The sequence below is a fragment of the Rhodothermus bifroesti genome, assembly GCF_017908595.1.
Lineage (GTDB): Bacteria > Bacteroidota > Rhodothermia > Rhodothermales > Rhodothermaceae > Rhodothermus > Rhodothermus bifroesti.
Genome location: NZ_JAGKTL010000005.1, coordinates 57,672 through 173,014, shown reverse-complemented (window position 1 = coordinate 173,014; position 115,343 = coordinate 57,672). Strand labels below are relative to the sequence as shown.

95 protein-coding genes, 2 tRNA genes and 1 pseudogene (2 of these 98 cut by a window edge) are annotated in these 115,343 nt (G+C 56.6%); 30 read left to right on the top strand and 68 right to left on the bottom strand.

Annotated features, from left to right (window positions below; translation table 11 throughout):
- From J8E65_RS11715 to J8E65_RS11680, 8 genes are all read right to left on the bottom strand, one after another.
- A protein-coding gene (locus J8E65_RS11715) for a RagB/SusD family nutrient uptake outer membrane protein (protein ID WP_210376294.1) crosses the window boundary here: on the bottom strand, nucleotides 1-1,230 show its 5' portion. It extends 369 nt beyond the left edge of the window; 1,230 of the gene's 1,599 nt are visible here — the first part of the coding sequence; the start codon lies at nucleotides 1,228-1,230; its stop codon lies beyond the left edge, outside the window.
- A 47-nt stretch (nucleotides 1,231-1,277) separates the two neighbouring features.
- A complete protein-coding gene (locus J8E65_RS11710; protein WP_210376291.1) occupies nucleotides 1,278-4,337 on the bottom strand; it encodes a SusC/RagA family TonB-linked outer membrane protein in 3,060 nt (1,019 codons plus the stop codon).
- Between the two features lie 294 nt (nucleotides 4,338-4,631).
- Nucleotides 4,632-5,138, bottom strand: a complete 507-nt coding sequence (locus tag J8E65_RS11705; RefSeq protein WP_210376289.1) for a TonB-dependent receptor plug domain-containing protein — start codon at nucleotides 5,136-5,138, stop codon at nucleotides 4,632-4,634.
- Nucleotides 5,139-5,215: 77 nt separating this feature from the next.
- On the bottom strand, nucleotides 5,216-7,810 hold the full coding sequence (locus tag J8E65_RS11700; protein WP_210376286.1) for an amylo-alpha-1,6-glucosidase: 2,595 nt from the start codon (nucleotides 7,808-7,810) through the stop codon (nucleotides 5,216-5,218).
- A 100-nt stretch (nucleotides 7,811-7,910) separates the two neighbouring features.
- Complete coding sequence (locus J8E65_RS11695) at nucleotides 7,911-8,819, bottom strand: DUF4340 domain-containing protein (protein WP_210376284.1); 909 nt, start codon at nucleotides 8,817-8,819, stop codon at nucleotides 7,911-7,913.
- Between the two features lie 19 nt (nucleotides 8,820-8,838).
- Complete coding sequence (locus J8E65_RS11690) at nucleotides 8,839-10,362, bottom strand: GldG family protein (protein WP_210376282.1); 1,524 nt, start codon at nucleotides 10,360-10,362, stop codon at nucleotides 8,839-8,841.
- Between the two features lie 3 nt (nucleotides 10,363-10,365).
- The gene (locus J8E65_RS11685) at nucleotides 10,366-11,073 is read right to left on the bottom strand and encodes an ABC transporter permease (protein ID WP_210376280.1); all 708 of its coding nucleotides are present in this window, start codon (nucleotides 11,071-11,073) and stop codon (nucleotides 10,366-10,368) included.
- Nucleotides 11,074-11,088: 15 nt separating this feature from the next.
- Nucleotides 11,089-12,015 carry an ATP-binding cassette domain-containing protein gene (locus tag J8E65_RS11680; RefSeq protein ID WP_210376278.1) on the bottom strand — a complete coding sequence of 309 codons (927 nt, stop codon included), beginning with the start codon at nucleotides 12,013-12,015 and terminating at the stop codon, nucleotides 11,089-11,091.
- A 219-nt stretch (nucleotides 12,016-12,234) separates the two neighbouring features.
- Between J8E65_RS11680 and J8E65_RS11675 the strand changes: the two genes are divergently transcribed.
- A complete protein-coding gene (locus J8E65_RS11675; protein WP_210376276.1) occupies nucleotides 12,235-13,386 on the top strand; it encodes a carbohydrate porin in 1,152 nt (383 codons plus the stop codon).
- Here the strand turns inward: J8E65_RS11675 and J8E65_RS11670 are convergent.
- Nucleotides 13,383-14,711, bottom strand: a complete 1,329-nt coding sequence (locus J8E65_RS11670) for an amylo-alpha-1,6-glucosidase (RefSeq protein WP_210376274.1) — start codon at nucleotides 14,709-14,711, stop codon at nucleotides 13,383-13,385. The genes J8E65_RS11675 and J8E65_RS11670 overlap by 4 nt on opposite strands.
- A gap of 479 nt (nucleotides 14,712-15,190) precedes the next feature.
- On the opposite strand from J8E65_RS11670, the gene J8E65_RS11665 reads away from it, so the two are divergent.
- The 9 genes from J8E65_RS11665 (at nucleotide 15,191) to J8E65_RS11625 (ending at nucleotide 26,064) form a co-directional block, all read left to right on the top strand.
- A complete protein-coding gene (locus J8E65_RS11665; protein ID WP_210376272.1) occupies nucleotides 15,191-17,101 on the top strand; it encodes a hypothetical protein in 1,911 nt (636 codons plus the stop codon).
- 68 nt (nucleotides 17,102-17,169) lie between these two features.
- Nucleotides 17,170-18,825: a hypothetical protein gene (locus tag J8E65_RS11660; protein ID WP_210376270.1), complete on the top strand. Its 1,656-nt coding sequence runs from the start codon at nucleotides 17,170-17,172 to the stop codon at nucleotides 18,823-18,825.
- A gap of 149 nt (nucleotides 18,826-18,974) precedes the next feature.
- Nucleotides 18,975-19,625, top strand: coding sequence for a TetR/AcrR family transcriptional regulator (locus tag J8E65_RS11655; protein WP_210376268.1), 651 nt, complete (start codon nucleotides 18,975-18,977; stop codon nucleotides 19,623-19,625).
- A 9-nt stretch (nucleotides 19,626-19,634) separates the two neighbouring features.
- The gene (locus tag J8E65_RS11650) at nucleotides 19,635-20,600 is read left to right on the top strand and encodes an HlyD family secretion protein (RefSeq protein WP_210376261.1); all 966 of its coding nucleotides are present in this window, start codon (nucleotides 19,635-19,637) and stop codon (nucleotides 20,598-20,600) included.
- A 3-nt stretch (nucleotides 20,601-20,603) separates the two neighbouring features.
- On the top strand, nucleotides 20,604-21,545 hold the full coding sequence (locus J8E65_RS11645; RefSeq protein ID WP_210376259.1) for an ABC transporter ATP-binding protein: 942 nt from the start codon (nucleotides 20,604-20,606) through the stop codon (nucleotides 21,543-21,545).
- Nucleotides 21,542-22,870, top strand: coding sequence for a TolC family protein (locus J8E65_RS11640; protein ID WP_210376257.1), 1,329 nt, complete (start codon nucleotides 21,542-21,544; stop codon nucleotides 22,868-22,870). Before J8E65_RS11645 ends, J8E65_RS11640 begins: the two co-directional genes overlap by 4 nt.
- Nucleotides 22,867-23,805 (top strand): ABC transporter ATP-binding protein, encoded by a 939-nt coding sequence (locus J8E65_RS11635; protein ID WP_210376256.1) that lies wholly within the window; start codon nucleotides 22,867-22,869, stop codon nucleotides 23,803-23,805. The genes J8E65_RS11640 and J8E65_RS11635 overlap by 4 nt, the downstream gene beginning before the upstream one ends.
- A gap of 2 nt (nucleotides 23,806-23,807) precedes the next feature.
- Nucleotides 23,808-24,953 (top strand): ABC transporter permease, encoded by a 1,146-nt coding sequence (locus J8E65_RS11630; RefSeq protein WP_210376254.1) that lies wholly within the window; start codon nucleotides 23,808-23,810, stop codon nucleotides 24,951-24,953.
- A gap of 7 nt (nucleotides 24,954-24,960) precedes the next feature.
- On the top strand, nucleotides 24,961-26,064 hold the full coding sequence (locus J8E65_RS11625; RefSeq protein ID WP_210376252.1) for an ABC transporter permease: 1,104 nt from the start codon (nucleotides 24,961-24,963) through the stop codon (nucleotides 26,062-26,064).
- Here the strand turns inward: J8E65_RS11625 and J8E65_RS11620 are convergent.
- The 6 genes from J8E65_RS11620 to J8E65_RS11595 form a co-directional block, all read right to left on the bottom strand.
- Nucleotides 26,061-27,491 carry a Na+/H+ antiporter NhaC family protein gene (locus tag J8E65_RS11620; RefSeq protein WP_210376250.1) on the bottom strand — a complete coding sequence of 477 codons (1,431 nt, stop codon included), beginning with the start codon at nucleotides 27,489-27,491 and terminating at the stop codon, nucleotides 26,061-26,063. The two genes, J8E65_RS11625 and J8E65_RS11620, sit on opposite strands and share 4 nt — an antisense overlap.
- 13 nt (nucleotides 27,492-27,504) lie before the next feature.
- On the bottom strand, nucleotides 27,505-28,095 hold the full coding sequence (locus J8E65_RS11615; RefSeq protein ID WP_210376242.1) for a thioredoxin family protein: 591 nt from the start codon (nucleotides 28,093-28,095) through the stop codon (nucleotides 27,505-27,507).
- Nucleotides 28,096-28,165: 70 nt separating this feature from the next.
- Nucleotides 28,166-29,011: a zinc metalloprotease HtpX gene (gene htpX / locus J8E65_RS11610; RefSeq protein WP_210376240.1), complete on the bottom strand. Its 846-nt coding sequence runs from the start codon at nucleotides 29,009-29,011 to the stop codon at nucleotides 28,166-28,168.
- A 74-nt stretch (nucleotides 29,012-29,085) separates the two neighbouring features.
- Nucleotides 29,086-29,415 (bottom strand): tetratricopeptide repeat protein, encoded by a 330-nt coding sequence (locus J8E65_RS11605; protein ID WP_210376239.1) that lies wholly within the window; start codon nucleotides 29,413-29,415, stop codon nucleotides 29,086-29,088.
- 14 nt (nucleotides 29,416-29,429) lie between these two features.
- A complete protein-coding gene (locus J8E65_RS11600) occupies nucleotides 29,430-30,209 on the bottom strand; it encodes a TPM domain-containing protein (RefSeq protein WP_210376237.1) in 780 nt (259 codons plus the stop codon).
- Nucleotides 30,210-30,213: 4 nt separating this feature from the next.
- Nucleotides 30,214-30,816, bottom strand: coding sequence for a LemA family protein (locus tag J8E65_RS11595; RefSeq protein ID WP_210376235.1), 603 nt, complete (start codon nucleotides 30,814-30,816; stop codon nucleotides 30,214-30,216).
- 177 nt (nucleotides 30,817-30,993) lie between these two features.
- On the opposite strand from J8E65_RS11595, the gene J8E65_RS11590 reads away from it, so the two are divergent.
- Both J8E65_RS11590 and J8E65_RS11585 read left to right on the top strand, forming a co-directional pair.
- Complete coding sequence (locus J8E65_RS11590) at nucleotides 30,994-32,679, top strand: S41 family peptidase (RefSeq protein WP_237181984.1); 1,686 nt, start codon at nucleotides 30,994-30,996, stop codon at nucleotides 32,677-32,679.
- Between the two features lie 166 nt (nucleotides 32,680-32,845).
- On the top strand, nucleotides 32,846-33,292 hold the full coding sequence (locus tag J8E65_RS11585) for an Hsp20/alpha crystallin family protein (RefSeq protein ID WP_210376233.1): 447 nt from the start codon (nucleotides 32,846-32,848) through the stop codon (nucleotides 33,290-33,292).
- Between the two features lie 63 nt (nucleotides 33,293-33,355).
- Here J8E65_RS11585 and phoU read toward each other — a convergent pair whose 3' ends face one another.
- The 5 genes from phoU to J8E65_RS11560 all read right to left on the bottom strand — a co-directional run bounded on the left by phoU (nucleotide 33,356) and on the right by J8E65_RS11560 (nucleotide 37,799).
- A complete protein-coding gene (gene phoU, locus J8E65_RS11580) occupies nucleotides 33,356-34,060 on the bottom strand; it encodes a phosphate signaling complex protein PhoU (protein WP_210376230.1) in 705 nt (234 codons plus the stop codon).
- A gap of 2 nt (nucleotides 34,061-34,062) precedes the next feature.
- Nucleotides 34,063-34,797: a phosphate ABC transporter ATP-binding protein PstB gene (pstB, locus tag J8E65_RS11575; protein WP_237182000.1), complete on the bottom strand. Its 735-nt coding sequence runs from the start codon at nucleotides 34,795-34,797 to the stop codon at nucleotides 34,063-34,065.
- A 103-nt stretch (nucleotides 34,798-34,900) separates the two neighbouring features.
- Nucleotides 34,901-35,794 carry a phosphate ABC transporter permease PstA gene (gene pstA / locus J8E65_RS11570; protein ID WP_210376439.1) on the bottom strand — a complete coding sequence of 298 codons (894 nt, stop codon included), beginning with the start codon at nucleotides 35,792-35,794 and terminating at the stop codon, nucleotides 34,901-34,903.
- 7 nt (nucleotides 35,795-35,801) lie between these two features.
- Nucleotides 35,802-36,758 (bottom strand): phosphate ABC transporter permease subunit PstC, encoded by a 957-nt coding sequence (gene pstC, locus J8E65_RS11565; protein WP_210376229.1) that lies wholly within the window; start codon nucleotides 36,756-36,758, stop codon nucleotides 35,802-35,804.
- 9 nt (nucleotides 36,759-36,767) lie between these two features.
- Nucleotides 36,768-37,799 carry a PstS family phosphate ABC transporter substrate-binding protein gene (locus J8E65_RS11560; protein ID WP_210376227.1) on the bottom strand — a complete coding sequence of 344 codons (1,032 nt, stop codon included), beginning with the start codon at nucleotides 37,797-37,799 and terminating at the stop codon, nucleotides 36,768-36,770.
- Between the two features lie 205 nt (nucleotides 37,800-38,004).
- Between J8E65_RS11560 and J8E65_RS11555 the strand changes: the two genes are divergently transcribed.
- Complete coding sequence (locus J8E65_RS11555; protein ID WP_237181982.1) at nucleotides 38,005-40,002, top strand: M1 family metallopeptidase; 1,998 nt, start codon at nucleotides 38,005-38,007, stop codon at nucleotides 40,000-40,002.
- Between the two features lie 57 nt (nucleotides 40,003-40,059).
- Here the strand turns inward: J8E65_RS11555 and J8E65_RS11550 are convergent, their stop codons facing one another.
- The 3 genes from J8E65_RS11550 to nth all read right to left on the bottom strand — a co-directional run bounded on the left by J8E65_RS11550 (nucleotide 40,060) and on the right by nth (nucleotide 43,023).
- A complete protein-coding gene (locus J8E65_RS11550; protein ID WP_210376225.1) occupies nucleotides 40,060-40,530 on the bottom strand; it encodes a copper chaperone PCu(A)C domain-containing protein in 471 nt (156 codons plus the stop codon).
- Between the two features lie 92 nt (nucleotides 40,531-40,622).
- Complete coding sequence (gene gpmI, locus J8E65_RS11545) at nucleotides 40,623-42,155, bottom strand: 2,3-bisphosphoglycerate-independent phosphoglycerate mutase (RefSeq protein WP_210376223.1); 1,533 nt, start codon at nucleotides 42,153-42,155, stop codon at nucleotides 40,623-40,625.
- A 25-nt stretch (nucleotides 42,156-42,180) separates the two neighbouring features.
- Nucleotides 42,181-43,023: an endonuclease III gene (nth, locus tag J8E65_RS11540; protein WP_210376221.1), complete on the bottom strand. Its 843-nt coding sequence runs from the start codon at nucleotides 43,021-43,023 to the stop codon at nucleotides 42,181-42,183.
- A gap of 131 nt (nucleotides 43,024-43,154) precedes the next feature.
- Here nth and J8E65_RS11535 point away from each other — a divergent pair, with 131 nt between their 5' ends.
- Nucleotides 43,155-44,348, top strand: coding sequence for an Lnb N-terminal periplasmic domain-containing protein (locus J8E65_RS11535; protein ID WP_210376219.1), 1,194 nt, complete (start codon nucleotides 43,155-43,157; stop codon nucleotides 44,346-44,348).
- Nucleotides 44,349-44,379: 31 nt separating this feature from the next.
- On the opposite strand, the gene J8E65_RS11530 is transcribed toward J8E65_RS11535, so the two are convergent.
- The 5 genes from J8E65_RS11530 to J8E65_RS11510 form a co-directional block, all read right to left on the bottom strand.
- Nucleotides 44,380-44,452: transfer RNA gene (locus J8E65_RS11530), tRNA-Glu, on the bottom strand.
- Between the two features lie 17 nt (nucleotides 44,453-44,469).
- Nucleotides 44,470-44,543: transfer RNA gene (locus J8E65_RS11525), tRNA-His, on the bottom strand.
- Between the two features lie 100 nt (nucleotides 44,544-44,643).
- Nucleotides 44,644-46,968: a type IX secretion system anionic LPS delivery protein PorZ gene (gene porZ / locus J8E65_RS11520; protein ID WP_210376213.1), complete on the bottom strand. Its 2,325-nt coding sequence runs from the start codon at nucleotides 46,966-46,968 to the stop codon at nucleotides 44,644-44,646.
- A gap of 3 nt (nucleotides 46,969-46,971) precedes the next feature.
- Nucleotides 46,972-47,439 (bottom strand): 6,7-dimethyl-8-ribityllumazine synthase, encoded by a 468-nt coding sequence (ribH, locus tag J8E65_RS11515; protein ID WP_210376211.1) that lies wholly within the window; start codon nucleotides 47,437-47,439, stop codon nucleotides 46,972-46,974.
- A gap of 50 nt (nucleotides 47,440-47,489) precedes the next feature.
- The gene (locus J8E65_RS11510) at nucleotides 47,490-48,323 is read right to left on the bottom strand and encodes a PHP domain-containing protein (RefSeq protein WP_210376209.1); all 834 of its coding nucleotides are present in this window, start codon (nucleotides 48,321-48,323) and stop codon (nucleotides 47,490-47,492) included.
- Nucleotides 48,324-48,414: 91 nt separating this feature from the next.
- Here J8E65_RS11510 and J8E65_RS11505 point away from each other — a divergent pair, with 91 nt between their 5' ends.
- From J8E65_RS11505 to J8E65_RS11485, 5 genes are all read left to right on the top strand, one after another.
- Nucleotides 48,415-48,948, top strand: a complete 534-nt coding sequence (locus tag J8E65_RS11505; protein ID WP_210376207.1) for an HIT family protein — start codon at nucleotides 48,415-48,417, stop codon at nucleotides 48,946-48,948.
- Between the two features lie 11 nt (nucleotides 48,949-48,959).
- Nucleotides 48,960-50,045, top strand: coding sequence for a lysylphosphatidylglycerol synthase transmembrane domain-containing protein (locus tag J8E65_RS11500; protein WP_210376205.1), 1,086 nt, complete (start codon nucleotides 48,960-48,962; stop codon nucleotides 50,043-50,045).
- Nucleotides 50,042-51,070 (top strand): DUF72 domain-containing protein, encoded by a 1,029-nt coding sequence (locus J8E65_RS11495; protein WP_210376203.1) that lies wholly within the window; start codon nucleotides 50,042-50,044, stop codon nucleotides 51,068-51,070. Before J8E65_RS11500 ends, J8E65_RS11495 begins: the two co-directional genes overlap by 4 nt.
- A gap of 94 nt (nucleotides 51,071-51,164) precedes the next feature.
- Nucleotides 51,165-51,689: a hypothetical protein gene (locus J8E65_RS11490; RefSeq protein ID WP_210376202.1), complete on the top strand. Its 525-nt coding sequence runs from the start codon at nucleotides 51,165-51,167 to the stop codon at nucleotides 51,687-51,689.
- A gap of 27 nt (nucleotides 51,690-51,716) precedes the next feature.
- Nucleotides 51,717-53,900, top strand: a complete 2,184-nt coding sequence (locus tag J8E65_RS11485; protein ID WP_210376200.1) for a coiled-coil domain-containing protein — start codon at nucleotides 51,717-51,719, stop codon at nucleotides 53,898-53,900.
- Here J8E65_RS11485 and galB read toward each other — a convergent pair.
- A complete protein-coding gene (galB, locus tag J8E65_RS11480; protein ID WP_237181981.1) occupies nucleotides 53,897-56,569 on the bottom strand; it encodes a beta-galactosidase GalB in 2,673 nt (890 codons plus the stop codon). The two genes, J8E65_RS11485 and galB, sit on opposite strands and share 4 nt — an antisense overlap.
- A gap of 141 nt (nucleotides 56,570-56,710) precedes the next feature.
- Nucleotides 56,711-57,070, bottom strand: coding sequence for a sulfite exporter TauE/SafE family protein (locus tag J8E65_RS11475; protein WP_210376196.1), 360 nt, complete (start codon nucleotides 57,068-57,070; stop codon nucleotides 56,711-56,713).
- 174 nt (nucleotides 57,071-57,244) lie between these two features.
- Between J8E65_RS11475 and cas2 the strand changes: the two genes are divergently transcribed.
- On the top strand, nucleotides 57,245-57,511 hold the full coding sequence (gene cas2 / locus J8E65_RS11470; protein WP_210376194.1) for a CRISPR-associated endonuclease Cas2: 267 nt from the start codon (nucleotides 57,245-57,247) through the stop codon (nucleotides 57,509-57,511).
- Between the two features lie 100 nt (nucleotides 57,512-57,611).
- Here the strand turns inward: cas2 and cas1b are convergent, their stop codons facing one another.
- The 7 genes from cas1b to J8E65_RS11435 all read right to left on the bottom strand — a co-directional run bounded on the left by cas1b (nucleotide 57,612) and on the right by J8E65_RS11435 (nucleotide 65,676).
- Nucleotides 57,612-58,694 carry a type I-B CRISPR-associated endonuclease Cas1b gene (cas1b, locus tag J8E65_RS11465; protein ID WP_210376193.1) on the bottom strand — a complete coding sequence of 361 codons (1,083 nt, stop codon included), beginning with the start codon at nucleotides 58,692-58,694 and terminating at the stop codon, nucleotides 57,612-57,614.
- Nucleotides 58,695-58,700: 6 nt separating this feature from the next.
- On the bottom strand, nucleotides 58,701-59,267 hold the full coding sequence (locus J8E65_RS11460; RefSeq protein ID WP_237181980.1) for a ribonuclease H-like domain-containing protein: 567 nt from the start codon (nucleotides 59,265-59,267) through the stop codon (nucleotides 58,701-58,703).
- A gap of 192 nt (nucleotides 59,268-59,459) precedes the next feature.
- On the bottom strand, nucleotides 59,460-60,002 hold the full coding sequence (gene cas4 / locus J8E65_RS11455) for a CRISPR-associated protein Cas4 (protein ID WP_210376189.1): 543 nt from the start codon (nucleotides 60,000-60,002) through the stop codon (nucleotides 59,460-59,462).
- Between the two features lie 51 nt (nucleotides 60,003-60,053).
- Nucleotides 60,054-62,423, bottom strand: a complete 2,370-nt coding sequence (gene cas3, locus J8E65_RS11450; RefSeq protein ID WP_210376188.1) for a CRISPR-associated helicase Cas3' — start codon at nucleotides 62,421-62,423, stop codon at nucleotides 60,054-60,056.
- Between the two features lie 7 nt (nucleotides 62,424-62,430).
- Nucleotides 62,431-63,141: a CRISPR-associated protein Cas5 gene (cas5, locus tag J8E65_RS11445; protein ID WP_210376186.1), complete on the bottom strand. Its 711-nt coding sequence runs from the start codon at nucleotides 63,139-63,141 to the stop codon at nucleotides 62,431-62,433.
- Nucleotides 63,141-64,208, bottom strand: a complete 1,068-nt coding sequence (cas7i, locus tag J8E65_RS11440) for a type I-B CRISPR-associated protein Cas7/Cst2/DevR (RefSeq protein ID WP_210376184.1) — start codon at nucleotides 64,206-64,208, stop codon at nucleotides 63,141-63,143. The genes cas5 and cas7i overlap by 1 nt, the downstream gene beginning before the upstream one ends.
- A gap of 25 nt (nucleotides 64,209-64,233) precedes the next feature.
- Nucleotides 64,234-65,676 carry a hypothetical protein gene (locus tag J8E65_RS11435; protein WP_210376182.1) on the bottom strand — a complete coding sequence of 481 codons (1,443 nt, stop codon included), beginning with the start codon at nucleotides 65,674-65,676 and terminating at the stop codon, nucleotides 64,234-64,236.
- A 410-nt stretch (nucleotides 65,677-66,086) separates the two neighbouring features.
- Between J8E65_RS11435 and J8E65_RS11430 the strand changes: the two genes are divergently transcribed.
- Nucleotides 66,087-67,541 (top strand): amino acid permease, encoded by a 1,455-nt coding sequence (locus tag J8E65_RS11430; RefSeq protein ID WP_210376175.1) that lies wholly within the window; start codon nucleotides 66,087-66,089, stop codon nucleotides 67,539-67,541.
- Between the two features lie 165 nt (nucleotides 67,542-67,706).
- On the opposite strand, the pseudogene J8E65_RS12730 reads toward J8E65_RS11430, so the two are convergent.
- The 18 genes and pseudogenes from J8E65_RS12730 to pdxA all read right to left on the bottom strand — a co-directional run.
- Nucleotides 67,707-67,839, bottom strand: a pseudogene (locus J8E65_RS12730) (type I restriction enzyme endonuclease domain-containing protein); the annotation flags it as partial.
- 7 nt (nucleotides 67,840-67,846) lie between these two features.
- On the bottom strand, nucleotides 67,847-68,131 hold the full coding sequence (locus J8E65_RS12630; RefSeq protein ID WP_210376171.1) for a transposase: 285 nt from the start codon (nucleotides 68,129-68,131) through the stop codon (nucleotides 67,847-67,849).
- Nucleotides 68,132-68,135: 4 nt separating this feature from the next.
- Nucleotides 68,136-68,528 (bottom strand): transposase, encoded by a 393-nt coding sequence (locus tag J8E65_RS12625; RefSeq protein WP_210376169.1) that lies wholly within the window; start codon nucleotides 68,526-68,528, stop codon nucleotides 68,136-68,138.
- Between the two features lie 169 nt (nucleotides 68,529-68,697).
- Entirely contained in the window at nucleotides 68,698-71,850 is a 3,153-nt protein-coding gene (locus J8E65_RS11410; protein ID WP_210376167.1) for a type I restriction endonuclease subunit R, read from the bottom strand.
- 11 nt (nucleotides 71,851-71,861) lie between these two features.
- Nucleotides 71,862-72,422, bottom strand: coding sequence for a transposase (locus J8E65_RS11405; RefSeq protein ID WP_210376165.1), 561 nt, complete (start codon nucleotides 72,420-72,422; stop codon nucleotides 71,862-71,864).
- 138 nt (nucleotides 72,423-72,560) lie between these two features.
- Nucleotides 72,561-73,391, bottom strand: a complete 831-nt coding sequence (locus tag J8E65_RS11400; protein WP_210376163.1) for a hypothetical protein — start codon at nucleotides 73,389-73,391, stop codon at nucleotides 72,561-72,563.
- A 138-nt stretch (nucleotides 73,392-73,529) separates the two neighbouring features.
- Nucleotides 73,530-74,822: a hypothetical protein gene (locus tag J8E65_RS11395; protein ID WP_210376161.1), complete on the bottom strand. Its 1,293-nt coding sequence runs from the start codon at nucleotides 74,820-74,822 to the stop codon at nucleotides 73,530-73,532.
- A gap of 11 nt (nucleotides 74,823-74,833) precedes the next feature.
- Nucleotides 74,834-76,153 carry a restriction endonuclease subunit S gene (locus tag J8E65_RS11390; RefSeq protein ID WP_210376159.1) on the bottom strand — a complete coding sequence of 440 codons (1,320 nt, stop codon included), beginning with the start codon at nucleotides 76,151-76,153 and terminating at the stop codon, nucleotides 74,834-74,836.
- A gap of 217 nt (nucleotides 76,154-76,370) precedes the next feature.
- Nucleotides 76,371-78,059, bottom strand: a complete 1,689-nt coding sequence (locus tag J8E65_RS11385; RefSeq protein WP_210376157.1) for an ATP-binding protein — start codon at nucleotides 78,057-78,059, stop codon at nucleotides 76,371-76,373.
- Nucleotides 78,056-79,654: a class I SAM-dependent DNA methyltransferase gene (locus tag J8E65_RS11380; RefSeq protein ID WP_237181978.1), complete on the bottom strand. Its 1,599-nt coding sequence runs from the start codon at nucleotides 79,652-79,654 to the stop codon at nucleotides 78,056-78,058. Before J8E65_RS11380 ends, J8E65_RS11385 begins: the two co-directional genes overlap by 4 nt.
- 346 nt (nucleotides 79,655-80,000) lie before the next feature.
- A complete protein-coding gene (locus J8E65_RS11375; RefSeq protein ID WP_210376155.1) occupies nucleotides 80,001-80,363 on the bottom strand; it encodes a hypothetical protein in 363 nt (120 codons plus the stop codon).
- Nucleotides 80,364-80,568: 205 nt separating this feature from the next.
- Nucleotides 80,569-81,306, bottom strand: a complete 738-nt coding sequence (cas6, locus tag J8E65_RS11370; protein ID WP_210376153.1) for a CRISPR-associated endoribonuclease Cas6 — start codon at nucleotides 81,304-81,306, stop codon at nucleotides 80,569-80,571.
- A 464-nt stretch (nucleotides 81,307-81,770) separates the two neighbouring features.
- Nucleotides 81,771-83,678: a Na+/H+ antiporter NhaC family protein gene (locus J8E65_RS11365; protein WP_210376151.1), complete on the bottom strand. Its 1,908-nt coding sequence runs from the start codon at nucleotides 83,676-83,678 to the stop codon at nucleotides 81,771-81,773.
- 2 nt (nucleotides 83,679-83,680) lie between these two features.
- Entirely contained in the window at nucleotides 83,681-84,319 is a 639-nt protein-coding gene (upp, locus tag J8E65_RS11360; RefSeq protein ID WP_210376149.1) for a uracil phosphoribosyltransferase, read from the bottom strand.
- Nucleotides 84,316-86,043, bottom strand: a complete 1,728-nt coding sequence (locus tag J8E65_RS11355) for an alanine/glycine:cation symporter family protein (RefSeq protein ID WP_210376146.1) — start codon at nucleotides 86,041-86,043, stop codon at nucleotides 84,316-84,318. The genes upp and J8E65_RS11355 overlap by 4 nt, the downstream gene beginning before the upstream one ends.
- A gap of 75 nt (nucleotides 86,044-86,118) precedes the next feature.
- Nucleotides 86,119-86,802 (bottom strand): cell division ATP-binding protein FtsE, encoded by a 684-nt coding sequence (locus J8E65_RS11350; RefSeq protein WP_210376144.1) that lies wholly within the window; start codon nucleotides 86,800-86,802, stop codon nucleotides 86,119-86,121.
- A gap of 15 nt (nucleotides 86,803-86,817) precedes the next feature.
- A complete protein-coding gene (locus J8E65_RS11345; protein WP_210376142.1) occupies nucleotides 86,818-87,582 on the bottom strand; it encodes a class I SAM-dependent methyltransferase in 765 nt (254 codons plus the stop codon).
- Nucleotides 87,579-88,631, bottom strand: coding sequence for a 4-hydroxythreonine-4-phosphate dehydrogenase PdxA (gene pdxA / locus J8E65_RS11340; RefSeq protein ID WP_210376140.1), 1,053 nt, complete (start codon nucleotides 88,629-88,631; stop codon nucleotides 87,579-87,581). The genes J8E65_RS11345 and pdxA overlap by 4 nt, the downstream gene beginning before the upstream one ends.
- A 73-nt stretch (nucleotides 88,632-88,704) precedes the next feature.
- Here pdxA and J8E65_RS11335 point away from each other — a divergent pair, with 73 nt between their 5' ends.
- Nucleotides 88,705-89,547 carry an NAD-dependent protein deacetylase gene (locus J8E65_RS11335; protein ID WP_210376138.1) on the top strand — a complete coding sequence of 281 codons (843 nt, stop codon included), beginning with the start codon at nucleotides 88,705-88,707 and terminating at the stop codon, nucleotides 89,545-89,547.
- On the opposite strand, the gene J8E65_RS11330 is transcribed toward J8E65_RS11335, so the two are convergent.
- Together J8E65_RS11330 and J8E65_RS11325 are read right to left on the bottom strand one after the other, a co-directional pair.
- On the bottom strand, nucleotides 89,526-90,092 hold the full coding sequence (locus tag J8E65_RS11330) for an endonuclease dU (protein ID WP_210376136.1): 567 nt from the start codon (nucleotides 90,090-90,092) through the stop codon (nucleotides 89,526-89,528). The two genes, J8E65_RS11335 and J8E65_RS11330, sit on opposite strands and share 22 nt — an antisense overlap.
- The gene (locus tag J8E65_RS11325) at nucleotides 90,089-90,745 is read right to left on the bottom strand and encodes a hypothetical protein (protein ID WP_210376134.1); all 657 of its coding nucleotides are present in this window, start codon (nucleotides 90,743-90,745) and stop codon (nucleotides 90,089-90,091) included. The genes J8E65_RS11330 and J8E65_RS11325 overlap by 4 nt, the downstream gene beginning before the upstream one ends.
- 146 nt (nucleotides 90,746-90,891) lie before the next feature.
- On the opposite strand from J8E65_RS11325, the gene J8E65_RS11320 reads away from it, so the two are divergent.
- The 6 genes from J8E65_RS11320 (at nucleotide 90,892) to J8E65_RS11295 (ending at nucleotide 99,614) form a co-directional block, all read left to right on the top strand.
- The gene (locus J8E65_RS11320; protein ID WP_210376132.1) at nucleotides 90,892-93,525 is read left to right on the top strand and encodes a bifunctional aspartate kinase/diaminopimelate decarboxylase; all 2,634 of its coding nucleotides are present in this window, start codon (nucleotides 90,892-90,894) and stop codon (nucleotides 93,523-93,525) included.
- A complete protein-coding gene (dapB, locus tag J8E65_RS11315) occupies nucleotides 93,522-94,292 on the top strand; it encodes a 4-hydroxy-tetrahydrodipicolinate reductase (RefSeq protein ID WP_210376131.1) in 771 nt (256 codons plus the stop codon). The genes J8E65_RS11320 and dapB overlap by 4 nt, the downstream gene beginning before the upstream one ends.
- 4 nt (nucleotides 94,293-94,296) lie before the next feature.
- Nucleotides 94,297-95,193, top strand: coding sequence for a 4-hydroxy-tetrahydrodipicolinate synthase (dapA, locus tag J8E65_RS11310; RefSeq protein WP_210376130.1), 897 nt, complete (start codon nucleotides 94,297-94,299; stop codon nucleotides 95,191-95,193).
- A gap of 234 nt (nucleotides 95,194-95,427) precedes the next feature.
- Nucleotides 95,428-96,279 (top strand): 2,3,4,5-tetrahydropyridine-2,6-dicarboxylate N-succinyltransferase, encoded by an 852-nt coding sequence (locus J8E65_RS11305; protein ID WP_210376129.1) that lies wholly within the window; start codon nucleotides 95,428-95,430, stop codon nucleotides 96,277-96,279.
- Entirely contained in the window at nucleotides 96,276-99,071 is a 2,796-nt protein-coding gene (ppc, locus tag J8E65_RS11300; protein ID WP_210376128.1) for a phosphoenolpyruvate carboxylase, read from the top strand. Before J8E65_RS11305 ends, ppc begins: the two co-directional genes overlap by 4 nt.
- Nucleotides 99,072-99,086: 15 nt before the next feature.
- Complete coding sequence (locus J8E65_RS11295) at nucleotides 99,087-99,614, top strand: hypothetical protein (protein ID WP_210376127.1); 528 nt, start codon at nucleotides 99,087-99,089, stop codon at nucleotides 99,612-99,614.
- Nucleotides 99,615-99,675: 61 nt separating this feature from the next.
- On the opposite strand, the gene J8E65_RS11290 is transcribed toward J8E65_RS11295, so the two are convergent.
- Nucleotides 99,676-100,185, bottom strand: a complete 510-nt coding sequence (locus J8E65_RS11290; RefSeq protein WP_210376125.1) for a single-stranded DNA-binding protein — start codon at nucleotides 100,183-100,185, stop codon at nucleotides 99,676-99,678.
- Between the two features lie 247 nt (nucleotides 100,186-100,432).
- Here J8E65_RS11290 and mazG point away from each other — a divergent pair, with 247 nt between their 5' ends.
- Entirely contained in the window at nucleotides 100,433-101,263 is an 831-nt protein-coding gene (mazG, locus tag J8E65_RS11285; protein WP_210376124.1) for a nucleoside triphosphate pyrophosphohydrolase, read from the top strand.
- Nucleotides 101,264-101,336: 73 nt separating this feature from the next.
- Nucleotides 101,337-104,669 carry a S8 family serine peptidase gene (locus tag J8E65_RS11280; RefSeq protein WP_341481763.1) on the top strand — a complete coding sequence of 1,111 codons (3,333 nt, stop codon included), beginning with the start codon at nucleotides 101,337-101,339 and terminating at the stop codon, nucleotides 104,667-104,669.
- Here J8E65_RS11280 and cimA read toward each other — a convergent pair.
- The 10 genes from cimA to J8E65_RS11230 form a co-directional block, all read right to left on the bottom strand.
- Nucleotides 104,657-106,267, bottom strand: coding sequence for a citramalate synthase (gene cimA / locus J8E65_RS11275; protein ID WP_210376435.1), 1,611 nt, complete (start codon nucleotides 106,265-106,267; stop codon nucleotides 104,657-104,659). The two genes, J8E65_RS11280 and cimA, sit on opposite strands and share 13 nt — an antisense overlap.
- A 7-nt stretch (nucleotides 106,268-106,274) precedes the next feature.
- On the bottom strand, nucleotides 106,275-106,844 hold the full coding sequence (locus J8E65_RS11270; protein ID WP_210376121.1) for a 3-isopropylmalate dehydratase: 570 nt from the start codon (nucleotides 106,842-106,844) through the stop codon (nucleotides 106,275-106,277).
- Nucleotides 106,845-106,901: 57 nt separating this feature from the next.
- Nucleotides 106,902-108,200, bottom strand: a complete 1,299-nt coding sequence (locus J8E65_RS11265) for a 3-isopropylmalate dehydratase large subunit (protein WP_210376434.1) — start codon at nucleotides 108,198-108,200, stop codon at nucleotides 106,902-106,904.
- 22 nt (nucleotides 108,201-108,222) lie between these two features.
- Nucleotides 108,223-109,836: a 2-isopropylmalate synthase gene (locus J8E65_RS11260; RefSeq protein ID WP_210376119.1), complete on the bottom strand. Its 1,614-nt coding sequence runs from the start codon at nucleotides 109,834-109,836 to the stop codon at nucleotides 108,223-108,225.
- Between the two features lie 190 nt (nucleotides 109,837-110,026).
- Entirely contained in the window at nucleotides 110,027-111,115 is a 1,089-nt protein-coding gene (leuB, locus tag J8E65_RS11255; RefSeq protein WP_210376117.1) for a 3-isopropylmalate dehydrogenase, read from the bottom strand.
- A gap of 9 nt (nucleotides 111,116-111,124) precedes the next feature.
- Nucleotides 111,125-112,135, bottom strand: coding sequence for a ketol-acid reductoisomerase (gene ilvC / locus J8E65_RS11250; RefSeq protein WP_210376116.1), 1,011 nt, complete (start codon nucleotides 112,133-112,135; stop codon nucleotides 111,125-111,127).
- A gap of 14 nt (nucleotides 112,136-112,149) precedes the next feature.
- Nucleotides 112,150-112,770 (bottom strand): acetolactate synthase small subunit, encoded by a 621-nt coding sequence (ilvN, locus tag J8E65_RS11245; RefSeq protein ID WP_210376114.1) that lies wholly within the window; start codon nucleotides 112,768-112,770, stop codon nucleotides 112,150-112,152.
- 7 nt (nucleotides 112,771-112,777) lie between these two features.
- Entirely contained in the window at nucleotides 112,778-114,571 is a 1,794-nt protein-coding gene (gene ilvB, locus J8E65_RS11240) for a biosynthetic-type acetolactate synthase large subunit (protein WP_210376106.1), read from the bottom strand.
- A gap of 113 nt (nucleotides 114,572-114,684) precedes the next feature.
- Entirely contained in the window at nucleotides 114,685-114,873 is a 189-nt protein-coding gene (locus tag J8E65_RS11235) for a hypothetical protein (RefSeq protein WP_210376104.1), read from the bottom strand.
- A 290-nt stretch (nucleotides 114,874-115,163) separates the two neighbouring features.
- Nucleotides 115,164-115,343 carry the 3' portion of a sensor histidine kinase gene (locus tag J8E65_RS11230; RefSeq protein ID WP_210376102.1) on the bottom strand. The gene runs 3,840 nt beyond the window's last position, so only the last 180 of its 4,020 coding nucleotides appear in the window; its start codon lies off the right edge, out of view; the stop codon is at nucleotides 115,164-115,166.

Genomic DNA, 115,343 nt, shown 5'->3' with positions numbered 1-115,343 from the left:
TCCATGGTCCCCGCCAACGTGCGCAGGGTCTGGGCCATACTTGAGCACGCGCACGCCTTCGTACTCGGTAGCGGCAAATACGTTATTGATCTCGGGCGTATAGGCCAAGGGATTGCCTGCTCGGTCTTGCAAGGGTGCCCCTTGCGAGTAGCATTGCCGGCCAATGCAGTTGCCGCGTGGCTCAGCATACTGTTGACCTACCAAGAAGATCGTCTTGCGCAGGTCGTCATCGTCGAACAGGTTATAGGTCTCTGCTAAGATGGAATGCCCGTTCCACGGCGAGGGCGTCAGCTGGTGGTAGTGCAGCGTGCGCATGACGAAGTTCATGCCCAGGCCGGGTTCTGGCAGATGCTGGGTAGCAAAAATGATTTCGGGCGAGTTGTGGTTGTCCGGTAGAAAGTTTTGGAACCAGTTAGCAGCGAGTTGGAAGTAGCCCGAGTTGATCACGTTGTCAGCATGCCGCACTGCCTCTTGGCAAGCATTGGGGACGTCCATGCAGGAGTTGTAGCCGTTGGGATTGATTTGGGTACTGTTTTTCGTGAACACCCCTGCGTTCAAGTAGAGGCTTGCCAAAAGGGCATCCGCTACCCATTTTGTCACGCGACCTGGCAGCGGTGGCGTTTCGGGCAGATTTTCCCGTGCCGCCAGCAGCTCGCTTTTGACAAAGTCATAAACTTTGCTGCGGGGTTCGGTGGGTGGTGGATTTTCAGGATCCACCACAAACTCATCGTCTCCTACAATGGGAACGTTGCCAAACAGGTCCAACAGGCAATAGTAGTAGAATGCCCGCAACAGCCGCACTTCGGCCTCGATTTGCTCCTTATTGGCCACATCAATTTCAGCCAGGGTTTGGAGCAAGCCATTCGCGCGGGCAATGCCGGTGTAGAGATCTACCCAGGCACCGTTAAAGTCTACCTGTGAGGGCAAGAAGTTATGCTCGTGGAGGTTGAGCCAGCGGCGGTCGTCGTACCAGTCCGAGCCGCGCGTAGGCACAACGGTCTCGTCCGTCGTTACCTGGCTCATGGTCCAGTAGCTCCATTCTAGCGCGCGGAGTTGCGCGTAGATAGGTGCCAAGGCGGCTGTGATTTCCCGGTCGGTTCGATAAAACTTATCGGGCGTTACGACCGAGAAGGTCTCCTCCTCGAGGTTAGTACAGCTTCCCAGCAAGATAGCCAAAGCAAGGAAAGGCCATCCCCGGAGAAGCGCTCGGTAGGTGCAACAGCGGTTCATAGTCGATCTATGCTGTTTGGTCTGCATCATGGTTATGCCACAAGGTTTTAGAATCCCAAGCTTACCCCTAGCGTAAAGCTCCGGGGCCGTGGATACTGGGCATAGTCAATGCCCAGCGCAGCAAGGCCAGCGCTGATGTTTACCTCGGGGTCATAGCCTGAGTATGGCGTAAGGAGCAGCAGATTCTGGCCCGTGACGTAGACGCGGGCGCGGCGCACATGCTGCCCGAGCACCCCTCCTAGATTCCTGAACGTGTAACCAATGGTCACATTGTCTACGCGCAAGAACGAGCCGTCCTCAATCCAGCGCGAAGAAAAGATGGCCGGTTCATCCAGCGCGTCGGGGTCATCCAGAGCAGCCTTCAGGAAGTTTTGGTTTTGCAATACAGCGCTCTTGGTTTGGTAGACCAAGGCTGTGTTGTTGAACACGTCGCGGCCTTGCTCACCGCGGATGAAGAGGCTAAAGTCCAGGTTGCCCCAGTAGATGTTTGTCCGGAATCCGTAGGTAAAGTCGGGCTGCGCTTTTCCAATGATGGTGCGGTCGGCATCGTCGATGCGGCCGTCTCCGTTGAGATCGCGGAACTTCTGACGGCCATTTTCTACGCCTTCAAAGATCCAGCCGTAGAATGTGCCTACCGGCTCTCCCGGAATCAGGCGTTGGGCGAAGTTCCCCGACTGGCCGCGACCGCTAACCACGCCAGTCACGATAAACTCGTGAGGGCCAAGGCTGACCACCTCGTTACGGTTAGCGCTAAAGACCAGTCCCAAAAGCACGTTGAAGTTAGGCCGATCGATGGCCAGCGCGTCCATCGAGAGCTCAAAGCCCCGGTTACGCGTCTTGCCAATGTTTTCAATGCGCGTTGGCACCGGCGCTGGCTGGGGCACTGGGATTTCCAGCAACAGTTTATCGGTCTCTTTAACGTAGTACTCCAGGGTACCCGACAGCTTGCCGTTCCAGAAGTTATAGTCTAGGCCTACGTTAAAGGAGGCGGTTTCTTCCCACTGGAGGTTGGGATTGGCGTAGTTGATCGGAGCAAAGCCCGTAAAGGCTTCCTGGTTGAAGACGGCCTGCAGGTCCTGGCGGGCGCCCAACTGTGCCAGCGACAGGTAGTTGCCGATTTCCTGGCTACCGGTGATTCCGTAACCTACCTTCAGTCGCAAGTCGCTGATCCAGTCGACACCTCGCAGGAAGGGTTCTGCGCTTAAGCGCCAAGCACCGGATACAGCTGGAAAGAGGGCCCACTTATTGCCTTCGCCGAACCGCGAAGACCCATCGTAGCGCAGCACCCCTGTGAGGTAGTATTTACTGGCAAAGTTATAGTTAAGGCGCGTAAAGAACGAGACCAGTCGGCTTTTGTCTTTGTAGGAGAACGTTCCTTCTTTGACCAAAAGGGCACCAGCCTGTACAGCGTTGTAGCCCGTGAGGTCGGTCACAAAGTCCCGTCCTTCGACCCCGAATTCCTCGGTCATGTACTCGTTGAACTCGTAGCCTCCCAGCAACTCCACGTTATGTTGCCGCGCAAACGTTCCCCGATAGGTCAGGTAGCTCTGGAACGTCATAGAGGAGTGTTCCCGATTGCGCAGCAAGGCACGGCCGCCAAACTCATTCCCTACAGGGCTTTCCTGAGGGAAGTACTGCCGGCGACTGGCTTGGGCGCGGTCGGCCCCAAAGTTCACCCGAGCCGTTAGGCCAGCTAGCAGGTCCAGTTCCGCAGCAAGGTTACCTAGGCTGCGCGTCGTTTTAGCAAAATCCTGCACCTGTTCAGCCATGGCCACGGGGTTGCGCACCGAGGTGCGACCATCCGCGATCTCAAAGTAGCCATCGCGTGCCGGCGTCCCGTCCAGGTTAGTTTGGGCATGGATGGGATAGGTCGGGTTCATCTGAAAGACGTTCGAGAGCACCCCTCCCTCGAAACCTGCAGTTTGGTTATAGGGGAGCAGGTTGTCGTGCGTAAACGAAGAGGTCAAATTCAGCTGCAGCCGCAGCCGTCCATCCAGTGCTTGATGATCCGCGTTCAAGCGCCCCGTTAAGCGCTCTAGGCCCGAGTTAATTACCAGCCCTTCTTCGTTCAGGTAGTTAACCGAAGCGCGATAGCGCGTCTGGCTAGTGCCTCCCGAGAAGGCCAGGTTATGCGACTGGGTGAGGGCTGTACGCATAACCGCCTCCTCCCAATCGGTATTGGCATTGCCTAGGACGTTGCGGGCCGAAGCAGGGAGGTTGCCCGCCTGAATTTGCTGCTCTACAAAACGGCGATACTCCTCGCCATTGAGCACGTCCATCTTTCGATAAGGCGTTGAGGCCGTCACATAGCCATCATAATCCACCTGGAGCTGCCCTTGCCGCCCTTTCTTGGTCTCAATCAGGATGACGCCATTAGCACCACGGGAACCGTAAATGGCTGTCGCAGCTGCATCCTTCAAAACGGTAATAGACTCAATGTCGTTGGGGTTAATCAGGCTGAGCGGGTTACGCGGTGGCGGCGGTGCCCCGTTTACACCAGCACCTCCTGGTGTTAGCGGCACGTTATCGATCGGCACGCCATCGATCACAATAAGCGGCTGGTTACTGGCGCTGATCGACGTGCCCCCACGCAGCCGAATATTTAGGTTTGCTCCAGGCTCACCGTTGTTGGCCACAATCGTAAGACCGGCCACCCGACCTTGCAGGAGCTGGTCTGGAGAGGTATAGCGGCCTTGATTGATTTCATCCACACTAATCGAAGCCACCGAGCCCGTCACGTCCTCGCGCCGCTGCACGCCATAACCTACCACCACAATCTCCCCTAACACCTCTACCGTAGGCTGCAGGCGTACGTTGATGACCGAGCGTGTGCCCACCACCTCCTGCACTTGCTCATAGCCCACAAACGAGAAAACCAAAATCGCTTCTGGCCCAGGGACCTCAATCTGGTAGCGACCACCCACGTCGGTCGTTGTGCCGGTGGTGGTCCCCAGCACTACAATATTAACCCCAGGAAGCGGATCTCCTGTAGAAGCGTCCGAAACAGTTCCAGTAACCATGCGGGGCTGGGCCATGACAACGCTTACACTACACAACCAAGCTCCTACACCCAGCAGCCACTTTTTCCAGTGGATCATGCGGTTCATAACCCCTTTTATCTAATTAGTTGACGAAATGATAGCGTTTCCATTTCCGGTGGGAACGCTTTCAATCTGCAAGCCCAGGTTCAGAAAAGCAATCCCTTTTTTAGGGGACACCCCCGTTGCGTAATCGGTTAAGTTGTAACAAAACAATAAACTTTCATCACATCTTCACATGAAGCCATAGGGCAATGTAGTCCTATCCTTATGGGCATGCTTTGCCCTACCCTTATCCTGCATAGATAGGCCTACCTTCCGGTCTGAGCTTAGACCGGGTTTTCTTGTCTTTTGAGGTGTGGGTCAGCGCTGCCGGGGGCGCTTGGTGGTGATCACGATGACACCATTGGCGCCACGCGAGCCGTAAATGGCTGTTGCAGCCGCGTCTTTCAGCACGGTGATCGACTCGATGTCGTACGGATTCAAAAACGAGATGGTCCCGCCCGGCATAGGAGTAATGGGCACGCCATCGACCACAAATAGCGGCTCGGCATTCCCCAGCAACGTGTTTTGGCCGCGAATGCGAATCGATAGCTCGCCTCCTGAAGCTTCGGTCACATACACGCCCGCTACACGTCCCCGCAGAAGTTCTTCCACACGGGCTATGGGCCGCTCGGTGATTTTGTCGGGATCGAGCTCGCTGACCGAGCTTGTAAGCTGGTCGCGCGGTACCGTGCCGTAGCCTACCTCAACGCGATCTTCTTGCGCAGTAGCGCTGGTGTCCGCTGTTGACCGGCTGCTTGCACAACCCATAAGCAGTCCGCCTCCAACAAGCAGTGCCAGCCACCCGGTGAGATATGGGTGTTTCATGGCTCTATACAGGCTGCGATATGGTCCTAAGGGCGATACCTTTGAAAAATAAAAACGTTTCGCCCCTGCGTCATCGCTCAATTGAGCGGCAGGTGCAGCACGCGGCGCTGATAGCCGTCGCCGTTCGGAAACGCCACCTGGAGGAGATAGCCATCGGCGGTTTTCTCAAGCTTCACCCCTTCCACTGCTTGGAGTCGCCGCGGTGTGCGTACCTGGACCGTGTAGGTACGCCCAGCGCGGCCTTCGACGACGAGCTCCAGGGTCTCTGCAGCCGCCCGCACCCGAAGTACGCGTAAACCCTTGTTTTCCATACCCGGTACCAATGGGGTAGGGGCTACATAGACGTCGGTGCCGGGTGTTAGGGTATAGGTAACTTCTACCGGACCGCCAACCACGGTGCGGATAGCCACACGCAACACGTCCCCTTCCTGACGTACGGCAAACGCAGCAGGCTGGCCGTTGACCGTCACTGCCTGCACGCGTGCATCTAGCGGAAAAGCTGGAGCTAGCTCAAGTGCAATTGGTGCGGCTTCCCCTTCGGGAAGAACGCGAACGTGAAAGCGCTCTTCCTGACGCCAGAGGGTTATCGCATACCGATCTCGGCCTACCGGCACATGCCGCAGCGTAACGGTGTCCCACACTGCCGGGAGTTGGGGGGCAAAGTGCAATAGGTGCCCCCCTTCGCGCACCTCCAGTCCCAGCAGTCCACGTACCAGGGGGGTAATGACCATGGCCTCGGACCAGATCTGGTGATGCGAAGAGCGCCCAAAGTCACGGTTAAAATCGCCCGAGAGCAATTCGGTTATGTAGCCTAAGGCTCCTTGAAACGTCAGGAGGGCGTTGGCCATAAGGGCCTGGTAGCCGATATGTGGTTTCTCGTAGCGGTAGGCTGCCAGAGCTGCCCAGCCTGTAAACAAAGGCCATACCGATCCATGGTGGTAAGAAAGCGGATCGTAGCGTGGGCTGGCATTGGAGAGGATGCGGGTTCCCCAGTCGGTTGCTAGTGCCGCACTGCCCAGGTGCTCCAGGGCCCGTCGGGCCCGTTCCGGACGAAGCAGCCGCCACCAAAGCGGTACAGCCTGCAGCACGGTGTTTTCCCGAAGCAGCTCGGGGGCTGCGTCAGCTTGAGGCTTCCAGGTAGCAAAGGCATAAAAACCTGCATCTTCTAGCCAATACGTACGCTCAATAGCTGCACGTAGAGCCTGTGCCCGCTGGCGGACTTCTGCCGCAAGTTCTGTTTCACCCAAGGCTATTGCCATGGCTTCCATCCCCTCGAGTGCGGCCAACCAAACGCCCTGTTGATAGAGCTCTTCATGCGGTGGATAGAGCAGGCCGCCTTCTACCCATCCGTGACCCACCTGGGTGTTTTCCACCAAGTCGTTGCCGTCGGTGTCGGTCGCTGCTGTAAAGCGATAAGCCTTGAGCAGCGCTTCCCAGTGTTGACGGATATATTCCAGGTCTCCACTCGCCTGCCAGTAATCCGCATGGGCTACAATAAACAGCGGCGTGGCATCGGCCGAGGCCCAAGGGTACGGATAAGCTTCAAACCAGTCGAGCAGCGCTGCGCTTTGCGCAATTTCATGGGGGATTTTGCCGTCTTCACGCTGAAAGCGGCGCAGAAAGTCCAACGCAGTGCGCGTAGTCTCATAATTGCCAACAGCAGTTGTCGCTAGCACTGTCCAAAGCGCATCACGGCCAAAAAACCACGCAAAACCTGGTCGTTCGCTGTTGCCTGCAGTGCGAAAGCCTGCAATCAACCCCGTGCCCAGCTGCGGATTGGTTGCCAGTCCTTTGTCAATGCCAATGAGCGCCCACTGGTAGGCAACATTGAGCTTAGGGTCCGGCGTTTCCAGCTGCAGCGCTTGTTCCAGTAAGCGTTCGTAGTGGGCCACGTTTTGGCGGTAATAGCTTTCGGCCTGCGTTAGCAATCGCCGGTAGACGGCCAGGGCATCCTCTACGCCTTCTATGCTACCCGTAACCACAACGGGAACGTAATACTTGCGTGCTAAGTCCGGTGTCACCTCTAGGCGAAAGCGGTTCGGGAGGTCCTTAGGCTCTTCTTGATAGGGTTGTACAGAAACGTCCTGTGCTAGCGGGGAGCCGATCACCCCTGCAAAGCGGTGGGTTTCTTCGGTGATCGTGTAGTAGCGACCTGTTTCGTTCCATCCCAGATAACCGGTCATCAGTCCGGCAGGCCACATCAGCCGCAAATCTGGTCGAAACGATACCTCGATGGTCAGCGGCCGCACTGTCTGCACATCAAACAGCATGATGAGGCCGGGCTCATTGAGCGGTGCGTAGAGCAGCTGCCGCACGGTAAAGGCAGCGTGGCTATAGGTGAGCACAGTTGCCTCAGGCCGCACCTCAATATAGGAGAGCGTTTCCTCGCCACTTAGGGGTATAGGGTAGTCGGCGATGGCAAAGTCTAGGCGTAAATCCCGAAGGATTTTGAGCGGATAGACCCACGCTTCAAAGGATCGGTGCTCATAGCCCAGCAATGCTGCACGCCGTCCGACCACATCCACAAACGCGCCAAATTGGGTAGGCCGCTCCAGGAGCAGCCGACTTGCCGGAGGCTCAAAACGGGGTACTAACTCTGCCGTTGTCTGGGCCATAGCCATAAGCGGTAGCATTAGGCTCCAGAGCCCTAACCTATAGCTTTTGCGTTGCATGGTTGCTTCCCAAAACCACAAAAAAGCCTGCCCAGAAAGTAAGCACTGGGCAGGCTCAAAATGCAAGCGCTTACCAGGGGAAAACGTCGAACCCTTAGGGCTACTTGGCTTGCAGGGAGGTGACTTCGGGCAAGAGTTGACTGCGGCGGTAGGCATATAGACGAAAAACGACGCTGTCGCCGTTGCGCACCACGGCCCAGCCATCGGGGCGCTCCAAGAAGTAGAGTACCTGGGGCGTGCTACCCGACAGGCGGAGCGTAAGCACGGCCTGCGCGGCCTGGCGTACGGAGTCGGCCGAAACCGTCATAAAGCCATCCGCACGCAGCGGACCAAACTGGCTTGCCCAGCGCGCAGCTGCAGCCGAATCGGCTGCGAGCGATGCTCCATCCCGCAACAAAGCCCAACCCGCATCCGTGCGACGCACACCGTAACGCTGCCCTTGCTGCGCTACTTCAAGGGCTTCAATCTGAGCTGCTGGAATGCGCACTACGGTCTTGTCGCGCCACCGGTCCAGTTCTTCAGGAAAACTCAGGTTCGTTCGCGCTAAGAAAATACGCGCATCGGTGGCCAGGCGCACGTAGCGGCTGTCAAAATCGGGCCCCGTATGGCCCCAAAAAAAGCGTAGTGAGTCGCCCTGTTGCCGATAGACAACAAGCCGAACGGCGCTGGTATCGGTCACGCCGAAGTGGGCGTAGCGCTCGGGATTGGTGGATACTACGCTTTCCAGCGTGGTCTTGGAGAGATCTTCGACAAAGCGTGCCGCTAACAAAGAATCGGCTGGATAGCGCAAGGGAGCGGTCAATTGCCACCCCGCTGCGCTACGCTCAAGCACTACTGGATCGCGCCCCGGATGCTCAATCCGCAAGCGCACCACGTCTTCGGTTTTTACCGCTAGCTGCGGCAGCCGTAGCGTCGAAGGATTACGCCTGAAGGCTCCGGTGAGCCATGCAAGGAGCAGCAGCACCACGAGGATAGCTGAAAGCGTAAGGATCGGATTTTTCCTAAGCATGGCGTTCCAGGCAACAGGTTTATGCGGTAAGAACCATGTGGCGCTGCCGGCGCATGCGCCAACGCACTAGGCCAACGAGCACCACCAGCACCACTGGCCCCAGGATGTTGGCATACTTAATCCAAGGTTTCAGGCTGTCGCTGACCGACTCAAGCATCCGTGGAGCAATCGACTTGGTCCGAATCGCCAGCAATGCTTCGTCTTGCCCAAGCCAGTCGACAAGGTTTAATACAAAGGCTAGGTTACCCGGGGGAAGTTGGCCCGCATAGAGTTGCTCGTTAACCAAGTCGCCATCCCCTACAACAACCAGTCGTGCCGATTGCGCTGTGCGTGTACTGTCATAGGCGCTGGGCAACGCGCCATGCAGTGCCACGGCCAGCACGTAAGGACCATCCCCAAAGTCAGGCTCTGGAAGCATCATAGGCTGAATCATAAAAAAGCCTTGCTGCGTGGTGCTTTGGACTGAGGAATAGGCCAAGGGCACGCGTTCGACGCCTTTGGGAACAGCCGCGCTGGTGTCGATAGAGCTCACAAAGTAAAAGTACACCTCGCGCAGACGATTCACGATGGGATGTTCTGGATCAAATCGCGTGGCAATTGGAAAGAATGGATATGCTACTGCCTGCGTTACCCGAAAAATACCTATGGTGCGTTGCACGGTAACGATTGAGCTTTGGCGGTCCAGGACCAGGTCGGGCCGGATGACGGCGCCATAGTGGGCCAACAAGTCTTCAAGTCCGGTTTGCAGCTCGTTGGCAAACCCAAACTGCAAATTGGCGCTGACCCGGTTGAGCAAGACGCCCAGGCGCCCTCCTTCCATCAGGTAGCGATCGATCGCTTTGAGGTGTGGCTGGGGAAAAGAATCCGTAGGCGCAATAATAAGCAGCACGTCGGGCCGAGCGTCAAGTACGCTGTCGCGCACGCTCACCAGCTGCACCTCATAGTTGCGTTCCAAGGCGCGCCAGAAAGTCTCCATCGCCGAGCGGCTCGTTTCTCCATGCCCCGTCAGCAAGCCCGCTACAGGCAGTCGCTCGCGTGTGAGCTTCCGGATTGCACTGGTAAGGTCATACTCCAGCATCGCTAAATCCGCAACGACAGGGATTGTCTCCCGCTTGCCCCCGTATTCGACAACCAGTCCCATGTAGGCATTTTTGATTTGCAGGTTGTCATTTTCGATCACCTGCACTTGGACCGGGGGAATACCGTAGCGGGCTGCTTCTTGCTGGAGGGATTCGTCAGCGCCCGGGTCGATAAATCGATACTGGAATTTGTTACCCCCGTAGGCGCGGTATTCATCCAGCTTATCGCGCAGCAAGCGCCGGTTGCTGCTGTAGGGAGCAGGCAGATCCGCCGTAAAGTAAACGCGTACAGTCACCGGGTCGTCGAGCGCGCGCACCGTTTCAATCGAGGCTTTGGCAAGCGAGTAGACCTTCTCGTCGGTCAAGTCCAGCCGGAAAAACACGTTCAATCCCACCAGATTCAGCGCAATCAGAATCAGTCCGGCCAAAAGCAGCGCGGTACGCGTGGTCCAGTTCCGTTGCATGGCTTATTCTGGACGTCGTGCCAGGTGGTAGGCTGTCAGCAAAGCAGCAAACGTGGTCAACGACAGATAGTAGAGCACGTCGCGCGAATCGATGACGCCGCGCATCAGGTTACGGTAATGAAAATCGATGCTCAGGTACTCAAGCACTGGCGCCAGCCAGCCTGGGGCAAAGATCGTGACCTTGTCCATCAAATAGAGTCCAAAGATCATCGCAAACCCTAAGATAAAGGCCACGATCTGGTTACGCGTTAGGCTCGAGGCAAGCAGCCCCAAGGCGCTGCATGCCAGTCCCAGCAGCCCAAGGCCGATGTAGCCCCCCAGCGTGGCGCCGTTGTCGGGGTCGCCCAGTAACGCAATCGTTAGCCCATAAAACCCCGTCAGCCCCAGGGCTACGAGCAGCATGAGCAGCACTGCAAGCAATTTGGCTGCGATGACCTGCCCATCGCGCACAGGCAGCGTCAGGAGCAGCTCGATCGTACCTGCCCGGCGTTCTTCAGCAAACGTGCCCATGGTCAAGGCCGGGATAAAGAACATGAAGAGAACAGGCGCCAGGTCAAACACCGACTGCAGCGAAGCCACGTTTTCTACAAACAGGCTGCTACCAAAAAACCAGCCGGTAATCAACAAAAATACACTGAGTACAATGTAGGCCGACGGACTATCGAAAAAAGCGCGCAGTTCTCTTCGGGTGAGAATCCAGACTTCCCGCATGGCCCTGCGTGCAGCTTAATTCATGGTGAGTTGACGGAAGACTTCTTCCAAATCGACCCGTTCACGGTGCAGCTCGGTGAGCTTCCAACCGCGGTCGACAGCCAGTTGAAACAGCTCCGGTCGCAGGTCACGCTGACCCTCAGTGCCAAGGCGCAGCAGCAGCGACCCATCGCTTTCTGAGCGTACCTCCTCCACCCGCACACCGTCAATCCGTTCTAACGCCGCCCGCACTTCAGGCTCTGGGGCAAACACGCCAAACAGAAGGCGTTGACCGCCATGGGCCAACTGCAACGCATCGGGCGTTCCATCGGCCACAATGCGACCGCGATGGATGATCAGCACCCGATCGCAGGAAGCCTGCACCTCAGGCAAAATGTGCGTTGACAGGATAACGGTCTTTTCACGCCCCAGCGTCTTGATCAGCGTTCGGATCTCTACAATCTGGTTCGGATCCAGACCAGAAGTCGGCTCATCTAAAATCAAAATGGGCGGATCGTGCACCATCGCCTGGGCAAGACCTACACGCTGGCGATAGCCTTTAGATAGCGTCTCGATACGTTTATGCAACACCTCGCCCAAACCACAAACCTCGACCACCTCAGCCAAACGCCGACGCCGCGCTGCGCCTTCCAATCCCCGCATGGCCGCCACAAACTCCAGGTAGTCGTAAGTGACCATGTCGGGATACAACGGCGTGTTCTCGGGCAGATAGCCAATCTTCCGGCGAATGGCCAGGCTATCTCGACGCACGTCCAGCCCATCTACAAAGACGGTGCCTTCGGTCGGGGGAAGATAGCAGGTGATCACCTTCATGGTGGTCGTCTTGCCCGCACCATTGGGTCCTAAAAAACCCACCACCTCACCTGCACGCACCGAAAAAGAAATGCGATCCACAGCGAGCTCCGACCCATAGCGTTTTGTCAGTTCACGGACCTCGATCATGGATGCCTGGGCTTGCTTCTGATCGCCAGAAAACCGACGCGGCCTCTATTTCTTTTGGCACCCCAAAAGTTCCGCTGACCCCAACGACGCAAACCCGCTTTTTATTGTGCAAGCCGCAAGAGTCAACAGTGTAGCACTTTGAACCCTACCAGGTTGCAACCCAAATCTAAGAAGTGTATTTTAGCTTAAACTAAACTTGAAAGGATACATTTTTTAAACATGACATTTTCCATTCTAGCGTTTATTTTGTCAAACCTATGGATTGCCACGGCCGACACGCATCGTTCGTCGGCTGCTTTAGGGCTTGCTTATACCATTGAGCTCTGGTCTCCCCTCAGCGGCGCCCGGCCACATCTGGCCTGGAGGGATAAGGTGGACGTGATGCTGACGCTTCGACTAAGCCCGCAGACAACAGTTTTCCTCTATGGTTTGGGGACCCAAGGTAAATCCCTGAGTGAATCCTTAGGGGTTGTGCAAACGCTCAGCAATATCGAGGCGCCCGCTTCATGGCGTCTGTACGAGGCGTTTGTGGAATACCTCGCAGCGGCCAAGCGTCTTTCGGTTTTGGCCGGATTGTACGACCTGAGTAGTGAGTTTGACGTCCTGTCGACCGCAGGGCTTTTTCTAAACAGTTCGTTCGGTACAGGTCCAGAGCTGGCCCAAAGCCGCCCCCAGGGTCCTTCGATTTTTCCTATTACCTCGCTTGGAATACGTTTGCGCACGATGTTCACCCCTAGGGTTTATGGCCAGCTTGCCGTGCTTGACGGCGTGCCCGGCGATCCTAGGCATCCGGCAGGCACACATATTCGCTTTGGAGCGAACGATGGCTTGTTGCTGGTGGCCGAAGTGGGGTTTCACCCTAAGCACCTTACTGACCCGGCTTGGCACCTAACAAGCCGACTGACCGAAGTAGACGATGCGCCTAAGGTAGCCTTCGGTCTTTGGTATTACACGGCACGGTTTGAGCGACTCGATGCAGGTCGCCAGCGAGGCAACGCCGGTGCGTACGTGCTGGGCGAGGCACGGCTCACGGAGAAAATGCCTCAAGCAGTGTGGTTTTTTTTGCGTATAGGCATAGCCGACCCGCGGGTTAACCGATTTGCGTATTACACAGGGGGTGGGCTCAGCGCAAAAGGATGGATCCGCCCGGAGGATCACATGGGCATTGGCCTTGCCGCCGTACACCACAGCCCACACTACAACCTCTCCCAGGGTAAAACAAATGCTACAGAGTGGGTGGTCGAAGGCACTTACCTATGGCATTTTAGCGCTAGGCTACACCTTCAATTTGATCTGCAGTGGGTTCATCAGCCCGATACCCTTCCAGGCAGCTTACTGGCTGGTGGTGTTCGGCTTCTTTGGCATCCTTAAGCTGGCATCATTGTTTCAGCCAGCATTTCGATCGTCAGCGCAGCGGTCCAAGAAAAACCGCTAGCCCCACAGCCGGTGCCGTCGCGGGGATCATAGTACTCCATAAAGCCAGATCGTTGAACCAGCTCCAGGCTATGCTGCCGGATTGTTTCGGCCAGTTCGTGGTAACCGTAGCGCCGCAAGCCTTCGGAAACCATCCAGTTGATCAGAATCCAAACGGGACCACGCCAGTAACGTCGCGGCTCAAAAAACAAGTTGTTCTTGGCTTGAGACGGCACGAAGTAACGGGTACCGTTAGGCGCATACTCTTCCGGATTCAGCAGGTGCTCTTCGACCAACCGCCGGGCCTGGTGCTCACTGGCCAGACCAGCAAAGAGGGCGATAAAAGTTGCGCATCCGTTTTCCTGAAGCAAGCGTTGGCCACGCAGGTCATAGGCAAAATACAGTCCATGTGCTTCGCTCCATAGCCGCGCGTTATAGGCATATCGGGTTGTGGCTAACCACTCGTCAAGCTCTTCTGTAGGCTCTCCTAATTCACGGGCCAGCATCCGCAGGTCATACTGCGCCCGATACATTAGGGCATTAAAAAGGGTGTCTTGCACCAAAAATGGCGAGCGGGCATAGATCGTCTCCTGATCGTAGTTCCATTGCCGAAACAGGTCAATCAGATACACAAAGCGTTGGTATTCAGCTTGAATTGGGCGCTCGTCTTCGCGCACATGCAGAAAGTCTTTCCGCTGATACGGAGGAACCCGGCTAGGAATCACGCGAATCATCGGCTCCACAAAGCGGGCAGCGTTGTCTGTGCCAGATTCCCAGGGATGTACAATGGCTACGAGACCGGTATTTTCCGGGTCACGTGCTGCACGCAACCAGCGATGCCAACGATGCAAGGCAGGATAAACTTCTCGTACAAAAGCCAGCGACGCCTTACGGTCTTTAGCCCGCTCATGCATCAGGCGTACGCATGTGGCCAAAATCGGGGGCTGCACAATGCCTGAGGTCAGCAACCCATTGGGGGCATTCGGACTGCGTTCAATCTGCCAAAAGTCCGGTGTAGGGAAGTAGTCTGAGGCCCCATTATGATAGACCACGTGCGGCAGCATACCATCTTTCCACTGAGCTTTTAGCAGCGAACGGATTTCCTGCTCAGCACGTGGTCGATCAAAATGGCTCAGCCCGAGGGCTACCAATGCAGCATCCCAGTTCCACTGATGCGGATATTGGTACGTGCCAGGTTTGATGAAAATCCCCTCGACGTCGTTTGCTCGAAGTACTGCCTTGGCTTGTTCAAGAAGCGCTTCGGCATCAATGGCAGCAGACATGGACTAACGCTAGCCAGGCCAATGTGTTAACCCCTAAAAATCAACGGTTCCTCTTAACGGCTGTGTTTGCGATTCGTTTCCCCTTGCAAAAACGATACCTATCCCAAATTTTGTATAGGCATGGAGCTCACTTTTTTCTACCTGTCCCCACGCGATGGTTTGAAGCAGGGCTTACTACCCCTATAGCCTGCGACAGCAATGTCTCCGAGCCCCTCCGCTCCATCATAGCGCAAAAGAACGCTCCGCGCCATCCGAAACCCTACGGCTGTGATTTGCCTCTTTCACGGTCCCGAAGTACTGGGCTAGCGACCCTACCACTTTTGTGCAAAGCGGTAACAGTATCCCCTTTTTCCTTGCGCACAACCCTTTACATTTTAAAATAAAGCATCTTATCCCAGGCTTGGCATACAGTTTGTAATTTTCTCATGTACACAGCTTATGGAATGCTTCTCTGAGGTTTAACGTAAAAAGCAGCATGTATGAGCAAGAAAGGTCTCTTTTGGGGCTGCTTATTGCTCGCTCCTTGGTTTGCCCAGGCCCAAGTTCGCATCCAGCTGGAACTCCCGTTTGCCCATCAAATGCCGGCTTCTCTGAGTGAATGGGAGCATAACGAGGCGCTCATTCGCATTTTTATTAGCAACACTACCCCGACACCCTTAGAGCAATTGCACATAGCTGGCTACCTTGAGTGGGAAGATGGACGCCGGCTAGCGTCGATTGTTGAGGGGCATCGGGCGCAGCCGCGCTTTAGCCTAGAACCTGGAGAAACGCGCAGCTTCTCGTGGCGCGAGCTGATCAATCCAGAGGCTTTAGACTACGACCGCACTTGGGTCAGTCGCGTCGCTACCAGCGGCACCTTGCCCGAGGGCGGCTATCAGCTCTGCCTACAAGTACTTGATGCCAAAGGCCAACGCCTAGGACAAACCGAGCCTTGTGGTCAGCTTTCGGTCATCTTGCCTGATCCGCCCCAACTGCTTTCACCTGCCGACGGAGCGGTGATCCATCCTACGCAAAGCCTACCGCTGTTTCAGTGGACCCCCACGACGCCCCAGCTCCCAGGTACTACCTACCGGCTTATTATCAAGCCTGTTTTTGCCAACCAATCTCCAGATCAGGCTTTGCAGGCCAATCCACTGCTTTTCCAACACGAGACGTCTGCTACCAGTTACCAATATCTTCCTTCAGACCCTGACTTAGGCCAATTTGCTGATGCACAGGCCTTTGTCTGGCAAGTACAAGCCTTGATGAATGGCCAACCCTACGGACGCAACCATGGCCTAAGTGCATTGGCGACCTTCTCTTTAGCTCGTGTTGAGGCCACAGCCACGAGCGACACTTCCTTTGCACCTCCTGCCTTTGACCTGCTAGCGTGGGAAGTTCCTTACGAAGCGCTGCTAGCCGGCCGCCCAGTGAAGCTTGTAGCTTCCCTTCCCCCTCAAAGCAAGCGCCCTGTGCTCTATAGGCTTCGGCTGCGTATGCCTCAAACGCTCACGGCTGAGCAGCTGGCCCTCCTTCTTGGACAACAGCAAGCCCCAACCGATACCCTAGTAGTCGATGCTCACCTGATTGCTGGAGCAACTCCAGATCAAATGCCAGCAATAGGTTCTGATCCTCGTGGGGGCTACTACGCTTATCGTCTGTCCCCAGACAGCACGCAGCCAGCCGTACTGGTGGGATGGACGGATCAACCCTTTGAGGCCGCCAGGCAAATCGCCTACAATGCGGGTAAGGAAGGGGCTATTACTGTCGAACGGCGAAACGGCACACAGGAAGCACCAGGGGGAAGGTTGATGATTTACGAAGCCCCAGGGCACCCTGTAGGTATTATCGGCACGTTCATCCCCACAAGCATTTTCATACCGCTTTTAGACCTCGAACTTGAGGGTGAAAATCCACCAGTGTGTGACCTTCCTACACTGGAAGGGGATGCCTCTATAGCAACCGCAAGGTACACTGGCTACGTGCTGAACCAAGCTGTTGCCAGCGGTGCTGGACGCGCTAGCGGCAAAACACTGGGGGCTGTAACCCGGCAGGCACCCCCCCAACAGGGTCAAGGGCGTGGCGTTCTTCTTCCCAAACCCAGCGAAGTGGGCCTGCCCGACTTTCGTCAAGCACCAACAGGGAACCAGCCACCTATAGGCGGCCAGTCTCCTGAAGAATGCCCACCCAACGCCAAATGTGCTCCCCCCACGCCCCCCTTCAACCTACAGCAAGCAACCGCTCTCGACGAAGCGGACGATGGTGTGGTGATCTGCTGGCTCCCTACAGGAGATCCCCAGAATCCCACCATAGGTGTTATTGGGATGACCGAAAACGATGCGGTCATTTTCCAATGGCCTAGGCAGCGTGCAACGGTCATTAGCGCCGTCGTTAAGCTGATCACAGAGTAACAGTAACCTGAACCCGTCGAATCAAAACCGTGCTTTAGGGGAGCCTAGGCTCCCCTAAAGCCTGCAGCATGGCGTCCGTTATGAACTGGAAACCTTCTTTTGGACTTATAGCACTTTGGGCCATCACACTGCCGCTTCAGGCGCAGACGCCTGTGCGTCTTGAAGGCTCAATTAGCGCAACTACTGAAGCCTACACCGCAAGTGGACAGGCGCCCACACAAGCCTATCGCCCTGATTGGACGGCGCGGCTCATCGTGCGCCCTACCTTGCACCTTGGTCCGTGGCTTTCGCTTCCTTTTGAGTTTTACCTGAGTAACCAAGGGCAGCGCTTTCAAGGACCGAGTCCTATCGGACTGCAATCCTTTAACCAATTTGGCGTAAGTCCCCGTATCGGGGATTGGCTGCAGCTGCATTTGGGTTCTTTTAGTCAGCCGCTCTCGGCATTAAGCCTAGGATCGCTACGCATTCGCGGTGTCGGCGCCGTGGCCACGCCAGGCGCGCTCCGCCTGGCGTTGCTCTACGGCCAAAGCCAGTTGGCTCAGGAAGCCGATCTTGAGCGGGGCTTTGCAGGCGCCTATGCGCGCAGGCTATGGGCAGCACAGCTTGGTTTTCAGACCCGTGGCGGAGAGCTACTGTTCACGCTCACGCATCAGAAAGACGACACCACACGCGGCCAGCGCCTGTCCTACAACACCTACACGCTGCCCGCCTATGAGAATACCGTCGCTTCCCTTAGCTGGGGCCTGAGCGTCAGCCGGTACGTGCGCCTCCAGTCGGAAGTGGCGCTCAGTGCCTTTACCAGTGACTTGCGAAGCGAAACGCTCGATTTGAACCTGCCCGCCTGGCTTTTTACCCCTAGGTATTCCTCTAACCTCGACGGTGCTGCACGCGCCAGCCTGTTGGTCTCACCGAGTCAAGATTTTAGCCTGCAGCTCGAAGGGCGCTGGATCGGCCCCGGCTTTGTGACGCTTGGCCAGCCATACCTGCAAAATGACGTGTTTGAGCTGAGCGCCTCACCCAGCTTTCGGCTTTTTGCACGCCGGCTTAGTGTACGTTTGCGCGGAGGCTTGCGTCAAAACAACCTACGCAACACACGCCTGGCTACGTCGAAGCGCACGATCGGCGCCATCGACCTCTCCTGGCAACCTGTGCAGCGCTTTGGCTTAGATGCCTCCTACAGCAACTACGGCTTAACCCTAGAACCGCAGGCCGATACCCTCCGCCTGCGCAACATTGCGCAGCAGTTTTCCCTCACGCCGCGCTTGCTCTACAGCCGCGGTGCACACATGCACACCATAAGCATCGGCTACACGCTTCAGGATTCCCAAGACCGCACGTTTTTCCAAACGCAAACGCAGCGCAACCAAACCCACACCTTCTTGCTTCTGCACACCTATCAGGCCCCTTCACGGCTTAGTCTAAGCAGCAGCCTTAGTTATACCCACACCCAAACTGCTGCATGGCGCACCCGCTTTTTGACACTCGCCGAGTCGGTCCGCTATCCCCTCCGCTCTAACCTTAACGGCCAAGCCAGCCTTAGCCTGTCACGCATTCGCGATGTCGCTTCACGCACCCAAATGGGCATCCGCTGGGGCCTAACCTATCAGCTACCTACCCCTTACGGCGGTACAATCGGTCTCAACCACCAGCTGCGCAAACTCTGGCGCAGCGGCGCAGGCTTTACCGAAAGCCTGGTTATGCTACACTACAGCCGCTCTTGGTAAATCTATGCGGGGCAGACCCCAGGTCTGCCCCGCATGGTAGGAAGCAAGCCCATAGGACGACTTCATCTATTCTTTATCGGCCCTAAGGATTGACAACCTGTTCTCAAAAGGATATCTTTTTGGAAACTAAAAAAACATTTTTAGTTTCCATGGTTTCCAATCCAGAAACACTAACCTTGCACCAACGCATTCTGGAAGCTGCACGGCAACGCTTTTTCCAGGAAGGCTATGCCCGCGTAACCATGGATGCCCTGGCCCGCGAGCTTGGCATAAGCAAAAAGACGCTTTACCAACACTTCCCCAACAAGGCGGCTTTGGCAGCGGCCATTATGGAAAAGTTTCGCCAAGAGGTTTACGAGGCGCTAGAAAGCATTTTTCACCATCCAAGCCTTCCTTTACCAGAGCGTCTGGCCCGTGCTTTTGGTGAAGCGGCTCATCGCCTCCGACAGCTAGAACGCCCTTTTTTGGAAGACTTGTCCCGTTTTCTACCTGAAGTTTGGGCCGAAACCGAGCGCTTTCGCGCCGAAGCCATCACCCGTTTTTTAGGTGGGGCGCTCGCAGAAGGACAGGCCTCCGGAATGGTGCGCACCGATGTGCCGGCAGAGCTCATGCTCCGCAGTTTTCTAGCGACTGCCGAACGCTTAGTCACCCCTGCGGTACTGATGCAGCTGCCCTATACGCTCCCAGAGCTTATCCACATGCTGATTCGACTGTTTTTTGAAGGAGTGCTGACCGACGAAGCTCGCCTTGAGTTTCGAGGCGTAATCAACACGCTGAGTGCAAAGGATGCCAACCACTAAACGGCTGCTATGCGTACATATTTGCTTTCTGTGCTGCTGATGGGTGGCTTATTGGTCGGATGCCGGGCTGCCCATCCCGAAACGCTTGAGGTCTCCGGTACCATCGAAGCTACCGAAGTCCAACTGGCTGCGCGCACTACTGGTGAGATTGTGCGCTTTTTTGTAGACGAAGGCGACCGCGTCCGCCGCGGCCAACCTCTTGTATGCCAAGACACAGCCTCGCTGGTCTTGCAATTGCGCCAAGCCGAAGCCGACCTGGCTGCAGCTCAAGCTCAGCTCAAGCTCCTTAAAGCCGGTGCCCGCCCAGAAGACCTAGCACAGGCCGAGGCGCGCCTGCAACAAGCTGCTATGCGCTTGGCGCAGGCTCAGCGCGATGCTTCTCGTCTTGAGGTACTGCACGCCCAGCATAGTGCTACCGACCGCCAGCTCGAAGATGCTCAGCTGCAGCTTCGGCTGGCTGAAGCCGAATACCGGGCTGCCCAAGCCTATTTGCGTAAGCTGCAACACCTGACGCGCCCGGAAGAGTTGGCTGTAGCCCAAGCCCACGTAGCGCAGGCCGAAGCCCGACGCGATCTGCTCCGTCGACAGCTCAACGACGCTTGCCTCCAAGCACCGATCAATGGCATTGTGAGCCGGCGCGTAGCCGAGGTGGGAGAGTTTGCTGGCCCTGGTTCGGTGCTCCTAACGCTGATGCAACTCGACACTGTTTACGTGCAGCTTTACCTTCCTGAGCCGCTTATCGGTGTGGTGCAGTATGGCCAGCCCGTCACGGTACGCGTTGACAGCTGGCCTAATCGCACTTTTGAAGGCCGTGTTACCTACATCGCCTCAGAGGCCGAGTTTACACCACGCAACGTCCAAACCAAAGAGGACCGCACGCGACTCGTTTTCCGCATCAAAGTAACGCTGCCTAACCCTGAAGGACAGCTGAAGCCTGGCCTTCCAGCCGACGCCACGGTGCAACCTGTCCGCTGAGCTATGGCAACGCCTATTGAAGTCCACAGGGTTACCAAACGCTTTGGCACGATCACGGCCTTGCACAGCGTCTCCCTGGAGGTTCGCGAAGGGGAAATGTTCGGGCTCGTGGGTCCCGACGGTGCAGGTAAAACCACACTGCTACGCCTTTTGGCCGGAATTGCACAGCCCGACGAGGGTGTCGTACGTGTCTTGGGTCATGACCTGGCCCATAAGGCCCCCCACATTCGTCCCTACATCGGTTACATGTCCCAGCGTTTTTCGCTCTACGCTGACCTCACCGTAGCAGAAAACCTCCGCTTCTTCGCTCGGATGCACGGAACCGAAGCCGAACGCACCTGGCAGGAACAACTGCTGGAAATGACCGGCCTGGCGCCATTTCGGCATCGGCTGGCCGAACACCTCTCGGGCGGCATGAAACAAAAACTGGCGCTCATCTGCACCCTGGTCTATCGCCCACGGCTGCTTTTGCTCGACGAGCCTACGACCGGTGTCGATCCAGTTGCCCGACGCCAGTTTTGGCAGCTCCTTGTCCAGTTTCAGCAAGAAGGGCTAACCATTGTGCTCGCCACACCTTACCTGGATGAAGCGGAACGCTGCCAACGCGTAGGGCTGATGCATCACGGCCACCTGCTGGCTCTCGATACACCCCAGGCGTTGCGGGCTGCCCTACCCGGACGCCTTTTTGAGCTAACAGCTACCCCCATACGTGAGGCAGCTCGGCGATTGCGCTCCTGGCTCGAGCCTCATCGCGTGCAGCTCATAGGTAACCGCATTCACCTGCTGCTTGACAGCGAGACAGCGCTGGAAGGACTTTGCCACCGCCTGGAAAGTGACGGTAGTGTACGCCTAAGCGCCTGCCAACCCATAGCCCCTACGCTGGAAAACGTCTTTCTGGCCTATTTGCTACAAGAAGAACAAAAGTTAATCGACGATAAACGATGAAACGTCCCTTTTTTTGGATGTTGTGCTGGAGTCTGGCAACCCTAGCCCAAGCACAGCCGGTCGCGCTCACGCTGACTGAAGCTCTAAAGCGCGGGTTTCAGACGCATCCCGATCTAGCTGCGGCCGAAGCAGCCCTCGAGGCAGCCAGAGCGCGCTTCAAACAGGCCCAATCGGCCTTTCAGCCCAGGGTGCAGTTTTCCAGCACCTACCATCGGCTCAGTGAAATTACACCTTTTGCCATCACCCTGCCGCTACCGGGTGCAGAGCCGATCGAGATCACCCCAAATATTCCCAACCAGTATCAGCTTCAGCTGACGCTTGAGCAGCCGCTATTTCAGGGTGGGAGGCTTCGGGCTCAGACACAAGCCGCGGCCTTCGGGGCGGCTGAAGCGCAAGCGCAACGCCAGGCCCGGCGCGAAGCGCTCGCCTACCGCATTGCCGCAGCCTATTGGCAACGTGTGGAAGCGGAAGCGCTGACTCGTGCCGCCGAAGAAAACATTCGGCGACTGGAGGCGCACTTGCAAGATGCCCGTAACCGGCAAGCCCAAGGCTTGCTGCTCGAAAGTCAAGTGCTGGAAGTTCAAGTCGCTCTTGAACAGGCGCGTTTGGATAGGCTACGGCAGCAGGAGTACCTTAAGCTGGCCACCGTTACGCTCAACAGCCTCATCGGCCTCCCCTTAGAAACGCCACTTGCGCTCCTTGAGCAGCCGGACACCGCCTACCAGCCTGTGCCTTCGCTCGACAGCCTGCGTGACCTAGCACTCCGCAGGCGGCCAGACCTTGAGGCGCTGCGCCTGAGGGTGGCCCAGGCCAATGCAGCCCAGTTGGTTGCCCGTGCAGCTTGGTGGCCGCAGCTAGCTCTGGTAGGACGCTACCTCTATGCCCGTCCTAACCCGCGCATCATTCCACTGCAAGATCGCTTCGAAGGTACCTGGGAAGTAGGACTATCGCTCACGTTAACGCTGTGGAACGGGCTGCGCACGCGCCACCAGGTAGCCGAAGCTGCGGCACACCGTCGCCAGGCCGAAGCACAAATCGAGCAGGCGCTGCGCGATTTGGACATAGCCTTGGAGCAAGCACGGCTCGAAGTGGGGCAGGCCTACGAACGACTCAAGATGACCCGCCTGCTGGTCCGTCAGGCCCAAGCCCGCTACAACGTGGCGCGTGATCAGTTTGCTCAGGGACTGCTCGCCAGCAGCGACCTGCTTGATGCCGAAACTGCACTAACCCAAGCACACCTTCAGGAAATTCAAGCGCAGCTTGCTTATACCCGAGCCTGGCTAGCCCTTCGCTACACCACTGGCAGCCTCACCCTGGAGCCATGAGCACACCGACCATCGATGTGCGTGGTCTTACGCGCCGCTTTGGCGCCTTTGTAGCCGTTGATCACGTGACGTTTCAGGTCGAAGCAGGCGAAATTTTTGGCTTTCTTGGCGCCAATGGCGCGGGTAAGTCAACCACCATTCGCATGCTCTGTGGCCTGCTTGCGCCTTCCGAAGGCACCGCCTATGTGGCAGGCTTTGACATCAAGCGCGAACCCTATCGGGTTCGCCAAGCCATCGGCTACATGGCTCAGCGTTTTTCGCTTTATGAGGACCTAACCGGCATCGAAAATCTGCTTTTCTTTGGGGCAGCTTACGGACTCAAAGGGGCGCAGCTCAAGGCCCGCATCCGCGACACCCTGGCCCGCGTAGGGCTAGGCGATCAAGCCCATCGGCTCGTGCGCACACTGCCCACCGGCTGGCGTCAACGCTTAGCCCTTGCCGGCGCCTTGCTTCATCATCCCCAAGTGGTCTTTCTAGATGAACCCACCAGTGGCGTCGATCCCCTTGCTCGGCGACACTTTTGGGACCTGATTGCTGAATTGGCAGCAGAAGGCGCCGCCGTGCTGGTTACAACGCACTATCTGGACGAGGCCGAATACTGCAACCGCCTGGGGCTAATGCATAATGGACGCCTAATTGCCTTAGGTGCACCAGAAGTCCTCAAAAACCGCTACCTAACGCGACCACTCTACGAGCTGGAGGCTGTCCCCCTGATCCAAGCGCTGGAACACCTGCGCTGCATGCCCGAAGTCTTTGAGGCTACGGTTTTTGGCAGTCGCCTCCACTGCACACTCCAAGACACTTCGCTTGCACCTGAAGCGCTCCTTAACCGACTACGCGAGGCTGGCGTATCGGTCACCTCGATCCGACCTATTGTACCCAGCCTCGAAGACGTCTTTATCCACCTGATCGAGCATCCTCCTGCCGAAGCTTAGCCATGCGCGCTTTCCGTCTGATTGCCACCCTGTTCGTTAAAGAGTTCATCCAGATTCGGCGGGATCCCATCTCGCTAGGGATGCTGCTGGTCTTGCCAGCGTTCTTGCTTATTCTATTTGGCTATGCCCTGACGTTCGACGTGCGCCATCTGGCCATAGGCGTATGCGATCAGGATCGCTCAGCAGCCAGTCGGGAACTCATCCGCCGCTTTAATCTGACGGAGTACTTCGACCTGGCCGTGCAGGCAGACGATCCCAGGGAGTTAACGCGCCTCATTGACCAAGAAGCCATACGGGTTGGTCTGGTTATTCCTTCAGACTTCGAAAAGCGGCTTCAGGCTGGTCAAGCGGCACCTGTCCAGTTGCTGATCGACGGCACCAACGCGACCATCGCTTCGGCCGTTACAGGCTATGCCGAAGCGATCATTCAAGCTTTTAGTAGGCAGGTGCTGCTAGAACGCGCGCTGCACTACGGGCAGCGTCTGCCTGCCTTTGCCGTTTCGGTAGAAGCCCGCATCTGGTACAATCCTGAGCTGCAAAGCGCCCGATTTCTGGTGCCTGGACTGATTGCTTTTTTGCTGATGGTCACCACGGTGATTGCTACGTCGCTTTCGGTCACACGTGAGCGCGAGCGGGGCACGATGGAACAGCTCGTGCTGGCACCACTCAAGCCGTATCAGCTGGTGCTGGGCAAAACGCTGCCCTATTTGCTGGTAGCTATTGGTGCAACGGGGCTCATCCTGCTGGTGAGCCAGATCTTGTTTAACGTGTCGGTACGGGGGACGCCTGCTGTGCTGGCCCTTGTGGTTGTGCTGTATTTACTCGCCGGACTAGGCCAAGGGCTGTTGATTTCCACCATTGCTTCTAGCCAGCAGGTCGCCTTCCAGATCGCCATCCTCAGCACACTCCTGCCCACGTTCATTTTATCAGGCTTTGTCTTTCCGATTTACAACATGCCCCCGGTTATTCAGGCCATCACCTACCTGGTGCCTGCACGCTATTTTCTAACCGCATTGCGCGGGGTCATGCTTAAAGGAACAGGACTGGCCGTGTTTTGGCCTGAGGTGCTCTTGCTCCTTGCTTTTGCAGTGCTGACGCTCACGCTAAGCAGCTTGCGACTGCGTCGGCTGTTTCACCACCTGCTCTAAGCAGCATATGTATCGGATTGTAGCTTTTCTACAGAAAGAATTTCAGCAGCTGCGGCGCGATCCGCGCATGCTGTTCCTGCTGATTATGCCCCCTATAGTGCAGCTTATCCTGCTGGGCTATGCAGCTAACCTAGATGTACGCCGCGTACCTGTAGTGGTGTGCGATCCCGTACCCTCGGCAACGAGCCGCGGCCTGGTTGATCGGCTCATGGCCAGTGAATACTTCAAGCTGGCTGGCTATGAACCTGACCCGTCTCGTGTGGGCGATTGGCTGGACCGTGGCCGCGCTACCCTGGCGCTGGTCTTTCCGCCCGATTTTGAAGAAGCCGTTGCACGCGGCACCCCAGCTTCGGTACAACTGCTGGTGGATGGCAGCGAATCGAATACGGCTACCGTGGCAATGAACTATGCTACCCAAATCATCCGGCACTACCTAGAAAGTGAGCGCCCTACCTTAGGATCCCAAGGCGTAGTAGCTGAAATGCGCGTGTGGTTTAACCCCGCGCTTTCGAGCCGCTGGTTCATTATTCCAGGTCTTGTAGGCTTGCTCTTGACCGTGATGACTACTGTGCTGACAGCCCTGGCGCTGGTCAAAGAGAAAGAGATGGGCACTTTAGAACAATTGCTGGTGACGCCTCTGCGACCGTCAACCGTGCTTTTGGGCAAACTCGTGCCGTTTCTGCTGATTGGGCTGTTGGATGTACTGCTGGTGGTGCTTGTAGCCACACTGTGGTTTCAGGTGCCACTGCGCGGAAGCATTCCTCTTCTTTTTGGCTGTGCTATTCTGTTTTTGCTCAACACGCTAGGTCTGGGCCTGCTCATTTCCACACTGAGCCGCACGCAGCAGCAAGCGCTTATTGGCGCTGGGTTCTTTGCAATTATGCCCATGATTATCCTTTCCGGTTTTGTATTTCCAATCGAGAGCATGCCTCCCGTGATCCGGGCTGCTACGACGGTCGTGCCTTTGCGCTACTTTCTTGTCATTGTGCGCGGGATTTTCCTAAAGGGTGTGGGCCTCCATGTGCTATGGGATGAAATGCTGGCGCTACTTGTGCTGGGTTTGTTGCTTTTTGGCCTGAGTGCTTGGCGCTTCCGTCGCCAGCTCTATTAACCCAGGGCACCCAATACCAGGAAAACAACCAGTGCAATGCCTCCGATCAGTAAGGCATAGGGGAGTTGCGTGTTGACGTGGTCCACGTGATCGCAGGCAGCCGCCATGGAAGAGATGATGGTCGTGTCCGAGAGCGGCGAAGCGTAGTCGCCAAAAACGCCCCCGGAGAGCACGGCGCCCAGCATGAGCGGCAGGGGTAGTCCCAGTCCTTCTGCTAGAGGCAGTGCTACAGGTATCAGCATAGCAAACGTTGCCCAGGAAGAACCAAGGGTGAACGACACAAAGCAACCGATCAGAAACACCAATGCGGGCAGCCACCATACGGGCCAATCGGGATGAATAAGTCCAACCAAGTAGGGCCCCATCTCCAGTGCCCGAGACACCTGTCCTAGCGCAAACGCCAAGACGACCAGCACCGTAACGCCTACCAATCCCCCCATGCCGCGTAGGGCAATGCTCATTCCTTGCGTTAGCGAAAGCACCGGTCGTCCTCCCCCCAGCGGTCTTGGCAGCGCATACAGGCCCATAGCGACTGCCATGGCTACCGACACGGCCCAGAAAACCGCGGTTGATCCACTACCAGCCATCAGGTTTCCTTGACCTGTCGCCCAGAGCCCTACAAAAATCATCCCTACCATCACGGCCAATGGTATCAGGAAATCCCGGGCGTGGCAAGGGGCATTTTCTACGGGTGTCATTCCAGCTACCTCTTCAGCCATGAGGGGACGAGCGCCTGGACGCAGCACCTGTCCAGTAGCGGCTGCGCGCTGCTCGGCCTTTCGCATCGGCCCAAACCCCCAGCCTGTCCAGGCCAAAAAGAGCGCAAACACAATGATTAGCCAGCAAAAAACGTTGTACAGCAGGCTATGAGCCAATAAACCAACGGCACCGGTGGTAATCCCTTGAGCGGCCAGTAATCCTAACACGTAAGCACCCCAGCCGTTAAGCGGAATCATCATGCACACCGGCGCACTCGTAGCATCGCAGTAAAATGCCAGCTTTTCCCGCGGTAGCCGTAACTGGTCGAAAAAGGGGCGCCCTACGGCTCCTGTCACTAGCGAAGTAATGCTGGATTCCACAAAGATCAGCATACCTACGCTCCATGCCAGCAACTCAGCGCTGCGCCGCGTCGCGCCCCAGCCGCGTCGCTGCGCCCAAGCAATAAAGCCTTGTACGCCTCCTGAAGCCTGAACCAACGCCACCAATCCACCCACCAACAGACAGAAAATCACTACCCGCGTATTGCCGGCATCGGCAAACACGGCCACTACCTCGTCGCCCAAGCGCCGCAGGCCTTCTAGGGGATTGCCCCCTTCCAGCAGGGTGGTTCCTAGCCAGAGACCGATGAGCAGCGACAGGTATACTTCGCGCGTCCACAGGGCCAGGACGATAGCCACTACCGGTGGAAGCAGCACTAAGCCATCCATACTTGGCATCGGCTTAGCGAGGTGCGCTCGCGGGCCGCCACTTAATGTTGCAGCCCATGGAAGGGTATTGCGGACCTGTTACGGTTCCTGTCGCTAGTAGTTCATCAATAGCCCGCGTGAGGTCTGCTCCGGTTGCTGGACGGCCCTGGCCGGGGCGCGTGTCGTCGAACCGGCCATGGTAGACCAGTCGTCGCTGCGCATCAAACACGTATAGATCGGGGGTGCAGAGCGCCCCATAGGCTTTGGCCACTTCTTGGGTTTCGTCAAACAAGTAAGGGAATGGATAGCCCTTGGCGCGCGCTCGTCGCGCCATCTCTTCGGGCGCGTCCTCTGGATACTGCGTGGGATCGTTCGCGTTAATTGCGACAAAGCGCACGCCTTTGTGAGCATAAGCACGGGCCAGCTCGATAAGCGCCGATTCAATGTGCTGCGCGTAGGGGCAATGGTTGCACGTAAACACCACTACCAAAACGCGCGCATCGGCAAAATCTTCTAAGCTGCGCGTCGGTTTATTTAAGCCATCAGCTTCAGGATTGACCACAGGCAGCTCAAAAGGGGGAGCTTCTGTGCCTAGGGCAATTTCCTGCGAATAGGTCAGCGCCATACGCCTCGTGAACGTTTGCCTTTCCAAGAAAAAGCGGCCGGAAGCATCCGGCCGCCTTCAGAGGTCCTGCTTAGAAACCGGTACGCTCCAGTTCAAGCAAGCGACGGATACGCTCTTCCGTGGGGGGATGTGTCGAAAACAGGCGAGCGAATCCCCCGCCACTGAACGGATGCACAATGAACATGTGCGCTGTGGCTGGATTGCCTTCTTCCATGGGGATATGGGCTACGCCTTGCTCGAGCTTTTGCAGTGCCTGTGCCAGTGCCCGCGGCTTGCCGCAAATTTGTGCCCCGCCCCGGTCGGCAGCAAACTCACGCGCCCGCGAGATGGCCATTTGAATAAGCATGGCCGCCAGCGGAGCCAGAATCAGCATCAGCAGGGCAGCCAGCGCATTCCCTCCACGATCCCGATCGCTGCTTGGTCCAAAGAAAAAGGCAAAACGGGCCAGCATTGTGATGGCTGCTGCCAGCGTAGCCGCAATCGAAGAGATCAGGATATCTCGATGCTTGATGTGCGCTAGCTCATGGGCAATCACCCCTTCGAGCTCTTCCCGCTGAAGCAGACGCACAATGCCCTGCGTAACAGCAACTGCGCTATGCTTTGGGTTGCGCCCCGTAGCAAACGCGTTTGGCTGCTCCGAAGGAATCACATACACCCGGGGCATGGGAAGCCCAGCGCGCTGCCGCAAGCGATCGACCATGTCGTAGAGCTCGGGCGCATCTTCGCGCTGAATCTCCCGAGCTCTGTACATCATGAGTACGATCTTGTCGCTAAACCAATAGCTGAAAAAGTTCATCGCCACTGCAAAGAAAAAAGCGATGACCATGCCCTGTTGCCCGCCAATCGCTTCGCCGATCAGCACAAAAAGGACAATCAGCAGGGCCATAAGTGCCGCTGTACGCAGCCCACTTGACATAGCCTCGTTTTCTAGGTTAAGGGTTAATGGGACAGATACCACCCCTCGATATACGACAAGCCGGCGCTTGGGTTCTACTTATCGGTCGAGGTGCCAAGCTCAAGCGCCATCAGGGCATCCTGCAGCTCAGCCAGTGCTTTACGCTCACCCAGCCGCTGGGCTACTTTGATGCCCTCTTGATAAGTGCGCCGGGCATCGTCTTGCCGACCGAGTACTTGGTAGAGACGTGCCAGATGATAGTAGGTGCCTACATAGTCGGGATGATCGGCCAGCAAGCCCTCAAAAAAGTGCAGGGCTTGCGTTAGGTCGCCGCGCTTCCAATACTCCTGGGCCAACGCAAAGCGCGTGAAGGCATCGTGAGGATCTTCCTGGTAAAACTGCAGCAAAGCTTCCAAGCGATCCATGACGGCATCCACTTTTACCAGCGTCCTCCAGCGCCGCCTCCACCAAAGCTACCTCCACCACCCGAGAATCCACCCCAGCCCCCACCGCCAAAGCCTCCTCCACCCCCTCCCCAGATGATCACAGGCGGGAAGTCGGCATGGTGGCGATAGCTCCGATAAGGCGATCGAACGCGCTGCGAGCCACTTCCTGGAGGTCTGCCGCTGTTTCGAGCAGCCGAAAGCAAAAACACCAGCACGATGAGAAAGGCAAAAAGGAGTGCTAGGGCCATCCATGTTCCCTGGCTAGCTGGAGCTCGCGGGGGCGCCTGGTATTCTCCCTGGGCCGCAGCAATCAACGCATCGACCGCTGCCGAAAGCCCGCCGTAAAAGTCACCTTGCCGAAAGCGGGGCACAATCACCTCACGCACAATGCGGCTGGCTAGCGCATCGGGCACCGCTCCCTCGAGTCCATAGCCGGTCGCAATAAAAACCTCCCGCTCTTCACGCGCAACGAGGATCACAATTCCATTGTTGTAGGCACGCTGCCCCACTCCCCAACGTCGGCCTAGCTCGACGGCATAATCGGCTGCTGGAATGCCTCCCAGCGTAGGCAATGTCACAATAACGATCTGCGTAGAGGTGGTGTCGGCGTAGGCTGCCAGTTTTTGACTGAGCAGCTGCTCCTCGGCAGGTGTAAGCAGGTCGGCCTCATCGGTAACCCACTGCCCACTTGGAGGAATCACCTCAATGCGCTGCGTCTGCGCCACCGGAGCAAGCAGCAATCCCAGAAGGATCAGGAGGCTCAACCCCTTCATGGCATTAGAGGTCAAATTGCACCTGCGGAGCCTGCTGGGCGCCTTCGGCTGCCTCGAAGGGCTGTTTGGGACGGAACCCGGTCAAACTGGCCACCAGCATTGTCGGGAAACGGCGCACGTGAATGTTGTACTGACGTACGGCCTCGTTATAATCGCGCCGTGCCACGGTAATGCGGTTTTCCGTCCCTTCGAGCTGGGCCAGCAGATCCCGAAAGGCTTCTGTCGTTTGCAATTGGGGGTAGTTTTCAGCCACGGCAAGCAACCGGGCCAGCGCGCTAGAAAGCTGTGCCTGCGCTTCCTGAAACTGACGCACTTTTTCCGGATCGCTCAAATCTTCAACGCTTAGCGTGATCGCCGTAGCCCGGGCCCGAGCATTGGTAACTGCCTCGAGCGTTTCGCGCTCAAACGTGGCTGATGCCTCCACGGTGCGCACCAGGTTAGGAATGAGGTCAGCTCGCCGCTGGTACTGCGCCTGCAAATCTGCCCAAGCGCGAGCTACCGTTTCATCGGCCTCGACCAAGGTATTGTAAGTGCTGCAACCGGCGCAGCCTGCCAAACCAGCCAGCAGGGCCAGCACCAGGAGAACCAGTAGGCCTTTGCTTCGCATAGCGCTGTCTTGCCTTATGGACACACATGCTTCGCCGGCCTACGCATCCTTCAGCACGAGGTTTCGCAAAAGCGACCAAATGATGCAACAAATCCATACGTAGGCGATATGAAATGCAAAAAGTGGTGCAGGTTTTGCAGCACAGTATTGTATCTTTGCACTAAGCAGCTTGAGTTGATGGCACGCATACCCATGAAAACGCTTCGCTATACGCTGCCGGCCATTTTGCTACTCGGCCTAGGCATCTTGCTGGGTTGGAACCTGCAGCAGGCACTTTCTGGAACCGATACGCTAGCCAGCCTGCGCAAGCTAGAGGAGGCCTTTTTGACGATCACGCAACGCTACGTAGATCCCGTCACCCCAGAGCCCCTCGTTGAAGAAGCCATTCGGGCCATGCTCAATGAGCTGGACCCGCACTCGGTTTACATCACCGCCGAAGAGATGAAAGAAATTCGTGAAAGCTACCAAGGCTCCTTTGGTGGCGTAGGGATCTGGTTTGAGGTGGTTGAAGACACGGCCCGCGTCGTAGCGACCATCAGTGGCGGTCCCAGCGAGGCAGCGGGGCTTTTGCCTGGAGACCGCATCGTAGCCATCAACGACTCCAGCGCCATCGGCTTCTCTTCCAATGAGATCCAAAAGCGTCTGAAGGGACCCGAAGGAACCCGGGTCAAAGTCACCATTCGCCGCTTAGGCATGGCCCAACCGCTGGAATTTGTGATCACACGCGACCGCATTCCGCTCTATACGGTTGATGCCGCTTACCTGCTCGACGATGGGAAAACCGGCTACATTCGCATCAATCGTTTTGCAATGACCACCTATGACGAGTTTATGCAACATCTTGACCGGCTCTTGCGCCAAGGCATGCAGCGCCTGGTGCTGGACCTGCGCGACAATCCCGGCGGCATTATGGAAGCTGCCGTGGAGCTGGTCGATGAATTCTTGCCGGCCGGCCAGACCATCGTCTATACCCGCGGCCGCGTTGCGCAAGCTGACCTCAGCCATCGCTCCACCTCAGGTGGACGCTTCGAGACGCAGCCGCTCATCGTGCTGGTCAATCAGAACTCTGCCTCGGCCAGTGAAATCGTGGCCGGCGCCCTGCAGGACAACGACCGCGCGCTCATCGTAGGCCTGCGTACCTTTGGCAAAGGCTTGGTGCAAAATCAGTTCACGCTCTCCGACGGCAGCGTGCTTCAGCTCACCGTTGCCCGCTACTATACGCCCTCAGGACGCCTCATCCAAACGCCCTATCGCAACGGCGACGCAGAAGACTACTACCGCCAAAAGTTTGCTAACTACGACGCCGCCACGTTCCATCCCCGGGATTACCTGAACGAAATTCCAGACTCCCTGAAGTTTCAAACCGTGCATGGCCGGGTCGTCTTTGGCGGCGGTGGCATTATGCCTGATATCGTTGTGGCTCCAGATACGACTTCGCTCCTCCTCGAAGTCTCGCGCCGCAATCTGGCCTTTACGTTTGTACGCGAATGGTTTGCCAAGCACGAGGCAGAACTGCGGCAAGCATGGACCCGTCGCCAACAGGAATTCGCCGCTTCCTTCAATGTAGACGAGGCTATGTGGCAGGCTTTTCTAGGATATGCCCGCAAGCAAGGGCTGTTTAGTACGGATACCTCACGCACCCGAAGCTTTAGCCCGGCCGATGTGGAAGCCCACCGTCCAGAACTCAGCACGTTGCTCAAAGCCCACCTAGCCTGGCAGCTCTTTGGCCGTGAAGCTTGGTTCCCACTGGTCAATCAGGTCGATCCAGTGCTGCAAGAAGCGCTCCGCCACTGGGATCAGGCCGAAGCGCTAGCAGCGTACTTTCAGCCGAAGCGGTCTGAAAATCCACGCAAAGGTCGATAGCCAAGTTGACAGGCACTGCAAGACAACCTGTCCTCCTGGTTTTAGGGTATGCCCAATGGCATACCCTTTGTTTTTTTACAAAAGCAGCCGACGAATCCGACATTTTGTCGGATTGGCTTGTCGGTAGGCGTATCGCATAACCCCTAAACCAAACCGCGGAGGTGCCATGGCTGAGGTGATGCGCTATACGTCGCCGACGTCGCTGCTGGGCGAACTGCAGCGGGAAGTAGACCGCCTGTTTGAGAACTTTTTCGGCAACTGGCTGCGCTCTGAAATCACGTCGGCTGTTTGGACGCCAACCGTCGATGTGTTGGAAACGGACGATGCCTACTTTATCTATGTCGACCTGCCCGGCGTCAACCGGGACCAAGTAACGCTCACTTTCGAGGAAGGGACGCTGACCATTAGTGGCGAACGTCCTTCGCAGTTAGAGACGCACAAGGATGCCCAGTATCACCGGATGGAGCGCTGGCATGGACGCTTCTTCCGGTCGCTTCACCTGGGCCCAAATGTGGACCCTGAAAAGATCAAGGCCCGCTTTGAAAATGGCATCCTGGTGATCGAGGCCTCCAAGCGCGAAGAGCGCAAGCCAGTACGCGTCAAGATTTCCTAAAGGGGCCCTCGCATGCGCAAAACATTTGCCCGGCCCTAAGGGCCGGGCTTTTTTATAGACACGTTATGCGGATGCGGTACTGTCGGGCGTCGAAGCCTCCGAAGAGCGCAAAGTTCGATGGCGAATATCAACGCCTTCGATCAAAAAGACCACGCTTTCGGCAATGTTTTTGGCATGGTCAGAAATGCGCTCCAGCGCCTTGCTGGCCGTGATCAGGTGGGCAACAGCCTCGATATGCTCCGGGTGTTGTCGTCCAAACTGCACCAGTCGGGCAAAGTTCTCCTTGTGCAAGCGGTCGATCTGTAGGTCCTGAGCAAGGACCTGACGCGCCAGCAATCGATCCCGCTTAACAAACGCCTCTTGTACCTGGCGCAGCATCTCCCGCGACGCATCAGCCATCTCTTCAAGCCGCGTCTGCGCCAAAGCCTCTGGCGCTTCCACCACATGCGGCGTGTTCTTGGCCATGTTCTTGCAATGATCCCCAATGCGCTCCAGGTCCGTATTGACCTTAACGGCCGTGATAATCATGCGCAGCTCAGCTGCGACCGGATGGTGCAAAGCCAGGATGCGCTCGCACTGGCGGTCAATTTTGAGCTCATAGGCATCCACCTCGTCGTCTCGGGCACGTACCTTCTCGGCCAAAGCCACGTCGCGATGCAAAAGGGCATCGATTGCATCTGAAAGCTGCGCATCGACCAGCTCGGCCATCTCAAACAGCATGCGCTGCAACAGCAGCAGCTCAAGGTCGATATGTCGACGAATGGTCATCCTCAGCCAAATCTTCCGGTAATATAATCTTCCGTGCGTTTCTCCCGTGGGCGCGTAAAAAGCTCGTCGGTGCGATTCATTTCAATCAGCTCGCCCATGTAAAAAAACGCTGTCGTATCGCTAATGCGCGAGGCCTGATGCATGTTGTGGGTAACAATTACAATCGTATAGGACGTTTTTAGATCCAGAATCGTCTCTTCCAGCTTTGCCGTAGCAATCGGATCGAGAGCGCTGGCCGGCTCGTCCATCAAAAGCACTTCGGGCTCAACAGCCAGTGCGCGCGCAATGCACAAGCGCTGCTGCTGCCCCCCACTGAGGCGATAGGCATTCTCATGCAGCCGATCTTTGACTTCATCCCAAAGGGCTGCCAGACGCAAGCAACGCTCCACCAGTTCATCTAAGTTGCCTTTATACCCGTTGATGCGCGCCCCCCAGGCTACGTTCTGGTAAATGGACTTAGGGAAGGGATTGGGTTTTTGAAAAACCATGCCTACGCGGCGTCGTACCACCACTGGGTCCATTTCACGATAAATATCCCTTCCATCGAGCAGCACTTCGCCTTCTAAGCGCGTATTCGGAATGAGCTCGTTCATCCGGTTCAAGCAACGCAGCAGCGTGCTCTTACCGCAGCCCGAAGGCCCAATGAACGCAGTTACCTCATTAGGCCGAATCTGCAAGGAAATATCTTCGAGTGCGAGCTTGTCGCCATACCAAAAATACAGGTTACGCACTTCCATTTTAGGCGGTGGACTACTTGGCTGGAGCTGTTGATCCTCACTCCACGGGGTAGGCTGCGTGCGCATGAGCGCTTCGGTGGGTAACACGTGATCAGCCATGGCCTTAGTGCGGACGGTGACGTTCATAGTAGTTGCGCAGTAGAATGGCGCTTAGGTTCATCAACAGCAGAAACACCATAAGCACCAGGATGGCCGCTGCTGCCAAACCACGGAAAGCTTCCTGAGGCCGCGCCGTCCAGTTGAAAATCTGGATGGGCAGCACGGTAAAAGGATCCAGCAAACTGCTGGGTAAAAAGGCAATAAACGTGAGTGCTCCGATCATGATCAGAGGCGCGGTCTCTCCCATTGCCCGGCTCAGCGACAAAATCACGCCCGTAAGGATACCTGGAGCAGCAATGGGCAGCAGATGGCTCGAAACCACCTGCCAACGCGTAGCTCCCAACGCATAAGCGCTCTCTCGAATGCCCTGGGGGATAGCCCGCAAAGCCTCCTGCGTGCTAATCACAATGATCGGAAGCACCAATAAACTCATGGTAAGCGCTCCTGCCAGCAGACTGCGCCCTAGTCCGAAAAAGCGCACAAAAAGCCCTAAGCCCAAAATACCATAAATGACCGAAGGAATGCCCGCTAGGTTTGCAATGTTGAGCTGAACTAACCGCAAAAACCAACCCCGCGGCGCATATTCTTCCAGATAAATGGCAGCACCTATGCCAACAGGCACGGAAAACAGCGCGGTCAGCAGCATCATCCAAAAAGACCCCACAATGGCCGACTTAATACCGGCCTCTTCTGGATTTCGGGAGGGATAAGACGTCAAAAACTGCCAATCGAGCCAGGGGAGGCCTTTCTGGACCACGTCCACCAGCAGTGTCAACAGTACCAGTAGCCCAAAGGTGGTAGAAAAAAACAGCACAACCGCCAGTACCTGTCCAATGCGCCGCCGCTCGATTGGCCTAGGATCAAAACGCGCGGCTACGGCTGCTTCAACTTCAACCATACCCATCTCAATAGCTCTCTTTAAAGCGCAGGATAATGCGGTTGGCCAACAAGTTCATACCCAGCGTAAGCACAAACAGCACCAAGCCTACGGCAAATAGGCTCTGGTAGACCACCGTACCTTGCGGCGTATCTCCCAGGCTTACCTGCACAATGTACGCCGTCATCGTTTGAATGGACTCCAAGGGATTCAGCGTTAGGCGCGGTGTAGCCCCAGCAGCCAGCGTTACAATCATCGTCTCTCCAATCGCCCGGCTTAGTGCCAAAATGAAGCTGGCCATGATGCCACTCAGCGCTGCCGGCACAACCACACGCAACACGACTTCATATTTGGTAGCCCCTAGGGCATAGGCCCCTTCGGCCAACGACCGCGGCACTGCCCGCAGCGCGTCTTCGCTCAACGAGGCGACCATAGGAATGATCATAATCCCCACCACCAGTCCAGCACTAAGCGCATTGTAAACCTGCATCTGGGGCAAAACGCGCTGCAACAGGGGCGTAACAAACGTCAACGCAAAATAGCCGTAAACCACTGTAGGTACCCCCGCTAGCAATTCTAGCGAAGGCTTAAGCCAACGCCGCACGGTTTCGGGCGCATACTGCGAAATATAGATAGCCGCAGCTAGCCCAATGGGAATCGCTACCAGCGCTGCAATCACGGTAATCATCAGCGTGCCGGCCAGTAGCGGCCAAATGCCAAAATGCTTCTCGGCAAACTGGGGCGTCCACTTCGTATCCCCAAAAAAGGCGCGCAGCGACACCTGTTCAAAAAACGCTACCGACTCACCTACCAAAACGGCCACAATGCCCAGCGTAGTCAACACCGTTACTAAGGCGCAAAACCCAAGGAACGCGCCAATAAGGCGCTCCTTGGGTCCACGCGAAAGTTTTGCATCAAGCTTCAGGCCTGGGAAACCCTGTCGCTGCCACAGCAACGGGTCTTTCGAAGACGGCGAAAAGGCCATAACAATCGCCTACGGGGTATTGGCTTCCGTACTTTGCTGCTCTAAGCGCAACAAGTCCGCTACGCGAACGCCCACCTGAGATCCTTTACCCCCAAAGATACTACCCGTAAGCCGCTTTTGAAAACGCTCCAGTGCCAACGTGTAGGCTTCGGCTGCAAGGGGCACATAGCCTACCTCAGGTGCCAACACGGCAGCCTGCTGCAGATAGAATTCAACAAATGCCGCTACCGTTGGATCGTTAGCCCGCTCCGCATTGACGTAAATGAAGATAGGCCGAGAAAGCGGCTGGTAGGTGCCATTGTTAACGGTTTCGGCACTGGGGAGAATGCAGCCCTCGCCATTGTTCGGGTTGCCATCGTCTATGGCTACGACCTTGAGCTTGTCCATATTTTCTTCATAATAGGCCAGTGGAATAAAGCCCAAGGCGTTGGGGTCACCACTGACACCTTGCACCAGCACATTGTCGTCTTCACTCGCGGTAAAGTCTGCCCGGCTGGCGTGCTCCTGGCCTACAATAGCCGCGGTAAAATAGTCGTAGGTACCACTGTCGGTCCCTGCCCCATACAGATTTAGCGGCCGATCCGGAAACGAAGGCCGCACTTGATTCCAGCGGGTAATCTGGCTACCCGGTTCCCACATGCGTCGCAGCTCTTCGACCGTTAGGCACTCGACCCAGTCGTTTTGCGGATGCACCACAACGGCCAGTCCGTCGTAAGCAACTGGAAGTTCAATGTACTGAAGGCCGTTTTGCCGAGCCAGCGAGTCTTCAACTGGCCGAATCGGCCGCGAGGCATTATTGATGTCTGTCTCTTTACGCAAGAACCGTGAAAAACCCCCACCCGTCCCACTAATGCCAACCGTCACTTGCACCCCTGGATATTGCTTCATGAATTCCTCGGCCACTGCTTCGGTAAGCGGATAGACCGTGCTCGAGCCATCGACACGTACCAATCCACTAAGCTGCCCGGTTTGACCTCCCCCACCGCACCCCGCCAACAGCAACACCAACGCAGCGCTCAAGCCTCCTGTAAGCCGTTGCATTGCCCGTATCGGTTTGGTGAAGAAAAAACCCTCTTTAAGCTTAACGGCAAAGTTACGCAATACGTTGCCGAAAATTGTCAACGAACGGCAAATCCTTTGACCAAAGCGCATTATCAAATCGTTAACACAGGCAACTTGGCAAGAATCTGCACAACGCCTATATTGTCTACGTGGTAGCTTTGTTCAGCTTTATCGGCATGAGCACATGCGCATTCGTCGTTTGCTTTTAAGCATTGGGCTGGTCTTTATCGTAGGATGCAGCACTTCACGTTCTACCGCAATCCAAACGCCCAGGCAACCGGTCCTAGCCCGACCTGAGCGTCCCTTACCAGGGCCTGTAACCCCTTCGCCTGCGTTCCTGCGTGCCATAGAGCGCGGCTCGCGCAGCGCCAGTGGGCAGCCAGGACCTAACTATTGGCAGCAGTATGCACGCTATGACCTTACAGCCCGCATCGATGTCGCAGAGCGCCGCTTAGAAGGGGCAGGCCGCATTGTCTACTTCAACCGCTCACCCGAAACGCTGCGCCAGCTTTTTCTCGAGCTACCGCTCAACGTGCACGCCGAGGGCGTTGTGCGCAATGAACCTGCCGAGATTACAGGTGGCGTCCAGCTAAGCTACGTGGCCGTTGACGGTCAGGAGGCCTTTACGCCGGAGCAAGCCCCTGAAGGCGCACCGCGCTATGCCGTCAACGGCACCCGGCTGGTGATCTTCCCGCAACGTGCCCTGGCCCCAGGGGATTCGGTTCAGCTCGCCTTTCGCTGGTCGCTGGCTATTCCTAAGCGTGGTGCTGGGGGACGCATGGGATACGACGAAAACCTATTTTTTCTGGCCTACTGGTATCCCCATGTGGCCGTCTATGACGACGTGATCGGTTGGTTTACCGATCCGTTCCTCAGCCGAGCGGAATTCTACCACGGTTTTGCAGACTATCAACTTACCCTTGATGCGCCAGCAGGTTGGCTGGCGATGGCCACCGGTCTGCTCGAAAACGCCGAAGAGGTGCTTGCGCCTAACGTTTTAGCCCGCATGCGGCAGGCGTATGCAAGCGATACTCCGGTGCGTATCGCTGAACCCACCACCGATCCAGTCACCCAATCCGGCGCCGAGGGACGGCTGCAATGGCGCTTTCGGGCCACAAACGTACGCGATGTGGCCTTTAGCCTGGTGCGTCAGGCTTATTGGGAAGGCGCACGCACGCCGGTAGGCGATCGCGACGGCGACGGCCAAACCGATTACACCTGGATCAACACCTTCTGGCGTCCTACAGCCCCCCGATGGGCGAACGTAACGCGCTACCAGCAACATGCCATCACGTTCCTCTCCCGCCTTACCGGCTTTCCCTATCCTTGGCCGCACATGACGGCTGTTGAGGGCGGTGGCATCATCGGAGGTGGCATGGAATTCCCCATGATGACGCTCATTGGCGACTACAATGCCGCAGGCGATAGTGCCCTGTACTACGTTGTCGCTCATGAGCTGGCCCATATGTGGATCCCCATGATCGTTAGTCCCAACGAACGGCGCTACAGCTGGATGGACGAAGGCAGCACTACGTTTGCCGAAAATCATGCCCGAGAGGACTTCTTCCCAGGAACCCAACCAAGACTCGACGAGCAGGATAACTACCTGATGCTGGCCCGCATGGGGGCCGAAGGCGAAATCATGCGCTGGTCCGATTATCACTATTCCAATTTTGCCTTTGGCGTCGCTTCCTACAGCAAACCGGCCGCACTCCTTGAGGCCCTACGCGGTCTTTTAGGGGAAACGGTCTTCTGGCAGGCTTACCGCACCTTCATCCGCGAGTGGGCCTTTAAGCATCCTTATCCCTACGACCTCTTCCACACGTTCGAGCGCGTAAGCGGCCGCGACCTCAGCTGGTTTTGGTACAGCTGGTACTACCAGACCTGGACGCTCGACCAGGCCATTGCAGCTGTTGAACCCATCGAAAATGGCGTGCGCATCACCGTAGAAGACCGCGGGCTGGCACCTATGCCTGTCTATCTGTCGCTCACGCTGACCGATGGCACGCAGGTGCGCGATACCATTGCAGTAGACATATGGCTGGAGGGACGACGCCGCACAACCATCACCGTGCCTACAGCTGCACCTGTAGTCCGGGTAGAAATTGACCCCGAGCGCTGGTTTCCTGACCTGGATCGAGAAAATAACGTCTGGTCTGCCGCTAGCAGCACTAGGCCATGAACTAGACTTGTCGTTTGCTCAAAAGATGGGGCCGTGCTCAGACGGCCCCATCTGTGTTTACATCGGAAGGGCCTCAGCGTTTGCCTGTTCAACCGGCACGCGCACGCGCAACCGTCCCTGACGGGCCAAGCTCAGATCCACCAGCACAACCTGTCCAGGCGTCAAGGCTTGCTGCACGTTGCGCAGTACCAGCTGGACGGTTACCCGGCTTCGCGCTGGAAGCACAATACGCGCAGCAGGCTGGCTGGTTTGCACCGTATCGCCTACCAACGCTCGCAACACAACCGTACGGGTTACAGCTGGGGCTTCAGCTCCTACCAACGTGTCGGCTTCAGCCGTTCCATTGGCTATCCGCAACGTGACCACCGCACTATCCCCCGCGGCCGCAGTGTACACCACAGGTGCCTCAACGGCAAGCCGGCCTTCGGGTAGTGGAGCCTCACCTGGTGTCGTTTGCTCAGCCGACTGTTGTGGTCCACACCCAACGAGCCAAGCCAGGATACCCCCAATAATCCAACCGTACCGCATAGCTTTCCCTGGTTTGGTGTACATAGAAATCTCCCCCAAAAATAAGGCTTTTCGCCGCGCACAAATGCAACCATTCCGTGCTTTTGGTTGGTTTAGATCAGCACTTCGCCGGTCATCTCGGGGGGGATTTCTTCGCCTAAGATGCGCAAAATTGTAGGCGCTACGTCTCCTAGTTTTCCATCCTTGATCGGACCCTTGAATCCAGGCTTGATAATCAGGTGTGGTACCAGTGCTGTTGTATGCGCGGTGTGGGGTGAGCCGTCGGGGTTCTTCATGCGGTCGGCATTGCCATGGTCGGCCAGTACGGTCACCGTATAGCCATGCCGCAGCGCAGCCTCGACAACCACCTGCGTAGCTGCATCTATGGCTTCGATAGCCTTGACAGCCGCCTCGAAAACGCCCGTATGGCCTACCATATCGGGGTTGGCAAAGTTGAGCACGATGAGGTTGTAGACTTCTTTTGCAATCGCTTCAGCGCAGCGCCGGGCTACCTCGGGCGCGCTCATCTCTGGCTGCAAATCATAGGTCGGCACCTTGGGCGAAGGCACCAAAATCCGATCTTCCCCTTCAAAAGGCTCTTCGCGGCCGCCGCTGAAAAAGTAGGTTACATGCGCATACTTTTCGGTCTCGGCAATGCGCAGCTGGCGCCCCCCCAAAGCCGCAATAACTTCTCCTAGCGTCATGCGCAGGTTGACTTTGCCAAAGGCTACTGGCAAATCGAACGTTTCATCGTAGGGCGTAAACGTGACGAAAAGCAGCTTCAGCGGCTTGCCCCGATCGAAGGCATCAAAAGACGGATCCGTAAAGGCACGCGTCAGCTGGCGCGCGCGATCGGCGCGGAAGTTGTAAAACACGACAGCATCTCCATCGGCTACACGCGTTGAAAAGCTATCGCCATAGTCAATCCGGCGCGGCTTGACGAACTCATCCGTCACGTCTTCGGCATAGCTGGCCTGTAGCGCTTTGATCGGATCATCAAAGACTTCGCCTTCGCCATAAACCAGCAGTCGATAGGCCTTTTCCGTACGATCCCAGCGCTTGTCGCGATCCATTGCGTAATAGCGGCCCACAATCGAAACGATGCGCCCAACGCCTATTTCTCGGGCTTTTTCTTGGAACTGCTGCACATAGGTGATCCCCGACTTCGGATCGGTGTCGCGACCATCGGTGAAAGCGTGCACGCACACCTGCTCGGGACGCAATCCTTCACGCCGCGCCAGCTCCAACAGCGCAAACAGGTGATGCAGGCTGCTGTGCACGCCCCCATCCGAAAAGCAGCCCATTAGATGCAGCCGGGTGTTCTGTTGCCGCGCATGCTGAGCAGCTTGCACCAGCGCTGCATTGGTAAAAAACGTTCCGTCTTCGATCTCCTTGTCAATACGCGTAATTTCCTGATAAACGACGCGGCCCGCGCCTAAGTTAAGGTGCCCCACTTCGGAATTACCCATCTGGCCTTCGGGCAAGCCTACCGCCAAACCCGAAGCGCGCAAAGTGGCATGGGGATAGGTGGCAAACAAATGATCTAAAAAAGGCTTACGGGCATGGTCGATGGCACTGACCGAAGGATCTTCGGCAATGCCGTAGCCGTCGAGAACGATTAGAATGTGGCGTTTTTTCGGGTCCATGGCATAATGTTAAGCAGGTTATCGCTCAGCGCACGCGATAGTCGGGAATGCGTTTCGTAGAACGACCGGTTTTTGCATCAAATACATGCATCGCGCCACACTGTGGACAGCAAAGCTGCTCGATACCGTAGCGGTCTGCGCGGTAGCTCGGTTCGTTGAAGTAATGCCGGCCCGTCTTACAGTAATAGCGCCCTTGGCGTGGATCTAGCCCCTGAAGGGGCGCAGGCAAACGCTGCAGCCGCCGATAGTAATCGCATAAGTCGGTTAGTACGCAACGATTGCACAGCGGCTTTCGGGCCGTGCAGGTATAACGACCGTGCAAGATGAGCAGGTGATGTGCTTCTCCCCAATCGCGGCTCGGAAGCTGACGTTTGAGGCGGCGCTCGACTTCGTAGGGCGTGCGTGCCTTTCGCACCAGCCCAATCCGATGGGCTACGCGGTAGACGTGCGTGTCCACCGGCAGCGCAGCTGCACCATAAGCCACCGAGGCTACTACCTGCGCCGTTTTTCGCCCTACACCCGGAAGCGACAAGAGCGCCTCCAGTGAAGCAGGCACCTGCCCCCCAAACCTATCCCGAAGACAGCGGGCAGCGGCCACCAAATGCCGCGCTTTGCTGTTTGGATAGGAGATCGATCGAATGTAAGGCAGCACTGCTTCAGGCTCAGCAGCAGCCAAGGCTTCCACCGTCGGAAAAGCCGCAAAAAGCGCTGGCGTGACCCGGTTAACCCGCTCGTCGGTGCACTGCGCCGACAGCATCACAGCCACAAGAAGCTGATAGGGATCCTCATGGCGCAGCTCAGTCTGCGGCTTAGGAATGACGCGGCGCAACCGCTGCAGCACCTCTTGAGCCCGAGCAGAACGTTTCACAGGCGTTTTATGCCAAACGAAAACCGCTGCAAAATAGCGCAACGACCGTCAAGTTCCATTGAAAATTGCATAGGCGAACCCTAGCGACCCTGCCGTCGTTGGAGCCGCCGTATGCTCAAGCCCAATGAGCTATGCGCGGGTTGCTTATTGCGCTCCTTCTGGTTACTACGGCCCAAGCGCAGCCACTGCAGCTATCCGATAGTGCCCGCATCGCACTGGTAACGGTCTTACCCGGAGATGCCCTCTACGCGGCTTTCGGCCACAGCGCACTGCGCGTCTACGACCCCGTGCAAAATATCGACTGGCTCTTCAATTACGGTACCTTCGACTTTAACGACCCTTGGTTCTTGCCACGCTTCGTCTACGGAGAGCTCAACTATTTTCTTTCGGTGAGCGATTATGTCCGCTCCGTGCAATTTTACCGCGAGGTAGAAGGCCGTCCGATCATTGCGCAGTGGCTACACCTAACGCCCGCGCAGCGCGATACGCTTTTTGCCTTTTTGCTTTGGAACGCCCAGCCCGAAAACCGCACCTACCGCTACGATTTTCTATTTGATAACTGTTCTACGCGAATTCGCGATGTGCTGGAACGCACCTTAGGCCCTGCGCTACGCTTTAGTCACAGTGCTCCTCAAAGCACCTTCCGTGAACTGCTGGATCCGTACGTAGCCGACCGGCCTCTCCTCCAGCTGGGCTTTTACCTGACTTTAGGCGCTCGCGTCGATCGCCCCCCTACGGCCCGTGAAGTGATGTTTTTGCCGTTAGAACTCATGTATGCCGTCGATCAGGCGACCGTGCGCCTAGATAGCGGCTGGGCACCCTTGGTAGCCCAAACAGACACCCTATTTTGGCCTCCAGGCCACCAGCCCCTACCTCGGCCAACTTGGCCTTGGCCTGTAGCCTTAGGCTGGATCCTGTTTGCTGCAAGCGCCCTGGCCACGGTTCAGGCTTACCGGCACCGCTGGGCTTATCCAAGCCGACTCGATGCGTTGCTCTTTGGCGTTGTAGGACTTGTTGGGCTGGTGCTCCTGCTCCTCTGGGTTGCTACACTGCACACCGTAACCGCCTGGAACTGGAACTTGCTCTGGGCTTGGCCCCCTCACTTGTGGATAGGTCTCCGCTGCCGGCAGCAACCTTCGCTTACGTCCTGGGAACGCCACTATGTGCTGCTCACCGCCGCCCTAACGCTCCCCCTGGCGCTAGGCTGGCCTTTCTGGCCGCAGGACTTGCACCCAGCCCTGCAGCCTATAGCCTTGCTTTTGGTGCTCCGCAGCGCCGCTCAGCTCTGGGCTCCACGTACCACCCTTAGCCTACACCCTAAGTAGCAAAAAAGCGCCCTCTCTAGGCGCTTTGCAGTGCCGCGTACGGGATTTGAACCCGTGTTTCCGGCTTGAAAGACCGGCGTCCTAGACCCCTAGACGAACGCGGCAAGGACATAAAAAAAAGGGTGACCGAGGGGACTTGAACCCCCGACCTCCAGGGCCACAACCTGGCGCTCTGACCAACTGAGCTACGGTCACCACGTTGTGGAGAGCGTTGCAATTTAGCAGAACGGCGATATCTCCTTCAAGGATCCGCCCATCGATTCTGATAAACTTTTGATGGACGCCCAATGAGTCTTCAGCGAAGGACGGCTATTTTGCCATAGGCCGTTCCCTCCCCGCTTTGACCTACAGCGACAACCAAATAAACCCCCGAGGGCACAGGCCGCCCTTGCAGATCGCGTCCATTCCAACGCACCCGGCCACCCCGCGTGGCAAAACGCGCCACCAGACGTCCATCAAGGGTGAGGATGCGCAACTCGGTTGCTTCCACCAGACCTTCGATGAACACTTCGGCATCTTCGTCTGGCCCCACCCGTACTGGGTTCGGGTAAACAAACAGCGGTCGGGGCTGTTCCGCTGGAAGCCTAGCGTCACCTTGATAGCTAAGCAGTCCAGCCGCCGTTGCCAAGAAAACCCGGCCACTTTTCGGATCGATGGCTATAGCCTGCACCCTGTTTGAAAATAGGGGACTGTTTTCGGTATGGTAGTGAGCCGCAACCCGAAAGTCGATACCTGCCTGTTCAACCACGTACACCCCTTCATTCGTAGCTACCCAGAGCCGGTTTGCAGGATCGACAGCCAGGTCATTGACGGCTAGGCCACTGAGTAAAAAAGGATTGTCTCCTGGCCGGCGCTCAGCATTGAGTGGCCAAATGGGAACTGTATTGGGATCCGAAGCAGCCAATGGATGGTTGAGCACGTAAGCTAGCCCTTCAGTGGTGCCAATCCAAATGCGGCCGTCCCGATCTTCGGCTAAGGCCTGCACAGCGACTCCTGGAAGCCCTTGCCCAGCTGCACCGCGCTCGCTCAAATAGCGGCAGGCGTCGTCCCCGGCATCTTCCAGATTGTCTCCAGGGTCGTAAAGGATTAGCCCGGTATTGAGGCGCAGGTTACCCCGGCTCACCGCAATAATCCAGAGATTTCCATAACTATCGACCAGTAACCTCCCAAGCGTGGTACTCAAGGCATTGATGCAAGCGGGTGTAGGTGCCCGCAACCAATAGCCGTCTCGAAGCCGAACGTGCAATGGGCTAGGTGCTGTTAGGTTGGCTACCCAAAGCCGGCCTTCGGCATCGGTGCCCAGACCCCGCACAATGATGAAATTGCTTGTGCCTGCGGCAGGCTGTAGCGTAGAGTTGGCCGCATCGTAAAGCTGGAGAGTACCTTCAGGAGTCACTTGAACTAGGCCACCTCCATCGGAGCCCAACCAGACGTTTCCAGAAGCATCAGCATGGACAGGCCGGAAGGAATGACGTCCGATTTGCGCTGGCCAGAAGGCTGTCCATCGTCCATCAACATCCATGCGGTGAAATCCACCTGTGCCGTCGGTTGCGGCATCGGTTGCCCATAGGTTTCCCAGTGGATCGACGGCTAAATCCGCAAAAACATTCACAGGAGGCCCTTCGGGACGCAGCGTGGCCTCAACAGTTACGACGGTTTCGTCAGGCTGCGGAAGCTGGGCACGTAGCAGTCCAGATCGTGCATCGCCAATCCAGAGCGTTGTTGCGCTGCGCTCGAGCCGAACAGGTTGCGCAATACTTTCCCCACGAAGCTGCTGCACCCTATCGTTGGCATATACCATCCATAACCCGTTTGCCGCAGCGGCCAGCAGGCGATCTTCTAACCACAACAAGTCTTGCACTGCACCTTCCGAGAGCAGCACGCGATAGGCGCCTGTTGCGTCCCGTACACCTAGTCCACGCGAAAGGCCTACGTAAAGCTGATCACCTGCCCAAACGATTGCCTGTGCTGGAAGCCGGGATGCAAGCTCACCGCCTTCTAGCGTCCAGGCTGCAGGATCCTTCAGGTTGGGCGCCTGCAGCGGCGCATGGGCAATGCCTTGGGCTGTAGCTAGCCAAAGCCGCATCACGCCTTGGGGATCTGGCCCAATGGTCAAATCGTAGACGGCAACCTCCGAAAATGCGCCAAACTGCGTGTAGGTGTCGCGCACTAGCCCTGAGACGGGATCCCACACCACCAGGCCAAACGCAGTAGCGACAAAGAGCGTATCGCCTTGCAGCCGTAGTCGATAAATTTGTCGGTTGGGGAAACGCGTTGCACGCGCAATCTCAAAATAGGCCCGTACCTGCCCACTACGCGGATCGAGGCGGTCGAGCACGCCATCGGCATAGCCAATCCAAAGCACTTGTCGCCGTGCATCCCAGGCCAGCGCTTGCGGCCCAACCTGGTGCAAGCCTTCCACAGCAGTAAAGCGCACCAGGCTGCCCCCTTCGATCCGATAGCCGAAGATCCCGCCTGCTGTGGCTGCCCATACCACATCGGGACTTAAGGCCAAATCGGTGATTTGCTGCATGGACGTATGGGCTTGCCAACGCGCCCCAAATTGCGCCTGCGCCCATCCCACACCGCACCATCCCATCAAAAGCAACAGCCAACGCATGGCTTAGCCCAGCTTGCGCAGCAGGTCGATCATCTCCAGCGCAGTCAGCGCCGCCTCAGCCCCTTTGTTTCCTGCCTTCGTTCCTGCGCGCTCAATAGCTTGCTCGATGGTATCCGTAGTGAGCACGCCAAAAACTACAGGCACCTCTGTTTCCAGCATAGCCCGGGCAATGCCCTGAGCTGCATTGCCCGCCACATACTCAAAGTGGCTGGTTTCCCCTCGAATAACTGCACCCAGGCAAATGATTGCGTCGTAGCGACCCGAACGTGCAAGCTTTTGCGCAACCAAGGGCATTTCAAAGGCGCCGGGGCAGCGCACGACGGTTACCTGATCGGTATCTACACCCTGACGGGCCAGCATATCCAACGCCCCTTCCAGTAGGCGTTCGGTAATAAAGTGGTTAAAGCGACTGACCACAATGGCCAGTCGGACTGCGTCGGGGCGATAACTTCCTTCAACAAAAACCGGCATAGGTTAAGCAGTTGACGCTCTATGGAATGCTCCAAAATACAAAAACGAACTTACCTTTGAGCTGCGCACCGACGCAGCTCAAGCAGCCGCGGGTAAGGGATGCTATAAGTGCCCAGCAAGGCATCGTCTTCGGGCCGGTGCCCGTGATAATCCGATCCACCAGTTTCCAGCAATCCAAAGTCGCGTGCTACTTGCCGGTAGTGCTGCACCAGGTGCGGGCCGTGCATCGGATGGATGACTTCGATGCCGTCGATTCCGGCTTCAAGCAACTGGCGAAACACCCGGTCGCGCAACCGCTCACCGGGATGGGCCAGCACGGCGATCCCACCGGCTTCGTGCAATACGGCAATAGCTTCGGCTGCCTCCCAAGCAGGCTTGGGTACGTAGCCCGGTGCGTTCGGCAGTAGGTAGCGCTGAAAAGCTTCGGTGTAATTTGCGGCATAGCCGGCAGCGACCAAAGCTCGCGCCACATGCGGACGTCCCGGCACCCCATCTCCAGCAGCTGCTACAACCTGCTCAGGCGTGAGCCTGACGCCTTCGGCACGCAAGCGGTCGAGCATCATCTGCAAACGCTCTAGGCGGGCCTGCCGGTAAGCGGCAAGCGCTGCGTGCAAGGCCGGATGCACGGGATCGAAGAAGTAGCCCAGCAGATGCACTTCGTCGCCCTCAACCGTAGCACTCAGCTCCACACCTGGAACGATTTCCATGCCCCACCTCCGAGCAGCCTGCTCAGCCAGCGCAATCCCCTCAATCGTATCGTGATCGGTAATCGCAAGCGCAAACAATCCAGCCCCCCGAGCTTTCTGCACTAGCAGACCTGGCGCAAGGCGCCCGTCTGAGCAGGACGTGTGCAGGTGCAAATCGGCACGACGCAGATCAAACATATCTGTTTTCTATAAGTACCTCTTTGCAACGTGCCAATTCCCTTTTAGTTTTAGGAACTGGCCTTAAACCAAACCCGATCTGCATAGGCTCATGAAGCAGCTATGGAGCCCTTGGCGCTCGCAGCATATTGAGCGCGTGGTGCAGGAGCCGCTGAGCCGAGCGGGAGAGCCGTCCCTTTTTGCTCGCTTGGCTGCTGCGCAGCAAGACGAAGACAACCTGATCCTCTGGCGCGGCAAGCACGTTTTCGTCATCATGAACCTCTACCCCTATAACAACGGCCACCTGATGATCGTACCCTATCGGCAGGTAGCCGATTATGAAGCGCTGACCGCCGAAGAACAGTGCGAGTTGGCCCAAACCATAGCCCGATGCCTACGCTGGCTCAAGTATGCCCTCAAACCTGATGGATTCAACGTAGGGATGAACCTTGGAAAAGTAGCAGGTGCTGGTATCCCCGACCACGTGCATCTGCATATTGTACCTCGATGGGAAGGAGACACGAATTTTATGCCAACAATAGCCGAAACGAAGGTTATCCCCGAAGCTTTACGCGATACGTACCGTAAGCTGCGAGCGGCCATCGCTGCACTTGAAGTTAGCGATCACACTTCCCCTGCGCCCTAACCCTGCCCAACATGCCCTACGCGCGCCCACCGGTCACCCCCAACAGCCACCCCAAAACATCCTGGCAATCCCGCTTGCTAGGTTCAATGCTGCTCAGCCTGTTGGTATTGGGGGTAGTGGGCTATTTTACATTTGAGTGGAATGCGTTCCTTGAGGCGCTTCGGGAAATTAATCCTTGGCTGCTTACCCTGGGCATCGCCATGCTGGGCCTGCGCATTCTGTTTGGGGCCTGGCGATTGCATTACGTCTCACACCAACACTTAAGCCTGCGTGCTGCAGCACGCTGCCAGCTGGTATGGGATTTTTCTTCCAACGTAACACCATCGGCTATTGGCGGAGGTCCTTTTGCTGCCCTGTTTGTCGCGCGCGACCAGCGCTTGCCCCTGGGTGAAGCAACCGCAATTTTGCTATTTTCCATTCTGCTTGACCAGCTCTTTTTCGCCCTAACCGTTGTCATTGTGCTTTTGGCCTTGCCTTTTTGGCCTGTGCTACCTGCAGCTCTCGGTAAAGTAGGCCAAGGCTCTTTCGTCCTCTACTTAGCGCTGATTCTGGTATGGATTGCCTTTTTTGCCTACACCACGTTCTTCCGTCCTGAGCTGCTTAGCCGCCTGATGCGCGGTCTGCTGCGCTTTCAACGGCTACGACGCTTTCGGGAACGTGTCGTTGAAGAACTGCTCAGCCTGCAGGCGCGCACACGCCAAATTCGTACGCAACCCCTCAGCTTCTTCCTCAAAGGATTTACGCTAACGCTGGCCGCCTGGGTTAGCCGCCACCTGCTGCTTCTTTTTTTGGTATGGGCCGTACATCCGGAAGTCAATGCCACCTTGGTCTTTCTGCGCACGCTGGCAATGACCTTAGGCGGCGTCTTACTACCTACACCAGGAGGTGCAGGTGGCATTGAAGCCCTATATGTGCTGTTTATCGGCCCCCTCATTCCCCAGCACCTTGTAGCCCCAACGCTGCTGCTCTGGCGCCTGATGAGCTACTACCTGTTTATTGCCTTAGGCCTGTGGCTTACCGGTCGACACATGCAACGCAGCCTGCGGCAACGCCGCGCCCACCGCATGCAGATGCCAGAAACTGCAGAACACCCATGAACGCTACTGCCTTGGAAGCACGTTTGGCAGCGTTTGACCTGCGCAACGTGCACCCAAACCTGCGCTTGGGGACAGCTAGCGACCGCTACGCGGGCTGGATCGGCCAGATTTATCCTGAGCATTACGCCCGTGAGGTCAAAGCCCGCACGCGACAGCTCGAAGATGATCGTTTTGAAGAACGCGTGCTACCAGTAGCCTCGGTACGTGACTACTTCGCCCACTTCGACGTGCTTGAACTGGATTTCACCTTCTACCGACCGTTGCGCGAACCCGATGGCAGACCGACAGCTTCCCTGTTTACGCTGAACCAGTACGCCACGCACGCCCCTGCCGAAGCCCGTTTCCTACTGAAGGCTCCCCAACAATTCTTTGCCGCCACGCTGCGCCGCAACCGCAGCGGACGTATTCGCTACGAACCCAATCCCCATTACCTCGATGCCCAGGCTTGCTCCCGCCAATTTCTTGAACCCGCATGCGAAGTGCTGGGCAGCCGGCTACTAGGAGTCATCTTTGAACAAGAATACCGACGCGTTTCGGAAAGCCCCAAACCGCAAGCCCACCTGGCTGCCTTAGACGCTTTTTTTGATGCCTTGCACCCTAAGGTGCAAGCGCACCTGGAGTTGCGTTCGCCACACCTCTGGACGCCAGCCTACTTCCATTGGCTGGCCGAACGCGGCTTAGGCTTTGTCTTCAGCCACTGGACGTGGCTGCCACCTTTGCATCGGCAGTGGAAGCTCTGCGGCGAGCACTTTACAGCAGCCGACCGAAATGCCGTGGTGCGGCTGCTTACACCCCTACGCATGACGTACGCCGAGGCCTACGCCCTTGCCTATCCCTTCAACCGTCCTGTAGCCGAGCTTGCCGAAACCCCTCAGGCAGAAGCTATGGTCCGCGATGTGACTTTTCTAGTCCAGGCAGCGGCTAAAGAAGGTGCCATCGTAAACGTTATTGCAAATAACCGAGCCTGGGGCAATGCGCCCGAGCTAGCCCGCACGATTGCCCGGAGCGTCCTCCAAACCTTCTAGAATAACTATACCGTAACAAAGCTGCAGGCTATTTCCTGATCTAGCAGTTTCCATTAAATCGTATCTTGTCCTACACCTAAACCCCAAGTGACCTATGCAATACCTGACTTACACATGCCGTACGCTTATTTTGTCGCTGAGTACCTTTTGGTTATTGTCCAGTTGCCAGAAAGACAATCCCGTTGCAGTACTCCCTTCGGATGTAGCCGGCACGTATGACTTTACCACGTTCATTTTTATTCCCGATGCAGCGGCTATTGCCCCGGCCAACGTGCTCGATACGCTCATTACAGAAAACACCAACCTGCGCTTGACCGCCAGCGGACAGTTCGTGCTGAGTTATCAGTTTCGCCGAGGGACAGAGTCGCTGATCGCTGGCACGTTTGAGGTCACCCAACGCCGCATTACGCTAAAGGCCTATGCAGGCTCAGAGGCCCAGCTTACCTCCCTTTTGCTCGATTCACCACTGACGCTCAATCGTACTGAGGTCGAAGGTGTGCTAGAAGCCCGCATCCGCAAGACCGTAGACCTTGCTGCTTTTTCTCATCGTTATCGCGGCGTTCCTCCTGTTCAAGGCACCCTGCAGCTGCGCCTAGTGCAGCGTCTTACTACGCCATAAAAGAAAGTCACGCATGCACGTTGCCTTATGAAAAGAATCGTTCTCTTTTTGTGTCTTTCGCAAGCTGTTTCCGGCTATGCCCAGGTGGGTAGTTTGAGTTTTACGCTATCTCCTTCCGTAGAGTACAGTCGCTTTGCGCCTAATGCCGGACTGCGGGATCATTATGCGCTGGGGGGAACCGTAGGGCTTGGCCTAGGACGCTACGTTGAGCTCAAGCTGCTGGGACTGCTAGGCACCTACGAAAGCCGCTGGGATCGCTTGGGTGGGGCCAGCGCATCCCTGGCGCCACGCTTGCAGCAATTGCCTCAGCGCTCCATCCGCACAGAACGCTTGGGGATGGCCCTACAGGTTAATCTACTGCCAGGGCCTGTTGTCCCTTACCTTACGGGAGGAGCTGGACTGCTACGTTTTCGACCAGAAGGGGGGTTGCGCACCAGCGAAAGTCTATATTTGACGGGCGGTGGTGGATTGATGTTTAGCGCAGCCTCGCGCTATGCCATTTTCGCACAAATTGAAAACTTAGCTTACCGCTACAATCCAGGCGCTACGTTTCTACGAGGAGAGGACTTAAATCAAGCTGGACTGCAACCGGCCAACTTCCGCCAAGTGCTGGTAACGAACTGGATGGGCCGCGCTGGAGTGCGCCTCTATATGGGCGGGACTACCTCAGACGTTGCGCAAGGACTCTTCTCTTCGCATCCTGCAAACTGGCGGCCGGTGATCGATCCTTTTATCGGCCAACTGCGCTTTAACCAAGCATTTGACTTTCCTAGCACGCAACGTATAGGCGGGGTGTACATTGGGTTGGCGCTGGGGCCAACCGTGAATGTGCGGGGGTTTTACTGGCGTGCGCTGGATTCCGATCGTCTTACGGGCATCGAACCTCTTGAAGCCTATGGTGCTGACCTTCATTTATCGTTGACGGACGCTGTGCTTTCGCCTTATTTGTCCTTTGGGGGCGGATATCTCAACGTGCTTCAGGGCTATCGCGGGCGAGGCGGCAGCAGACCCGACGATCAGGTGTTTGCCACTGCTGGCATTGGTGTTCAGGTTTGGCTGATCGAAGCGCTCGAGCTTCAGGCAGGCGTCAGCAGTCTGTTTATGACCCACGACGGCATCGACAACCGCACGGCACCGTCACGGGTCTATGGCAGCACGCTTTACACCGTAGGTTTTCGCTTCCGGCCAGGAAGGCTCGCGTTCTTGCAATCGCGCACGCCCCGTCAAGAACCAATCCCGCTACGGGCAGAAGGCACCATACCTGCTCCCTCTGAAACGCCCGAGCAGCAAGCTCAGCTGCGCTTGCTTGCCCTACGCGAAGCTGCCCTGACCACGGAGATTGCCCGTGCTGAAGCTGCAGGCGATTCGCTTCTGGCCAGCCGATTGCGCTTAGAACGTGAGCAGTTGCGGGCGCAAATGCTCACGGCAAGTGCGCCCGCCGTGCAGACGCCTGCTCGCCCAATGATCACACTTCCAGCACCTGAGCAAGGCGAACTGTACGTTCGCTACGGCCCGGGGACTTCGGCACTCACCCTTGCGGGTGGCGCCGCGCAGCCAGCCCCGAGCCCAAGCTCATCTGAACTAGCCCTTTTAGAGCAGCGGCTCATGGCTCGCTTAGATGCCCTGGAACGCGACCGTCAGGAGCTCATCCGTCTAGAACAGCGCCTAGCACGCCTGGAAGCTCTCCTAACGCAAAGCCGTCCAAGTACGATTCAGCTGCGCACCGACACCACGGTTACCTTACGTGCGCAGCCAAGCACCGCCACGCGTCAACTGGGCTGGCAGGGGATCGGCTTCGTTGCAGGCGTTAACGCCCTAGGCGCACCACAACAATTTTTGATCGGTGTGCGTGGCGACTACGGCGCATTGCTTGGCGGCCGCCTTCGCCTCTGGCCTGAAGCTGTGCTCAGTTTTGCCGGCGGTACCAGCGGCTATAACCTGAACGTGAACGCGACCACTCTCCTTCCGGCATTGCCCGCGCTGCCTGTTTTAGGTGGACTGGCGCCTGAGGCCGATCCGTACCTTGGCTTGGGGCTAGGCTTGCTGGCTTTTAGCAACCCGCCACGCGACGTAGCGGGTATCCAAACCACATGGAACTTGATTCTGGGGGCTGAACGTGCCTACGGACCAGGGATTCTCTTTGTCGAATATGTAAGCATGAACTTTTTCTCCTTCAACCGGCTGCAGCTCGGCTATCGCTTCGTGCTTTAGTCTCCTTCGGCAACGATCGTAAGTTCCGCTGCCTGAAGGCCAGGTGCTGTAGCACGCAGGGTTAAGCGACCGGGTGCCTGAGCACGCACTATGGCAAGTAGCAAGCCATGAAACGCCTTGCGCTCTCGTGCAGGAAAAGGTGTAAAATCCGTTGGGTCTCCGTTATCTGTGGCGACGATCTCGCCGGGGCCTTCAAGGCTAAAGCGCACCGCGTGATCAGCGCGCGGCACGGTCAGCCCTTCAGCATCTACAATCCGCACAGTGACAAAAGCCAGGTCCTTCCCATCAGCACGAATACGTGACCGATCGACCGAAGCTTCAAGGCGCAGCGGCGCACCCGTTGTTTTTACAACGCTTTCTGCCCATTTTTTACCCTGTCGGTAGGCCACAGCTCGCAGCTCACCAGGCTCGTAGCGTACCTCATCCCAGCGCAAGCGGTAGGTGTAAGGTTCTTTGCGTTTGCGTCCCAGCGAACGGCCATTGAGGAACAGCTCGACTTCATCGCCTGAGGTGAACACATGCACGGGCGTTACTTGGCCAATGCGCTCCGGCCAGTTCCAATGGGGCAAAATATGCACCATAGGAAGCTCCGACCGCCAGCGGCTCTGATACAAATAAAACCGATCCTTTTTGAACCCAGCTAGATCGATGATGCCGAAATAGGAGCTGCGTGCGCTGTAGTAAGGTGTAGGCTCGCCAAGGTAATCCCAGCCGCTCCACACAAATCCCCCTGCTACAAAAGGATGCAGGTCGCGCACGGCGAATACCTTATCGACCGAGGCACCAAAATCTGCGGTGTAGAGCTCATAGGCGCTGACATAGCCCTTTTCTGGATCTCCGCCCAGGCCATCTTTAACCGGTGCGCTCAGGGCATCTGTGACTGGAAAAAGATAGGTACCCCGGCTACTTACGGCAGCGGCGTTTTCGCAGCTCAGCACCATTTTATCGGGGAAGCGTATGCGGAAGGCGGCGTAGAGTGGCGGCGTGGTGATGCCTTGGAGGCCAGCATAAGGGGGCAGATCGCGAATGCCTTCCCCCTGATAGTTCAAGCAGATCACGTCCCATACGGCTGCAATGGGTGTATTCGGGCGTGCTGCATTCAGGGCAGCCGTCACGGGTCGCGTAGGATCTTCTTCCTTAGCGATCTGATAAAGCCGTCGGGCAAGCGCAGCACCTTCGTCTCCAGACCCTTGCTCGCCCACTTCATTGCCGACGCTCCAAAGGATGACCGAGGGGTGATTGCGGTCGCGCCGGATAAAAGCCCGCAAGTCTTGCTCGTGCCAATCCGGAAAGATGAGATGAAAGTCAAAAGGCATCTTTTTCATTTCCCAAACGTCAAAAATTTCATTAAGCACCAGAAAGCCCATACGGTCGGTGAGCTCAAGGAGCTCTGGGGCTGGGGGATTGTGGGCGGTACGAATGGCATTAGCGCCCATTTCTCGGAGCAGCTCAAGCTGGCGTTCAGCAGCGCGCACGTTAAAGGCCGCACCAAGCGCACCTAGGTCGTGGTGCAGGTTAACCCCTTTAATTTCGATGCGCTCGCCGTTAACATAAAGCCCAGCGTCCGGATCAAAGCGGAGTGCACGAATGCCAAAGCGCGTCTCATACTGATCAAGGGCTTGCTGGCCTTGCCAGAGCGTTGTAACCGCCACGTATCGGTTAGGGGTTTGCCTAGGAGGTGGTCCCCAGAGTTTGGGATGGGCCAGTGTAAGCTGGGCTTCGACCTCCGTGCTCCCTTTGGCCGGCACGCGCGTGCGTATGGGAGCAAACGTAGCCACTGCAGGTTCGATTCGATGGCCTTCCCTATCGAGCATAAAGAGCTGCGTCGTTACCGTAAGGTCTGCTACCTGGTTGCTTTGGTTGCGGATATGAACGCGCAGCACTACAGTAGCCGAGTCTTTGGAGACCTGAGGTGTTGTAATGAAGGTGCCCCATTGGGCCACATGTACGGGATGTACTTTTAAGAGCCAAACGTTGCGGTACAGTCCGCCCCCTGGGTACCATCGTGAGGAATGCGGGGGGTTATCTAAGCGGATGGCGAGCAGGTTTTCAGCACCCCATCGGACATGTGGAGTTAGGTCGAGTTGCCAGGAGGCGTAGCCGTAAGGCCAGCCTCCTACCAGGTGGCCGTTAAGCCAGACGACCGCATAGGCCATAGCGCCGTCTATTTGGAGAAAAATCACCTTCCCACTATCGGAAGCAGGCAGGTAAAATCGCTTCCGATACCAGCCAACGCCTGGGCTAGGCAGCCGGCCCATGCCGCCCCCAACCTCTGGGTTGGGTCCGGTAAAGAAAGGACCCTTAATGGCCCAATCGTGGGGTAGCGTTACAGGCTCCCAAGCACTGTCGTCAAAATCGAGCTGCACGAAGGGGAAATCACTGCCCGGATCGCCTGGAGGGCGTACATAGTGGCGGGCAGCATTGCGCACAAAAGCGTTCCCCGTAGGCAAAATCCAGGGCTTCAGGATGGTGAGCGGCCGCTGCGGGATGCTTTTGTCCTCGCCCGTGCGGTAGGCTGGAAGCACATCGTAAACCAAACCATCCGCTTCTTGGATGGAAGGGTACTTAAAAAAGCGCCAGCCTTCGTTAAAAAGCACCTGTTCACGCAGCGTTGAGGGTTGAGCCCCAACCCCTATCGTAAGGTGCAGCCCCAAAGCAACACCCAACATGCCGGCTAACCTCATAGCGCAACCCTTGAAAAGTTTTAAAAACAAGACTTATGGAATATACGTTTTTGTCATACAAAAACCGATTCAAATCTCAGGCATCAAACACCCCTTATGGTAGCAAATCAAGCCCCAAAGACGGTGTTATTTATGAAACACAATCCACAGGCCTACGGCAATGAGCAATCCGCCGAAGAGGCGCTCGAGCACGGTGTCTTGTAGCGAGATGGAAAATTTTGCGCCTAGGTAGGCACCCAGGAAAAGGCCCAGGGCAATGAGCGCAGCGAAGGGGATGATGATATAGCCGCTACGGTAATACTGGATTGCGCCTAAAAGGCCGACGGGTAACAGCAAAGCTGCTAGAGAAGTCCCGACGGCTTCGTGCGAAGAGCAGTGAAGCAGGTACATCAGCATAGGTACAATGACGATTCCGCCGCCGATGCCAAACATGCCAGAAAGCAATCCTGCGGCAACGCCAATCAAGAGAACAAGTACGTAGTTCATCACAACCCATGGTTTTGGATTTATCGGGAATCGTTTATCGGCTTTATTTTTGTGAACGCTTCAGGGATAGGAGAAGTGGCCTTGTTGGTGCAAAAATTTTTTGATTGCAGCACGTGTGCTTTTTAAAGCTCTAGCAAGTGCGATTAAAACAGCTCTTGAAGAAGCCTGATTGCTATGCCGTATTACATTGCTGTTTACGATGCCAATGTTCGCCGGGTGGCCAAAGTGCTGAAACTCTTTCGGCGCTATTTGACCTGGGTTCAGCGCTCTGTTTTTGAAGGGGAGCTTACTGAGGCCCAATTCCATCGTCTTCGATACGAGGTGCAAAAGCTTATCAACCCTGATGAAGACGTGGTCATTTTTTACGAACTCCGTGACGCCCGCTATAGCCAACGCGTTGTCCTAGGTACAGAGCAAGGCCACCTCAATCGGCTGCTTTAAGGTTTGTTTAGGGCAAACATCCGGGTGCCAAGCTCAAGTGCACTTCGTGTCATGCTGTCAGCCGAGGTGCCACGTCCTTGCAAAAGGGCGTGGTTTTGCCTTACCACCACATATGCCATCCGCGATAAGGCTCTTGCTTAGGATCGAGCAGGTGTCGGATAAGCTTGTAGCATTCCAGACGGATTAAGCGCTCATAGCTTACATGTCGTTCGAGCTGGCGGTGGTACACCGTTTGTCGCAGGCGTTCATCCCATTGCTGCACAAAAATCTTGCGTCCTTCCTCATTCATGTATATTCCTCCCAGATGCGGCTCAAAATGTTTTCGCGTAATCTGTCCAGTTTTAACCAGTCGGAAAATTGTTCGGTCTACCAGAAGCGGCTTAAAAATCTCCGATAAATCCAAAGCCAGCGAAAACCGTCGGAATCCAGGTTCATGCAAATATGAAATCGTCGGGTCGAGTGCTGTGCGATGAATCTGACGGATGGTCGTGGTATAGCATAAACTGTTGCCGAAGCTGATTAGTGCGTTGAGTTCATTGGTAGGCGGCCGCCGCTCGCGTCGCGTGAAGGTAAAAGCTTCTCCAGGTCCATCCTGCAAGATTGCGGGCCAAGCTTGATAGTAGGCATCGCGGCAGCGCCCTTCGATGCCCATAAGTTGGGCGACTTCTTGGGTTTCGCGGAGTCCTGCACGTTCTGCCTTCACAATTTCTATAGCCTGTGCGACGTGCTGCTGCCGCTCACCTTCGAGTCGGTTCAGGTAGTAACGCAGCACGCGCAGCAAGTTGTACGTAGCAGCTTCGACAAACGCCCGAGCAAGGTAGATGCGCCTTTTAGGCCGCACGTAATGCAATACTTGTTCGATGCGCAGTCGTCCACTATGCAGAAAATCGCGTGGGATATAGGTTCCCGTATAGTTACCGTAGTAATCATAGAAATGCGCGGGGATGTCGTGTCGTGCTAGAAACGTCAATAGCTTTGAATTTAAGTCCACCTCTCCAAAAAAATAGAGGCTTTCCACCTGTTCTACAGGAAAAGGGATGCGCTCGCCCGTAGGCGTCCCCGAAGAGGCGCCGCTTTCATCTTGGTCGTCTGGAACGCGTTCGCCTGCGGTTTTTTCGAAAAAGAGCGTATTTTGTCGTCGGCGTAGCCGCCCATTAGAAAACAAATAATACGGCCGTTTCATCCCTGCTCAGTGGGGTTGACATTCGGGGGGGAGCAGTGGAAGCAGCTTCGCGAAGCAGGCCAGCGTTGCCTTGACATCGGCTTCGCAGTAACGCCGAACCCCATCGACCCCTTCCGTTTCTAAGATTTGCGCTATCAGGCTACCATCGCCATGCGCCTTAGGGTTAGGAATGTGCAAGAGCGCGCACAAGTCTTCTAATCCCCAGTTGATCCCGGAAAACAAATTGAACAGATCGCAGTGGGGATATTGTCGATAGGGATAATCGTCGAGTAAGCCGCAAGTGATGGGTTTTAGGCCGTGGTGTAACGTGCGTGCCAGTAAAAAGGGAACATCGAATCGTTTACCGTTGAACGTGACCCAGCAGATTTTTTCGCCGCGTTCCACAACGCGCTGCAGATCCTGCCAAAATTGCTGCAGTATGCGCCGCTCCTCGGCGGGCTCCGTAGCCAGGTAGGAGTGGGGTGGGTTAGGCTGTAAAGGATCATTTTCAGCACGCTGCACAGAAATGCAGACGATACGGCTCAAAAGGGGGTGCAAGCTGGCTGCCCAGTGGGCGAGCATATCTTCAGGCATATCAGGTTCGCGCTGTCGTCTAAATTGCATTTCCCGCGCTAGGCGGGCTTGCTGCTGTGCTGAATAACCCTCTAGAGGCAGCGGACATGTCTCTATATCTAAAGCAATGTAGTGCATGCTAGCGGTCAAAAAAGTTCTGCGTTCTGGCTCCTATTTGTACATAGGGGATTCCCAAGGGTCCAAAAACCGCTCTCATCCAAAACATAACTCTTCGTATGCACATTTTTTGCAAAAGCGACGGTTGACAAGACGGGGCGGCGGTAGGGCTTGGGTGGCTGTCTGGTAAATTGCTTGTACGATTTCGTTTAAACGAGTCTCGTGTTCTGGTTCAAGTATGATGTTTTCGGTGCGCCGCTGACGGGGAAAGTTCAGCTGACCTCTAAATGGCTGGCCGTCGGTTCGAGTCACGCCAAGCAGTTTGAGTAGCCATAGATAAAACCGGAGCTGCCAGCGGTGGGCTTCCAGGGCCCTAGGGCTATGTTTGGTTTCGTGCAGCACACCATCGCGCAGCTCAGCCCAGTCAATGCGCCCTGCTAAACGAAGTCCTTCAGGCCCCTCTGCCTCTACGTTCACATGGCGCAGTTCGTCGGTATAACTAGTCTCGTCAAGCAGCCGACCCAAAGCCACAAGTTCTGACTCATGCTCCATCCAAAGCCCATGCACCGCAAGCCACACTCTGCGCCGACAAAGCACATAGTAGTTTACTAGGGTACCGGTGACGCAAAGCTTATGCATTTCGGTGCTAAGCATTGTCTGTCTTGCTTGGTTAAGTTTCGTAGGTATATGCTAGAGCATATAGACTTCTGCAGCCTCCTCTGCTTCAGGTCTTAATCCCCAGCACGAATCATAAGCTGCATGGGCTACCCAAACCTGGTGTTCTTCCAAGCGCGTGAGTGCGGAGCGCTCACGCCAAGCGTGGAAACGTCCACGTGACACAGGGACCAGAAGACTGTAGGCCTCAACTAAGGCTCCAGCTTCGATGCGCTGCAGGAATGCTGCTTGAAGTGGACGGGGCAGCACTTCATAGCCATCAAAAAGCGCGTCGAACTCATCCTCTAAGCTTGGATCTGACTTGAAAGCCACAAGACGCTCCGGTCCAGCTACGTCATTGAAGGAGCTGCGGCCTCGGTTGACTTCCTGCAACAGGCGGTTTATTTCGGGCGCATACACTTCGTCTAGCCAGCTTGTCAGCTTAGCTTCATCGATTAAGGTTTCATGGTATGCGGTTAGGTGCTCGACGGTGCGCCGCATGAGCGTTTCTTGATGATAGGGCCATTTCCAATCAATAGGCTCAGCCGTGACAAAGACTGGGCGTTCCGGCTCGCGACGTCGGCGGTTAACGCGGCCGAAGCGTTGCACCAAAGCTTCAAGCGGTGCAGGTTCCGTGTAGAGCGTATCGAAGTCAACATCCAGGCTAACCTCGACGACCTGGGTAGCCACGACGACAAAGCCCTCTCGACGCGGCTTTTCTAGACGCTGCAGTAAAGCCCTCTCCCGTCGAAGCCGATCTTCGGCAGTGTAGCGGCTATGCACCAGCAGTACAGGGTCGTGCTCTGGATCACAAGTCTCTTTCCAGTGAAACCGGAGCTGTTCAGCCAGCCGAACAGCGATTTCTTGCGCAGCAGCAACCAAGTTAGTAACCACAAGCACGGCCTCGCCAGCGCGTACGCGTCGCGCGATTTCTGCAAGTATGGCTTCATCATTAAGCCGACCGTCCCGGATAAAAAGTCGATGGCGGCAGAACCTATGGTAAAGCGCAGCGTCGGCCTGCAGAAGTGGTACTTCAAGTACCTTTTCCAACAACGTACGCAGCCATGAAGGCATTGTAGCGGTCATTACAGCTAAGCGTACCTCAAACCTTTGACGCAACGTCTCAAAAAGACCAAGTAACAAACCTAGGCGTATCGGTTCATAGCCATGCACCTCATCGACTACCAAGTGCGCCCCATGGAGCATGGCCCACTGACCTTCATAACCAGGCAGCCGAAAAGCCGCACGCAAGAGTTGATAAGGGGTGGCCAAAAGTACCGGTTGCTGATGAAGTCGCCCCAGGTTTTTCCGGAAGATAGCTTTCTGATAGGCCTTTCTGGCCTCATATTTTTCCTGTGCCAGTTCTCGATAGATTGCCTGCACAGCTCGACTGTGCACAAGTCCCACATCGTTGCGGCACAATCCATATCGCTGCACAAAGCGCTGATACATTGCATTAAGGCTAGCTTGGTAGGGCAGCAGATAAAATACAACCCCCCGACGTCCTTCTTGAAGCTGCCTATGTGCCCACAGAAGTGCGGCTTCGGTTTTACCACTTCCGGTGGGCGCAGCCAACAGCAATGAGCCTCGCGTTTTTGCAGCTTGATGCTGATGTGGGTACCAGTCCTTGGGGTTCTGGGGCATGGCGCGCTGCAAGCCATCCAGTACAGGTGTTCTCAGAGGAGGCGCCTGCGCGCTGGCTAGCCGATCGGCCTGCAGCAAAAGACCACGCACAAAAAGGGCTTGGCGGCAACGCACAGGGTCTGCCCGTCGTCCTAAGCCTGAGGGGCACCATTGTTTACAATAATACTCTTGATAAGCCCGCAGTCCTTGACGGATACGGTCTGGACCTTCTTGAATCAACCGGGGTATGTCGGCCAGCAAATCGAATTTTGAGGGCAGTGGCAAATCTAGGCCTTCCGATGTGATCGTTTGAGGCCACTCTTGCGTTGTCCATACTGCCAGCGCTTTGAGTCGTTCTTCATCAATTTCTTCCCACCGCGCTTCAATTCCGGCATCTTCGGGATGCAACACTTCAATATACTGTCGGGCCAGTACCTCATAATCCCGGTGATGCGCTGCTACAGCTGCTGCTGCAAGTGGATAGTCAGGATCATCTGGCTTTAAAACCCAAGGTAGAAAAGCTAAAGAAAGCACTTCGTGCCGATAACTCCATTTTGGGCCACCGTTAAGCATTGCCTGAAAACCGCGTGCAGCTTTACCAAAGTCATGAATCCAAGCCGCAGCAAAAAGCGCCTTCCACAAGCCAGGAAGTTCAATTTTTTGCTCTAAATCGGGCATGCGATGCCTAAGTTCACCTAGCCGCCGAATCACTTGGCGCGTATGCTGAGGTAATGACTCGCCTCCCTCACGGATACTCTTGGCCTTAAGGGATTCGGCGTTCATAGCCACACTACAGCCTAAACTGATGAAAAGTCAAAATTCGGGGCTCTGCCGCCTCAACGTCTTCGGTCCAGAATGAAACTTCGTTTGTGGCTTGCACAGGGAACGGAACATCCAGCACGAGGAACCAATCCCAAAGCACAGGCCATCGATGTCGTGGTGGAATAAAGCGCGGCATGTAGACAGCGATTGCCATTGGGAGCTGTGCCCGTAAACTGAGCGGCAGTAGACCGGGCTCTAAGCGTCCGGACTGTGCTGGATGAAGCACAACGCGCTCGACACGTCGGATACTGACCAGCTCTTGGGAACGACCCAGCGTGAGCAAGTAATGCGGGCTGCGAAAAGCCTTTTCAAGCACGTCCAGCTCATTGCCTGCCAAGAAAAGCGTCATGCGAATGCTCACGAGCCACTCACGCGGTAGCACATTGCTTGTCGCTTCTAAGTTTTTTTGAGATGCTGCCCCCCGCGTAGCTGTATTGGGCTCAACGAACCAGATCGTCTCCAGGTCGTCCACACGTGCGCGCTCACAGTAAAAGCGGTAGGCGAAAGCAAGGTGTTTCGGGTCTGGGAAATATCCTAGCGCTGCACTTACTAGTCCATAGATTGTCGAAGGCGGTGGCATAGGATAGCTTGGCTGCCGGCCGATAAGAAAATGTGGGTACCGAAACGAGGCAACCGGCCCTTCCAGCTCTACACGTACTGCTTCCAAACGATCAGCCATTATTCCAGCCATTCTGGATGTTGGGAAAGGTCTTGAGCAAGCTGTCGAAACACCTCTCGCGGGTGTCCAACAATCACCCCATGAGGATAGCTCTGCTGAAACGTAGCCCGTGCTTCTTCAAGCTGCCGACGCCCTTCAGCAGCATACCCCTCAACCCATCCAATGTAGAGCGGCGACAAGATTTGGTCGGCCCATACCTTAGCCACCTCCTGAAAAGCCCCTGGGACTGGACGGGCTAACCCCTCCCGGTCGCCATCAATGGTGTAGTAGAAAGGATTATTCCCTCCACGAAGCACAGCCATCACCACAACGACCGGATTGGTGTCTGTGTAATGTAATGCTTGTTTCGCCCCACCCTCTACTAAAGGCAAAGCTTTAAGCAAAGCCTGCACGCGTTTCAGTCGTTCGGTTAACGCCAACCGATAGGTCTTTGCATCAGCATCGTGGATTAGGCCACGCGCTTCAGCCAAGCGGCGACGCTCTTCATCCAGGTTCAAAAAGCCCGTACGATTTTCGTAAGTAAAAACCCCTATTCGGCCTAAATCTATAGAGAACATGCCCTTGAGTGATGTTCGATAAAACTGATGTTCATAAGGTACTGGATCACCTTCGTGACGACTCATCACGCCAAAATCCTGCACTACTCCATCACTCAACCCGACTAAAGTCCCAACCCGAAAAGGCGCTACGCGCGTGACCGCTTCTTTTGTCTCGGTGCTTTCAGCAAAAGCTTGCCGGCTAGCGTCTGCTTTAGAACTTTTTCCGGGGGCACGCATGTAGCCAAAGACATCGTCATCGGCATATTCGATTGGGTTAGCATCCGTATAGGCCACTTTGGCTTCACGAAAAATCGGCGCTACCGTCCACCCTTCTGGCTGCAGTGTCTCAAGCGTACGTCGGACCCAGTATCGATAGGCCTGAGCAGAAACGTAAGGATAGGCACGCCCACCTATACGCAAAGCCTTTACGATAACAGCGTTCTCTGCTGCTTGGCCTGGTTGCGTACCCGCATTATTAAGCGCCGAAGCTGGTGCATGCAGCACCTGAATTCCACTAATAAATGCCATATGACCCTCTTTTTTGTTAGATCGACTATTCTTCGATGTTTATTTCTTCCTCTAAAAGCTCTGGGGCTTGCTGGAAAAAGCCTCGATGATAGAGTTCTTCGAGCACCCGAATCCGGATGAGATCGCGCACAAGACGCCAGTCGCTGCTTGGAAAGCCTTCGGCTTCTTCAAACAAAAGGAGATAGTCCTCCAGCGTAAACAAAAGCTGGTTTTCTCGACGCAGTCGCTCGCGCAGCGCGCGCAGCAGTAGCGCTCGAAAAGCGCGATAGGCATCTGTCCCTGAAGCCAATCCCATCAGCTGTCGATAAAGCCGACGGTCGTTTTGCTCGTGGATTTCCCTAGCTAACTCATCTGCCAGGCGCCGAATCATTTGAATGCGATCGGTGTGCATAACATCTCCTATGATTTCCTTTAAAAAGAGCTCGACTAGTGGCCACTGATCAATGTCTGTGGTGTGCAACTTTCGACGTACACCAACGCGACTTAGGACATAGCGCAAGAAAATGCGCCGGATAAAGCCATCAACCTCTAGGGGCAGCTCTGACAAGCGCTCATAAACTTCATTAAAAGCCTGTAGACGATCCGCCTCCTCAAAGGGCTGCTCCTGCTTATCCTTTTTATCCTTCCTAAACCAAAAAGCCTGCACAAGCGCTTTCCAATGCGCTTGGTAGGCGGCCGATCCAGCACGAGCGAGAAAACGGTGCACAACAGGGGGTACCGTATATAGGTCGATGCCTGGGGCGTTTCCGCTGTTTGACAGATGATAGAGCGTAAGACTAGCCTCCTGCCCACCTAGAGAGAAATGGTAGCGCTTAGGCATGCGAAAAACTTCAACAAGTGCTTCAAGCAAACGGGTACGCGGGGCCTTACGGTCGCGCCAGTCCTTGCCAGCCCGTAAAAGGGCAAGCTCTCGGTCAAGCTCATCTTTCCAGATATCGCATAAATCCAGCACAAGTTCTAGGCGCTCGGAGCCTACAATCATCAAACGGCCACTCACAACAGGCGCCACGCGCGGCAAGGAAAGCACGCACCCTAAAGCCAAATCTGAAAGGGGAAGTTCGGGGCGACCTGTTGGATAAAAATTAAGCTGCCGCTGCCCCTGAAGTAACGGAAACAGATCCCGTGCTGCTCGAACTACCGCCAGACGCTCTGGGAAAAAAGTACAGGGCTCTCCAAATGCTAAACTTGACTTCTTACCCCGTGCATAGGCAAACGTCTCCTCAATCTTGCGCGTCCGCTCTGCAGGATTTTTTTGCCAAGAAGGGTTATCAAAAGCGTTCAACGTAAAAAGAATAGAACAAGGCTTCTTTAAATGTTCATTCTTATAATCTTGTTCTAGCTCATCCATCCACTGAGCCCACTGCGCCTGCGTAACTTCCTTCGGATCTTTATTGCCAGTAGCCAGCACTACCGCAGCAACGCCCATATCAATAAGCGCATGCCCCGTCCAGCGTAAGCCCAAAGACATACGGTCTTAGTTTTTTCAAAAAGAAACCCTCACAACAGATTTGTTACCTCTTCTGCTCAAAAATTTTAACTCAATAAGCGTAACAAATACGCGTCGCTACAGCTGTCTACGACAAAAGCACCCCTACATAGGTACCTTACCTGGCAATGAATAGTGCAAACACCCTCTGGCTTTGGCAAAGCTGCCATCCAGCGCTTTTAGAGCGGATGCATTTAGGCAGAGTTGTGTTTAGAGCCAATATATCTGCAATCGGCTGCTTGCTTCTTGGATTGGCAATCCCGCTTGAATATGGGGTATATTTTAATTCTTCTCTTTTGGACAAGGCCTTATTTTTATTGGTTTATTAATCCTGCTTATTCTAAGTTATTACGCTTTCTCTAAAAACACCCCAGCCTTTTTACTTTATAAGTATGGCAAGCAGGTTGTTCATTAAGAAATCGATTCCTGAGCTTATTGAGCAGGCCGAAGACCGTGGTCAGGGTCTTCGGCGCGTTTTGGGTCCCTGGAATTTGGTCAGCCTAGGCATTGGGGCCATCATTGGGGCAGGCATTTTTGTGCTCACCGGGCAAGCAGCCGCACAGTATGCCGGACCGGCTATTGTCTTGTCTTTTATTCTGTCGGGGATTGGCTGTGCTTTGGCTGGTCTTTGCTATGCCGAGATGGCCTCGATGATTCCCGTAGCTGGAAGTGCCTACACTTATGCCTATGCGACGCTAGGTCAGTTTTTTGCTTGGATTATCGGCTGGGATCTGATCCTGGAGTATTTATTTGGGGCATCAACCGTCGCTGTTGGATGGTCGGGGTACGTGGTCAGCTTTCTTAAGGATTTTGGAATTGTTCTACCTTCCGAGTGGACCCAATCGCCTTTTACTTTTGACCCTAAAACCCACACTTGGGCTACCACAGGAGCGATCCTCAACCTGCCGGCCGTATTCATTATCGCTCTCATGACCACGCTCCTGGTTATCGGTATCCGGGAGTCGGCAACGATGAACAATCTCGTTGTGATGGTCAAGATTTTTGTTCTGCTTTTGTTTATTGGTGCCGGTATCTTCTTTATCAACCCGGACAACTGGGAGCCTTTTATCCCCCCCAACGAAGGAAAGTTTGGCATTTATGGTTGGAGTGGCATTTTACGGGGGGCTGGGGTGATTTTCTTTGCCTATATCGGCTTTGACGCTGTCTCAACCGCAGCCCAAGAAGCTCGAAATCCTCAGCGAGACATGCCCATAGGCATTTTAGGATCGCTAGGCATTTCAACGCTGCTCTACGTGGTTGTGGCGCTGGTGCTTACAGGTATTGTAAGCTATAAGATGCTGAACGTACCCGATCCTATAGCCGTAGCGGTGGATGCCGTTGGTCCTGAGTTATTCTGGCTTCGACCTTTGATCAAGATTGGAGCTATTGCTGGATTGAGCTCTGTGATCCTAGTTATGCTTTTAGGTCAACCCCGGATCTTTTACTCCATGGCCCGAGATGGCCTTTTGCCCAAATACTTTGCTGCTGTTCATGCGCGCTTTCGCACCCCGCATATCACCACTATAGTCACAGGCATTATCGCAGCGATCTTTGCGGGGCTGTTTCCTATTGGGATTTTGGGAGAACTTGTCTCCATTGGAACGCTACTGGCCTTTACCATTGTATGCCTTGGCGTGATTGTCTTGCGCTACACCCGTCCCGACATCCCTCGGCCCTTTAAAACGCCACTGTTCCCTTGGGTCCCTATCTTGGGAGCGGGCATTAGCCTACTCCAAATGCTTTCCCTGCCGTGGGACACTTGGCTTCGGCTGCTGCTTTGGATGGCGCTTGGCCTCCTTATTTACTTCACCTATGGCCGTCGGCATGGCGCTTCGCGGGCGTCGTAAGACGTGCTTGTGATTTCTTCGCGGGCCGCGCCGATTCGCCTGTAAGTTCATTGGGCAACGCACCACTATTGCCAAACCTGAAAAAACCTCAGGTCTGCGCTGAAGTATTCGTACATTTCCCCGTGATGTCGTAACCCTAAGCTGCCAGCTAGCAGGAACAGCTTGTCAGAGCGCTTCAGCCTGCTCCAGTACTGTCGGAGACGCCTTCCTTGTCCGGCGGGTATTCGTGCTTGCGTAGGATGCGCTTCACCAGCACGCGCAAGTTGGCGCGCACGTTCTCGCGAAATATCCCATCGATGCAACGGTCAGCCTAGTATATGATCGCCGTCTGTTCCAGTTCGGTGAGGATTTTCCCGGTCCAGATGCCAGCGCAAGGGATTCTCAGCGATGTATTGACGAATGCGGTTCAAGAAGGCATCGTCGCGGATGATGTGTTCATAATAATTGCGTTGCCACAACCGACCGCGGAATGGCGGCCATCCGGATTGTTTGACGCCGCGGATATATTCATTGGTGGTCATCGTTTTGAACCATTGAACGATTTCCGGTAGGGGCGCACCTGTTGGGGGCGCACCCGTGTGTGCGCCCATATGATCAGGGCAGACGCGTAGTGTGTGCGCCCATTCCCGTGTGTGCGCCCATTCCCGTGTGTGCGCCCATTCCCGCATGTGCACCCGTTTCATCGGGGCAGACACGCGGGTCTGCCCCTACGGGATTGGACGTTATCACGATAATCCCATGGAAATGGTTGGGCATGATGACGAATGCGTTGGTTTGCACGTTTGGGAATTTGTGATGCCATTTGGCCCACCATTTTTCCATCATCCGTCCCGCCTCGTTCAACCGCATCTCCCCATCCACCACCTCGCCAAATAGGCATGCCCGATCCTGGGTCACAAGGGTGATGAAATACGTGCCGGGCCGGGAATAATCATACCCCTTCAGCCGAATGCTGCGGCGGTGATGCTTTTTAGGGTCGTATTTCATGGCTACATACCCCGTGCTTTCTCCAACCGCGCCCGTACCAAATTGACCACCGCCTCATACACCGCCTCACGCTCGCTGGGCGTTAGACCCAACGCGTCAAAGGCGATGTCGTCTATCTTAAGGGGTTATGCATCTTGCTTTTTCTTGCTGGGCTGGAAGTTCTGGTAGTCTAAACACCTGTTGGCGCTATAGCCCATGTGGCCGATAGCACTTCAGCCTGCTCCAGAACGACCTGCGTCGCCTTTTCCTGTTTGTCCGGCGGGTATCCGTGCTTGCGCAGGATGCGCTTCACCAGCACGCGCAAGTTGGCGCGCACGTTCTCGCGCAGGGTCCAGTCGATGCTTACATTCGCGCGGACGGTTCTGACCAGCTCGCGGGCGATGGTGCGCAACGTCTCATCGCCTAGCACCTTCACCGCACTGTCGTTGGTTGCCAACGCGTCGTAGAAAGCGAGTTCTTCCTCTGTGAGGCCAAGCCCCTCACCGCGTCGGTCGGCCTCTCGCATCTGCTTGGCCAGCTGAATGAGCTCTTCAATCACCTGCGCCGCCTCGATGGCCCGGTTCTGGTAGCGGCGGATCGCCCGTTCCAGCATTTCCGCAAACGACCTGGCTTGAACGACGTTCTTGCGACGCCAGGTGCTGATCTCTCCTTTGAGGAGCTTCTGCAGCAACTCCACCGCGAGGTGCTTCTGCGGCATGCCCCGCACCTCTGCCAGGAACTCGTCGGACAGGATGGAGATATCGGGCTTTTTCAATCCCGCGGCTGCGAAAATGTCCACGACGCCCTCGGGAGCAACGGCGCGAGAGATGATCTGGCGAATAGCATGGTCGAGCTCTTCCTCTGTTTTCGACTCGCCCGGTGCCCGCTTGACCAGGCTCGCCCGTACCGCCTGAAAGAAGGCTACATCGTCCCGGATACGCAGCGCTTCCTCGTGTGGGACTGCCAACGCAAAAGCTTTGGACAACTCTTGCACCGCTCGTAGCAACCGATCCTTGCCGTTTTCCTGCAACAGAATATGCTCCTGCGCAGCAGGCAGGAGCGACAGCTTTTCCTGGGGGGGTCCCGTCTTCCACACCGACCAGTCGAAACCGTGGAAGAGATCGCAGCAGATTTCGTACTTCTCGCGCATGACCGCAACGGCCTCCTCCTGGGAGATAGCCGCCTGACCAGTACCCCCACTTTCCGTATAGGTCGCCAGCGCCGCCTTGAGTTCATGGGCCAGCCCCAGGTAGTCCACCACCAGCCCGCCGGGTTTGTCACGAAACACGCGGTTGACCCGCGCGATAGCCTGCATGAGGCCATGGCCGCGCATCGGCTTGTCCAGGTACATCGTGTGCAGGCTCGGGGCATCAAAGCCGGTCAGCCACATGTCCCGGACGATGACCACCTTGAAAGGATCGTTGGGGTCCCGGAAACGCCGGGCCAGGAACTCCCGTCTCTCCTTGTTTCGGATATGCGGCTGCCAATCTGGGGGGTCCGACGCTGACCCGGTCATCACGACTTTAATGACGCCTTTATCGTCATCTTCGTGGTGCCACTCCGGCCTCAGCTTGACGATCTCATTGTACAGCTCAACGCAGATGCGCCGGCTCATGCACACGATCATCGCTTTGCCTTCCAGCACCTCCAGCCGCTTTTCGAAATGCTCGACGATGTCCTGAGCGATCAGCCTGAGGCGCTTCTCAGCACCGACGATGGCCTCCAGCTGCGACCACTTGCTCTTGAGTTTCTCTTTGCGCTCGACCTCCTCACCTTCCGTGACTTCCTCGAATTCTTCCTCGATCTTCGGCTTTAACTCTTCGGGAAGGTCGAGCTTGGCCAGCCGGCTCTCATAGTAAATGGGCACGGTGGCGCCGTCCTCAACCGCTCGCTGGATGTCGTAAATGCTGATGTAATCGCCAAAAACGGCACGCGTGTTGCGGTCGGCCAGCTCGATGGGGGTTCCGGTAAAGGCGATAAAGGAAGCATTGGGCAGGGCGTCGCGCATGTGACGGGCGAAGCCGTCAATGAAGTCGTACTGGCTGCGGTGCGCTTCGTCGGCGATGACGACGATGTTGTGGCGTTCCGAAAGCGTGGGGTACCGATCACTTTTTTCTTCAGGCAGGAACTTCTGAATCGTGGTAAATACCACACCACCCGCTTGCACGGAGAGGAGCTCCCGCAGATGCGCGCGGCTTTCCGCCTGCACGGGCGGCTGGCGCAGAAGGTCCTGGCATCGGGAGAAGGTGCCGAACAGCTGGTCGTCGAGATCGTTGCGATCGGTGAGGACAACGATCGTCGGATTCCTCATCGCCGGCTCACGGATGATGCGGCCGGCGTAGAAGACCATCGTCAGGCTCTTGCCAGAGCCCTGCGTATGCCAGACCACGCCTATGCGGCGGTCGCCGGGCGCACCGCCGGGTTTGCGTCCTGCCTCGTAGCCCGGACCCCGCTCGGCTACTTGTTCCGCGCGAGTGAGTTTTGCCGCGCGCAGCGTTTCCGCCACAGCCACCTGCACGGCGTGGAACTGGTGGTAGCCTGCCATCTTCTTGACGAGCCGCCCGCTGCCATCGTCCTCGAAGACGATGAAGTCACGCACCAGGTCGAGGAAGCGGCGTTTTTCAAATAGCCCCTCGATTGCCACTTGCAACTGTGTCATCGTCTCCGGAGCCAGCGTTTCGCCCGTGATCGTGCGCCAGGGCTTGAACCATTCACCTCCAGCACCGAGTACACCGACGCGCGCCTCGGTACCATCCGAGATCACCAGCACCTCGTTGAAAGCAAACAGGGAGGGGATCTCAGCCTGGTAAGTCTGCAACTGTTGGTAAGCGGTCCAGATGGTCGCCTTTTCGTCCGCCACGTTCTTCAGCTCAATGACCGCCAGCGGCAGGCCATTGACGAAAAGCACGATGTCCGGCCGGCGGGTGGACCGCTGCTCGGAGACGGTGAACTGGTTGATGGCGAGCCAATCGTTGTTATTGGGATCGTCGAAATCGATCCCCCACACCTGCGCGCCACGGATGACGCCGTCCGCCGCCCGATACTCCACGTTCACGCCATTCACGAGCATGCGGTGCAGCGCGCGGTTGCGTTGAAGGAGATCCGCCCCTTCGGGCCGCGTGAGCTTGCGGAAGGCATCCTCCAGCGCTTCGGCGGGTAAGTTGGGGTTAAGGCGAGCCAGGGCGTCGCGCAGCCGCTGGGCCAGGACTACCTCGCCGTAATCAGCGCGCTCGGCCATGAGCGTCCCTGGCGCCACGTCCGGCCCGTAGGCGGTCCCCCAACCGATAGATTCCAGCCAGGAGAGGGCGGCTTCCTCGACATGAGATTCGGTCAGGTGCACCATGGTTCGTTCTTTTATAGAGGCGACGCGTGCGTTGCCCTTACAACATCCAGGTTTTCCCGATCCAAGGCCCATTGTAACGGGTTGTTGGTGATGTATTCCCGAATGCGGTGTAATTCATCACTGTTGCGGATGATGTGTTCGAAATAATTGCGTTGCCAGACGGGGGCGCCGGGTGTGCCGCGATGTTCGTTGATGCGTTTGGCAACGGCGGATTTATACGAACGGATAATGGTTGGGATGGAACCGGCCACGGGTTTCCCAAATTGTTCCAGGGTAGGGGCACGGCATGCCGTGCCCCTACCATCGACAATGATAATAACCCCATGGATATGGTTGGGCATCACCACAAATGCATCTAATGCGGCATGTGGGAAATGCACCGGGATGTCAAACCAACATTGCCGCGCAATTTTCCCCCATGCATTCAACCGCATTTCCCCATCCACCACCTCGCCAAATAGGCACGCCCGATCCTGGGTCACGAGGGTGATGAAATACGCGCCGGGCCGGGAATAATCATACCCCTTCAGCCGAATGCTGCGGCGGTGATGCTTTTTAGGGTCGTATTTCATGGCCTCCGCTCCTTCAAAAACCGTTTAGCATCCTTGACCCGCAACTCGCTGGAGATGGGTTTGCAACACAGGTTGTCGCTCAGAGCTCGGTGGTGCGTCAAGGTGAGTAGTTTCAGGGCAATGGGACCCCCGTTCATCTTACCGCTCCCCCGCCAGGTCCGCCAGAGCCGCCTTCAACACCTGAAAGCAAACCTTGGCCGTATGCTGATCTGGCGTGAATTGTGACCGCATTTGTTGGTATGGGTGGATGAAATTCCGAAAGTCTCGCAAACCGTGGCTGAACTTTTTGACGTCCAACTTAAGCAATCCAACGTCGTGGGCCACGTCGATCAATTGTGCAAGACTCCATTCATGGAAGGACTTGACCTTGCCTTCGGCTGTCTTGGGACTGATTGGTGAGCGGTTAAATTTCTCCTGATGTCGTTGAGCTACCGCAAGAAGCACGCCTTCGAGGATACTCCCGCATAGAACAATAACAGCAAAATAAGCGCCTGCTTTAAGAGCTTTAGCTGCCTCGTCCAGCCTGGCCGCAATGATGTCTGTAACCGGCCCTTCAACTGGAAGTTTGCTCAGGTTCGAGATGACGAATTCCTGGCGTAGGAACGCATCGCCCGTTTCGGCAGATGTAGGCGAGGCTTTACCTCCTGACAATCTAGAAACAATCGCTTGACATTTTTTAAGGATAGCTTCATTCGGCTTTCTGCCACTGAGTTCACACTGCAGGACATAAGCGTCGAGCACTTCCTTCAAGACAGGTCCAACAACGGAATCAGGTTCCTGATCCCAAAAGGCTCGCATCTTCTTGGCTTTTGATGTTCCGTATGTTTGGTATTTTTGACTGTGAATATCGATATTGTAGCGTCTGAACAATTCGGCAAACGTAGCATCCGTGTAGTTGAGCACGTATCCATTCTTCATGCCTAGAATTGCTTCGAAGTATCGCTTTTCGCTATCCGTTAAGCTACTCATCTGTTCACCCCCATTCTTTTAGGAATCCTTCAGGATCCTTGACCCGCAGCTCGCTGGAGATCAGCCAGGGAAGCAGCGCGTTGCGGATGGCAGCAGATTCGACCATCAATTTGGCTAAGCGATCCTCAAAGAACATCCTTATGTAGACCCCTTGACTTTGTTGAGTATCCACAATGCATTTTCTGTTGCTTCAAGGAGCTGTTCAAAGCGCTCCATGACCACCTTGTTCTTCTTCCAGAACTCCAACGGCACTGTCGCCTCCGGAGCACGTGTCAGTTCCGAAAGAACTTGCACCATTTCTCGATCCTCATATTCGAAATGGACGTGGCTTTTTCGACGCGCATATGGCGGAAACAATGTAAGCCGCTTCGCACTTACTTGGATACCCTCTAGGTTGGCTTCAACTGTACGATCTAGCGCGAGTAGGTTATGAAACGCCCGGTTCCGTACCCCACTGATTATCTCTCGATAACGTTCTAGGGATGGTTTCTTTCGACTCTTTGTCCATGGCAGGTTCCTAAAGGCTTCGGCAACCTCAAAATGTTCTTTGATTGTGCACCACAAGAGCACTGCCTTTAGGTCTGCGACGCTCACTAGCAGTTCAAGTACCTTGATCGCATCATCTGCGAAGTTGTAGGCAACACGCATGGCATCTCTAAGGTATGAATCAGCTCCATTTCCACCTTTAGAGTACTCACTCAGCGCTTTGCTATAAAGTTTGCGCTGCTGCTCAGCTGAAGCCCGAAACCGCGAGAGTAACGTTGCAGAAGTCTTCCGCTTCTTCGCCCCGGGCTTAGGTAGAATTAAGCGCTTACGTGCTTCCTCCCGCAACTTCTCGAAAGCGTCGGCAAAAGCAACCTCTAAGCTATCGAGCGCGTGGCCCACTTGACCTTGCACGACTTTCTCGACAGCTTTCCACGCTGCCCCGGGATCTGTCAGCTGGTTCACTACCACGGCCTTACTGCCACCAGCGATGTCTTGGACATGCGTTTGTTGGGCTGCGGGGTCATACTTCACCGACTTGAGAAAGCTGTGGTTAAGAGGGACCTCGCAATCAGCATCCTGCAACTCGCCAATGAGGACGAATACCAACGAACCGATCCGCTGCACCTCCTGCTGTACAGCTTCCTGAAGTGGGATACGGTCAGGCAGGTTCTTCGATTTTGAGCTGAACAACTTAAAGTCTGAATCGATATCGCCTGGCTTCACGATGGAAAGCTCGTCTGTACTTGGTTGGCCGCCCTTTACCGTAAGGCAGAGGTATTGCTCGTTCTTAGAGGTTTTAATGACGGGCTTTCGGTAAATGAAGCTATTGTTCAAGATAACAAGGTCGCCGTCATGCGCCTTCTGCTCCTGAAACCAATTCTTGAACGCTTCGGTCGTGAGCACGCCCTTGACACTGCGCTTGATTTTGTTTTCGAGGGTACGCATGGTGGGAGGACTCATAACCCTCTCTCCTGCAAAAACTTCTCCGCATCTTTCACCCGCAACTCGCCGGAGATGAGTTTGGGCAAAAGCGCGTCGCGCAGGGCGGCGAGGGTGCGCGACTGAACCGCACGACGCCACGTGTTTTCGATGATTGGCTCGATTACAGCATTCATCGCTTGCAACGTCGCTTCCGGTGGCACAGTCAGCTTCGCAGCGGACAAGTGGTGGCGTTGGATGTGACCCATCGTCGTCGCTTTGCCCGCTGCGATATGCCGGAAATCGTCGAGATGCTGGTGTATCCCCAGATAGCAGAGCCATCGCGGATACTGCTCCGACGTAACCTTGAACAGGTGTTGGTTCAGCGCGCCGGGCCCGCCGGCCCAGAACACGCACTCCAGCGAGCCTGACCAGGAAAACAGGATGTCGCCGTCCTGGACGACATAGTCCGGGTCCAGGTCGGCGCTCGCGCGGTCTGCTCCTTTCGTGTTGCCGACGCGCAGTTGCGCGATCTTGATGACTGGCAGCCATCGATCGTCCGTTGGAGGGTATTTCTGCAATGCCAGGCCGTTGACGAAGCGGGCGATCTCGTCGAGGGCTTTTACCTCCCACCCCTCCGGAATCTCCCCCAGTTCTGACTCCACCAGTCGATCGGGGAAGAGGTCATAGAGGTGGGCGGGGAGACCGGGGAGGGATTCGCCGCGGCGCCAGCGGCCTTCCATCTTGGCGCGGACGGGCTCAAAGTCCACAAACCAAGCCTTGAAGATCGCCCGCGCCATCGCCTCCAGCGTCTCGTTCATGCGGCGGTTCAGCTCGATCTTGTCGTCCAGCGTGCCGAGGATGTGGGCGATGGCGCGCTGTTCGGGGAGGGGTGGCAGAGGAATCTCCAGCGAACTCAACTCACTAAGACTGAAGTTAGCCTGCACGGATTGCACTACGCGAGTGTGTGCCTGCCGAACGCGGCTATCGTCCCTCAGAACGTAGTAGAGGAACCGAGGAATCACGGCCTTGGGGTTAGGGCGCACGATTGCAACAGCTTGGTTTGTGTTGGCTGGTAGAATACTTGACGGAACAAGCGCAACGCGTCCGATTGTGCCAGCAATAGTGAAGAGGATGTCATCTTGCTCAAGGACCGAGCGAGAGAGAAGTGCGTTCGTGGTCTCATCAATGTACGTAAGCTTGTTGGTATCGATTCGACCGTCGTCGGTGATTGACTCCACCTTAACGAACCTAATTCCTCGATCAACGAACTTGCCACCTACAGTCGTTGGCGTCGTCCCTTTTGTGACACGAACCGAGACCTCGCCAATAGTTGCTTTCCGCCACTCACCCCCCATAGCCCACCTCCTGTGAGTTTTCGGAAATTGCAACCCAAAGGGAATCCCCCTGCGCGGTTATATTTGCGCGCGTGGTTATTGGATAAACGCGCGTGGTTTTTTGCTCAGGCAAGCAATTTATTGCTCGCGAGCGATTTTCAATTGATCGCGAGCAATTATTTGCAGGGGCGCGCATACTTATGAGCGCGCTCATAAGTTTTTTGTGCGCGCTCATATTTTAGCGCTTTCGCTCATAATATGTCCCCCGCTTTGTGCCCAACCGGACGAGTAAGCCAGACTGGACTAAGCGGCTCAAAAGTCGCGTTGCCTGGAAGGGTCCTAACTGGCAGAGCTCCGCTGCCTCGCTTCGTGTGATTCGGCCGTGCTTCGCCACATATTGCATCACCATCTGCTCCTGCTGGAGCGGCTCAAACCCCCGCTGGCGCACATAGGCGGCGGGTCTCCCCAAGCGGCGATAGGTCGCCGCTGAGAGATGCCAGGTGCGGCCCTTGCGTTCGCCGCGAGCTTCCACAAGGCCAAACTCGACCAAGCGATTGAGCACAGCCCTGACCTCGGGTTCCGGTTTTTGGGTTAGGCGCATCGCCTCATCGGTTGTCAACCGTCGGTCCTGCCAAAGGGCATTGAGAATGAGCAGGTCGTCCAACCTAAGCTCACGCCCAGCCCGGGACTCTTCCACGAGGAGGCGGACAAATTCAAGGTTGGCTTCACCGCCAGGCAGGACAAGCACAACTGTCGATTCGGTGCTGCGCTCGTAGGAAGGTGCGGGGCGGCCGTTGCGGAGCTGTTCGTAAAAGATGGTGTCAATGCCCCGGGCAGTTCGCTCTACGATGCCTGCACGCTTGAAGGCGTCGGCTAGTAAAGGGTTGCGTGGGCGCGGCGGCGTGACGAGCAAGTTGTCCAGACGCACGCCTTCAGGGAAGCCGCCCGGGTTTGTGATTTCAATGCGGTCGATGTGCCACTGGACATGCACAGCGCCCAGCTGGGTGTAGTCGCGATGCACGAGCGCATTTGCCAGCCCCTCCCGAAAGGCTGCAGGGGGATAATCCGGCACACCAATCCGGAAAAGCCCGACCAAAACCTCTTCCTCTCGGTTACGGGCGGTGAATCGTCGCTCGCACTCTTCTAAAACCCGCAAGAGTGGCCAGTGGAAAAAGTCATTGACCTCTACTTTTTGCCCTTTTAGTACCTGGAATGCAACTTCATGGGTAGGGAGCAACCGCCGCAACGCCTCTTCCTTGCCAAAGAGCAATAGCCCCAACACTCGGATGGTGCGGACTTGGCCGTTGGCTTCCACCGCACCCAGTGCCTTAGCTAACTCGATGTTGTCCAGTTTCAGCAGCGAAGAATCACCACCACGTTCGCGAATACTCCGTCGAAATCGCTCAAATTCCAAAGGATCTAAATCTTCCCAGCGAGCTTGGGGAACAGGCAAAGCGGAATAGTCTAAGATACCCCGGTCAGCTTGCAGGGATTGCATCTCGTGGAAGAACATGGGAAAGCAAGCAGGCTTACCGTCGCCACCTACTACCCGCCGCAGATACTTGCCCCCTGTGGTAGCAACAGGGGTGTGAGATGGGGGCACTTCGATAGCCAAAATTTCTTTACCCTTCCAGGGGATTAGGGAGACTTGCACGCTCAAAGAGGGCCGAGTGCGGTTAGCGATGAGGGCAGCGATCCGCTGTGGATCCGTGCGTCCAGACTCGTGGCGGGGACGCGCACCGGTCACGCGTCCATCGTCCTCCACACCTACAAGAAGCCACGCCGGCTTGGTGGAGGAACGGTTCGCCAAGCAAACGACAGTTTCGACAAGTTCGTCGTCGGAAAGAGGACGGCGTTCCTCGCCTTTGAACTCGACATCCAGCGATTCACCTTGTCGAAGCAACTCTTTCAGCAGTTCCGGTGTCATGGTTTCGGACTCCAAAATCCGAGTTCTTGCAAATTTGCTTCAATCGCCGCATCCAGCCTCGCAGCTTCCGCCTGCTGCGCGCGCAGTTGTGTCACCAGCCGCGCCATCTTTTCTGCAAAGGGTTCATCGTCGTCTTCCTGCGGTGGAGCGCCGACGTAGCGGCCAGGCGTGAGCACGTAGCCGTGCTTGCGAATCTCCTCCAGCGTAGCGCTCTTACAGAAACCAGGCACATCCTGATACGCGCCGGCACCCGCTTGCCCGCGCCAAGCATGGTAGGTGCGCGCAATCTGAGCAATCTCCTCGTCGGTCAGCTCGCGGTGCGTGCGGTCCACCATCCGGCCCATCTTGCGGGCGTCAATGAAGAGCACCTCCCCGCGGCGGTCCCGAAGGGGTTCCTTCTGTCCAGCAGGAGGTCGGCCGCTCTTGTCCCGCGCGAGGAACCACAGACATGCGGGGATCTGGGTAGAATAAAAGAGCTTGTCCGGCAGCGCCACCATGCAATCCACCAAGTCAGCCTCGATGATGTTTTTGCGGATTTCGCCCTCGCCCGACTGGTTGGAGGACATGGAGCCGTTCGCGAGCACGAAGCCCGCATAGCCAGTGGGCGAAAGATGATGGATGATGTGTTGCACCCAGGCAAAGTTAGCATTGCCGACAGGGGGGATACCGTATTTCCACCGTTTATCCTCCCGCAAATGCTCACCGCCCCACTCCTTCATGTTGAAAGGGGGATTGGCGAGGATGTAGTCGGCCTTGAGGTCAGGGAACCGGTCGTCGTGGAACGTGTCACCCTGGGCGATCTGGCCATCGATGCCGCGGATGGCAAGGTTCATCTTGGCCAAGCGCCACGTGGTGTAGTTGAGCTCCTGGCCGTAGATGCTGACCTGAGACCGAGCCCGCCCGCCGTTCCCGTTACCGGTGGCATGAGCCTCGATGAACTCCACCGATTGTACAAACATGCCCGCTGACCCACAGCATGGATCGTAGACGCGGCCGCTGAAGGGCTCAAGCATCTCGACCAGCAGCCTAACTACGCAGCGGGGCGTATAGAACTCGCCGCCTTTCTTGCCCTCGGCGCTGGCGAACTGCTTGAGAAAGTATTCGTACACGCGGCCGAGCACGTCCTTCGCTCGGGCATCCTCATCGCCGACCCTGATGTTGCTGACGAGGTCAATGAGCTTGCCGAGGCGCATCTTGTCCAGCGCAGGGCGGGCATAGTCCTTGGGAAGGACGCCTTTCAAGGCCTGGTTGTCGCGTTCGATGGCCTCCATCGCGTCGTCCACGAGCTGACCGATGTTGGGCTGGCGCGCCTGCGTCTTGAGGTACTCCCACCGGGCCTCGGGCGGCACCCAGAAGATGTTCTGGGCGCGGTACTCATCGGGATCTTCTGGGTCCGCGTACGGCTCCTGCTCTAACCGCTTGTGGTGCTCCTCGAAGGCGTCCGAAATGTACTTCAAAAAGATGAGGCCGAGGACGACATGCTTGTACTCGGCGGCGTCCATTGAGCCGCGCAGCTCGTCAGCCATCTGCCACAGCTCGGCCTCATAGCCGAGCGTGGTGCTGTTTGTCTGGTGGTTGCGAATCTTTCGTTTCATCGGGGTTACCTCACTGCAAGATTACAATTATTCTACCTGCGGCAAATTGTATGGACGACCAACTGGTCACCCTTCCACATGTAGCATGGATGCGGGTCTTGCCAGGTCCTTTGGTGTGAGCTAGGGAGTGTTGCCATCGAAGTTCTAGGGGGCTTGTGTGGATGGAGTACTTCCCTCAACAAGGTCAGCGATCTCGCCCATTGGTCTTTCAACCCATTCACCCACCACACCCCAGCCCCTTTCGGTTTTTGGCTATGACCAATACCAGCGTAACCCCGCAGTGCAGTTTTCTTCGCACGCATGGTCCCGCGACAACTATAAAACAACTATAAATATTTGCGCGCGCTCATAATTTAGCGCCTTCGTTCATAACATAATTTGTGCCCAACCAAACCAACTTGCCAGGGGTAACTAAACAGTCTAAGAATCGTGTTGCCTGAAAAGGGCCGAGCTGATGCAGTTCGGCGGCCTCGCACCGCGTGATCCGACCATGCCTCTCCACATATGGCATGACCATTTGCTCTTTTTGGAGCAGCTCAAAGCCCCGCTGCCGTACATAGGCGGCAGGTTTACCCAAACGGCGATAGGTCGCCGCGGAGAGATGCCAAGTGCGGCCTTTGCGTTCGCCGCGAATTTCCACAACGCCAAACTCGACCAGACGATTGAGCACAGCTCTAACCTCGGTTTCTGATTTTGGGATAAGGCGCATAGCCTCGTCAGTGGTCAACCGCCGGTCCTGCCCCAGAGGGCGTTGAGAATGGGCAGGTCGTCAAGCCTAAGCTCGCGCCCGGCCCAAGCCGCTTCTACAAGAAGGCGGGCAAATCAGCCCCTGCTAAAAAAAGTGGGGTAACAGTTTCAAGCATCAAATCTACGCGGCTCATTTTTCTACATCGCTTGCTTATGCGACACGTACCCTACGTCTGGCTTTTAGCGCGTCTGGTAGGCGACCCCATACCAGCAGCGCGTTTTGCTTTCGAGGAGACGATATCGCCCAGTGCGCCAAAGCCGCAACCGGTGAGCTCACCTGCACCAACCAGCCAGGCAAAGTGCACCGCCTCTGGGGGACCCTCAACAATGACCGGACACAGGCTCCCGCGATGATGGATACCCTTAATGCAAACAAGCTTTGTTCGCGCGCGCACGTAGTGCCGGTCGAAGCGCATCGTCGCGCTGGAGGCCAAATGCCCTAGGCCAGCCGCTTCCAATTTGCGCCGAAAAACCCGCGTGAGTGCCTCATCGGCAGCGGGATGATCCCAAATGAGATATTCCCGACCACCATCCGGACGCGTTCGCCGCACCACTACGGGGGTTAACACCTGCAACCGCGCGCGCTCGCCCCAATTAGGCGACGCCACCACCTCCACCTGCATCACCTTCATGCCCGCCAATACATACGGGCGCGCAAAAATGCCCTCCACCACCCGTTCTGCTTGAACCCTATCATAAAAGCTCAACAACCACGTCGCACCTTGGGGAAAAACTAACCGCGTACCTTCCATATGGCCGCCCAGAAGCCAACTAAAGCTGTACAGGCTTAGGCCATCATGCCATGCATTCTGCCCCAGCCAGCGGTGCAGTACACCAGCCAATCGGTAAGGATACCTAAAGCTAATAGGCTCCAGCGCAGGGGAGAGTAACAACCGCAGTCGCATGTTTAGCACGCTTCTGTGGCAGAAAGCCTCAACTGTTGCAAAGATACACGCGGCAACCCAATACACCTCCCGGAAAGGCAATGCCGCCCTGCCGGTTAGGCCCCTACGCACCCCTTAGCTACTTTTAGCCAAGGTTGAACTTGCAGGTAATCCTAGCGCTGGCTATCGTCCGAGGCGACACCCCAAACTGCAGGCAGCGCGCAACGGCCAGCACGCCGCCATTACACCTCCCAGATCTGCAGCACCTAAAGCGGACGTCCCCCGGTCGACCGCTCTCTGTCACCTAAAGACACCCACAGGTATTGTTGTATAACCTCAAAGGACAATTTTTTTCCTAGAGCGAAAGGGCAACAGCTCTTCCTAAAGCGTGACGGGACAATCGACTATCCTAAGGTTGCCTTAACCATGAGCAACGCGGCCATCCGAGGCAACCCCACCGTTTCATGGGGCTTAGGCCCTAGGATTTACGTAGCAGAACGTGTTTCAGAAACTTCAATCGGCTCTGCAACATCGGGCACTTTTTTACCGAAAAGACGCAAGCCTAAAAGCGTGACAGGTGCGCACAGCAGCATAGCAGCCCACCAGGGAAGGCCTAAACCCGCGGGCAACGTGCCCAGCAGCACAGCTACTATCCCGACAAAAAACGCATAGGGAAGCTGCGTGCGCACATGCTCAATGTGATCGCAGCCGGAAGCCATCGACGAGAGAATCGTGGTGTCGGAAATGGGCGAGCAGTGGTCTCCCCACACGGCTCCGGCTAAGACCGCCGATACCGTCGAGTAGATAATGTGATGGTACTCTGCCTGGGTATGCAGGCCATCGGCAGCCAAAACGTGCCAAGCTAGCGGTACTACCAAAGGCAGCAATATGCCCATCGTACCCCAGCTGGTTCCAGTAGCAAATGAAGTGGCCGCGGCGAGCACAAACACCAATGCCGGCACTACACCAGGCTCAAGTGCTGTGCTCAAGGCTGAAGCCAGGTATTGGGCAGTATGCAGCACTTCGGTCGTGGCCGATAGCGCCCAAGCCAAAAGCAATACCACAATGGCAAACAGCATCGACTTTACGCCTGCGTACCAAGCGTCGATCGTTTCGGTAAGCGAGAGGATACGCTGGCCGATCGACAAAGCTGCAGCAACGAGTACGCTCAGCAGCGAGCCCCACATAAGGGCGCGGTAGGCATCGGCGCTCCCGATGATTTCGCGCAGCGACGTGCCCTCGCCAGTTGCGTAAAGCCCCCCCAAGACCGAAAGCACCAGCACCAGCACGGGCAGCAACGCATTAAGCGCGCGATGAGGCTTATCGGGGTTGGGAGCTGTATCTTTGCTCTCAGCGGCAGCCTCATCAATGCGGGCACCAGGACCCAAAACGGCACCTGTGGTGCGGGCGCGAAGCTCCGCCCGGTACATGGGACCAAAATCACGCCCTGTCCAAGAAACCGCTAAGGCAAACAAGAGCGCTAGCCAGGGATAAAAGCTGTAGGGGATCGAGTTCAAAAAAATCGAATACGCCCCTTCATCATAGTCTGGAATCTGGGCAACCGCTGCACCGACCAGTCCGACTTCATAGCCGATCCACGTGGTTACAAAGGCCAGGCAGGCTACCGGCGCCGCTGTGGTATCAACCAGATAGGCCAGTTTTTCTCGAGAAATGCGGAGCCGGTCGGTTACTGGCCGCATCGTGTTGCCTACCACAAGCGTGTTGGCATAGTCGTCAAAGAAGATCAAAAGACCTAGGAAAAACGTGGCCAGTTGACCACGGCGAGGATTGCTAGCCCAACGAACCAAATGTTGCACCACACCGCGCATGCCCCCATTTTTGGAAATGATGCCCACAAGGCCACCAATCATCAAGGAAAACAGCACAATGGCAGCGTGGTCGGGATTGGCTAAGGCCTGACGCACGTAGACGTCGAAGGCATCCAAAAGCCCACGCCAGAGTCCGTAGAGCGATAGTTCAACGGCTAGCCAAGCGCCCAGCCAGATGCCCAAAAACAGCGCAGGGATTACCTGTCGGAAAAGCAATGCAATTAGAATGGCCAAAAGCGGGGGCAGCACCGAAGTCCATCCCGGCAAGACGCGCACTTCGGTCTGCGCCAGCAGCCGATCGCCTTGGTAAACCGTAATCGGTACCCGGCCGCTTTGCGACACACGCACGCTGTCGGCCTCAAGACGGCCCTCTTGCCAAGACAGGGGGTAAGCGTGCTCGGCAACGCGCAGGAAATACGTGCTGTCGGGCGCAGCACCTTCAATCCAAACCTGGAAGGGTAGGCCTTGCAGCACGGGATTCGGGGCGTGCACGTGCACTTGCCCAAAGGCGCGGGTAGCGCAAAAAACTCCAGCGGCAAGCAGCAGTAAACGCGTATTTTTCATACCTAAAAGGCTTCGCTTCCTGTGCCAAAAATGCGGTCGCCTGCATCCCCTAGGCCTGGGCGAATAAACGCGTTGGCGTCGAGGCCCCGGTCAACAGCAGCCGTCACGATCCGTACCTCGGGGTGCACTTCCTGAAGTGCCCGGATGCCCTCTGGTGCAGCAATCAGGCAGACAAACGTGAATCGCCGCGCCCCTTGGGCTTTGAGATGGTGGATGGCTTGGATGGCGCTTCCACCGGTGGCTAGCATAGGATCCACGACAAAGACGCGGGCCGTTTCGATACCGCCAGGGATGCTTCGGTAATAATCGATCGGCAGCTTTGTCCGTTCATCGCGCTGCATCCCCAGGTGGCCAATACGCGCTTCCGGTACAAAACGTACAAAGCCGTCTACCATGCCCAATCCCGCCCGCAAAATGGGGACCACCACGATCTCCTCGGCCAGCCGGTAGCCTGTGGTGGGCTCTAGGGGCGTTTCGATGGGGATCGGCTCGGTGGCAAGGTCGCGCAGCGCCTCATAAGCTAAAATAGCAGCAGCATTCGCAACGAGCTGGCGAAATTGACCATGCGGCGTCTCGCGCTGGCGCAAAAGCGTGAGGTCACGACGCAGCAGCGGGTGATCCACAATTGTAAGCGAACTCATGGCTTGCGCGCTTGCGTTTCGAGCTTTTTGCGGCGCTGCTCTTCGACCAGCCGCCGGTGCACCTCGTAGTTTTCGCGCCAGGGCTGACGTTCAAAGTAGCTGTCGGTGAGCTTTTTCAGCAATCCAGAGAGCATTACCAGCGAGATCACGTTCGGCAGCGTTACTAGCGCCAGTGCCACATCGCCTATGCCCCAAATGGTGGTTACCGCGACAACTGCTCCCAGAAAATGCATGATGAGATAAACCACTTTGTAAGGTACAATCCCCCGGGTTCCAAAGAGATAGTACGCGCAGCGATCCCCATAATAGCTCCAGGAGATCGACGTAGAAATCGCAAACAAGAACACGCTGAGCAGCACAATGTACTGGGCAAGGCCGCTAAGCCCAATGTCGGCTAGTCCACGCTCAAAGCCCAAGGTTGTCAGGGGTGCGCTGCTACGGACCGCGTCCCCATAGAGCGTGGTGTAGAGCTGACCGTTGTCGCCCTGGGCTTGTGCACGCAGGGGATAGAGCGTACCTGTAAAAGGCTGCGTTTGGGCTCGGTCGACAAACAAACGCGGCACACCCACGCTAAAGTAGGCCAGTTGGGGCTGGCCTTCAAGTGGGCGACCGTCGACATAACGGATCGCTTCGGGGGTAGCCACGCGCCGATAGCCCTGCACGTCGTCGCCTACCACATACGAGATGTTTACGTCACGCAGCGGCAGTGCCGAAGGCACCCGATCGTTCCATACGCCCGTGATGACGATCACCAGCCCTGTCATCGTGCAGATCACGATCGTGTCGATGAACGGCTCTAGCAAGGCCACTACACCTTCCGAGACAGGCTCATCTGTCTTGGCTGCTGAGTGCGCAATCGGCGCTGAACCTTGGCCGGCTTCGTTCGAAAAAAGCCCACGCTGCACGCCATAGGTGAGCGTTGTCAACAGCGCCCCCATGCCCGTGCCAGCTACGCCTGCTGTAGGATTGAACGCCTCGCGAAAGATGGTCGCAAAAGCAGGCAGCAGTTGGTCCCAGTTAATAACCAGGATCACCAATGCGGCCGTCACATAGATCCCGGCCATGAGCGGCGCCAGCACTCCTGTAACAGCCCCAATGCGCCGAATGCCACCGATAATAACCAAGCCAACCAACGTGGCGGTAATCAACCCCGTGATCCACGTTTCGATACCCAGCGTATCGCGAAACTGGGTAGCAATCGTATTGGCCTGCACCGCATTGCCCGTCATGAAAGACGTCAGCATGAGCATGAAGGCGAAAAAGACGGCCACCGGCTTCCATCCTAGTCCACGTTCGATGTAATACATAGGGCCGCCGGCCACTGAACCAGCCCAAACCTTTCCGTCCGACGTAACAGGCACCCGGAAATGCTGCGCCAGCGTCACCTCGCTGTACTTGGTAGCCATCCCTAGAAAGGCGGTCACCCACATCCAAAAAAGCGCGCCTGGACCCCCGACATGAATGGCGATGGCCACCCCAGCAATGTTGCCTACACCCACGGTAGCCGAAAGCGCTGTTGTAAGCGCTTGGAAATGGGGCACATCCCCAGGCTCATTAGGGTCGTCGTACTTCCCCGAAGTGACCGCAAAGCCATGGCCCAGCTTGCGAATCTGGATAAACCGCAACCGCAACGTCAGAAACAACCCAGCGCCTAACAACCCCACAACTAGAACCGGCGCCAAAAAGCTGTTCAGCTGGCTAATGATTTGGCTCAAAACCTCCATGGGTTCTTTTCTTTTATGGTCGCAAGCAAAAATATCGGCCTAATATAACACCCTCCGAAGTTAAAGGAAGGGCTTTTAGAGGGTTTGGGGGTCAACCTCGACAAGTTGGCCGTTCAAGATGGCTAGCGTGCGGGCAGGGTATTTTTTGACCAGCCGGTAGTCGTGCGTAGCCATCAGCAGCGTCATACCCTGCCGGTGCAGGTTGAGCAAGAGCTCCATGATTTCATCCGAGACGCGTGGATCTAGGTTGCCTGTCGGCTCATCGGCCAGCAAAATCCAAGGGTCGTTGACAATGGCTCGTGCAATCACCACGCGTTGCTGCTCCCCACCGGAAAGCTCATGCGGATAGCGCCGGCGCTTATGGGCTAGCCCGACCAGGGCCAAGGCTTGCATCACGCGCGCTTTGACTTCACTGCCCCGCTTTCCCGTCACATAAAGTGCAAAAGCAACGTTCTCATAGACGTCGCGATCGGGCAGAAGCTGAAAATCCTGAAACACCACACCCAAAGTGCGGCGCAAGTAGGGAATTTCCGCTGGCTTAATGCGGTCTGAGCGATAATCCCCTACTTGGCAGACACCGGTCTCGGGCAATAGGTCCATGTAAATCAGCCGCATGAGCGTCGTTTTGCCGCTGCCTGTAGGACCGATCAAGTAGGCGTGCTCCCCGCGGCGAATCTCAAAGGAAAGCTGTTCAAAAACCGGGCGGCGCTGACCGTCCGGTAGCGGATACGAGACGCTCACATTACGAAAGACAATCACGGCATTCTGTTTCGTTTAGGATATTCGGCGCACTACCCAGTGAATCCGTTCAGAGGTTTCGGTAGCCGGACGGTAAGAGAAGTTATCATAAGCGGCTTCAATCTGAAAAGCCTGCGTTTTGAGCAAGGCTTCGATTTCCCTCTGCGTGTAGGCGCGCTGCACGTGACGCTCGCGATAGCGCTGGCCACCGATCTCCAGCTCGAAAAGGGTGGTGTGCAGGCGGCGCACGGGGTCATAGCGACTCCGTCGCACGTACCGAAAGGCTTCGGTTTCACCGGCATCTTCGAAGTCGGCCTCCCGACCCAGCGAATTGGCCGGCGTGCTTTGGTCAAAGATAAACAAGCCCCCCGGCCGCAGTGCGGCATGCGTTGAGCGCAGCAGCGCGCAGATCCCCTCAGGTTCGAGTACATAGTTGAGACCATCAAAAAGCAAAAGCACGACGTCGACCGGCTCAGCTACGCGGTAGTTTGTAAAATCCGCCTCTGTGAAAACCACAGGGCTATTGCTGCAGGCAGCCTTTTCGCGGGCTACAGCAAGCATGGCTGCGGAGCGATCTGTAGCATGGTAGCGGTACGGTCCCATAGGCTGCAGCGCCAGTGCCAACGAGCCCGTTCCACATCCAAGCTCCAGCAGACTAGAGGCCCCTGGCAAAAAGCGTTGGATAAGCCGGTGCACATAGCAGGCCCAAGCGCTGTAGTCTACGTAGGCCATGACGCGATCGTATCCCCGTGCAAGCAAGCTGTAGGGGACCACTTCTTGCACGCGTACTGTCTTGCTCATGACGCAGCTGTCGTAAACGAAGCCGCAAGGCGCTCCTTGCGTCGCCGAGCAATATCCCAGGCAAGATACAAGGCGCTGCGCATGCTTTCGGGTGAGGCCTTGCCTTGGCCGGCAATGTTGTAGGCTGTGCCATGGTCAGGCGAGGTGCGCACAATCGGCAGTCCAGCTGTATAGTTGACGCCGCTTTCGAAAGCCAGCGTTTTAAAGGGCACCAACCCCTGATCATGGTACATGGCCAGTACAGCATCGTAGCGCCGGTAGGCCCCAATGCCAAAAAAGCTGTCGGCCGGGAACGGTCCAAACACCAGATAGCCTTGCCGACAAGCTGCCGCAATGGCTGGTAAGAGGATCTCCGTTTCTTCACGCCCGAGCACGCCTCCATCCCCTGCATGCGGATTTAGCCCAAGAACAGCAATTTTAGGCCGATCAATGCCAAAGTCTTGAACCAAGCTTTGATGCAGGATCTCTACCTTCTCTAAAATCGCCGCCTGCGTAACGTGCTTGGGCACTTCTCCCAGCGGCATGTGGCCGGTAACCAACCCAATACGCAATCCATCGGCCACCATCATCATGGTGAAGCGCACGCTCTTGGTCAAACGTGCAATAAATTCGGTATGGCCGGGGTCTGTATAGCCCGCCAGAGCGATCGCTTCTTTGGAGATGGGTGCCGTCACCAGCGCATCGGCTTGGCCCTCTAGGCAAAGCCGCACCGCCTGCTCGACAGCCTTCATGGCCAACCGTCCACCTTCGGGGGTCACCTTGCCAAACTGCACCTTAGGCGACGAGGCTGCATCAACATTGAGCAGCACAAGCTGCCCCTCGGGCCACAGGTCAGGTACGCGCTCCACAACCAACAGCGACGGCAGCGGCAAATCCATCGCCTGGGCATGGGCTTCAAGCACAGCGGCCGAGCCTACTACCAGGGGATCAAAAAACTTAACCAGCCGCGTGTCGGCCAGGCATTTGAGAACGATTTCAGGACCAATGCCGTTTGGATCACCCAGCGTGATGGCAATGCGCAAACGTGTACGCCCTGTATCTATCCCCATAAGGAGCACTCCCGTTAGCACATGTATATTTTAACGCACACAAAACGGTTACCGACTGCCCAGAGATCCCGCAATGCCCGAAGCGACGCTGCAAGCACTTGCTGACCTGCTTAGCAAAGGGCGCATTGTTGTGCTCACCGGAGCTGGATGCAGTACCGAATCGGGCCTTCCCGACTATCGAGGCGAAGGCACGCGCCGTCGCAGCCGCAATCCAATTCAGTACCGAGCGTTTGTGACCGACCCAGCTGCGCGGGCACGCTATTGGGCGCGAAGCATGGTAGGCTGGCGCCGCTTTGCACAGGCGCAACCCAATGCCGGCCACTATGCCTTAGCGCAATTGGAACAAAGCGGCTTGCTCGTCGGGCTGATCACACAAAACGTCGATGGTTTACACCAAAAGGCTGGAAGCCAGCGCGTACTCGAGCTGCATGGCAACCTGGCACGGGTAAGGTGCCTTTCATGTGCTTACACGATCGATCGCGAGCTTTTTCAGCAAGAACTCTTAAGCCTGAATCCCACTTGGAGTGTCTGGGCAACGGCATTGGCGCCTGATGGAGACGCCGAGCTGCCCGAAGCGCTCACGCACACGTTTCGGGTTCCCAACTGCCCCCGCTGTGGTGGCATCCTAAAGCCAGACGTGGTGTTCTTCGGAGAGCATGTACCGCGCGAGCGCGTCGAAATCGCCCAGCAGTGGCTAACCGAAGCCAATATGCTCTTGGTAGCAGGTTCTTCATTAATGGTCTACTCAGGCTATCGGTTTCTGCTGGAAGCAGCTCGCCAAAATAAACCCATTGCAATCGTGAACTTGGGCCCTACGCGCGGCGATGCCCTAGCCAGCCTACGCCTTCAAGGACGCACAGGCGAACTCCTTCCCCGCCTAGCTCAAAGGCTAACTTATACCCTTCCCCGAGATTGACCACGAACTAAAGCAGCGCCAATCAGGTGCGCAAGGCGCAGCGGCTCGGGAAGCCGGGACTTGTGCAGCGTTGACTGGATAAGCTGACGGGCTTCAAACGCATCGGCTCCTGCCCAAGCCACATACAAGCCGCGGGCCATGAGGGCCGCCGGTGGCGTTCGCTCCAGGATGGCCAAGCGGTCATGCAGCCCCGCTACGCGAAGCGCATCCGCCAACTCACTATTGGCCGTATCGTGGCGCGTAACCGCCAGCACGGGCAACCCAAGCTGCCCTGCTAGCCCAGCTAAATCCACTACGGCCAACCCGGCCAGCGTGATACCACCTAGCACCACTGCCTGCAGCGAAGGCCGCCAACGCAGTGTCTGAATCCATTCCGCTAAAAATGTGGTTACCTCAGCCCCATCGATCGGAAAACGCGTAATAGCTACCCCCTCGACCAGGGTAGCGCCCTCCATCATCACACCCACCACCGGTACGTCTACATCCTCCCCCCGTTGAAAGGGGGCATCATCAATGCCTAGCACATGAGGTCGCCTGGCGGTCATGAGACCTCGCGAACAAATCGGTTGTAAATTGAATCAAACGCTAGCTGCACGTCGCGGTCATCCAGGTAAATGTTGAACTCTGTCGTCGTCGAGGCCACTTCCACAACGTTAATGTTTTGCAGGGCGAGCTGCTGCAAAAGCTGGTAAAGCAAACCAGGCGTCTCTAGATACCTTTCCTGAAACTTCACGCCCAATCCAGCCAAATTGCGATACACCCTTCGGGGAATCACGTGCAATACTTGGGGAATCAAGGCCATGTGCCGCTGTTCTAGAATGACGGTCACCTCGCTTACCCCCTCGGTAAGCGTTAGATACCCCCCTTCTTGTTGCACCCGGCCAAAAAGCTCGGCCAGCTCACGCAACGTGGCCAGCTGCTTGGGCAGCGTTAGCGCACACAATCCGCCCTGCACGTTGATCCGGTCTACCCGAAAGCGCCGCTGCAACGCCGGCTGCTGGTTTTCCCAGCGCCGCTGCAAACGCGACAAACTCATCAACACCGCCGAAGGCTGCACCGACTTGTGCACGCGCGCCTCAACCAAAGGACAAATAAAACGTGCTACCTGGCTCAGATTCAGCAGCCGGTGATGCAACCCAAACTGTAACGCCGGATTGGCCTCAATAATCGCCTGAACCGCCTCGGAAACTTTACGCATGGGTCCTGAGCGACAAACTCATTTTGTTTTAAATATAACAAATTTTGTTGTAGAGTGATTTTTTTCTTCAAAAAACTTTTTCTCCCCAAGCGTTGTGCATTATGCTACGTGCTGGTTCCTACTGGCAAGAATGGCACACAGCATCTATGACACCTCGTTGGGTTGTTTTGAAGTTTGGTGGTACGAGCGTTTCGACGCTCACGCGCTGGGAAACCATAGCGCGAATTATTCAGGATCGTCTAGCGGAAGGGTTGCGTCCTGTCGTGGTCTGCTCTGCACTTTCGGGGATTTCGAATGCCTTGGAGCGGTTGTTGCGCGAAGCCATAGCCGGTCGCGGTGCGGAAGTGTTGGCCAGCATCCGGCAACCCCATTTGGCACTGGGCCAAGCCATGGCATTGGACGCGGAAGCCTTGCTGCAGCCTTACTTTGAAGAGCTAGAGCGCATTGCACTGGGCGCCTCGCTGCTAGGTGAGGCAACGCCGCGACTGCAAGCGCGCGTGATGGCCATGGGCGAGCTTATGGCCACTACGTTGGGTGCAGCCTATCTGAATCGTATGGGCCTCCGCACGCGGTGGTGGGACGTGCGGGAGCTGCTTGAAACTGTTGAGGAAACGCACGCCAACGAAGCCCGCCGTTACCTCTCGGCCACATGTGCCTATGGGCCAGATCCTTCCTTGCAAGAACGGATGGCGGCAGAGCCTTCTGACGTCATCCTCACGCAGGGCTTCATTGCGCGTAATCGGCGGGGAGAAACCGTGCTTTTGGGCCGTGGCGGTTCGGACACCTCGGCAGCTTACCTGGCGGCCAAACTGCAAGCGCAACGGCTGGAAATTTGGACCGATGTGCCGGGCATGTTTACGGCCAATCCCCGTCAGATTCCTTCGGCCCGGCTGCTGCGTCACTTGGACTACGACGAAGCCCAGGAACTGGCCACTACGGGCGCCAAAGTACTCCATCCTCGTTGTCTAGAGCCCGTGCGGGCCTATCGCATTCCGCTGCATGTTAAAAGCACCGACCATCCCGAGCTTGAAGGTACCATTGTATCGGCTGAAGCACCCGATGTTGGCCCTCGCGTCAAAGCCATCTCGTGCAAGACAGGCATTACCCTGGTGTCTATGGACACCGTAGGCATGTGGCAACAGGTGGGCTTTTTGGCCGACGTGTTTGCTGTCTTTAAGCGGCACGGGCTTTCGATCGACCTGGTGGCCACCAGCGAAACCAACGTCACCGTATCGCTCGACCCTCAGGCAAACGCCCTTGGTCCGGCGCAACTTGAAGCGCTGCTTGAAGCGCTTAGCGCTTACTGCCAGGCCCGAGCCATCGGTCCCTGTGCTGTGGTCAGCTTGGTTGGACGCCACATCCGAGCGCTGCTCGACGAATTGGCGCCCGCCTTTGAGGTCTTCGGAGAACATCGCATCTACTTGATTTCCCAGGCTGCCAGCGACCTCAACTTTAGCTTTGTGGTCGACGAAGACCAAGCCGAGCGCCTGGTACGTCGCCTGCATGCGGAGCTGTTCGGGCGCCTTGAAGCCGACGCGCTCTTTGGTCCTACCTGGCGTGAGCTATTCGCGCCAAAGCCGCCGGTCACCCCTGCGCAACCCTGGTGGCATCGGCGTCAAAAGGAACTCCTCGAAGTAGCTCGCCAGCATGCGCCCTGCTACGTGTACGACGAAGGCACGCTTAGCGCACAGCTTGAAGCATTACGCACCGTAAGGGCCATCGATCGCGTGTTTTATGCCCTAAAAGCCAACGACCACCCCGAGGTGCTGCGCGTTTTCTACGAAGCTGGGCTGGGTTTTGAGTGCGTCTCGCCCGGTGAGCTAAAGCACCTACGCCAGCTTTTTCCAACGCTTGCGCCCGAACGCGTGCTCTTTACGCCCAATTTCGCAGCTGCTGAAGAATACCAAGAAGCGTTTGCACAGGGTATCTTTGTGACGCTCGACAACCTGCAGGCCCTAGAAGCCTGGCCCGAGCTGTTTCGGGGACGTTCCGTGCTGGTCCGGTTCGATCCAGGCCGAGGTGCGGGCCATCATCGCTACGTGCGCACGGCTGGCGCCCAGTCAAAGTTTGGCATTGCACCGGCCGATGCGGAGCGTTTATGCACGCTGGCCAACCAGCTCCAGCTGCATATCATTGGACTGCATGCGCATGTAGGCAGTGGCATCCTGCAGCCGGAAACCTGGGCTGAAACTGCCCTTTTTCTGGCTGAGCTGGCCGAGGCCTACTTTCCGGAGGTCCGCTACTTGGATGTAGGGGGCGGCCTTGGGGTAGCCGACCGGACTGGCGTGCCCGGTTTAGATCTCGAAGCTGTCGAAAGCCATCTCGAGCGCTTTAAAGCAGCGCATCCACGTTACGAACTCTGGCTAGAACCCGGACGCTTCCTGGTTGCCGATGCCGGGGTACTCTTGGCCCGCGTCACGCAGATTAAAACCAAAAACGGAGCCCGCTATATCGGTCTTGAAACCGGTATGAATTCCCTCATACGTCCCACACTCTACGGTGCTTACCACGAAATTGTGAATCTAAGCCGCTTAGATGCTCCAGCTACCCAGACCGTAGACGTTGTGGGGCCGATTTGCGAAACCGGTGATGTGCTGGGCTACAGCCGCCGTTTGCCTGACACCCAGCCAGGGGATGTGCTACTGATTGCGCAAGCAGGAGCCTATGGGGCGGTGATGCAGTCCCACTACAACCGGCGGCAACCCGCACGTGAAATTTTTCTTTCGGCTACAGCTGCACCAAGCACGCCCACCTTCACGCAAACCACGGTTGCGTCATGAAACTAGCCTTAGTTGGCACCGGCAACATGGGGCAAGCCATCGAAGCCCTGGCACAGCGGCAAGGCGACGAAATCGTGGCCCGTTTTAATGAAGCCTCTCCGCTGCCTGTCGATGCTGAGGTCTCTGTGCTCCATGGGGCAGACGTAGTGTTGGATTTTACGTTGCCCCACGTGGTGCGGGCGCACATCGACGCCTACTGCCGCTGGCGCATCCCAGCGGTAATTGGCACTACCGGCTGGTACGACCAGCTCGAAGCCGTCCGGCAACAGGTAGAAACCCACGGTGCCGCTGTGCTCTATGCACCCAACTTTTCTTTAGGGGTAGCGCTCCTGAAGCATGCGCTCCAAAGCATACTGCCCTTGCTGGAGCGCTTGCCCGACTACGACGTGTATATTCACGAAGTACACCACACGCAGAAGGCCGACAGCCCTAGCGGCACTGCCTTGATGCTGGCCCAGCGGGTGATCGAAGGACTTTCGCGCAAAAAGCGCATTGAACCTGAAACAGTCCATGGGCGCATTGCCTCTGAAGCACTGCATGTGACCTCAACGCGTGCTGGACGGGTCTTCGGCCGCCACACGGTAGGCATCTGTGGTCCATTTGACGAGCTGATTTTTGAACACCGCGCCGCAAGCCGCGAAGGTTTTGCCGCAGGAGCCCTGCAGGCTGCACGCTGGCTTGTGGGACGACGCGGGTTCTTTTCGCTGGATGATATGCTGCACGACTGGCTAAAGCACACGTTATCCCCTGCAACCAACCCTTCCTGATGCCATGGCTACACAACCCTTATTCCGCGGAACGGCGCCGGCCTTAGTAACGCCGTTTACGACCGATGGCAAGGTCGACGAAGCGGCACTGCTACGGCTCATCGACCGCCAAATCGAAGGTGGCGTCGACGCCTTGGTGGTGCTGGGCACAACCGGCGAAAATGCCACAATCTGGCCTGATGAGCGCCGGCGCATTGTAGACCTCACCTTAGAGCATGTCAACGGCCGCGTGCCCGTCATTATCGGCACGGGCAACAACTCGACCAGCGAAAGCCTGGTCTTTTCGCGTGAAGCCGCCCGTTCTGGAGCCAACGGCCTGCTTATCGTCGGACCCTACTACAACAAACCCCCACAGGCGGGCTTTCGGGCACACGTTGCGGCCATTGCCGAAGCGGTCGACACGCCCATCATTCTCTATAACGTCCCTGGCCGCACAGGCTTCAACATGACGGCCGAGACGGTGCTGCGCCTGGCCGAAGAGATCCCCACCGTAGTGGGGATCAAGGAGGCGTCGGGAAATTTAGCCCAGATCAGCGACATTCTGGCCCACCGCCCCCCAAAGCTGGCCGTCTACGCTGGCGACGACGAAATGACGCTCCCACTTCTGGCCTTGGGTGCCGACGGCGTGATTTCGGTGGTGTGCAACGCGCTGCCCGAGCGCTTTAGTGCACTGGTGCGGGCTGGCCTCAAGGGCGACTTTGAACAGGCACGCCGGATCCACTTTGAACTGCTGGCCGCTATGCGCGCCTGCTTCTACGACACCAACCCAATCCCCATTAAGGCTGTGCTCCATGCCATGGGCCTAATAGAAGAAACGGTCCGGCTACCGCTGGTACCGCTCGACGAAGCCACCCGGCGACGCGTGCTTGAAGCCTTCGAAGCTTTTTTAACGCCAGCCTGAAACCAAGCGCTGCAGCCCAACACATAAGCAGCCCAAAGTGCCCTCAAACCCTGCGGGCTATAAGGCTGCTCAAGAGGAGCTGCATTGCATTGAAAAGTGCGTCTGCAGCAGCCCAGTCGGAACTGGTGTAAACGCTGCGCTAACGCACCCCATCCTTCCCTGTCGGAGATCTGGCAGCAACCCTTTCCTCGACGGAGGGTAACCTAGCGCAAAACGCAAACCCCACGCTCAGCTATGCTTTTGGAAACTTACGCTACGCTACGCCAACGTATTGAGGCGCTGGCCTGCCAGCCCTTGGAAGCGCTAAATCGCGACGAGGCACGTGCAGCCCTAGATGAACTGCTCGACGGGCTCAACCGAGGTACCATCCGGGCAGCTACACCAACCAATGACGGTCAGTGGATAACGCATAGCTGGGTCAAACAAGGCATTTTACTGGGCTTTCGATTGGGCCAACTGGTCGACTATTCGACCGAGCGCTTTCCGTTTTTTGACAAAGACACCTATCCCCTCAAGCCCCTAACCCTGGCCGATCGGGTACGTGTGGTGCCTGGAGGCTCAGCGATTCGCACAGGCGCCTACCTGGCTCCGGGTGTGGTTTGCATGCCGCCTATGTACGTCAACGTAGGCGCATATGTAGACGAAGGCTCCATGATCGATTCCCACGTGCTCGTGGGCAGTTGCGCCCAAATCGGGAAACGTGTGCACCTTTCGGCAGGAGTACAAATTGGCGGCGTGCTGGAGCCCGTAGGTGCACGCCCAGTAATCATCGAAGACGATGTGTTTGTCGGCGGAGGCTGCGGCATCTACGAAGGATGCCTAGTGCGTCAAGGAGCCGTACTGGCACCAGGGGTGATCCTAACGGGATCAACCAAACTCTACGATCTGGTGCACGAATGCCTGATTGCACCTGCACCAGGCGAGCCGCTCGAGGTACCCCCCTATGCGGTGGTGGTACCTGGAGCACGTGCCGTATCGTCCAGTTTTGGCCAGCACCATGGGCTTTCGCTCTACACTCCGATCATTGTCAAGTATCGTGATGCCCGCACCAATGCTGCTACAGCCTTAGAAAACAGTCTGCGATGAGCCTTATCCCTACCCTACAAATCGAGGTCGAAGGAACAGGCATCTCCCGGCCGCTTAGTGAGCAGGTCAACCTGCTTGGCAGCCTTCTGGGACAGGTAATTCAGGAAGAAGCCGGGGCTGAGATGCTGGAGCTGGTCGAAACCCTCCGGCAGCTGTGCAAGCAGGCCGCTCAGGAAAACCGCCCGGAATTGCGAGAACAGGCCTTCGCACGCATCCACAGCGCCACCAACGACGCCATCCTGTGGCTGCTGCGCGCCTACACCGCATTTTTCCATCTGGTTAACCAGGCTGAGCAACAGGAAATCATTCGTATTAACCGACTCCGGGCGCGGCAAAGCACTGCAGAGCATCCACGTCCGGAATCGATCGACGAGGCCGTCCTGATGCTCAAGCAGCAGGGACGCACCCTAGACGAGGTGCTTGCCCTACTGGAAAAGCTCGACATCCAGCCTACGCTCACAGCACACCCCACCGAAGCCCGCCGTCGAAGCATCCTCTACAAGCAACAGCACATTGCCCACCTCCTGGCGCAGCAGCGCCGCTGCGAACTCACTCCCGAGGAAGAAGCCGCACTCCTGGTTGAACTGCGCAACGAGATCGCGTTGCTTTTGGCAACGGCCGAGGTGCGGGAAGAGCGACCTACGGTGCACGACGAAGTGGAACAAGGGCTGTACTTTGTACAAAGCACCATTTGGGAAGCAGTGCCCCGCATCTACGAAGATGTGCGCCGAGCATTGCGGCGATACTATGGGGCGGATGTCGACTTTCGGCCGTTTTTGCGCTACCGCTCCTGGATCGGCAGCGACCGTGATGGGAACCCTTACGTCACGCCCGAAATCACGCGTTGGACAGCACTCACGCAACGCCGACTGGTGCTGCAACGCTACCTAGAAGAGCTGCGGCAACTGCGACGTCGGCTGAGCTTATCGGACCGGTATGTGGCACCTCCAGAAGCGCTGCGCCGCTCGCTGGCACGCGATGCCCAAGAAGTTGAGCTGCCACCCCAAGTGCTGCGTCAGTTTCGGCACGAGTCGTTTCGGCTCAAGATTTCCTACATGATGGGCCGCTTGCACAACCTACTGACCGCCTTGGATCGTCCCGAAAGCCCACCCCCTGCTTACAATGCCGAGGCATTTATCGAAGACCTGCGCCTTTTGCAGCGCTGCCTGGAAACCTGCGGCTTTGCCCACATTGCCCGCCACGGCCAGCTCACGCGGCTTCTGGTGCTAGCCCAAACGTTTGGATTTCACTTGCTGACGCTTGACGTGCGCCAGCATAGCAGCGTGCACGAAGAAGCCGTAGCCGAGCTGCTGCGCCTGGCCGGCGTGGCCGACGACTACCGCGCTTTACCCGAATCCCGACGCCAAGAGTTGCTGGCCGCTGAGCTGAGCAATCCCCGACCGCTTTTGCCCCCGGCTGCTCCGCTTTCCGAGCACACCCGCCAAGTACTCGACACTTTTGCCGTCATCCGCGACTTAGTGGCGCTTGACCCGCGCAGCGTGGGCAGCTACATCGTAAGCATGACGCATACCGTAAGCGACCTGCTAGAACCTATGCTGCTGGCCAAAGAGGTAGGCCTGTGGCATTACGAGCGGGATCGCGCGCGCTGTCCCATCGACTTTGTACCCCTGTTTGAGACGATCGACGACCTGGAGGCTGCTGCTGCTCGGCTGGAAGCCATTCTGACCCATCCCATCTATCGCATGCAAGTAGCTGCCCGAGGCGGCTTTCAAGAAATCATGCTGGGCTACTCCGATAGCACCAAAGATGGCGGCTACTGGATGGCCAACTGGGCTCTTCACCAGGCTCAAGAGCAACTGGCCGAAGTGTGCCGTCGGCACGGCGTGGACTTTCGGTTGTTTCACGGCCGGGGTGGCACCGTCGGACGCGGTGGCGGCCGCGCCAATCAGGCTATTCTGGCGATGCCCGCTGTCGTGCACAATGGCCGCATCCGTTTTACCGAACAGGGCGAGGTGATCTCATTTCGATACGCGCTACCGGAGATTGCCCATCGCCATCTGGAGCAAATCGTCAATGCTATGCTGCGTGCCTGCGGCCTGCCCACCACACCTCCTGACGATGACACCGACGTAGCGCAGCGCCGCCAAATTATGGAAACCCTCGCTATACGCTCTATGCAGGCTTATCGCCAACTCATCGAAGCCCCAGGCTTCTGGGACTGGTATACCCGTATTACACCCATCGAACAGATCAGCCGCCTGCCAATCGCTTCGCGGCCTGTCTCACGCCGCAGCGCCCGCGAAGTCGACTTCGAAAACCTCCGGGCCATTCCTTGGGTGTTTGCTTGGACCCAGGTCCGCTATCTGATTCCAGGCTGGTTCGGCATCGGGCAAGCCCTGCATGAACTACTGAGCGCATCACCACCAGTGGCCGAAACGCTGCGCACCTGGTACCGCAGTTGGCCGTTCTTCCGCACCGTGCTGCAAAATGCCCAGCGCGAAATGGTACGCGCCCGGCTGGAAATTGCCGCCTACTACGACCGGCTACTAGGCGACGGCCCGACACCTTTCCACCATCAAATCGAAGAGGACTTCCAGCGTGCACGCCAAGCCATCTTGCGCCTAACCGACCAAGAAGAACTGCTGGACCATGATCCGATAATCCGCAAATCTGTCATGCTCCGCAACCCGTACACCGATGTGCTCAACCTGCTGCAAGTAGAGCTCATGCTGCGCTACCGCCAGGCCCCAGAGTCAGACCGCGAACCGCTACGACGGGCACTTTTTTTGAGCATCAACGGATTGGCTGCTGCTATGCAAAGTACAGGCTAAACCACGAAAGTCACCATGGGCAAGATGACTTATGGGATAAGCCTGCTCAGTCTCCTCTTCACGGGTTGCACCCACACCTACACCTTGGTACCTGGCAGCCTAACCCAAGCCCATCACCAAATCGAAACCATAAGCACACGCCGCGCGGTCCAGTTGCGCTTTCGGGATGGGCACACGCTAAAAGCGCGCAACCTGCGCCTAACCCCAGACTCGCTTTACACGCCCGAAGGAGGCTATGCACTTCGAGCGTTGGAATGGATTCGATTGCGGCGCCGAGGAACAAGCGGCTTACTGCACGGAGCAGCCGAAGGAGGCCTGATAGGCCTGGCTCCTCCTATCGCACTTTTGGGCGCCATCCTTGAAAAAGGGTGCAACGACGGCCTCGGATGTGGCATCGCCGTAGCTGGCGTTGTTATGCTTTCTGGCGTGACCGTAGGTGCTGGCTTGGTGCTAGGCGGACTGGTAGGTTATCTCTACGGCATCCCCGTCACCTATCGCGTCCGTCTACCCGAAACGGATACCTCTAGCACCACTCCCCCGTAGCCTCAACCCTAAGCAGACCAACGCCTCTGGGGCATGCTCACCCCAGAGGCGTTGAAGCAGCTTAAAAAGGCAGGTCGTCGTCGGGACCAAACGTGTAGTCGTCTTCAAACGCCTCTGGCTCGGGCTCAGGCCGTTGCTGGCGCCGGGCTGTGGAGGTTGCAGGACGAGCTGAGGCTTTGGCTTCTGCTTTACCTATAGGCCCTTCTGTCGCCACATCGACATCCGGTATCGCCTCACCCCGACCATCGAGCATCACCATCTCCCGAATTTTGATTTCGGTCGTGTAGCGCGTGTTACCCTCCCGATCTTCCCAAGAACGCGTCTGCAACGAACCTTCAACGTAGATCTTAGAACCTTTACGCAAGTATTGGCTACAGATTTCAGCCAGTCGCCCCCAAGCAACCAAGTTATGCCATTCGGTACGTTCAACCAGGTTACCTTCTGGATCCCGGTAGGCTTCGTTTGTGGCTAACCGCATGTTGCACACCGCAGTGCCACTAGGCGTATAACGCACCTCGGGGTCCTGCCCCAAATTCCCAACCAAAATGACTTTGTTAATGCTTCGTGCCATGGCGCACCTCCTGGTTTGTTTGATCGTTACACATGAGTCCTGGCGGTTGGCACATGAGTCCACCGGCTAGCGGCCGGCCATCCCCCAACGCGTGCACATGAGCCCGCCAGGAGATGCCTAGGTAGGCTATAGCTTAAGCTATGTCATCTGTATGACATCGCCAAGCTTAACAAAAAAACTTTTTTACAAAACAAACGCGCTCCAGTGCGGGTTCAGCTGCCACCGATAACCAGCTTTTTACGGCATCATGAATGTGCGTTCCAAACCGTACGATCCCTCGTTTCGTGAGTCTGAAGATCGGCTGGAGGCCTACGCCGACTTTGTGGCCATCGTACGCCAACTCCGACGCGACTGCCCCTGGGACCGTGAGCAGACGCACGCTTCTGTAAAGCATTTGCTCATTGAAGAAGCCTACGAGGTCGTTTCGGCCATCGAAGAAGCCGACTGGGAAGCGCTCAAGCGTGAGTTAGGCGACTTGCTCTTGCACGTCGTGTTTCACAGCGTGATGGCTGAGCAAGCGGGTCGCTTTACACTTAAAGAAGTGATCCTAAGCGAAACCGAAAAGCTGATCCGCCGCCATCCCCACGTCTTTGGCGAAGTGCAGGTAGACAGCGTGCAGCAAGTACTGGCCAATTGGGAGCAAATTAAGCTTCAGGAAAAGCAACACGCTTCTGTTTTAGCAGGCGTGCCGCGCCACCTACCTGCTTTGCTCCGGGCCTACCGCATCCAGGAAAAAGCGGCTGCTGTAGGGTTTGACTTTCCTGAGCAAGAGCAGGCTTGGGCCAAAGTGGAAGAAGAGCTGGCAGAGTTTCACCGCCTGGTCCAAGAAGGCATGCCCGAAGCCGATCGCGAGGCAGAATTCGGCGACGTGCTCTTTGCACTGGTAAACTATGCCCGTCTGGCAGGGATCAATCCCGAAAATGCCCTGCAGCGCACCAATAATAAGTTTATTCAGCGTTTTCAGCACATCGAAGCGCGCCTGAGCGCGCAGGGTCGCACGCTGGCCGAAGCCGATCTAGAAGAAATGGACCGCTACTGGAACGAAGCCAAGGCCAAAGAAACCGACCCTGAGCGCTAAATCCCATAAGCTGGACAGCAAGCGGGCTTCACGCGTATTTTGTCTACACGTTTCACCAGCAGAAGCTATAGCTGTGCGCTACTGGTACCTGTGGGGACTCCTTTGGTTCACTACGTTTCCGGCTTGGGCCGACATTGGGCCTCGCCCGGAAGTTTACCCCGGCGTTGTGGTCATCAAACTGCATGCTCCCATCACGGTTCAGGCTGGGAAAACGGGCCTAGCTACCTTAGACACCCATTTGGGGCAAGTAGGCGTCACCGCTATTGTACCCGCCTTTCCATTTTTAGAACCTGCAGCACGCAAACGACCAAGCCCAGCTCTAGAGCGCCTTCGCTCGATTTACTTGGTCTACTACGAACGCCCCATTTCTCCCTGGCGGCTGGCAGCTGAGCTGGAGCGCTTGCCTGAGGTGGTCTACGCTGAACCGCTCTTCCGCCGCGAAATTATCGCCACCCCCAACGATTCCCTCTATAGCCAAATGACGCACCTGGCCCAGATCATGGCCCCTCAAGCCTGGGATGTGGTCAAGGGCGAAGATGGAGATATCGTTATTGCCATTGTGGACGGCGGTACAGACTGGCGCCATGTAGACCTGGTGAACAACGTTTGGACCAATCCTGGCGAGATTCCCGACAATGGTATCGACGATGACGGCAACGGCTTTGTCGATGACGTGCACGGTTGGAACTTTGCGAACAACACGCCCGATCCAACGGGACTTTCAGCCACACCGATCAATGCAGCGCATGGCACCCAGGTGGCTGGCGTAGCGGCCGCCGTCACCCACAATAGCCGTGGCGTAGCTGGAAGTAGCTGGAATGCACGTTTTATGCCCATCAACGCCAGCTGCCCTGATGCCGATCGTTCTATTTGCTTTGGGTATACAGGCATCGTCTACGCAGCCGAAAATGGTGCCCAGGTGATTAACGTGAGCTGGGGTGGACGCGGCCTTTCACGCCTGGAAAACGACGTCGTCGAAGCTGTCACCGATATGGGCGCACTCATCGTAGCGGCTGCCGGCAACGATGGAACCAATAACGACCGCGTGCCTTTTGGGCCGGCTAGCCACCCGCGCGTGCTTTCGGTTGGAGCCACGCAAAAAAACAACGACTTAAAAGCCAGCTTTTCAAACTATGGACTTAGCGTGGACGTCTTTGCTCCAGGTGTAGGCCTAAATACCACGCTGCCTGGCAACCGCTATACGGGATCGGCCAACGGCACTTCATTTGCCACACCACTGGTAGCCGGCATTGCAGCCTTGGTACGTACCCGTTTCCCGAACTACACTCCCGAGCAAGCACGCGAACAACTGCGCCAAACCGCTGACCCTATCGACGCCGTCAACCCCGGCTTTGCGGGCCTTTTGGGACGTGGCCGCATCAATGCTTTCCGAGCCGTCACCGAAACCGGCTTCCCAGCCATTCGCCTAGTACGGCTTGAGGTAGCCGACGAAGATGGGGACGGCTACATTGAAAGTGGCGAAACCCTTCAGCTGACGGCTGATTTTGCCAATTTTTTGGCACCAGCTACAGGCGTGCGCGTCGAGCTGCGCACTAACGACCCTTACCTCAACCTGGTGCAGGCTAGCCAACTGCTGGGCACGCTCAACCCAGGAGATACAGCTACAGCAACTTTTTCGCTTTCGGTCGCCACAGATGCTCCCAACAACTACCTAGCGCTGCTTCAAGCCCGCATTTTGGCCGATGGCAGCTATAGCGATGCCGACCTGGTTCGCCTCACGCTCAATCCAGAGCAAGTGGCCCAGCTCACAACGGGTCGTGTCGAAACCGCCATCACAACGACAGGCAACATTGGTTGGACTGGCTTCGCCGACGAATCACAGGGCGTCGGCTTTAGGCTCGATGGCCGAAACCTCCTCTTCGAAGGCGGACTGGTGACAGGAACTTCGATCGTCTCAGTTTCGGATGCTGTCCGCGGAGGTGACGGCGTGACGCAACAACGAGACTTTGAACCGGCCCCTGGAAGTGGCCTGGAGGTTACTGTTCCAGGGGCATTTGCCTACCAGCAGGGCTCGGTAGAGCTCCTCGATCGTCGAGCCGCACGTCCGCTGCCCATTCGTGTTATTCAGGAAACCTATGCCGACTCTGCCGCAGAAAACCAGCTTTTCGTGCTCTTTCGGTATGCGTTTGTGAATACCGGCACTACCCCGATTGCCCCGTTCTACGGCGGCTTGTTTCTAGACTGGGATTTGAACCTAGATGCGCAGGACTTTGCCCGCTTCGATGCTGCCCGTCAGATGGGCATCGTCCAAAATCGCAACACGCGCCCCGATACGCTCGCAGCCATTCGCTTGCTCACGCCAGCGCCGTTTTCCTACCATGCCATCAATAACGAAACAGAAATCTACGACGGTTTTACGGAAACAGAAAAATGGGCATGGCTTAGCGGGGGGGTGCAACGCCAAACGCTCGACCGTGTCGACGTTTCACAGCTGATGGCGATTGGACCGTTTCGGATTAGTCCAGGCTGCCACGTGCCGGCCGCGTTTGCCCTGCTGGCGGCTGATAGCGAAGCTGCACTGCTCCAGGCCGCTGATGCGGCGCAGCGATTCTGGAACGAGCGCATTGCCCCAAGCATACCCAACCGCCCACCGGTATGGGTTAACGTTCCCGATACCCTACGTCTTTTGCCAGGCAGCCGGCATACGGTTACTTTGGCAGCGACCGACCCAGACGAGTGTGCAAGCTTAAGCTATCGGCTTTTGCAAGCCCCGCCCAGCGTGACGCTTGATCCACTGGAGGGGAGGCTTACCATTGTAGCATCTCTTACGCCTGGGAACTACCCTATAGAGGCCATTGTGACCGATGGCCTAGCAGCTGACACGGCCCGAGTTACGCTCATTGTGGAAAAACTGCCCGCTTTTCTTACGCTATTGCCCGACACAACGATTCTCGTAGGCCAAACGCTCTCGTTTCACTTTCAAGCAAACAATACCGAAAGTGCCATTACCTTCGAGCTCGTTGAAGGCCCCGAAGGGGCACAGCTAGATCCCCTAACAGGCCTTTTCACCTACACGGCCACTACGCCTGGGCGTTTTAGCTTGGTAGTAGCACTGCATGCCGACACCTTCCGCGTTGAAAGCCCCCGCATCACCATTGAGGTGGTTGCCGCTGCTTTACAGCTTGAAGTATACCCCAGTCCAGGACGAGCGCCGATCACGTTGCGCTACGATATCCCCGAAGCGCGGCCTATACGCCTGACGCTTTTCGATCTTATGGGAAGACCTGTGCGCCGCCTGGTAGACGGCACGCCGGGCATTGGGCGCCACCGCCTGTTCTGGGATGGCCGCAGCGATGGGGGCACAGAGGTGGCCTCTGGGCTTTACTTTCTACGGCTGGAGATGGATGGCCGCAGCGTAACCCGTCCGCTTATTTACGTGCGTTGAGCAGCCAGCGCTGCCTCGTCCGGTGCCGATGCGAGCGGCCCTCGGCGCCGCAACAGGTAGTAGCGGATGCCGTCCGCCAGTGCTTGCCAGCTTGCTTCCAGAATGTTGGTCGATACGCCTACGGTGTGCCAGCGATGCTCGCCATCTCGATGCTCGATGAGCACGCGCACGGCAGCCGCTGTGCCGTCGTCAGAGTTGAGCACGCGCACCTTGTAGTCGCTCAGGTGCACCTGGTCGAAGTCGGGATAAAAGCGGCGCAGCGCTTTGCGAAGGGCATTTGAAAGCGCATCGACCGGGCCGTTGCCTTCGGCCACAACGAGTTCACGCTCGGTGCCTACGCGCAGCGCCAGGGTAGCTTCTGCGTAGCAAAAGCCCCCTTCTTTATCGATTTCGGTGCGCACGCGCAGCCGCTCTAGGGTGAAAAAGCGCGTATCTTCGCCTTTAATCGTACGCAACAACAGCTCAAAGGAAGCCTCAGCGCCTTGGAATTCATACCCCAGATGCTCCAGCTCCTTGATACGCTGCACGGCCTGGCGGGCTTCGTCGTTTTCTGTGAGCTCAATGCCCAATTCGGCAGCTTTGTAGTGGATGTTACTTTTGCCCGCAAGGTCTGAAACCAACACGCGGCGGCGGTTGCCGACCTTTTCGGGCAGAATATGCTCGTAGGCCCTGGGGTCTTTCAGCACAGCCGATACGTGCACGCCCCCCTTGTGCGCAAAAGCACTGCGCCCTACGTAGGGTGCGCGGTCGATGGGCGCCAGGTTGGCCACTTCATTGACAAAACGCGATAGATCGGTCAGCTGTGCCAGTTGTTCTTCGGACACACAGTAAAAGCCCATCTTGAGCTGCAAATTAGGAATTACAGCGCATAGGTCGGCATTACCGCAGCGTTCTCCGATGCCGTTAATGGTACCCTGCACGTGGCGGACACCTGCAGCCACAGCCATGATCGTGTTGGCTACAGCACAACCAGCATCGTTATGCGTGTGGATACCAAGAGGCACGTCGAATTGCCGCCGCACCTCCCCTACAATCCGGTACACCTCGCTGGGCAACGTGCCGCCATTGGTATCGCAGAGCACCAGCACATCGGCGCCTGCCTCGGCGGCTGCCCGCAGCGTCTCTAGCGCATAGACAGGATCGTCTTGATAACCATCGAAGAAGTGCTCGGCATCGTAGATGACGCGTCGGCCATGGGCCTTCAGGTAGGCCACCGAAGAGGCGATCAGTTCTAGGTTTTCTTCGAGCGACACGCCAAGCGCCACGCGGGCATGGAGCGTCCAGCTTTTGCCAAAGATCGACACCACCGGCGTTTGGGCCTCGAGCAGCGCCTGCAGATTTGGGTCGTCTTCGGGTGCCAAGCCAGCACGGCGCGTAGAGCCAAAGGCACAGATTTGCGCATGCTGCCACGCGACGTCCCGCGCGCGCTCAAAAAAAGCTTTGTCTTTTGGATTAGAACCAGGCCAGCCCCCTTCGATCACGTCGATGCCGAAAGCATCCAGGCGCTGGGCAATGCGCAGTTTGTCATCCGCGGTTAGCGTAACGTGCTCGCCCTGGGTTCCGTCACGCAACGTCGTGTCGAAGAGTTCGATTTTCATGGCTTCCTCAAGCAGTTGTAGAGATGAGACCAGCTCGGCGGGCATATTCAAACAGGTTACCTGCCCGCAGAATGTCGGCCACGTCCCCTAGGGGATGCAGCAAAAATTCCTCACCAGTTGTCAGGTTGGTGAGCTTCGCCAGACGCGTGTCGATCTCGAGCTCATCACCGGTACGGATTTTATCGATCAAGCGAACAGGCGTCTCAAACGGCACGAGAAAACCTCCATCGACCGCATTGCGGTAAAAAATGCGGGCATAGCTTTCGGCTACAACAGCCTCGCATCCAGCTTCTTGCAAAGCAAACGGGGCATGCTCCCGCGAAGAACCGCAGCCAAAGTTTGTACCGGCGACAACGATTTTAAAACGGCTCTTGTAGGCATCTGGCTCAGTAAAAGGGATGTTGCCATAGGGCAATCCCTGGCCTTCGGCGGGTAGGCCACTAAGCGCATAGCGGCCATAAAGACGGCGCTCTTCGGGCCGCGTTAAGCTGTAGACCAGGTGTTGGGCTGGAATAATCTGGTCGGTGTCGATCGCATCACCTACCACGTAGGCCAATCCACGAATAATCTCTTTCATAATCGCTTACGGATTAAGGCTGGGGTCGGCTGCGGGCAGCCGACCCCAGATTGCGCCTTACACGAGAACCTCGCGAGGGTCAGTAATTACGCCTGTTAAGGCCGAAGCCGCTACGGTCAGTGGCGAAGCCAGATAAATGGAGGCCTGCTTAGAGCCCATGCGGCCTGGAAAGTTGCGGTTGGTGGTCGAAATTACCACCTCGGTGCCATGCGTGCGGCCAAATGTGTCGGGTGGTCCACCCAGGCAAGCGCCGCAGCTGGCGTGGCCGATTTTACAACCGGCATTGACAAAGATGTCGTAGAGCGATTGACCATCGATCGTGTACGTATGCAGCTGCTGCTCTACATATGTAGAGGCAGGCACCACAAACGTATCGATGCGCACCTCTTGGCCTTTGAGGATGCGCGCAGCCGCGATAAAGTCCTCTAGCTTGCCACCCGTACAACTGCCAATGTAGGCACGGTCGAGCTTTGTGCCTGCCACTTCCGTGACCGTTGCCCGATTGTCAGGTCGGTGCGGCTTGGCCACCACGGGTTCCAGCTTCGAGACGTCGTAGACGTACTCAGCGTAGTAGCGGGCATCAGGATCGCTGTAAAAGAGCTCAAAAGGAGCGCTGGTGCGTTCGCGTACATAGGCCAGGGTCTTTTCGTCGGCGGCAATGATGCCATTCTTGCCGCCGGCTTCAATGGCCATGTTCGTGAGCGTCATGCGCTCCTCAATTGACAGATCGTAGACAGCCTCTCCGTCGAACTCCATAGCACGATAGGTTGCCCCATCGACCCCAATGTCGCCAATAATGGCCAAAATCAGGTCCTTGGCCATAAGGTATGGCGGAAGGCGTCCTTCAAAGATAAAGCGCATGGTTTCGGGCACCTTAAGCCAGATCTTGCCCGTGCCCATGATGAAGGCCGCGTCTGTGTTGCCTACGCCTGTGGAGAAGAGCCCAAAGGCGCCCGAAGTGCACGTATGACTGTCGGTGCCTACAAGCACAATGCCGGGGCGATTAAAACCTTCTTCGGCCAGTGCTACGTGACAGACGCCTTTGTAGCGGGCCGTGCCGACGTCGTAGTAATAAGGCAAGTCCTGCTCTTGGGCAAAGGCGCGCAGGATTTCAACGTTGCGTCGCGCATGCGGATCGGCCGTAAAAATGTAGTGGTCGGGCAAAATCACGACCTTTTCCCGATCCCAAACGCGCGCCTGCGGACCAAACTCCCGCTTAAAAATCTCTATGGTTGGCGGCCCGCACACGTCGTGCGTCATAAGGATGTCCACGTTTACCCAAATGTTTTCGCCCGGAGAGACCCGGTCGCGCCCGGCATGGCGGGCCAGAATCTTTTCGGTGATGGTCATGCCCATAGGCGATGTTTGCATTTAACGTTCACGCGGTAGCTCCATCGAACGACTGCAGGATGCCGTCGCGTACAAACGAGAGATTTTCGTGGTCTGTGCGAAACTGTTCCAAGTGGTTAATTGCTTCAAGGTAAGCCTCAGCCGAAGCACGCAGCACGTCGGTATGCTGCGCTACTCCCCGGAAGCAGGCTCCGTTAAAGTTGAGCAATACGGTCACTTCACCCACCGCGTCGGCGCCTTCAGTAACCGAACGCAGTGCGTAGCTTACCAGCTCATGCGTTCTACCAACAGCACGATCGATGGCCTTATAGATGGCATCGACGGGTCCATCGCCGCTCGCCCGCTCTACACGCAGCGTATGCGTGCTCCGATGATAGAGCTGCACTTCGGCCTCCGGGGCACGATGCGTGCCTGTAGCCACGTGCATTTCCATCAGCTGGTAAGGCGCTGTAGGGTTGCCGTCTGTTTTGGCCTCTACGAGCCGGCGCAGGTCTTCGTCGTAGATTTCCTTTTTTAGATCGGCTAGGGCCAAAAAGCGCCGGTAGATCTCTTCACGGCGGTCCTCAGGCACGTGGATACCGAGTTTCTCTAGCCGGCTGAAGAGTCCGTGACGGCCCGAGTGGCGTCCCAACCGGATTTGCTCGGGCTGCTGGCCTACGTCTTCGGCACGCATAATTTCGTAGGTGTCGCGCCGTCGCAGCACGCCGTGCTGATGGATACCTGCTTCGTGGCTAAAGGCGTTACGTCCGACAATAGCCTTATTGGGGGGCACAGGGAAGCCTGTAGCCAGCGACACCATACGGCTGGTTTCTGTCAGGTGCTGCGTCACAATACCCACCTTGAGCCCGCCAAAGCGCTCGTTGCGGACCTTGAGCGCCATGACCACTTCTTCGAGGGCAGCGTTGCCAGCCCGCTCGCCAATGCCATTGATCGTGCACTCAATCTGGCGCACACCTGCCCGTACGGCGGCCAGCGAGTTGGCCACTGCCAGCCCCAGGTCGTCGTGGCAGTGCGCCGAGAAGATAATGTGCGGCGGCGGCTGCACCCGCTCGATGACGCTCCGAAACATCGCCGCGTATTCATCCGGCACGCAGTAGCCGGTCGTATCCGGCAAGTTAATCGTGGTGGCTCCTGCTGCAATGGCCGTGTGCACAACCTCGGCCAGGTAGCCTACATCGGTGCGACCGGCATCCTCGGCGCTGAACTCTACATCGTCGGTAAAGGTACGTGCCAGACGTACAGCTTCTTCGGTCAGGCGCAATATGGTTTGTCGCTTCTCGGCCAGCGTGCGCCCAAAGCGCACGTCCCCAAACTTAGCGTCGATGTGGATGTCGCTGGTAGCGATAAAGGTATGGATGCGCACCCGCTTGCCAGGAGCGAGGGCTTCGGCCGCAGCCCGAATGTCCTCTTCACGCGCCCGAGCCAGCGCACAGATGACCGGCCCTTGCACTTCCTCGGCAATACGGCGCACGGCTTCAAACTGGGCAGGAGAAGAGATCGGGAAGCCTGCTTCGATGACATCGACGTTAAGACGCGCTAGCTGATGCGCAATGCGCAGTTTTTCGTCGATGGTCATCGAGGCACCCGGCGCTTGCTCGCCGTCGCGCAAAGTGGTGTCGAAGATAATAATACGATCGTTCATGGCTGGGCAAGGTTTGGATCAATACCGTGAGCACTCGCCGCAAAAGCCATTGCGCCCGGCCAACCCATCGAGCTGCGGCAAGCCGATAGGTGATCAGACCTGAAAGGCCGGGCGCCAGCTAAGTCGACCTCTTACCCAGCGCAAACTTACCGGTACGACTCCGTCGTCCATGGTGACTTTCGTCATGGTTTTAGGTAAAGACCGTAGCCTGCTGTCGTACAAAGTTGGCCACGTAGCGTCCTACAGCCTCTGTTGATAGTGGTGTTTCGCCGGCACGGCATAGGTCGGCTGTCTTGACGCCTTCGGCCAGTGCAGCATCAACGGCTCGCCGGACAAGGCGGGCAGCCACATCCTGTCCCAGTGCTTCCAGCAGCATGGCTACGCTCAGGATAGCCGCCATAGGATTCGCCTTGCCCTGCCCTGCAAGGTCAGGAGCACTGCCGTGCACCGGCTCAAACAATCCCACACGCCCACCCAAGCTAGCCGAAGGCAACAGTCCCAGCGATCCTGGAAGCGTAGCGGCCAAATCCGAGAGAATGTCCCCAAACAGGTTGCCCGTCACCACCACATCAAAGTGACGTGGATTGCGCACCAGTTGCATGGCGGCGTTATCCACATACAGGTGCTCTAGCTCTAGCTCTGGAAATTCTTCCCGATGCACGCGGCTGACCACCTCACGCCAGAGCTGAGAGACCTCAAGCACGTTGGCCTTGTCGACCGAGGTGACGCGGCCACGGCGGCGAGCAGCCCACTGAAAGGCTACGCGGGCAATGCGTTCGATCTCCTCGCGCGTGTAGCGCATCGTATTCCAGGCCATTTGGCCATTGCGACCGCGCGGCTCGCCAAAATAGATACCTCCGGTCAGCTCACGCACAATGAGCAGGTTCGTGCCGGCCACAAGCTCAGGGCGCAGGGGAGAAGCGTTGGCCAGCGCTTCAGGAACCTCAACCGGGCGCAGGTTGGCATATGCTTCTAACGCCTTACGTAGCCGCAGCAGTCCGGCTTCTGGTCGCTGTGAGCGATCCAGATTGTCCCACTGGGGTCCACCTACAGCCCCCAGCAACACAGCATCAGCCTTGAGGCACGCGGCCAGCACCGGTTCGGGCAAAGGGTCGCCGAAGGCCTCAATAGCAGCACCGCCCACAGGGTGCGTTTCCATGTGCACTTGGAAACCCAACGCTTCGGCTGCTGCCTCAAGCACACGAACGGCTTCCTGCGTGACTTCAGGCCCAATACCGTCGCCTGGCAGCACTACAATATGATAAGATGCCGTGCTCATGCCGCTCGTTTAGGCCGTTGTAGATGCTGGAACTTCTTTGGCTTTGAGCCAGCTCATCATCTGGCGTAGTTTTCGGCCGATCACTTCAATGGGATGCTGGCGCGTTTTGGCCCGCTCGGCTCGCAGATGCTGCTCCCCCGACGCGTACTCATTGATCCACTCCTGGGCAAACTTACCCGACTGGATTTCGGCCAAAATGCGCTTCATCTCCTCCTTAACCTGAGGTCCGATAACGCGCGGACCGCGCGTATAGCCGCCGTACTCGGCCGTATCGCTGACGGAGTAGTACATGTAGGAAATCCCGCCTTCGTAGTAGAGGTCAACGATCAGCTTAAGCTCGTGTAGGCACTCAAAGTAGGCCAGCTCAGGCGGATAGCCAGCTTCGACGAGGGTCTCAAAACCTGCCTTAATAAGCTCAGCAGAGCCTCCGCAGAGCACAGCCTGCTCGCCAAACAGGTCGGTTTCCGTCTCGTCTTTGAACGTGGTCTCGATCACCCCAGCGCGCGTGCCGCCAATAGCTGCAGCATAGCTGAGCGCCAGCTGGCGGGCTTGTCCGGTTGCATCTTGGGCTACAGCCACCAGACAAGGCACACCATTGCCCTCCTGGAAAGTGCGGCGCACCAGATGTCCGGGGGATTTAGGCGCCACCATAAAGACGTCCACTTCAGCCGGCGGCTGGATCTGACCGTAGTGGATGTTAAACCCATGCGCAAAAGCCAGCGCTTTGCCCTGCTTAAGATGAGGGGCGATATCGCTTTCGTAGATCCGCTTTTGGTGCTGATCTGGGATCAGGACCATGATCACATCGGCCCAGGCTGCAGCTTCGGCGATAGAGCGCACGGTGAGTCCCTGGGCTTGTGCCTGCGCTGCCGACGTTGAACCTGGGCGCAGCCCCACAACGACGTTTACCCCACTGTCGTGCAAGTTCAGGGCATGGGCATGTCCTTGACTGCCAAAGCCAATAACAGCGACCTTTTTGCTGCGAATGAGCGACAGATCAGCGTCGTAGATGACGTTCATGGTTAGTGCAAAATTTAGCGTGCTGCAGGAAGGTTTAGCGAAGGATCTTCGTGCGTAAGCCAACTTCCAGAAGCGCGACGCATCGCTACACGGCCGCTTCGGGCCACCTCAAGAATGCCGTGGGGCTTCATCAGCTGGATGAAAGCCTCAATTTTCGAAGTGGGCCCGGTGAGTTCAAAGGTCATCGTATCTGGCGTGATGTCGACCACTTTGCCCCGAAAGATTTCGACCGTATCCATAATGGCGGCCCGGTTTTCGGCGGTATAGCGCACCTTAAGCAGGCAAAGCTCGCGCTCAACGAAGGAGCTGCCCGTCAGGTCTTCGACATGGAGCGTATCGATCAGCCGCTCCAGCTGCCGAAGCACTTGGCCGACGATGCGGTCATTGCCTGTGGTCACAATCGTCATGCGCGAGACAGTCGGATCGTCCGTCTCGCCGACCGTAACGCTTTCCAGGTTGAAGCCGCGGGCAGAAAATAGGTTGACCACCCGGATGAGGGCACCAATGGTGTTTTCCACCAAAACGGCAATCGTGTGACGGTGCGCCTGTTCAGGTTCCCCAGGCAACAAAGGCTCGCCTGTTTTGCGTTTGCGAACGATTTGCTGCGGGGTTAGTGTGGGAGCTTCTGTAGCCATGGCCTTTTCAGACGAATGCGTTAGGCGTCATACGTTTCGTAATCATTTCGCTGGTCGAAGCGCCGGCCGGCACCATGGGGAACACGAGTTCCTCCTTGACGACCTGGAAGTCTATCACCACCGGCCGATCGGTCACTTTCCAGGCTTCTTCGAGCACAGTGTCGACTTCTTCTGGACGCGTGGCGCGCAGGCCCACGCAGTGATAGGCTTCGGCCAGCTTAACAAAATCCGGATTGGTATCGCTGAGGTCGGTGTGGCTGAACCGGTTTTCGTGAAACAGCTCTTGCCACTGCCGCACCATGCCGAGAAAATTGTTGTTGATCACAGCCACTTTGATCGGCAGTCGATGGGCTGCGGCTACGCCTAGCTCTTGGGCATTCATGACAAAGCCTCCATCACCGCTGATGCAGAGGACAGGCACGTCCTTGCGACCGCGCAGGCCAAAAGCTGCACCAATAGAAGCCGGCAAGGCAAAGCCCATCGTACCCAGTCCACCTGAAGTAATGTGCGAGCGTGGATGCAAAAAGCGGAAGTACTGGGCTGTCCACATTTGATGCTGGCCTACGTCGGAAACAACTACGGCATGGCCACCAGTTTTGGCCCGCAGACGTTCGATGACGTACTGCGCCCGCAGCTTACCATCGCCCTGCTCATAGGTAAGCGGGCATTCAGCACGCCAGGTTTCAATCTTAGCCAGCCATTCTTTGGTATCCTTAGGTTCTACTAGAGGCAACAGCTGCTCCAATACCTCCCGCACATCACCCACAATGGCGCAATCGGCAGGTACGTTTTTGGAAATGCAAGAGGGATCGATGTCAATATGAATGATCTTGGCATAGGGTGCCCAGCTATCGAGCTTGCCCGTTACCCGATCATCAAAACGTGCCCCCACCGCAATGATTAGGTCAGCATGCTGCACGGCTTGGTTGGCATACCAGGTACCATGCATTCCCAACATGCCCAGCGCTAGGGGATCATCTTCCGGAAAAGCACCTAAGCCGTGCAGCGTGGTAGTAACCGGAATGCGGGCCTTACGGGCTAGCTGGGTTAGCAATTCGGCTGCATTGGCGGTAATCACCCCTCCACCCACATAGAGCAACGGGCGCCGAGAGGCCGCAATCATTGCCGCTGCTTCGCGGATCAGCGTCGCGTCAGGCGATCCAGGCAGGCGATAGCCCCGCAGATGCACTTCTTCGGGATAGCTAAACGGCGCTTTAGCCAGCAAGATGTCCTTTGGCAGATCGACCACAACGGGTCCAGGCCGACCAGTTCGGGCAATATGATAGGCTGCTTTGATCGTCCAGGCTAAATCACGTACGTCACGCACCAAAAAACTGTGCTTAGTAATAGAGCGCGTAATGCCGATGGTGTCGGTTTCCTGAAAGGCATCGTTACCGATCAGTTTGGTAGGCACCTGTCCCGTAAACACCACAATGGGCACTGAATCCATGTATGCATCGGCAATGCCCGTAACGGTATTGGTTGCGCCGGGTCCGCTGGTCACCAGTACTGTCCCCACACGGCCTGTGGCCTTGGCATAGCCCTCGGCCATGTGCGTACCCCCTTGCTCATGGCGCACGAGTACATGTTGAAAACGCGGCTTAAGACGAGCGATTTCATCGTAAATATGGATGACAGCGCCCCCTGGATGCCCGAAGACAATCTCCACGCCCTCAGCTTCCAAAGCACGCACAAAAATTTCTGCCCCAGAAACAGGCGCTGCAGACGTGACTGTTGCGGTTTCCTCGGTGCCCGATGCCGGACGGGCCGATCGGACCAGCGGAATGGTGTCGGTGCGCATGGCTACCTCACAGGCTTATGTTTTGTGTTGTTGGCTTTCGGGGTCAATCCCCCGGCCTCAAGCTCATCGGTTCATCGCGCCTGTGAAGTGCCAAGGGATTGACCGCCGCGCAGCTAAGCAATAATTACGAGCAGGCCAATAAGCAGCAGTGCCAGCCCCCAAAGTCGAAGGTTGCTGACCCTAGCTACCCAGCTTGCCCGTGCGGTCATCCCTATACGATCGGGATGTGGAGCAGACGTCACGCCCCGCCCACTGCCCACAGCAGCTTGCCACGTTGTTTTAAGACGTCTGCTATCCATCATGGAATACTCCAAGGTGAGCTCGTCTCTCGTGAATGCAATGGTAGCGCCTAATTACGCAATTTTTGCCCCTGAGATCAATTCACCCTTTATCTCGCAAAAACAAGAAGATCGACCTAGATAAACAGGAATGGTAGCGCTTCTTGTATAAAAAAAGAAATTAAAAAAGAGGTATATCAAAAAATTTTTTACCTATGGATGCGCTTTTATATTAAAATAAAGGAAACACAAAGAATTGACTTTCAAAAGGCAAAAAGATAGTTTCTTTGTTTTTTTTTCACAAATTTGTTGAATTATGCGTCATGTGGGGTTGTTTCCTGAGGGATTTTCAACGGCAAGCGGAGCCAAAACGTCGTGCCTTTTCCTTCTTCAGTTTCAAAGCCCACGCTGCCTTGCAGATCTTGAATGCTTTGTTTGACTATGGCTAGTCCTAATCCGCTGCCCCCGGTTTTGGTGGAAAAGTTGGGTTCAAA

What these genes read in the sequence shown, in the direction of transcription:
- J8E65_RS11710 (WP_210376291.1), bottom strand. Translation starts at nt 4,337, where the DNA reads ATGAACCGCATGATCCACTGGAAAAAGTGGCTGCTGGGTGTAGGAGCT.
- J8E65_RS11705 (WP_210376289.1), bottom strand. Translation starts at nt 5,138, where the DNA reads ATGAAACACCCATATCTCACCGGGTGGCTGGCACTGCTTGTTGGAGGC.
- J8E65_RS11700 (WP_210376286.1), bottom strand. Translation starts at nt 7,810, where the DNA reads ATGCAACGCAAAAGCTATAGGTTAGGGCTCTGGAGCCTAATGCTACCG.
- J8E65_RS11695 (WP_210376284.1), bottom strand. Translation starts at nt 8,819, where the DNA reads ATGCTTAGGAAAAATCCGATCCTTACGCTTTCAGCTATCCTCGTGGTG.
- J8E65_RS11690 (WP_210376282.1), bottom strand. Translation starts at nt 10,362, where the DNA reads ATGCAACGGAACTGGACCACGCGTACCGCGCTGCTTTTGGCCGGACTG.
- J8E65_RS11685 (WP_210376280.1), bottom strand. Translation starts at nt 11,073, where the DNA reads ATGCGGGAAGTCTGGATTCTCACCCGAAGAGAACTGCGCGCTTTTTTC.
- J8E65_RS11680 (WP_210376278.1), bottom strand. Translation starts at nt 12,015, where the DNA reads ATGATCGAGGTCCGTGAACTGACAAAACGCTATGGGTCGGAGCTCGCT.
- J8E65_RS11675 (WP_210376276.1), top strand. Translation starts at nt 12,235, where the DNA reads ATGACATTTTCCATTCTAGCGTTTATTTTGTCAAACCTATGGATTGCC.
- J8E65_RS11670 (WP_210376274.1), bottom strand. Translation starts at nt 14,711, where the DNA reads ATGTCTGCTGCCATTGATGCCGAAGCGCTTCTTGAACAAGCCAAGGCA.
- J8E65_RS11665 (WP_210376272.1), top strand. Translation starts at nt 15,191, where the DNA reads ATGAGCAAGAAAGGTCTCTTTTGGGGCTGCTTATTGCTCGCTCCTTGG.
- J8E65_RS11660 (WP_210376270.1), top strand. Translation starts at nt 17,170, where the DNA reads ATGGCGTCCGTTATGAACTGGAAACCTTCTTTTGGACTTATAGCACTT.
- J8E65_RS11655 (WP_210376268.1), top strand. Translation starts at nt 18,975, where the DNA reads ATGGTTTCCAATCCAGAAACACTAACCTTGCACCAACGCATTCTGGAA.
- J8E65_RS11650 (WP_210376261.1), top strand. Translation starts at nt 19,635, where the DNA reads ATGCGTACATATTTGCTTTCTGTGCTGCTGATGGGTGGCTTATTGGTC.
- J8E65_RS11645 (WP_210376259.1), top strand. Translation starts at nt 20,604, where the DNA reads ATGGCAACGCCTATTGAAGTCCACAGGGTTACCAAACGCTTTGGCACG.
- J8E65_RS11640 (WP_210376257.1), top strand. Translation starts at nt 21,542, where the DNA reads ATGAAACGTCCCTTTTTTTGGATGTTGTGCTGGAGTCTGGCAACCCTA.
- J8E65_RS11635 (WP_210376256.1), top strand. Translation starts at nt 22,867, where the DNA reads ATGAGCACACCGACCATCGATGTGCGTGGTCTTACGCGCCGCTTTGGC.
- J8E65_RS11630 (WP_210376254.1), top strand. Translation starts at nt 23,808, where the DNA reads ATGCGCGCTTTCCGTCTGATTGCCACCCTGTTCGTTAAAGAGTTCATC.
- J8E65_RS11625 (WP_210376252.1), top strand. Translation starts at nt 24,961, where the DNA reads ATGTATCGGATTGTAGCTTTTCTACAGAAAGAATTTCAGCAGCTGCGG.
- J8E65_RS11620 (WP_210376250.1), bottom strand. Translation starts at nt 27,491, where the DNA reads ATGGATGGCTTAGTGCTGCTTCCACCGGTAGTGGCTATCGTCCTGGCC.
- J8E65_RS11615 (WP_210376242.1), bottom strand. Translation starts at nt 28,095, where the DNA reads ATGGCGCTGACCTATTCGCAGGAAATTGCCCTAGGCACAGAAGCTCCC.
- htpX (WP_210376240.1), bottom strand. Translation starts at nt 29,011, where the DNA reads ATGTCAAGTGGGCTGCGTACAGCGGCACTTATGGCCCTGCTGATTGTC.
- J8E65_RS11605 (WP_210376239.1), bottom strand. Translation starts at nt 29,415, where the DNA reads ATGGATCGCTTGGAAGCTTTGCTGCAGTTTTACCAGGAAGATCCTCAC.
- J8E65_RS11600 (WP_210376237.1), bottom strand. Translation starts at nt 30,209, where the DNA reads ATGAAGGGGTTGAGCCTCCTGATCCTTCTGGGATTGCTGCTTGCTCCG.
- J8E65_RS11595 (WP_210376235.1), bottom strand. Translation starts at nt 30,816, where the DNA reads ATGCGAAGCAAAGGCCTACTGGTTCTCCTGGTGCTGGCCCTGCTGGCT.
- J8E65_RS11590 (WP_237181984.1), top strand. Translation starts at nt 30,994, where the DNA reads ATGGCACGCATACCCATGAAAACGCTTCGCTATACGCTGCCGGCCATT.
- J8E65_RS11585 (WP_210376233.1), top strand. Translation starts at nt 32,846, where the DNA reads ATGGCTGAGGTGATGCGCTATACGTCGCCGACGTCGCTGCTGGGCGAA.
- phoU (WP_210376230.1), bottom strand. Translation starts at nt 34,060, where the DNA reads ATGACCATTCGTCGACATATCGACCTTGAGCTGCTGCTGTTGCAGCGC.
- pstB (WP_237182000.1), bottom strand. Translation starts at nt 34,797, where the DNA reads ATGGAAGTGCGTAACCTGTATTTTTGGTATGGCGACAAGCTCGCACTC.
- pstA (WP_210376439.1), bottom strand. Translation starts at nt 35,794, where the DNA reads ATGGTTGAAGTTGAAGCAGCCGTAGCCGCGCGTTTTGATCCTAGGCCA.
- pstC (WP_210376229.1), bottom strand. Translation starts at nt 36,758, where the DNA reads ATGGCCTTTTCGCCGTCTTCGAAAGACCCGTTGCTGTGGCAGCGACAG.
- J8E65_RS11560 (WP_210376227.1), bottom strand. Translation starts at nt 37,799, where the DNA reads ATGCAACGGCTTACAGGAGGCTTGAGCGCTGCGTTGGTGTTGCTGTTG.
- J8E65_RS11555 (WP_237181982.1), top strand. Translation starts at nt 38,005, where the DNA reads ATGCGCATTCGTCGTTTGCTTTTAAGCATTGGGCTGGTCTTTATCGTA.
- J8E65_RS11550 (WP_210376225.1), bottom strand. Translation starts at nt 40,530, where the DNA reads ATGCGGTACGGTTGGATTATTGGGGGTATCCTGGCTTGGCTCGTTGGG.
- gpmI (WP_210376223.1), bottom strand. Translation starts at nt 42,155, where the DNA reads ATGGACCCGAAAAAACGCCACATTCTAATCGTTCTCGACGGCTACGGC.
- J8E65_RS11535 (WP_210376219.1), top strand. Translation starts at nt 43,155, where the DNA reads ATGCGCGGGTTGCTTATTGCGCTCCTTCTGGTTACTACGGCCCAAGCG.
- porZ (WP_210376213.1), bottom strand. Translation starts at nt 46,968, where the DNA reads ATGCGTTGGCTGTTGCTTTTGATGGGATGGTGCGGTGTGGGATGGGCG.
- ribH (WP_210376211.1), bottom strand. Translation starts at nt 47,439, where the DNA reads ATGCCGGTTTTTGTTGAAGGAAGTTATCGCCCCGACGCAGTCCGACTG.
- J8E65_RS11510 (WP_210376209.1), bottom strand. Translation starts at nt 48,323, where the DNA reads ATGTTTGATCTGCGTCGTGCCGATTTGCACCTGCACACGTCCTGCTCA.
- J8E65_RS11505 (WP_210376207.1), top strand. Translation starts at nt 48,415, where the DNA reads ATGAAGCAGCTATGGAGCCCTTGGCGCTCGCAGCATATTGAGCGCGTG.
- J8E65_RS11500 (WP_210376205.1), top strand. Translation starts at nt 48,960, where the DNA reads ATGCCCTACGCGCGCCCACCGGTCACCCCCAACAGCCACCCCAAAACA.
- J8E65_RS11495 (WP_210376203.1), top strand. Translation starts at nt 50,042, where the DNA reads ATGAACGCTACTGCCTTGGAAGCACGTTTGGCAGCGTTTGACCTGCGC.
- J8E65_RS11490 (WP_210376202.1), top strand. Translation starts at nt 51,165, where the DNA reads ATGCAATACCTGACTTACACATGCCGTACGCTTATTTTGTCGCTGAGT.
- J8E65_RS11485 (WP_210376200.1), top strand. Translation starts at nt 51,717, where the DNA reads ATGAAAAGAATCGTTCTCTTTTTGTGTCTTTCGCAAGCTGTTTCCGGC.
- galB (WP_237181981.1), bottom strand. Translation starts at nt 56,569, where the DNA reads ATGTTGGGTGTTGCTTTGGGGCTGCACCTTACGATAGGGGTTGGGGCT.
- J8E65_RS11475 (WP_210376196.1), bottom strand. Translation starts at nt 57,070, where the DNA reads ATGAACTACGTACTTGTTCTCTTGATTGGCGTTGCCGCAGGATTGCTT.
- cas2 (WP_210376194.1), top strand. Translation starts at nt 57,245, where the DNA reads ATGCCGTATTACATTGCTGTTTACGATGCCAATGTTCGCCGGGTGGCC.
- cas1b (WP_210376193.1), bottom strand. Translation starts at nt 58,694, where the DNA reads ATGAAACGGCCGTATTATTTGTTTTCTAATGGGCGGCTACGCCGACGA.
- J8E65_RS11460 (WP_237181980.1), bottom strand. Translation starts at nt 59,267, where the DNA reads ATGCCTGAAGATATGCTCGCCCACTGGGCAGCCAGCTTGCACCCCCTT.
- cas4 (WP_210376189.1), bottom strand. Translation starts at nt 60,002, where the DNA reads ATGCATAAGCTTTGCGTCACCGGTACCCTAGTAAACTACTATGTGCTT.
- cas3 (WP_210376188.1), bottom strand. Translation starts at nt 62,423, where the DNA reads ATGAACGCCGAATCCCTTAAGGCCAAGAGTATCCGTGAGGGAGGCGAG.
- cas5 (WP_210376186.1), bottom strand. Translation starts at nt 63,141, where the DNA reads ATGGCTGATCGTTTGGAAGCAGTACGTGTAGAGCTGGAAGGGCCGGTT.
- cas7i (WP_210376184.1), bottom strand. Translation starts at nt 64,208, where the DNA reads ATGGCATTTATTAGTGGAATTCAGGTGCTGCATGCACCAGCTTCGGCG.
- J8E65_RS11435 (WP_210376182.1), bottom strand. Translation starts at nt 65,676, where the DNA reads ATGTCTTTGGGCTTACGCTGGACGGGGCATGCGCTTATTGATATGGGC.
- J8E65_RS11430 (WP_210376175.1), top strand. Translation starts at nt 66,087, where the DNA reads ATGGCAAGCAGGTTGTTCATTAAGAAATCGATTCCTGAGCTTATTGAG.
- J8E65_RS12630 (WP_210376171.1), bottom strand. Translation starts at nt 68,131, where the DNA reads ATGGGCGCACACACGGGTGCGCCCCCAACAGGTGCGCCCCTACCGGAA.
- J8E65_RS12625 (WP_210376169.1), bottom strand. Translation starts at nt 68,528, where the DNA reads ATGAAATACGACCCTAAAAAGCATCACCGCCGCAGCATTCGGCTGAAG.
- J8E65_RS11410 (WP_210376167.1), bottom strand. Translation starts at nt 71,850, where the DNA reads ATGGTGCACCTGACCGAATCTCATGTCGAGGAAGCCGCCCTCTCCTGG.
- J8E65_RS11405 (WP_210376165.1), bottom strand. Translation starts at nt 72,422, where the DNA reads ATGAAATACGACCCTAAAAAGCATCACCGCCGCAGCATTCGGCTGAAG.
- J8E65_RS11400 (WP_210376163.1), bottom strand. Translation starts at nt 73,391, where the DNA reads ATGAGTAGCTTAACGGATAGCGAAAAGCGATACTTCGAAGCAATTCTA.
- J8E65_RS11395 (WP_210376161.1), bottom strand. Translation starts at nt 74,822, where the DNA reads ATGCGTACCCTCGAAAACAAAATCAAGCGCAGTGTCAAGGGCGTGCTC.
- J8E65_RS11390 (WP_210376159.1), bottom strand. Translation starts at nt 76,153, where the DNA reads ATGGGGGGTGAGTGGCGGAAAGCAACTATTGGCGAGGTCTCGGTTCGT.
- J8E65_RS11385 (WP_210376157.1), bottom strand. Translation starts at nt 78,059, where the DNA reads ATGACACCGGAACTGCTGAAAGAGTTGCTTCGACAAGGTGAATCGCTG.
- J8E65_RS11380 (WP_237181978.1), bottom strand. Translation starts at nt 79,654, where the DNA reads ATGAAACGAAAGATTCGCAACCACCAGACAAACAGCACCACGCTCGGC.
- J8E65_RS11375 (WP_210376155.1), bottom strand. Translation starts at nt 80,363, where the DNA reads ATGCGCCTTATCCCAAAATCAGAAACCGAGGTTAGAGCTGTGCTCAAT.
- cas6 (WP_210376153.1), bottom strand. Translation starts at nt 81,306, where the DNA reads ATGCGACTGCGGTTGTTACTCTCCCCTGCGCTGGAGCCTATTAGCTTT.
- J8E65_RS11365 (WP_210376151.1), bottom strand. Translation starts at nt 83,678, where the DNA reads ATGAAAAATACGCGTTTACTGCTGCTTGCCGCTGGAGTTTTTTGCGCT.
- upp (WP_210376149.1), bottom strand. Translation starts at nt 84,319, where the DNA reads ATGAGTTCGCTTACAATTGTGGATCACCCGCTGCTGCGTCGTGACCTC.
- J8E65_RS11355 (WP_210376146.1), bottom strand. Translation starts at nt 86,043, where the DNA reads ATGGAGGTTTTGAGCCAAATCATTAGCCAGCTGAACAGCTTTTTGGCG.
- J8E65_RS11345 (WP_210376142.1), bottom strand. Translation starts at nt 87,582, where the DNA reads ATGAGCAAGACAGTACGCGTGCAAGAAGTGGTCCCCTACAGCTTGCTT.
- pdxA (WP_210376140.1), bottom strand. Translation starts at nt 88,631, where the DNA reads ATGGGGATAGATACAGGGCGTACACGTTTGCGCATTGCCATCACGCTG.
- J8E65_RS11335 (WP_210376138.1), top strand. Translation starts at nt 88,705, where the DNA reads ATGCCCGAAGCGACGCTGCAAGCACTTGCTGACCTGCTTAGCAAAGGG.
- J8E65_RS11330 (WP_210376136.1), bottom strand. Translation starts at nt 90,092, where the DNA reads ATGACCGCCAGGCGACCTCATGTGCTAGGCATTGATGATGCCCCCTTT.
- J8E65_RS11325 (WP_210376134.1), bottom strand. Translation starts at nt 90,745, where the DNA reads ATGCGTAAAGTTTCCGAGGCGGTTCAGGCGATTATTGAGGCCAATCCG.
- J8E65_RS11320 (WP_210376132.1), top strand. Translation starts at nt 90,892, where the DNA reads ATGACACCTCGTTGGGTTGTTTTGAAGTTTGGTGGTACGAGCGTTTCG.
- dapB (WP_210376131.1), top strand. Translation starts at nt 93,522, where the DNA reads ATGAAACTAGCCTTAGTTGGCACCGGCAACATGGGGCAAGCCATCGAA.
- dapA (WP_210376130.1), top strand. Translation starts at nt 94,297, where the DNA reads ATGGCTACACAACCCTTATTCCGCGGAACGGCGCCGGCCTTAGTAACG.
- J8E65_RS11305 (WP_210376129.1), top strand. Translation starts at nt 95,428, where the DNA reads ATGCTTTTGGAAACTTACGCTACGCTACGCCAACGTATTGAGGCGCTG.
- ppc (WP_210376128.1), top strand. Translation starts at nt 96,276, where the DNA reads ATGAGCCTTATCCCTACCCTACAAATCGAGGTCGAAGGAACAGGCATC.
- J8E65_RS11295 (WP_210376127.1), top strand. Translation starts at nt 99,087, where the DNA reads ATGGGCAAGATGACTTATGGGATAAGCCTGCTCAGTCTCCTCTTCACG.
- J8E65_RS11290 (WP_210376125.1), bottom strand. Translation starts at nt 100,185, where the DNA reads ATGGCACGAAGCATTAACAAAGTCATTTTGGTTGGGAATTTGGGGCAG.
- mazG (WP_210376124.1), top strand. Translation starts at nt 100,433, where the DNA reads ATGAATGTGCGTTCCAAACCGTACGATCCCTCGTTTCGTGAGTCTGAA.
- cimA (WP_210376435.1), bottom strand. Translation starts at nt 106,267, where the DNA reads ATGAAAATCGAACTCTTCGACACGACGTTGCGTGACGGAACCCAGGGC.
- J8E65_RS11270 (WP_210376121.1), bottom strand. Translation starts at nt 106,844, where the DNA reads ATGAAAGAGATTATTCGTGGATTGGCCTACGTGGTAGGTGATGCGATC.
- J8E65_RS11265 (WP_210376434.1), bottom strand. Translation starts at nt 108,200, where the DNA reads ATGGGCATGACCATCACCGAAAAGATTCTGGCCCGCCATGCCGGGCGC.
- J8E65_RS11260 (WP_210376119.1), bottom strand. Translation starts at nt 109,836, where the DNA reads ATGAACGATCGTATTATTATCTTCGACACCACTTTGCGCGACGGCGAG.
- leuB (WP_210376117.1), bottom strand. Translation starts at nt 111,115, where the DNA reads ATGAGCACGGCATCTTATCATATTGTAGTGCTGCCAGGCGACGGTATT.
- ilvC (WP_210376116.1), bottom strand. Translation starts at nt 112,135, where the DNA reads ATGAACGTCATCTACGACGCTGATCTGTCGCTCATTCGCAGCAAAAAG.
- ilvN (WP_210376114.1), bottom strand. Translation starts at nt 112,770, where the DNA reads ATGGCTACAGAAGCTCCCACACTAACCCCGCAGCAAATCGTTCGCAAA.
- ilvB (WP_210376106.1), bottom strand. Translation starts at nt 114,571, where the DNA reads ATGCGCACCGACACCATTCCGCTGGTCCGATCGGCCCGTCCGGCATCG.
- J8E65_RS11235 (WP_210376104.1), bottom strand. Translation starts at nt 114,873, where the DNA reads ATGATGGATAGCAGACGTCTTAAAACAACGTGGCAAGCTGCTGTGGGC.